Here is a 115,343-nt window from a genome sequence, read left to right as displayed (position 1 = left end):
ATTGGATGGTTACATGGAGTATCTGTGATAAAGTAAGGTATTATGAAAACGAGGTTTATCATGACTTAAACAAAGGTTTATATTTAGTAAATGCTAGAGTTACAATTAAGGATGAAAGATCGTATCGTCTGCTAGAACAGAGGCACTTAGGATTAATAATATTGATTTTTCAACTAGACAAGTTCCAAAAGTGTTATGTCAGCCAGTAAAAATTTATAATGAATTAGGAGTCCATTCCGTTCAAAAATTGGTTTTTCTTCTGTAAAAACTTAACAGAATCTACACACTATAACCTTGTCAAATACAAAACTTTATTAAACAGGACCCAAACTGAAACTCCTAAATAATATGTGAACAGGAAGAACAGTTTTGGAAACAAAACTCCCCTTTACATAAGTTAATCATCTCTCAACTTATTAGAATTGAGGAGACTGAATATTAATCTTATAATTTGTGTGTAATTCTTAAAAACTGCATATAAATTGTTTCCAGAGTTTTTTCAGAGTGATATGATTTTCAGTGGAATATAGTAATTTTTTTAAAATACTTTGTAGAAGAGAATGGTATGAAACAAGAAGATGTTGAAATGGTTAAAATAGGAATGAACCTTCTAAAGGAAAAGAGAAAAACGATCTGACTTTAGTTGCTTATTCATACGACAATTTAAAGAATGATTTAGATGGCTCATTTCTAGACTCATAATTTATTTCTTATAGTGATAATCCAAATCATAAAGCCTGCTATTTGTGAAGTGCTGGAGATGTTGTTTTCAGGTTTGTTTGTTCTAAAGCTGGAATAATGAGTGATTTAAACTAAGGGAATATTATAAACCAAAACTTTGCGAAACTCATTAATAAAGTGAATATCTAGATATACACTTTTTATGTTATGCGTTAAATGAATCATCTAAAATGAAAAAGCAAATGGCAATTTCCATGCAAGGAAGTACAGTACCAAAATTGACCCCAGCGATTTTAAAAGAGTTGGAAATAAAGTTACCCGGTATTGAGAAACAACGGACGATTGGAAATGCTTATTTCTTTATGAGAAAGAGCAAGGCTTTGGCAAAGAAACAAGCAGAACTTGAAGAGCAGCTTTATTTAGAAGTATTGAAACAATTAGACCAACAATAGAAAAAGTGAGGAACGCAACATGGCTGAATTAAACTCAAAATTATTTAGTGCTGCAGACAACTTGCGAAGCAAAATGGATGCATCAGAATACAAAAACTACTTATTAGGATTGATCTTTTACAAGTACTTATCTGATAAGTTATTAGAAAAAGTAGTTGAAATAGCAGATGAATCGTTAGAAGAATACAACACACAAGAACAACAAACTCAATTGTATAGGGATTTATTATCAGATGAAGACATAAAAAATGACTTGATAGAAACGTTAAAGGATACATTAGGATATGACATTGAACCAGATTACTTATTTAATGTAATAACCAATCAAGCGAAACAAAACACGTTTCAGTTGAATGATTTGAATAAAGCCTTTATTGATTTGTCTACGAAATATAATCAATTTAATGGATTGTTTGATGATGTGGATTTGAAATCAAAAAAACTGGGATCAGATGATCAACAACGAAACATTACCATTACAGAAGTATTAAAGAAACTAAATGATATTGATGTAATAGGACATGATGGTGATGTCATTGGGGATGCCTATGAGTTCTTAATTAGTCAATTTGCTTCAGAAGCAGGCAAGAAAGCTGGGGAATTCTATACACCTCATGAGGTATCTGACTTGATGGCTCGTATCGTTGCAATAGGTCAAGAAGATAAAAAATTGTTTAGCGTATATGATCCAACCATGGGATCAGGATCTTTGATGTTGAATATTAGAAACTATATTAACCATCCTGACAGTGTAAAATATCATGGACAAGAACTAAATACAACTACCTATAATCTAGCGAAGATGAACTTGATCTTGCACGGTGTTGATAAAGAAGATATGCGTTTACGCAATGGGGATACATTGAATAAAGATTGGCCGACAGATGAGCCTTATACCTTTGATTCTGTCCTTATGAATCCACCATACTCTGCAAACTGGTCTTCAGATGATACATTCTTAGATGATTCTCGTTTCAATCGTTACGGGAAGTTAGCGCCAAAATCAAAAGCAGACTTTGCTTTTCTTTTACATGGGTTCTATCATTTGAAAGATTCAGGAACAATGGCAATCGTCTTACCGCATGGGGTACTGTTCCGTGGAGCTGCCGAAGGTGTCATTCGTAAGAAATTATTAGAAGATGGCAGTATTGATACCGTAATTGGTATGCCTGCAAACTTATTCTTTGGAACATCTATTCCGACAACAGTCATCATATTAAAGAAAAATCGTAACACTCGTGATGTTTTATTTATTGATGCAAGTAATAATTTTATCAAAGGAAAGAACCAAAATAAACTTTCCAAAGAAAATATTGATAAAATTGTCGAAATCTATAAGCAGAGAGAAGATGTTGAGAAATATGCTCATGTCGCTTCCTTTGATGAAATTAAAGAAAAAGACTTCAATTTAAACATTCCTCGGTATATAGACACTTTCGAAGAGGAAGCTCCTATTGATATGGCTTCAATTGGCTCAACAATCAAAGATATTCGAAAAGAAAAAGCACAAATAGAATCTACATTATATGACATGATTTCTTCACTTCAATTTGATGATGAAAATGCTGAGTGGATTAAAGGTGCATTAGAGGTGTTTAATCGTGAAAAATAAACATACACCAGAAATTCGATTTTCAGGATTTACTACAGGTTGGGAGCAGCGTAAGTTAAATGAATTAGTAACACCTGTAGTTCGAGAAGTACCGAAACCAGATAGACCTTATGAGCGAATTTCAGTTCGTTCACATGCAAAAGGAACATTCCACCAAAAAGTAGATGATCCAAAAACCGTCTCAATGGATAAATTATATGTTGTCAAAGAAAATGACCTACTCGTCAATATTACTTTTGCATGGGAACATGCAATTGCTGTAGCAAGTAAAAAAGATGATGGATTACTTGTTTCACACCGCTTTCCAACTTACATTATTGATAAATCGGATATCAACTTTATTCGTTATTCCGTATCTCAGGAAAAGTTTCGAAAAAAAATGGAGCTAATATCACCGGGAGGAGCAGGAAGAAATAGAGTCCTTAATAAAAAAGATTTTGTTAACCTAAAAATAGATGCGCCAACTCAAATAGAGGAACAAGCCAAAATCGGTAAATTTTTTAAAAAGCTAGATGATATAATCGATCTTCATCAGCACGAACTAACCACACTTAAACAAGCAAAACAGGGATTCTTACGAAAAATGTTTCCTAAAGGATTGGAGCTAGTGCCGGAGGTTCGTTTCTCAGGATTTTCTGGAGATTGGGAATATCGTAAGTTAGGAAATCATGCGGAAATATTAACAGGGGGAACTCCAAAGACTCAAATGCAAGAATACTGGGAACCAAAAGAAATCCCTTGGATGTCTTCTGGTGAGGTTAATAAAAAGCGTCTTTCATCTACGGATAATATGATTTCTAAACTAGGATTCGAAAAGTCAAGTGCACGTTGGGTGAAAAAAAACTCTGTTTTAATTGCATTAGCCGGGCAGGGAAAAACTCGAGGAACAGTAGCTATTAATCAGATTCCATTAACAACCAATCAATCTATTGCAGCAATTGTTCCAAAAGGCGAACTACACTACGAGTTTATTTTTCAGAGCCTAGAAAAACGTTACAACGAGTTACGTTTGATTTCATCTGGGGATGGTACTCGTGGTGGGCTTAACAAACAACTAGTTTCTGATGTGGAAATAATATCACCATCTATTGAGGAACAAATCAAAATCGGTAACTTCTTCAAACAGTTCGACAACATGATTGAAATCCATCAACGTGAATTAGAAGTCTTGAAAAAAGCGAAAGAAGCATTCCTACAAAAGATGTTTGTATGATTAAGTAAAGGAAGGTGAAATATGACGAAGATACCACATAATGATGAAGTTGAAGTGGAACGTCGACTGATTCAGGTGTTAGGGGAAGGCCATAATCAGTGGAATTATCGTCCAGATTTAAAAACCGAAAAAGACCTATGGAAGAACTTACGTCAAAAGATTACGCAAAATAACTTATCAGAAATTGGGGAACATCCCATTTCTGATAAAGAATTTGACACGATTAAAACAGAATTACTATTGAAAACACAGACACCCTTTGAGGCTGCTAGATGGCTTAAAGGGGAGAATGGAATTGCTCGTATTACAATTGAACGTGAAGATGTTTCACTGGGTTCAATGTCGTTAGTGTTGTATTCCAATCAAAACATTGGTGGCGGAATCTCTACATACGAAGTCGTTCATCAGATTGCGAAACAAAAGGCAAACATTGATGGTCGTGATCGCCGTTTTGATGTGACACTCTTAATCAATGGGTTACCAATTGTTCAAATTGAATTGAAACAGGTCAGTGCCAAAGATGGCGTATTCCAAGCTTATAATCAAATCAAGAAATACGCAGAAGAAGGAATGTTTAGAAATAATATCTTCTCTACTCTTCAGTTATTCGTCATTTCCAACGAACAAACGACTCGTTATTTTGCCAATGGAATGCCAAAAGATATGCATAAGAAATTTGTTTTTAGCTGGCGGACAAAGGACAATAGAAAAGTAGAAAATCTCTATGAATTTGTGAAACAAGTATTAAATATACCAAATGCACATAGATTGATTGCTCATTATTCAATCGTTAGTGAGGACCAAGACAATAAAACCTTAATGGTATTACACCCTTATCAAATTCATGCAATTGAAGCCTTGTTTACTTCTGCCATGAAGAATGAATCCGGATATGTTTGGCATGCGACTGGTTCAGGAAAAACGTTGACAAGCTTTGTTTCTACAAAGTTATTAGCTCGTAAACCAGGTGTAGATCGTACCATTATGCTCATTGACCGAAAAGACTTGGACAATCAAACTACCACTGAATTCACCAAATTTGCTTCCGAGTTTAATACCGGTATTTCTTCTGGTAAATCCAAGTCAAATAGCTTGATTATCGGAACCGGGAGTGCAAAGGAGTTAAGTGATACTCTACTATCCGATGCTAATTCCAACACAGTGATCATTACCACTCGTCAAAAATTAGAAGCTGCCTTGCGTTATGCTCATAGACTAGAAGAACAAAAAGGCACTCAGCGCTTTAAAAATCTATTGGGACAACATATCGTGTTTGTCGTAGATGAATGCCATCGAGCGTTAAGTGCAGAAGGGATGGAAGTGATTAAGGGCTTCTTTCCAAATTCTACATGGTTTGGATTTACAGGTACACCGATATTTGATGTAAATAAGAAACAAGCTAAAGGCCGATTAGCTCGTACCACTTATGATCAATATGGAGAAAGATTGCACACCTACACGATTAAGAATGCGTTAGATGATGGGGCTGTTTTAGGATTCCATGTCGAGCACGAAGATACGATTGATCCAACATCATTAAATAATTATATTTTTAATCAACTGCGTCAAAATGAAAAATACGCCAATGTTAGTGATGATGAAATTAACGACATGATTGATAAAATGGATGGAATGGAAAAAGAAGCATACATTGAACCATCTTCTTTTGAGAGTGATGGACATATTCAAAAAGTCATTCATAAGATTTTTCGACCGGATAATGCCTATACCAAATTTGATTTCCAAAACGGTCGCCCACAAAAGTCAGCGATTTTAACCACCAGTTCCATTGATATGGCGAAACGCTATTATCAAGCAATCAAGGAACTGACCAAAGATCAAGAATGGTTGACGAAAGAATTTGCTGGACAGCCGATTCGAACGGGGCGTACGATTGAAGATCCAGATTTCCCACGGATTGCTATCACCTATTCGATACAAGAAAACGAAGATAATTCCAAACAAATTCAAGATGAAATGAAAGAAATTATCAAGGATTATAACGATTATTATCATACTGCTTGGTCAATAGAAAATATTGAACGATATAATGGCGATATCAACAATCGTTTAGCTCGTAAAAAAGGGGAATTCAAAGAATTCGGGAAACAAATTGATCTTGTCATTGTCGTAGATCGATTATTAACTGGTTTCGATGCACCAGCGATTCAAACGTTATTTGTAGATCGAAATTTAAATTATGCGAATTTAATCCAAGCCTTTTCTAGAACCAATCGTACCTATCCAGGAAAGACAAAAGGATTGATTGTGACATTACGAAAACCTTCAACCATGGAGCAAAATGTAAAGGATGCGACAAAGTTATATTCTCAAGAACAAGAGGAATCTAATCTTGTTTACCCAACTTATGATCAATCGAAGAAACGCTTCAAAAAGGCTCACAAATTGCTAAAAACGTTAGTTCCAAATCCAACCGATATTAACGAGCACTCACCTCTTGAAACCCGAATTGAATTTATTAAGGTTTTCCAAGAATTAAACAATGCCTACGAAGCTTTAGTTACATATAATGATTACAACGATGATATGGAGAAATCAATAGCACTTCAAGAACAAGTGAAGACCTTAGAAGAATATATTGGCGTATACAATACGGTTAAGGGTTCACTAGTAGATGAAGGGAGCCAAGATGGACCGGCTCCAGATTTCTCAGACATTGAATTCTATGGTGAAAATGCGATTAAGATTTATGATATTGACTCAACCTATATTGACCGACTGTTAGAAACGTACTCAGCCAATAATCAGAATATCCGTGCCGAGATTGAAAAAGCACTTCAAAAACTAAAAAAATCAGAAATTGTTAAAGAGGTATACCTTGCAATTTTAAACGCCATTGATACCAATGAAATCAATCCCGAGGAAGATATTCTTGTAGTGAAACGACGCTTCTTCACTGAATCCTATAATAAAGCGATTGAAGAATTTGCGAAGACTTGGTTTGTGGAAGAAGGAGAACTGCATTCATCTGCTATTCAATACGTGATAGGGACAGACCCTATTCCGAATATCGGTGGAATTATTAACAGCAAGCAATTTGATAAGTACAAAGCCATACATCCAGATGCAAAACTGCTGAAATATGGACCAGAAATGAAGCGTCAATGGAGAAAGAGGTTAGATGAAGTCATTATACCTTTGGATGATGAATTACGTTAGGCGTGATATATTAGATGAAATTTAGACCATTAGATGATTATTGGGAGAATGCCTTATGAACATAGAGGGTCAAGAAAAGTTAGATATTAATAATAGTTCAAAGAACATAGTTATTATTGGAAACGGATTTGATATGAGTCTTGGTCTCAAGAGTTCATATCAGAATTTTATTGAATATATTAAGATTAGAAAAAGGTTCGCTAAAGATTATGAATTATACAACTATAACAGACTTTTTTTAAGGAAATATGACAATTTCCATTTGAATTGGTCCGATTTTGAAAGTTTATATGAAGAAACTGTAAGGAAAATAAATAATCGAACTCAGAAAAATGAAGAACCGCAAGATATTTTTGACATAGCGTCAGTAAATAATTCTATTAAAAGATTAGAAGAAGATTTTCATGAATATCTTTCAGATGAATACCCAAAATGGGTTGAACAAAAGACGATTCAGATTGGGAATTCTAATTTCAAGAGATTTACAGAAGAAGTGAACCCTTTTTTTAAGAAAATGATTAAAGATGAAAACACATTCTTTATTAATTTTAATTATACGCATACGATTGAGGACTTATGCGAAAGTGTACTTTATGACTCTAGTAGTATATCAAAATCTAGTTTAGAAGTGAAGAAAGCGAAAGAAAGAGTTTTTCATATACATGGAAGTCTAGAAGAAGAAAACATTTTATTTGGAGGTGGTTTTACTGATAGTGAGGATATTGATAAGATTCATTATTCTCAGTCTTTAATTAATGATAAATTGTTTAGAATAAAGGAAAATGAATTATTAAATTCAACAAGAAAAAAGATAATGTCTACTATTGATTCAAACAGTGAAGATACGAAGAATAATTTATTTATTATAGGACATTCTCTTCAAGGAAGTGATTTTCCATTCTTATCAAAATTAATACAAAAAGCAAACAAGGTGTTTATATTTTATTATGAAGATGATTACATTTTTAAAATGGAAGAAATCCTGAGGAAATCTGGCTCTTCTGTTGCTGAGAAAATTGTATTGGTTCCTTTCTTAGAAATATTACTGCAGGATAGATTAATCGTAACTAGTTATAAGGAATATGAGACTATAGATTCTTTTTTGTTAAATAAATTTCCAAGAGAAGATATATTATCTGAATTATCATTAACTATAGCCCATTTTACTTTTCGTAATATTAATGAATTAAGAATAAGTCCGAGTAACATAGAGATGGTACTTCATATAGCAAGAAATTTGGTACTCAATAAAAATGCTTCTAGAATCTCTCGGGTTTTTTTTGAAAAAACACTAGATTTAGATGACTTTAATAAACTTAGTGGTTCTGAGGATTTTTTAATGTTGCTGAAATGGGTGAATAAGGTTATTTTTTCCAATACAGAAATAGATAGTGATTTTTTTATCCAACTTTTAACTAATGGTAGTAGCTTGGCTTATATTAGAATGGAAAATTGTACATTAGTAAATGGATACAATGAGAGTGCAGATGTATCTGTATGTGAGTCTCTAAGAAGTCTTGAAATAATTGACTGCTCCTTTACATCTAATCTAACGGATACAAGAAAAAATATTTTCTACATTAACTCAGATACACAAAATCAAAATAAAATAGAAAAATTAACAGTTTTGAGAAATACTAATCTTGTAATTGAGAAAGATGTCTTAGAAAAATCAACAAATTTATTAGAGCTTAATATCTCAATAACTGATGGAGATGCTTACCAGGAAGAGATTCACTTAAAAAATTTAAATATTTTACAGATTGATTATTCCTCTGGAATAGTTCCTAACATAACGGTAGGAAACAAAATTGAAGAAATAGTTGTAATAGGATATGCTGATGAATTTTTTAATCTTTCATCGATTATGAGAAGTAATGAAGATTCAGTAGGTTTCTCTAAACTTAGACTCTTTCATTTGAAAACCCCAGATCTAATGACTTCATGTCGTGATCTCATTGTTGATGTTATTTTAGATGTTTTTTCAAACGATACTAAATTTATTGTAGATAAAGATATAAAATCAATTAAAGAATATTATTTGGAGTATAGAGAGCCCCATATCCAGCTCTTTAATAATATTGAAGGATTAATAGATAATAATATCTTATTAAAATTAAAAAACTTGTTTTTAGAAATATCAAAATTAAAAAATCAATCAATTATTGAAGAACTTTTAGAAGAAGTGAGTACTAAAATTAGAACTATTAAGCAGATAGACCAGGTTATAGAACAGAAAGATGTAAAAAGTTCAAATCGAGATAACGAAAATGATCCGGGGAGAAAATCAATTACTAATATATATACAAGAATTGATAGTTTGTTATATGATTATGCAAGGGGAAATAAATCTGCACTAAAAGAATTAAATAAAGCATTACAGCAACAGAAAAAGGCTGAAATTGTAATGGGAATTTATCGTGAAATTGCGAATGATATTTCTCATATAAAAATAAATGCAGAAAAAGATATACTAGAACTGAAACGTAAATTTTTTACACAAGCTCGAGATAAAGTCATTAAGGATTTTTCTGAAGAGTGGTTTGTTTCGAAAGATGAACTCAATCTATCGGCTATACAGTATGTTACAGGTATTACTAGAATACCAAATATTAGTGGTGTTATTAATAGCAAAGATTTTGAGAGATACAAAGCTAAACATCCGGGAGCTAACCCAATCAAGTATGCCCAAGCATTGAAACAGGATTGGCAGATAGAGTTGGATGAAAAAGTAGTGTGGTTGAATGATGAATTGATGAGTATTGAAGAGCAAATAAAGTTAGAAGTTATACATCATTAATGCAAACAATTAATGGAATGCCCACCTATGATTCTTTCGGTTTTATATTTTATCGAATAGGATAATAGAGAATTACAAAACTAGCGTAAAATAGTCCCCACCTACTAAATGGCTGGGGACTATTTTATATAACAGTGTTCTTGGAGATACTTGGACCATGGAAGTAGTTGGTCCAGTATTCTCGTCAATGTCGAAAAACTCCTCGAAAAGTGACTTCAAGTAATGGTACGGATTTAATATATTTTCTTTTCACTATTTCATAGAAAGTTATTTGTGACGACACTCGTCTTCCCGTTAGAAGGGAATTAAGTCCCCAGATTGATCTTAGATACTTCTTCCATTATTAGTTATTAGGATTCAAACATCCTGTACTTGTTGCAAACTGAAGGTGGGGGTAGTACGTTTGTTGGTAAAACAAGACCTGGGCGACTAAGATGTGCATCACCACCACATATCAGGTTAGTTAATAGTTAATAAATAAGAACGATCAAAAATTTAGTAAAGCATACATATCAACACTTAAAAGATAACAAGGACTATACTTAAATAAGAGTAAAGCTTTTTCCCTAGTTAATTAAAGGTCAGAATAGTTTGAAAGGAATTTAATGGTAAATTCTTTAAGGCTCGTGTATACATTGCAGCCAATACTGATCAATGAAATCATCCAATTCAGTATTCTAGAGGAAATATAGCTGTAATTCTGAATCTTGGTTTCCTTGGCAGTGATGATAAACCTACCGCACCTTATGCCATTATTGCGTTCTGGATTTATTAACTAGAAACAACTCTTGAAGTGACAACATAAGACTATTCTTCTTTTTTAGAGTCATATCATAAATTAAAGTACCTTAAGGTGGTTTTATTCTAAAAATATTTTCAAGGACGGTAGTCAGTGTAATTTTTGATCTCAACAAAAAGTGAGAAATAGCAACAGCCACAACTACAGCACCGTTCCAAGGGATTTCTTTTGAGTACTAGATGAAGTGGGGACACAGATTACCCAGGATTATAAAAATTCGGGGAAGTCAGTAACAGAATTTTCACTATCAAGGAAAACCAGTTATCAAATCCTAAGTAAACAAGAGTATTCCGGTTAATATTGAATTCTGTGAATAAAAAGAATTGGATACGGTATTATACAACAAAGCTCTGTTATTTAAAGAGATATTGGAGTTGTAATTTATGTAAAAAGTAAGTAACACTTGGCAGGCTATGTCCAAAGATGAGGCTTAAAGGTATTTGAAAGAAGTGTTAGGTCGAGAACTAGCTCATTTCGTGGAGAAAAAGGATTAAAGTGATATACTCGTGGAAATAGAAGAACAAATAAAAAAACTAATTTAATTAAACAAATTAACTAAAGAAGAAATAAAATGGGTTGTCGGAATAGGCGAACTACCATTCAAAATTTTGTATAAAAGGAATAAGAAGAATTAAAATGATTTCTCTTAAACACAAGCCATTCCTATTGAATGGCTTGTGTTATATTCACCACTTTCACAATCTTAAAAAAATAAATTCGTGAGGATAAATAATATTGACAATTGAAATACATTACAAAGCCAGCAGTAATTAATTAATGATAATTTTGTACAAAGAATTTTGAAAATGTGGAATTAATACCTTTCAGAAAAGAATGTTTAAGCATTGGATAGTGCTTCTAAAATATGAAGATTTTCAATCATAGCTCTATGAAGGTTTGGGTTTTTAACGAAATAGGTAGCAAGCTTCTTTTTAGTTATTTCAATCAGTTTTTTCTCAAAATATGATATGTCTATATATTCGATTTCGCCATATCTTGCTCTATAAAAGGCGATTCGTTTAATGTCCAAGTGTTGATAAGAATCATCTTCAAAATAATTATCATCTGCGTTGTTAACATCTAAAGATATTTCGTTAAGTAAAAAATATCCTACCATTTGAGCAACCTCTTGCCATTTATAACCTATGCTTTTCGCAGTTTTAAAATCATATAACGTTCCGTCAATCATTACGTCACCATCTGCACCTCCAACAAAAGCAGAGGCAGGGCGGAAATCAGGATTGTATATAATTTCACTAGTTGGACTGACAATTGTTGAAACAAACTTCTTCTGAAATACATCACATAATGATATTAATTCTTGTAAGATTTCATCAGCAGGTTCATCAAAAAAGGAATCTTCAAAAAGGTCAGCTGGAGGGAGACCAGAACGTAAAACGTGCTCTAATTTTGCTAAGAAACAAACATCTAAAGCTAATTCATTAACATCTTTTTTATAATTGGTGAATGCTTTTAGATTTTTAATTGCGGTTTTTAATTTTTTTTCAATTTTTGATTCAATTAAAGGATGGTTTTGTAAGAATTGTTCTGACAATTTCATAAATCCTAATTCAGCCACTAATCTTGTGTATGATTGTTCTCTATTTTTTTTAACTACTCGAGCCAGCATAACTCTTGCTAAATAATCAAACGCCGTTCCTAGCACTGAAGAATGATAATTGTTTAGTAGAGTATAGGGAACTAATGTTTCATATTGAGTTTTAGAGAATGCTTCTTTACCGGAATTTGTTTTAAATGGCTTTTTGTTTGGAATGATTTCTTTTAAAATCCCTTGAAATACTTTTTGATTAGGATTCGAACCGTTTAGTAAACTTGAAAGAGACATAGGTTATTTCCTTTCTTAGTTTTTTGACTTTTTATTATATATTACCACAAAAAGCCATATGTTTTGTGCGTTACAGCTGCACCTTCTGTTGCTTAAAATCATCGGTAAATGATTGACGTCCTCTCTTAGTCATCGTAGATTCTCCCTTTGTTTATTAACTGTAGTCTACTTGGCCTTAAAAATTCTAAAGTTAAAAAAAAACCTTATGTAAAGTCAGTAAGCTCAAAAGGGATAACTTATAAAGATAAAATCAAATGTCATTTTATGGTTGAAAATTAGAACGGTAAACTGCCAAAACAAATTTTTGAAGAATGTGGCTTTGACATAGAAGTAATCAGAGAAAGACGAATTCGATCATTAATAGGTTGATGGCGTGTGGCTTATAGAATAGATGGGATCACTGGTTTAAAAGATAACCGACAAGAGAATTCAGGAAGGTCCAATAAACGTACTTGTTCTAAGGGGTTTTTTGGATGAAAGAGATTAGAAGAACTGAAAGGACAATTAAAAAATCATTAGCGGTTATTTGGAAAATTTATTATCTATAGAATGAGAACAATAAGAATCTAATAGATAATCATTATTCAACAATTTTTGGTAAAATAATCAATATAAGCGGATTGATTATTTTAGAAGGGGTTTATAGTGACAGTAAGCACAGAATTAAGAAAGAGAGGGTACTAAATAAATTATAGAAACTTCATATTTATATTATTTAAGAGAGGGGATAAATTTATGTAGCGATATAAGTTTTGAGGAACAGAAAAAGAAGCTTAATAGTTTGTTACAGAGAAGTCTCCAGAGTAAAAATTTAAATATTTTAATTGGTTCCGGCTATGAGCTTTGATCTTGAATATGATAAATAATAATAATATTGGGTTAGAAGGTAATATAATGCTTGAAAAACTATTGATTGAATATGCCAAAAAAACAACTAAGATATTAACACTTTCACAGCAACCAAACTGGATTGTAAAAGTTACGGATAAAGGTCTTCATGTTGAAACTGAACGTTCAAGAAAAACGTTTGAAGAGGGAAATCGACAAGAACCGTGGGATTTAATTCCTTTAGATTTTTTAGAACTAGCTTGGTCTGAATTTACAAATGTGAGACATGCCTCTTCAAAAGATTTTATAAAAACAAATCCTCGGTATTCTTTTTTTATGTCCTTTTTTGAGAAGCTTCCTTTTATTGAAAAGACAATGAAAGGACAAGCAATTGCTATACGATTAAAAGAGTTTACTACTGATCAGTTACCGGAAGCAGCCTTTGATTCGGTTAAAGAATTTCTAGATGATACTTTGAAAGGAAAGATCAATCCAAAATCCATTTCAAAAGATTTTAAATCAGATAAGGAAAAAAGATTAAAGTCAAGGGCTCGGCAGGGATTAAAAATACTTGGAATCTTGAATGAAAGCTTCGATCCTAATACTATTCTTATAGAGAAGTATCAGCAAGCTGAGAATAAGAAAGACCTAATAAAGGTCCAAATTCTTAAGCAAGAGTATTTTAAAATATTCGTCGAAATTCTTTATGTAATACCTCATTTTACAATGGAAGATAAATTGAAGTGTCTTGTTGAAATGGGAATGCTTATTGTACGTAATTCCAGAGGAGAAAATCTAATGCTGGAATCTGTGTCTGAATACAGAACTCGAAATATCTTAGGTTGGCTAGTAAAAACAGGTGTTATTGATGAGGAGTGGGTTCCCATTATAAATGAAGAAGTCAGACCGTTGCTATTAAGGTTTATAAATGAGTATGAAGTAGCTAAAAAAGGTCCATTTGCTGGGAGTCCTCTAGGGTATGTTGTTCGAAACGACTTACCGAAGGCTTTTGAAAAGCTGAATTTTATAAATAAAGAAAATTACATAATAAAAGGTTCTGTGGGGCAAGGCAATTGGGCAGTAATACCTTGGATTGCTGTTATGAATAAAAATATTACTACTACTACGCAGAGAGGTTATTATATTGTTTACTTGCTAAGTGAAGATTCAAAAAGACTTTACTTAACGTTTGCTCAAGGAGTTACAGAAACAACTCAAGAACAGATGGAGAAGATTATTTTAACCTTTAGAAATGAAATTCAAGTAAGCGAACGTTTCAAAAAAGATTCTGATTTTAACCTTGGGAATAGTGGGTTAGCAAAAAAATATCAAAAGTCTGTTGCTGCGTATATAGAGTATACCACCGATAATTTTCCATCTGAAAACCAGATCCTTTCTGATTTAAAAGATATGCTAAACTACTATGAACAATTTATTGAGCTTAAAGAGAATTCAATTGAACCAAGTAATCCTCAAAAATTCTCTTTAAGCATGGAAGACTTGGTCAACCATATTCATTCCTATATCAACCATAAGGGCTTTTACTATTCTTTAGATAGCATCAAAAATCTTTATCTTTGTCTCAAGACAAAACCATTTGTAATCCTTTCTGGTATTTCAGGGACAGGGAAGACCCAGATTATTAAGTTATTTGCTGAAAGTATAGGTGCAACCGAACAAAATGGTCAATTTAAGTTAATCCCTGTACGTCCGGATTGGAGTGATGGATCCGATTTAATTGGTTTTGAGGATTTAAAAGGGGAATTTAAGCCTGGGCCTCTAACTAAAATCTTACAAGAAGCAAATAGAGCAGAAAACCATGACAAGCCTTACTTTATTTTATTAGATGAAATGAATTTAGCAAGGGTAGAGTATTATTTTAGTGATCTACTTAGTGTCATGGAGAGTAGAGAGAAAAAGGATGGAGAGTATATTTCTACACCTATAGTAGAGAGAGAAGAAGTAGGGAAGCTTATGCTTAGGAATAATATCTATTTAATTGGAACGGTTAATATGGACGAGACAACCCATCCGTTCAGTCCAAAGGTATTAGACCGTGCAAATACCATTGAATACAATGAAGTGAATTTGGATCATTTTAATTTTTTAACGGAGTTAGAGTCCATTGAACCGGTCGCTATTTCAAACCAACTGCTTGCAGGTGAGTTCTTAAAGCTTAAGGATGCCTTCCTAGAGCATGAGACATTAATTCGAGAAGTGACCACATGGCTGGTTGATATCAATAAAATTCTTGAATTGACCAACGCTCATTTTGGCTACCGTGTTCGGGATGAGATTTGCTTTTATATGATTTACAACGAACAAGGTCAGCTTATGCCACGGAATCAAGCCTTTGATTCACAGCTTTTTCAAAAAGTATTACCTAGATTAACAGGAAATGATGCGAAGTCAGAACAGGTCTTAAAGAATCTCTATCAATTTTGTACAACTCATGAGTGGGAAAATGGGTTATTGTTAACCGATAAAGAAGTTCGGTATCCAAAGACTGCAAAAAAACTTTCCAGCATGATTGAAAAGATTCAAAATGATGGATTTACATCCTTTTGGCTTTCCTAAGGAGACATGAAAATGGAAACCCAAGAGCTATTAATCATTGAAACGGCTGATCTATCCTTATTTATCAAGGGGCTTCCCTATGACAGGAAGTATACCAATCTTAGACAATACCGAAAGCAGGTAGAGCTGGAAAAGGAAACAATGGTGATACGTGTCCATGGAGAGCAAATGGAAGCAGCTGACGTTTTGAACGTAGAAACAGGGGAGTTAGAGTTTGTGCAATCAAATAAGCTCGCACCTATCTTTTTTGAAAATGGGATCTATCAGTTAGTCCTTACACCAAAGAGAGAAAAGCAAATACAGTTTTATCATGAGCATCCAGGAATTCGTAACTCGATCTCTCCAGTAGGAACTTCAGGTATTCTTATGGGGAATTTACAATTTACGAATGAGGTAGGTTTGACGAACTTTTCTTTCTATTCGGGAAAGGAAAAACTTTTAGAGGTGACGCTTGAAATTTTCCCCTCTAAGCTAAGCTACAAGGAGGATTATCGCAAGCTGCTGGAGGAAGTGAATGACGAGGTGTATAATTTAGCCTTTCATTTTATAAAGAAGACGTACTTAAATGCTTCTTCCATTCTTTCTGAGAATCCCTCACCTACTGAATTTTTTCGCTTATTGGAGCATTATTTCCTCGCATTCGAAAAAGCCATTAGAAAAATTGAACAGCAGCCTCATCATCAGTTGAACACTGAGCATGAGCTGGTAAGAGGGGATCGGATTAAGCGTTTAGACTCAAAAGGAAGACAATTTTTAAGGAAGCATCCTCAAGTATTTGAAGATAGTCCTATAGGGTTTTCCATAAAAGGGCGGACTTTTTTGCCGACAAAGGGAATAAACACGAATAAACGATTATCTTTTAATACCCTAGAAAACCGTTTTGTTAAATGGATGATCGAGCGCTTACTTCATAAGCTAACAGATTTAAAACAGAGAGTAATTAAGAGAGATACTCGTTTTCAAGTGGAGGTTGATGAAATTTTAGTCAATCGAATTACTTATATGGTAAAACAGTTGGAAAAATTCCTTCAGAAGTCTTTTTGGAAGGAAATTGGCTCGATTGACCGTACTGTTCTCAATATGGTAATGCAATCCAAAGCGGGTTACAGAGAAGCATATAAAATTTATCTGATCGTTTCAAGAGGACTGTCCCTTCAGGGTGAGCTCTATAAAATGTCAGTAAAGGACGTGGCTACTCTATATGAGTACTGGACCTATTTGAAGCTTGGTCAAATCCTACGAAAAAATTATGTGATGGAAAATCAAAATATCGTAAAAACAAGACAAGGAGCCTTATTTGTCGATCTTGATCAGACATCCAATGCCACACAGGTCTTTCGTCACCCTCAAACGCATGAAAGGATTAAGCTTTCTTTTCAGAAGAATTCTGGTAAGCTGCCAACTGTCGCTCAAAAGCCGGATATTATGCTAGAGGTTCAAAAAAAGGGAGTCAGTTATTCGTATAATTATATTTTTGATGCAAAATATCGCATTGATTTTGGACAAGAATATTCACAGAATGGACCCGGTCCTATGGAAGAGGATATTAATACAATGCATCGGTATCGTGATGCGCATGTAGTTCGTAAGCGGCAGGGGTCATATGAACGTCATGCATTTGGAGCCTATGTTTTATTTCCATGGTATGACGAGGAAAATTATGAATTGCATCCTTTTTACAAGAGTATTGATGAGGTGAACATTGGAGGGTTACCGTTTTTACCAAATGCAACGAAGCTGGTAGAACGAATTGTGGACCGTTTAATCGAAAGTAATCCTGAAGACCTGCAAAATGAGGGGATTTTACCACAGGGATCAGTGGCGTACTGGAGGTCTAATTTAGATGAAACGGTATTAATAGGTTCGGTAAATAATAAAGATGATTATGTGGAGTTTAAAAAGAATGGCCACTATAGAATTAAAGCAAACAACTTAAAAGAAGGCTGGCAAAATGCAAGGTTTTTAGCTTTATATGTGACACAAGAAGTGACAAAAGATTCAACTGCTGAAAATGGCATTCATTTTTACGGTGAAATAAAAAATGTACAGGTCATTCAGCTTTTAAACGATGTATATATAGAATTTAAAATAGAAAAGTGGGAGTCACTTAGTACTACCATTCGACCAGTAGGATATGGCATTCAATCGTATCTTCTTACGACAATGAATCTATTAAAAGAAGTAGCAGAATTACCAGAGCTCTATATGAAATTTGGGGAAGAGCGAAAGTTGTGGAGGATGTTGCGAAGATTATCTACGAATGTAAGAACAAACCTAGATCAAAAGCTGGTAGATCAGGCAAGAAAAATACAGGCCTATCAAATTGGATTTTATTCTTTAGTACTAGATGTGGGTATAAGGCAAATTCACATTTTGTATAACGATGAATTAATTCTTTATATCCCTATGGAACAATTAAAAAAGCAGCCAGCAAGTGTTTTTAAAATGATCAAGGAGACAATTTTCCAATGAGTTATGAAGCTATTTATAAGGAGTTGTTTTTATGCCAATAGAAGTAGGCATTTGGAAAATTAATAATGAAGTAAAGAAGATCTCTTTTAGTCCTATTGAATCTGAAAAGAAATTAGAAGACATCCTAGTTCAGGATATTTCAATATTATCAGAAAACTTATTGCTTGTGGGTAGGCAAGTAAAAACAGACTATGGAAAGTACATTGATATGCTGGCAATTGACGATGATGGTAATCTACATATTATTGAGCTTAAGAAAAACCGTGCACCTAGAGAAGTAGTTGCACAAGCTATAGATTATGCTTCATGGGTTCAAAATTTATCATATGAACAAATTTTAAAAACATTTGAAGTACATAATAATAGGTCATTAGAAGAAGCATTTGCTGAAAAATTTATAATTGATTTGCCTGATAAATTAAACGAATCTCACCAAATGATGATTGTTTCTTCTCAATTAGATAGTGAAACAGAAAGAATAATTAATTATTTATCTACTAATTTTGATGTTCCTATTAATGCTGTATTTTTCCGGTATTTCCAAGAGAGAGAACAAGAATTTATTACTAGAAGTTGGTTAATTGACCCAAATATAGTGGAAGAAAAATCTAGTAATAATAATAATGTGGGTAAAAAGGAAAAATGGAATAAACAAGATTATGTGGTTAACTTTGATGACGGACAATATAGAAATTGGGAAGATGCATTAAAATATGGATTTATTTCAGCAGGAAATGGCCGTTGGTATACTAAAACTTTGCAACAATTATTTGTAGGTTCAAGAATCTTTTGTATGATTCCCAAAAAGGGTTATGTAGGAATAGGAAGAGTAATTGAAGAAGCAAAACCTATAGGAGAAGCCACGTTAAGTGTAGATGGGGAAGATAAAAAATTTCATGATTTAAAATTGCAATTGAAAGCTCCTGATATGTTTCATGATATGGAGGATAATGAAAAGTGCGAATATATAGTGAAAGTTGAATGGGAAAGATATGTTGAAAAAGAGAAAGCCTATTGGGAAAAAGGCTTAAAAGCAAATCAAAATAGCGCATATAAATTAAGGAGCCAATACACAATAGACAAGGTTTCAAAGTATTTTAGTATTAATATAGATGAATAGGTACAAAAAAGACAATCTACTTTCAGATTGTCTTTATATTTTTTAAATGGTTATTAAAGTAATTGTGAGATTATTTCCTTTATTGCTTCAGGTCCTTCAATTGTGATTTGAGATGATTTATTTACCCATACCCCTACAATTTTAAGTTTATCTAGACCATCATTTATCTTCGCTATTCTTTTTTTTATACTTGTAACATCTGGGTTAGCCATAAAAAAAATAGGAATAAAACTTGTACTTGTGGATTGTTGAAACCTCATGACTTGATTTACCTGTTCTGAAACTTGAATATCTAATTGAGAGCTGTCAAAAACGATATCAGTTCCTCTATTCTTATTTGCTTGATTACCTCTTGATTCGATAAATAATTCCACATTATTTTTTTACGGCTCTTATATCGATTTCGGAGGGAGAAGCTGAGGATCTAATTTTAAAGCCTTTTATCGAAAGATACTCAAATAAATCATCATTTACCTCTTTTGGAGTCATGATTATTGGATCTGGATTAGCAAGAGTTGAGTTTTTAACAGGCATTGAAATATTCCTCCTACTATTAAATTTTATAAGTTAATTATACTCAAAATTTAAATGGAAAAGGTAAATTTAGACACCGTTGCTGTTCTTTTTACAATCTTTAAGTATGATATCTTTTTTACTCAGCTAATATCGATTACCTGGGCCATGAGCTTTTTGACCTGGACTTTCTTACGGATATTGCAGTTTATAGATTTTTTTGCAAGGTTACACTCTTTTAAAAAATATTCGTAAGCTCTCGGCTGAGCGAGAGGCTTTTTATTTTCCCATTTACACATTTGTAATGCCACAACATGAAAGGTGGGCTCGTAGATATATATCCAATTTTTAAAGTGGCTATAGATAACCTTTTGAATTTCAAATATTCTTAATTCAATAAAGAAAGCGCTACCAATAGGTAAAGGAGGTTCATTTCTGTTAGAGCAAGGAGGATGTTTAAAAGAACTTTTAGCCTGTATGCTGTCTATTAAAAAAGAAAAAGGGGAGTTGTAAATGAGTATACCAAAAGCTCGCTGGTACCGAATTGGCTTATTGCTCTTTTTAACCTACTTAGTGGCATTTGTGGATCGATCGAATATTGGAATGGCAGCACCAATCATGGTGAAGTCGCTGGGACTCTCGGCGACAACCACTGGTGTGTTGTTATCCTCATTTTTCTGGGGCTATGTCATCACGCAAATACCAAGCGGCCTTTTAGCAAGCAAATACAGTGCCAAAACGATTATTGTTGCATCCCTTTTCTTCTTAGGGCTAACGGGAATTTTAACGGGGATTGTGAAGAGCTACGATATGCTATTGACCGTTAGGTTTATCATGGGTCTTGCCGAAGGGGTGCTTTGGCCTGCATTTGCCGTGTATTTTATCAATTGGTATGCTTCGCATGAGCGGGCGAGAGCGATTAATTTCTCGGAAATGTCGCTGCCGATCTCTTCCATTATCATGGCGCCTCTTGCCGGATGGATGATTGAAAACTGGAATTATCATGTAATGTTTATTTTGCAGGGCAGCCTTCCGATCATTTTAGCCTTTTTCTTTATGGGATTTGCTTCTGATTCCCCGGAAAAGGACCGCTTTATTTCCAAGGAAGAAAGAGAATATATCCAAAAAAATCGGTATACTGGCGTAAAAGAGAACGGTTCGTTTCTAGAGGTGATTGGAAACTACCGGGCATGGATTTTTTCTCTAGTCTACTTCCTTTGGATTACAGGCTTGTACAGCTTCGGGTTATGGATGCCAAGCTTAATGAAGGAACTTAGCAGTAAAGGCATTGGAACGGTCGGCTGGTTAACGGCCATCCCATTTGTACTGGCGGCGGTTTCCATGTACATCAACGCTTCCTGGGCGGATAAGCATAAAGAAAAACGAGCTTTTTTTATCGCTATTCCTTTAGCCATCGGAGGAATCGCGTTAGTCCTTCAGCATGTTATGGGCGGCAGCCTTGCCATGAACCTAGTCTTTTTAATCATTGCCGGAATTGGGATCTATGCAGCTTTTGGTCCATGGTGGGCCTGGGCGATGTCGTTTTTCCCCAATAATCAGGCAGGCACATTGAATGGTTTAATAAACTTGTGCGGAAATTTTGGCGGCATTGTCGGTCCGATTATTGTAGGGGCTGTGGCTCAAGGGAAAAACCTGCTGGAAGGCTTTTATGTCCTGGGATTCTTTTTAATCCTCGGTGCTATCATCGTCTTTTCGTTTAATGCTGTCTGGAAATCCAAAAACAGCAAGCAGAATGCCCATCCAACGGCCAAACAGATTTCTATAAAATAAGCACAAAACAGGCTATTCTGCGATTCATTACAGAATAGCTCTATTTATTGAATATTGAATATTGAATATTTCATTATTTAAAACTTTTTAGTATTCCGTTAAAATTATAAATATAACATTTCGGAAATCGAAGGATACAGCATAAAGACGATGAATTGGGGAGGAGATCGTACATGACGCAAAATATTTGGAAAGAAGTCGTAATTAACCCTCAAGAAAAAACACCTTTATATAAACAAATCTCCAATCAAATTGAACTTTTGGTCCATGACGGGCAATTAAAGCCCGGTTTCCGGCTGCCTTCAGAAAGAACGATGGCCAAGCTTTTGAATGTGAGCAGAATGACGATTACACTTGCCAATGAAGAAATGAAAATGAAAGGGATTGTCCGAAGTCATCAGGGAAGCGGCACCTTTATTCTCCGAGGGACAAGATTGAAAGAAAAGGAAGTTCAACTCGATAACCCCGTTGATTTTGCGTATCCGACGGGGGAAATCAATCATGGGATGGATGAGATTATGAGTCTTGGCCAGGATCAATCACTTATCAATTTAGGTGGTGTTGGCGCTGCACCGGAAGTACATCCCGGCATTGAATTCAGTCAATGCTTTGCTGAGCACCTGAGAAGAAACCCCGTTTTGCTGCAGCTACCTTCCCCTACGCAAGGCTATGAACCTCTTCGGCTCGAAATGATTAATTGGCTGAAAAAAGTCGGGGTCACAGCTGAGCTGAATGAAATCATGATGGTATCCGGAGCGATGCAGGGATTGGATTTGATTAGCCGCTTGTTTTTAAAACCCGGTGACTTTGTGATCATGGAAGAGCCCGGTTTTTTAGCGGCAGCCGATGCTTTTACCGCAACCGGTGCCAAGATTTTGCGAATTACCCTGGATGAGGAAGGGATCCGCCTGGACAGTCTGGAAAATATGCTGATGCAATTTCCCGTAAAGTTTATTTATGTAAATCCCACTTTCCAAAATCCCACAGGTATTACCATGTCCCTTGAACGCCGAAAGCAATTGCTCCATTTAGCGAAGAAGTACGGGGTTTTTATTGTGGAAGACGATCCCTTCAGTCTCCTCTATTACAGTGAAAAACCGGACCCGCCCATCCAAACGCTTGGATCAGATCACGTTATTTATATCCAATCCTTTTCAAAGTATCTTTACCCGGAGTTAAGGGTAGCTGTTTTAGTCGCATCAGAGGGGATTATACGCCATTTGTCCAAAATTAAGCAGCGTGTGGATTTACACAGCAACAACTTAACACAAATCGCGCTCCACGCCTACATAACCGGCGGCCTTCTGGAAACTCATATTCAAAAGCTAAGATACGGATATGCCCAGCGTCTTAAGGAAGTGCAGCTCCGCGTGAAGGCTAGTTCCTTCCTGCACTGCCAAATCCCAAAAGGTGGGGTGTTTCTTTGGTGCCGCATTCCGAAAGAGGTTCCGGCGGAGCGTCTCTTGGAAGTTGCCGTAAAAAAAGGCCTGACGTTCGTGCCGGGAAATTGGATGAGCGGGGTTGGGCTGTACGATCACCATATCCGCCTTGCGTTTACCCATCCGTCCCACGAAGGGCTGAAAAAGGGACTTGATCTTATTTCGGATGCCATTTCTGCGTACAAAGCATACCAATTTTAACATTGGTTATATGAAAACGCTTTATTTTTTCGTACCCTTTTCATAGAGAAAGAAAAAAAGCTTAAAGGAGGCTTTACAATGGTAGAGGCTGCAGTGTCGAGTGAACGACTGAAGGATTGGTATTATCGGATGCTCCTGATCCGGCGCTTTGAAGAAACGATAAATGAAAAATTTTTAGCGGGGGATATCCCCGGATTTGTCCATCTCTACATTGGCGAGGAAGCAACCGGAGTGGGTGTCTGCAGTACATTGACTAATGCAGATTACATTACCAGTACTCACAGGGGCCACGGGCATACAATCGCAAAAGGCGCGGATGTGAAACGTTGTATGGCGGAGCTGTATGGAAGAAAAACCGGTTACTGTAAAGGGAAAGGCGGCTCCATGCATATTGCCGATTTTAGTATTGGTATGCTGGGAGCAAACGGGGTTGTAGGCGGAGGATTTAACCTGGCTGTGGGAGCGGCGCTTTCTATCCAGCTGCGCAAAAGTGATCAAGTGGCGGTGTGCTTTTTCGGCGATGGTGCCAGTAACCGCGGAACCTTCCATGAAGGCCTGAACATGGCTGCGGTGTGGAACCTTCCAGTGATTTTTGTCTGTGAAAATAACCAATGGGCCTCTACAACTCCTTTACATGAGGCGACTGCTGTCACCGATATCGCGGTTCGCTCTGCCTCATACGGAATGCCTAGTGAAATTGTAGATGGAAATGATGTGTTTGCGGTATACGAAGCTGCGCAAAAAGCGGTGAACCGCGCGAAGCAGGGGGATGGCCCGACGTTAATCGAGTGCAAGACCTACAGGGTTAAAGGGCATTTCGTCGGAGATCCAGAGCAATACCGTACAAGAGAAGAAGTCCTGAATCAAATGGAAACAAACGATCCGTTGAAAAAGTTTTTAGAAAGAGTTCTCGCAGAAAAATTACTGTCCGATGCTGAATTAAAAGAAATCGAAGAACGGGTGCAGGCTGAAATCAGTGAGGCCGTTGCCTTTGCCGAGGAAAGCCCGTATCCAAAACCAGAAGAAGCTTTTGAAGACCTATATGCAGAGGAGGAAACCGTCCATGCGTAAAATTTCCTTTTCCCAGGCCACCCTGGAAGCAATGCAGGAAGAAATGAGAAGAGACGAACGAGTGTTTATTATGGGGGAAGACATTGCCAGTCAAGGAGGGATCTTTGGCCAATTTAAAGGGCTTCCGAAAGAATTTGGGCTCGAGCGGGTCCGGGATACGCCTATATCCGAGACCGCCATCGTCGGTGCAGGAATCGGTGCTGCCCTGGCAGGATCCGTGCCTGTCGTCGATATGCACTTCGCCGATTTCATTGGTGTCACCATGGATGAAGTACTGAACCAAATGGCCAAAATCCGCTATATGTTTGGCGGCCAGGCCAAGATGCCGCTCGTTTTGAGGGCTCCGGATGGTGTAACTCAATCCGCTGCAGCACAGCACTCCCAATCGCTTGAAGCCTGGTTTCTACATATTCCTGGTTTAAAGGTCGTCATACCTTCGAATGCGGCAGATGCGAAAGGCTTGCTGAAGGCAGCGATACGGGATCCAAACCCTGTGATCTTTTTTGAACACAAGGATCTGTTCAATAAAAAGGGGGAAGTATCAGAAGACGACTATACGATACCGATCGGTAAAGCGAAAGTGGTGAAGGAAGGACACGATATTACCATTGTCTCGTATTCTGCCATGCTGGGAAAATGCCTGGAGGCTGCAGATATTCTTGAAGAGGAACACGGATTAAAGGCAGAAGTCATCGACTTACGTTCGATTGTGCCGCTGGATATGGAAACCATCTATGCTTCTTTGAAAAAAACACATAAGCTTGTGATTGCCCATGAAGCGGTCAAAACAGGCGGAGTTGGGGCCGAGATAGCGGCAGCGGTCAGCGAGAATGTACTGGAATACTTGGATGCGCCTATCGTTCGTGTAGGAGCCGCTTTCACACCTGTACCATTTAGTCCGCCCCTTGAAAAGCATGTCATTCCGCAAGTGGAAAGTGTTGTAAATGCGGTTTTAAAAACCCGGTGGTAAACGGATAGTTGTGAAAGGCTTTTTTCGTAAACTTTGTTGTTATTTGTATTAAATAACAAGTAAAACAAAAGGCTCAGCCACTAGACTTTTGAATAGTGGACGAAAAGATGCTGCGAAATCAACCGACATATGGGTTTGGATATCTGTACGAAAAACAACAATCTATGCGAAAACAGCCTTGTGTAAAGAGAGGAGGAAATGAAATGGCGTTTGTGATCACAATGCCAAAGTTTGGCTTAACCATGACGGAGGGGACCATTTCCCATTGGACCAAAACGGTTGGTGAAAAGGTAGCGGAAGGAGAGGCGCTGTACGAGGTGGAAACCGATAAAATCACCAATGAGGTAGAGGCACCTCAAGGAGGGGTTCTTAGGTATATCTTTCAAGAAGCTGGTTCCACCGTGGATGTGGGAAAACCTATAGCCATCATCGCCAGTGAAACGGAAAACATTGATAATTATTTGGATTCAACCGAGAGTGCTCCTGATAATCCCACAAAGGAGAAGCTTTCGATTAGCTCAGCCATACAGAATGAAGGCGAGAATCAATCCCATGCGGATACATATGTTAAAGCGACTCCTTATGCAAAAAAAGTAATGAGAGACGAAGGGGTCTTACTGGAGGAAGTAACAGGAACCGGCCCCAATGGGATTATTGTGTCAAGAGATGTAAAAACAATCTCGGATTCTCCTAACAAACCAGCCATTTCGCCGGTTGCGAAAAAATATGCGGAGGAACAGCAGATCAATTGGGAAGACATTGGGCAGAAAAAGAGAATTCTGCTACCAGATGTGATCAAAAAGCAATTGGAGGTTTCAAGTGGAAAGAACGGAGCATCCGAGGAGCAATTCATATCTCGGACAACCTCCAAACCTGTCAAAGGAATGCGGAAAGTCATCGCTGAAAGGATGACGAAAAGCTGGCAGGAAATTCCGCACGTGACGGTGACAAGGGAAATCGATGTGACGGCATTGGTGGCTGCAAAGGATGTATTAAATAAAGAAGCAATGAACACAAATACGAAGATTACGCTAACACATTTGTTGATCAAAATAGTTGCAAGAACTTTGCCAAAACATCCTGCTCTGAATGCATGGTTTCAGGGGAAAGACATTCTCTATCACAACGATGTTCATATCGGTGTCGCGGTATCCGTTCCTGGCGGGCTGATTGTTCCGGTCATTCGAAACGTACATCAAAAAGACTTGCTGGATATAGCCGATACGCTTCGGGATGTAACCATTCGCGCGAAGGAGCAGAAGCTGAGACTTGAGGAAACACAAGGTGCCACCTTTACGATCAGCAATCTCGGTATGGAAGGGATAGACCACTTTACGCCGATCATTAATCCTCCCGAAATAGGGATTCTGGGGGTTGGGAGGATACAAGAAAAGCCCGTATTTGAAGGGGAGAAGGTTGTCCGCCGTTCCTTTATGGAGCTCTCGCTTTCTTTCGATCACAGGGCTTTGGACGGAGCGGATGCCGCCCATTTTCTCCGGTCCATCGATTACTATATCCAAGAGCCGCTTCGTCTGCTTGTGAAAGAGAGGGATTAGCATGAAAAAGAGAGTGATCATCATTGGCGGAGGTCCCGGCGGCTACACCGCGGCCCTGCATGCAACCCGGTTGGGGGCTGAAGTGACCTTAATTGAAAAGAATGTGTTGGGAGGCACCTGTTTAAATACAGGATGCATTCCGACAAAAAGCTTGCTGGAATCATCCTATACCTGGCATAAGGGACGGTTGATGTTTCCTGAGAAAATGAAGGGTGATGTGCCATGGAAATCGATGTTTTCCCAGAAGGAGGCAGCTGTGCTGAAACTGCGCAAAGGGGTAGAAGGGCTTCTTCGCACAGGGGAAATTAATGTGGTAAAGGGAACTGCTTCCCTTTTACCAAATAAACAAGTCATGGTAGTGGGGGAAGAAAAACGTCTAATTGAAGGTGATGCCATCATCCTTGCCACTGGAAGCCGTCCTATTGTGCCAACGATCGAGGGCATTGATTTGCCAGAGGTTGGAACGAGTGATGACTTCCTTTCCTTAACGGAGCTGCCAAAGGAAGTGGCTATAATAGGCGGCGGGGTCATTGGAATCGAGTTCGCCACGATTTTTGCAGAGCTTGGACTGGACGTTCACGTGATCGAAGCAACAGAGCGTATCCTGCCGATGATGGATAGCGATATCTCTAAGAGCTTAACCAGGCAGCTTTCAGAAAAAGGGGTTCATTTTTATCTGGAGAACCGTGTCGAGAAGATTGCGAAGAAGGAACAAGGGAAAGTGGAACTGACTTTATCCGGAGGCTATGTGGTGGAGGCTGAGAGGGTACTTGCGGCTGTTGGCCGGAAGGCAGTACTGGAAGAATTAAATCTGGATCATGCAGGCATTCTCCAATCCGGAAACAAAATTCAAGTCAATGCATATCAGGAAACCAGCATTGAAGGCATTTATGCCATCGGTGATTGTGCGAGTCCCATTATGCTGGCCCATGTGGCGATGGCAGAGGGAAAAGTGGCGGTTGAACATGCATTAGGAATGAAAACAGAGCCGGTTATTTATGATTTTGTTCCCCAGTGCACGTATTCTCATCCGGAAGCGGCAATGGTCGGAATCACGAGTGAAGAAGCTGCATTCAGGGGCTTTGATTATGAGGAGCATGTTTTTTCTATGAAGGCGAGCGGGATGGCGCTTATTGAAGGGGAAAATACCGGTTTTATTAAAATTGTTGCTGAAAAAAATTACGGCAGAGTGCTGGGGGTCCACCTACTATGCCCTAATGCCACAGAAATGATTTCTCATGCTACTCTTGCACTTACACTGGAATCGACAATCGATGAATTAGCAAACATGATCTATCCGCACCCTTCGATTGTGGAAGGGATCCAGGAGGCATTACCTCTAACAAATGAATGAAAGATCACGACAGTATAAAGGGCTCCCTGCAGATGCAGGAGCCCTTTTCGTTAGGAAGTACGCTTCATTTCAACATTCCCTTGTTTTTTTAAACCGATTCCCCATTTCTTCTCCCATAAAATCGCGATCAGGGCCCCAAGGGATGTATTCATAATCATATTGGTTACGGCAGGCACTGCTGCAATTGGACCGATGCTTTCCATCGCAAGGAGAGCTGCTAATGCTGTATTGCAGATCCCGAATTCATATACAATCGAACGTCTTTCCGGTTCGTCCATTTTAAAAATTGTACTATAGACATATCCAAGGATCATCGGGAGGATAATTTGTATTACCACGCAAATAAACAGCATGGGAAGAATTCTGATGTTCTGCGCTAACATGGTATGTGCATTGGACACAACCGATACATCCACAATGAGAAGGGCGATGGACGATAAAATCGGAATCATACTTCGAACGGCCGTTATCTTTTCTTCAAATTTCCATTGAATGAGCAGGCCTGCCGTAATGGGAATCAGTACGACATACACCATTTTTAGGATAAGCGGTGTAATCGCATCATGCACGTTGTTTGCTGCAGTCAATTTCATGATGAGGGGAGTGAAAAAAGGACCAATAAAGGTGTCGATCGTAGACATTAAAATACTTAATGCCACGCTTCCACCCGCCATCATCGTATAAAGATTGGCTGAGGTTCCGCTTGGTACGGAGCCGGCAAGAATGATGCCGGTTTTTAGTTCAATCTGATGGGCGAAAAATAGATTCGCCAATAAAAAAGAAATGCCGGTGGTGACAATCCATTTCCCACAAGCCCCTATGATGGCATTCTTAGGATGCAAAAGAACACGTTTGAGGGTTTCTCTTGATAAGGTGAGTCCCATGACAAAAAGGATAAACCCTAGACAGAATGCGCTTACATTTTTAATATCGGCAAACCACATTGGAAATTGGTAGCCTAAAAAGGCACAGACAATAATCCATAAAGGTAGGAATTTTGTTATGATCATTAGTAAAATCCTCATGAAAGGCTTTGCTCCTTACTGCTATCTGACCGTCCAGCCCCCGCAAACATTCAGTGCCTGCCCGGTAATATAATTGGCATTGTCAGATGCTAAAAATTCCACCGCTTTTGCTACATCTTCAGGTGCGCTGATTCTACCAAGTGGGATATCCCCAACATAATTCTTCAAGGACTGCTCCGGGGTACTGCTGGAAAGGTCGCTCATATCCTCCGCCATTTTCGAAAGCAGGTCCGTTTCCATGGCTCCAGGACACACAGCATTCACCCGAATGCGGCGGGGAGCGAGGACGATGGAAGCCGTTTTGGTTAAACTGATGATTCCGGCTTTTGAGGCAGCGTAGGCGACTGACAACGGCCTCGGGCTATTGGCCGCAACAGATGATATGTTAATAATCGAGCCTCCGTCCGCCATAAAAGGAGCGGCCGATTGGATCACAAAGAAGGCTGCTTTCAAATTAATATTCATCACAAAATCCCAGTCGCTTTCTTTTACCTGATCCATTGGCTTTACGAAATTGACTCCGGCATTATTGACTAGAACATGGATCTTTCCAAACTCTTTATGGATTTCATCGATAACACCATGAATACTTTCAGTGATGCTAAGATCAATAATGACTCCGTGCGCTTCTTTCCCTGACTGTACCAGTTTTTCAGTTGCAGCCTGTAATTGTTCTTCATTCCGATCCAATAAAATCACTTTATGGTCAGCCGCAGACAATAGCTCAGCAATCGCAAAGCCTAAGCCTTGTGCAGCCCCTGTAACGACTGCGATTTTTTTGCTCATTCAAAAGACCTCCTCTTAAACTAGAAAAATATTATGGGATTAACAAAACCTTTACACCTTGACCGCTATGGGCTATCTCAAAGGCTTGTGAAAAGTCTTTAAGAGGCAGTTGATGAGTTAAGGCGGGACGGATATCAAGTTTCCCCTGTGTAAGCAGATCCTCCGTCAAAGACCAGGTATCCCACATTCGCCTGCCATGAATGCCGTATACTGCAGCCTCCTTGAAAACAATATCAGCTGAGAGATTAAGAGAGACCTCATTTGAAAATAATCCACAAAGAATTACCGTTCCTCCTTTTTTTAAAAAAGGGAGAGCTTCTGCTAATGCCCGGCTGTTCCCTGTGGTTTCAATGATGACATCTGGCGCATTTGGTTTATTGAAAAGACTAGAAATATCGGTATTAAGTGGGTTCCAGGCAGAGACATCCGTGCACTTGGAGGCAATGTCCAGCCGGCTGGACTGGAGATCGCTAATGGTTACTGATCTTGCTCCAAGGGCGTTGCAGGCACTGGCGGCAAAAATGCCGATCGGGCCGGCTCCAAGGATTGCGACGCGCTTATCTTTAATTTCAGCCTTTTGGGCAGCATGAACACCGACACCTAATGGCTCTAAAACAGAAGCAATTTCATCCGGTATTTCTGGAGGGATTTTTCGGGCACATTTCTCAGGAACCACCGCGTAATCCGCAAAGCATCCATTGGTGTGCAGGCCAAATAATCTAAGATTCTCACAAATATGCTCCTTGCCGTTTAAACAGAGGTCACACGTGCCGCAGGGAATATGGGTTTCTACACTCACCCGGTCCCCTTTCCGCAACGAAGTGACATGTGTACCGGTTTCTACCACTTCACCCACACATTCATGTCCCATAATGCCTGGAATCAGAATATTGGCATTCGCAGCCCAGTTATTCCACTCGTAAATATGTAAATCTGTACCGCATAAGGCCGTGATTTTAATTGAGATCAGCACTTCATTCTCTTTCGGAACCGGGATCTCCATTTGTTCGAAGGCTGCTCCGGGTCCCCGGGACAGCTTTGAGATGGTCTGCATCTACCTTTTCACCTCCGTTTTTCATTACTGTAAGTATTGCTTTTGCAAGGAAGATTGTCTATTGCCAATTTTCAGATTGGCATGGAAGTGAAAAGAGATGAGAAGTGGAATAATTAAAGTGGATATTATTACAAGCTCCGGTACATCTTCTATTTTTTACGTTGCGCTTTTTTCTGGATAAAAAGATTTTGCAAATATCACATTATCTTATAAGGAAAGCAGTGTACATGATCAAATGGATGAAATTGCATAGGAGAAGTGAAGAGTATGTAAAGGAAAGAGATTCAATATATTGCTTAAATATTTAGATGAATTCAATAAGGGCAAGCGAACAATCTCTTTATCTATAAGACGTTAATATAAATAAAACAATATTAATTATAGAGAAAAACGCCACTTCCTAAATGTTATTCGGACATAAGGAGGGAGCGTTAGTTTGGAGTTGGGTAACAATATCATACGCAACACCAATAATGCCATTCATATTTTGGGAGAAGAATGGAACATCATTTATTATGCCCCTTAGTAGAATGTAGCTTTTTTATTATATTTCATTCTTAACCTTAACAATCGCGGCCTATTGTATCTTTGAATAAGGATGAAGGGGAGTTGAATACATACATTGGCTATGGCAAATGATAAAGCCATAAGAAAATTTGTACTTGAATTGATGAATATGCAAGCAAAGCCGGCTGCTGCCATTCCCAAATGCCCCGCTTCGGCATAACAGGTTTCTAAAATAAATTGATCGATGTATGCCAGCGTAATGTCTTTATGCAGGTTTTTCTTTTCAAAGCTTAAAAGCTTACCCCATTCCGGCAACTTGTCTTTCCACACGGCAACATTCATTTTTTTATAGAGTTTTCGTTCGAAGGATTTTTCTTTAAATAACCCATTAGCAGGATGATAGAGAGATTTAGGAAAGAGTCGGACAAGCCAAGCCATTCCAAAACAACAAACCAGCCAGAATGCTGTATTTATGATGGTTATTTTGAATGCAATCCATGGCATATGATGAATCCCCCAACACATACGTTAATACTACTATTTTACTATGACTATATTCGTTGATTCATCCAAAAATCTTAATTTGCATCATTTGAAAAATAAAAAGATAAAAATACAAAGGGTAAAACTCAGTTTAACTGGGAAATCATTTGTGGGTAAATTCGATGGCTTTATCCTTCTTAAACAACCAGCAATTGGCTGTATGCTGGCTGTATTGAATAAAATCAATTTTTAATCCCTAAAAAGTTTCTTAGCATCTTCAATTCTTATCGAATTCTTGCGCTTCAAATAAAGTAAAACGGCAAACCCGGATTCTAAACCATACCCGTACAATGTAAGGAGGTAGGTTCAAGGTGTAAGCGGGAACAAGAAAATAGAGCCAACTAAGGCAACAATGAGAAAAAGAGTCGATGCGATTGGGAAGAATCCGTGCAGCCAGAATGAAAAATCATTCGGGTAATGTTTTTTTTATAATAATGGAACAGAGCAATATTCACTAAAATGTATACGATGATGATGGCAAGAGTTAAAATTCAAGCTATTATCTGACTGGCAGTAAAGGGGCTGAATACAAAGCCGGCTCCGAGCGTAAAAACAAATAACTTTAGTTAAGTTTCATTATAAAAATGTAAACGTTTATATATTTTGAATATTTTATATTGACTAAATCTTACGCTGCTCTTATTATTTTAGTTAATAACAGCGCTTACATTAGCTGGTTTAAGAGTGAAAATCGGTTTTAAGTTTTTTAATACAATTAAATCTAAACGTTTACATTTTGGGTGGTGGGTTTGTTGGCATCAACAATACGGGACGTGGCACAGCTTGCAGGTGTATCAGTAGCTACGGTCTCTCGAGTTATTAATAAAATGGGGGGGGTTCGTCCCGAAACGGAGCGTCGTATAGAAGACGCAATGGAAGAATTGCAATACATACCTAATGTTTTAGCAAGAAGTGTGGCATCGAAAAAAACAAAGCTTATTGGAATGATTGTTCCTGATATAGAAAATCCTTTTTTTGCAGCCGTTTATAGCGGTGCAGATAAAATTGTTCGTGAATTTGGGTATACCACTCTTCTTGGGGGGTCAAACGATACGGTTGATAGAGAAGAAGGACTATTACAAACCATGATGGAGCATCAAGCATCCGGTATTCTTTTAACTGCTGCATTTTCTCGGACAAAGTGGATTGATCGAATTGGTAACCGTGTTCCTATTTGTTTGGTTGACCGTGATATTGAAGGAATTGAGTGTGATCGAGTTTTAATTGATAACAGACGTGGTGCCTATGATGCAACAAAGCTGTTTATACAAAAAGGCCATCGGAAAATTGCAATCATTACAGGTCCGTTGGAAAGTACTCCGGGAAGAGAGCGTTTCGAAGGATATAAAAGCTGTTTGGAAGATTACGGAATAAAAATCATTCCGGATTATATTCAAATTGGTGATTTTCGTGAAAATTCCGGTTACCAGCTTGGCAGGCACTTACTTCAATTAAACGATCCACCTACAGCTATTTTAAGCAGTAATAATTTGATGACACTTGGGCTATTGGAAATCATCCATACAAGTTCGTTTAAATTAGGAGTGGACCTTGGATTAATAGGATTTGACGATCTTCCCATTGCAACTTTAATGAGCCCAAATTTAACGGTTATATCAAGGCCAATGAATGAAATGGGCGAGTGTGCTGCTAACATGCTGATCCAAAGAATACACAGTCCGACAAAGCCAAAACAAACCGTTATTATGACTCCGCATTTAATTGTACGTGGGTCAGAATCAATCAACTTTTAAAAGGGAGTGTGTATATGGATAAAAAAGTCTCAGGAGTAGTCGTTATTGGGAGTATGACAGCGGATGTAACGGCAATAGCAAATACTTTACCTCGCGGTGGCGAAACTGTTTTAGGAGAAGGGCTTACCCTGGTATCAGGTGGGAAAGGCTCCAATCAAGCAGCCATGGCTTCAAGAATGGGGATGAACACTTGGATGGTTGGGTGTGTTGGGACAGATGCTTTTCAAAGTATTGTGCTGGATAGTTTAAGAGACCACGGAGTCAATACTGATTTTGTTGATAAATTGGACAATGAAAAAACAGGTGTAGCTCACATTCGTGTTGATCGTAATGGAAATAACGATATTGTGATTGTTCCGATGGCAAATAACCGTACAAATCCTGAACGGGTGGACCGGTTTTTTGATTCTAATCCTAATGTTAATACCATGTTGCTACAATTGGAAATACCTGTTCCAACAGTTATGTATGCAGCAAAGGAAGCAAAGAAAAGAGGGCTTACAGTTATCTTTGATCCTGCTCCTGCAGCACCCTTTCCGGATGAGCTTTATAAATACGTGGATATTGTTACACCAAATGAAACGGAAACCACGGTTTTGACAGGTATCGAAGTAACAGATGTTGCTACTGCCAAAACAGCAGCACAAGTTCTTTTAGATAAAGGAGTAAAACTGGTCATCATTACTCTAGCAGAAAAAGGTGTATTGATTGCGGATGGCAAATCCTTTCATCATTTATCCTCATTTGATGTAGAAGTGGTCGATTCGACAGCAGCGGGCGATGCTTTTACAGGGACACTTGGTGCATGTGTATCACAAGGAAAGACGATTGAAGAATCTGTCCAATATGCAATGGCGGCAGGGGCTTTGACAGTAACAAAAAGCGGTGCTCAGACTTCTCTTCCGAATAAAGAAGAAATTACATTACTGATGAAAGGCGGATGCTTAAATTGAAAAGTACAAGAGGAATATTAAATCCCCAGCTTTCTAGAGTAATAGCTGAGATAGGTCATACTGATTACTTAGTTGTAACGGACTCCGGACTACCGATTCCACAAGAAGTTGAACGGGTGGATCTCTCAATTTTACCTAATTTCCCGAGATTTATTGATGTTCTAAAAGCGGTTTTAAGTGAAGTAGTTGTAGAAAAAGTCATTCTTGCTGAAGAAATAAAGACGGTTAGCCCTGAAATGCACAATGAAATTCTTAGCTTGTTTCCATCAGACCTAGTTGTGGATTATTTGCCACATACAGAATTTAAAGAAAACACAAGAAGTGCACGTGCGGCGATTCGATCCGGTGAATTTACACCGTACGCAAATATTATATTGCAAGCGGGATGTGATTACTAGTAAGGAGGTAGTTAAGTGGGTGTACGTCTTAGCAATATTCAAAAAAGCTTTGGAGATAACCGTGTACTGCGAGGAATAAGTTTAAACATTGAACCAGGAGAAGTCATTGCACTAGCGGGAGAAAATGGTGCTGGAAAGTCGACTCTGATGAAAATATTATCAGGTGCTCTTCAACCTGATTCCGGCCAGATATTGGTAGACGAAACTCCTGTTTCTTTTCATACTCCACAAGATGCGATGGCCTACAATATTCGTATGATCTATCAGGAAATGAACCTTTTAAGGGATCTTACTGTTGCTGAAAATCTCTTCCTTGTAGATGAAACCAAAAAATATGGGGCTTTTATTTCTAACAAAAGGAAAATGGTAGAAGATGCTAAAGTTTTTTTGAAGGAAATGGGACTAGAAATTGATCCTAAAATTCCGGTGGCAAAGCTTGCCGTTGCTGAGCAACAGATGGTTGAAATCTCAAAGTCCTTGGTAAAAGAAGTCAAGGTCCTCATTATGGATGAACCAACAGCAGCTTTAAATAAGGAAGAAACCGATCGATTATTTGAACAAATTCGTCGGTTAAAGCAAAAAGGTATATCTATCATATATATATCTCACCGTATGGATGAAATATTTGAATTGTCAGATCGAATTGTTGTATTGAGAGATGGTCAGTTAGTCTTAGAAGAAGCCATTGAAAAGGTTGAGCAAAAGCAGATTGTTACTTCTATGGTAGGGAAGCAGCTTGATAATTTTTATCCTAAGGAGCACAACGTTAATTCTTCCCAAATCCGTTTAAAGGTAGAAGGGCTAACTAAAGTTCCTTACTTCCAATCTGTTTCATTCGATATCTCGAAAGGTGAGGTTCTGGGAGTAGCGGGATTACTTGGATCAGGGAAAACAGAACTGTTAAAAGCGTTGTTTGGAGAATTAAAGCTAGATGACGGCTCGATCTCCATTGATGGGATAAGGATTAAAATAAATAGCCCTATAGAATCTATTAAACAAGGTATTGCCTATTTAACGGCAGATCGTAAACAGGAAGGGCTTATCATGGATTTATCCATTTATCACAATCTATCACTTTCTTCCCTGAAACAGTTTTCAAACCCTTTTGGGCTGGTAAATCGGAAGAAGGAACAAAAGGCTGCTGATGAATTTATTCAGCGGGTAAACGTAAAAGCGGCATCACCCAATATTACTGTTCGCAGATTAAGCGGCGGGAACCAGCAAAAAGTAGTTTTCGGTAGATGGATGATGACTCAGCCAAAGGTCTTCATAATGGAAGAACCGACGCGCGGAGTGGATGTGGGTGCCAAATCAGAAATATATCGAACGATTAATTTTCTAACAAAACAGGGTATTTCTGTATTGCTGGTAAGTTCAGATATTCCGGAATTAGTGGCAATGTCTGATCGTGTCGTTGTTCTGCGGGAGGGGCATTTAATTCAAGAGCTGAGCGGTGACTCAATTACTCAGCATAATATTTTACATTATTCACTTAGGGGGGCAGTACATTGACCTTTATCCGTTCGATATTTTCAGAAATGCAGGCGCTTATTGTATTAATTATTTTAATCATCATTGCAGCGCTTCTGTCACCTGTCTTTCTCACTGTAACCAACCTGTTAAATATCTTATTAGAGGTGGCTGTAACGGCTATTCTGGCAATAGGGCAGACTTATATAATCATTCTTGCAGAAATTGACCTGTCTGTTGGGGCGACATTAGGTCTTTCTGCTGCAGTAACCGCGGGTTTTTTGTCTCATGGGAACTTAGTGGTAGGTCTGATTATAGGAATGATTGTCGGCTTGGCTGCAGGGCTTATTAATGGATTACTTGTAACAATCGGAAAGCTGCCTTCCTTTATTGCTACATTAGGCACAATGACAGCATTCGCTGGATTGACATTGGTCATTACTCAAGGAAACCCAATCACCATAACCTCAAACTCATTTCAATACATTGGCCAGGGATTTATTGCAGGTGTCCCATTTCCTGTTTGGTTAATGGTCATTCTTTATGTGCTATTTTGGTTCCTGTTACACCGAACACATTTTGGCCGTTATGTATTTGCGACAGGAGGAAATGAAGAAGCAAGCCGCTTATCCGGGATCAATGTAAAGAAAGTGAAACTATTGTCATTTATTATGGCAGGTGTTTTATCAGCAATAGCGGGTTTTATATTAACCGCTCGATTAAGCTCTGCAGAACCCACTGCGGGAAGTGGTATGGAGCTTGATTCCATTGCTGCCGTTATTCTGGGTGGAACGAGTCTTACAGGCGGGAAAGGGGGGCTTATTGGAACGGTCATTGGTGCCATTATATTAGGTGTTTTAGATAATGGAATGAATTTATTGAATGTATCAGCCTTTTACCAGGGAGTAGCGAAAGGGGTGATTATTCTCTTAGCTGTATTATTGGATCGCAACATGAAGTCTTTATCATCACTTTCAAGACTTGCTAGTTTTAAAAAATCTGCATAATCTAATGGAGGAATTTTTATATGAAAAAGACATTTGCAGTAGCATTAAGTGTATTGGTAATAGGTGGCATGATTGCAGGCTGTAGTTCTAATTCATCTTCCGGAAGTGCAAGTGGTGCTTCAAAAGGGTCATCCTCAGCTTCATCTGGTAAAGAAATTGATATGATTATTAGCACCCTTAACAACCCTTTCTTTGTATCCCTGAAAAATGGTGCAGAAGCAGAAGCAAAAAAACTTGGCATTAATCTTGTGATTCAAAATGCTAATAACGATAATCAAACAGAGTTAAACCTGGCCCAAACGGATATTTTAAAAAAACCGGCAGCCTTGGTTCTCGACCCGGTAGACAGCAATGCTATTGTTGCATCTATAAATCAAGCAAACCAGGCAAAGATACCAGTTTATGCATTTGATCGATTGCCAACTGGCGGTAAATTGGAGACTTTTATTGGATATGACGCGATTAATGCTGGTAAAACGGCAGCTGACGCGTTAGCCAAAGCATTAAATGAAAAAGGAAATGTAATTGAAATACAAGGAATAATGGGAACGAATGTTGCACAAGACCGCAGCAAAGGCTTTGAACAGGAAATTGCTAAATATCCAAATATTAAAGTAGTTGCAAAACAACCCGCTGATTTTGACAGGGCAAAAGCACTTAACGTTATGACTAACCTTATTCAGGCACATTCTGATGTCAATGGTGTATATGCTGCAAATGATGAAATGGCAATGGGGGTCGTTTCGGCATTAAAAGCACGCGGTATGACTCAAAAAGTCACGGTTGTCGGGAATGATGGAATAAAGGATGCTCTTGATTCGATAACAAATGGAACAATGAAAGCCACAAATGCAGAGTCACCTTTTTATGAAGGAATGCAGGTTGCAGATATTGCAAAAGATATTCTAGATGGCAAGCAAGTAAAAAGCTCCACAACATTAGAAGGACAACTTGTAACAAAGGCAAATGTAGATAATTACTGGAAGCACCTAAAAGAAATTGGAGATCCACAAGACTAACCCATTAAAATAAGATGATTTTAAAGAAGGTGACTTAATAGCAGCTGTTATAGCTGTTGTTAAGTCATCTTTTGTAGGATAATAATTAAAAGACTGTTATAACCAGTCAGGATATGAGAATACCCGGTGTTTATGCTAAGACGTTTCCCTAGAACGCTAAGTCCTTTCGAAAATACCATTCCTATTAAAGTATTAGAATTTTTTTCGTTAAAGATAAAAAAAACAATGGTTCTGTTTACTCCTGAATTAGGGAGAAATGCAGTATGTAAGAAAATATTCTCAAAAATTGGCAGTGCTGATACTGAGAAGAGGAAATGAAAACCGATAATCAGATAAATCAGATCTAAAAAAAGAATGGCAACCCTCAATTCATTCTATGTTTTGGTCTGCCATTCTTTTTTGCTGAAATTTTTCCTCGCATACTCTTCATCTGTAAAAAAAGAGCACTCTACTAAAAAAAGATCAAAAGAAAAGTTGGTCAGGATCAGGGCTAACCTGTAATTAAGCGATGAACTGAGGGGCAGTTGCAATTGGCTCATCAAATAATCTTTTCTAGATTGCCTTATTTTCTATCTGCTATAAAGTCACATTTATGATCCATGTACAATTTCAAAAATAGTCCCTTGATTAAAATCAGTAACTTTCATAGAGCCATAAACCCCTATATAAAGCCTGGTTTGATCCAAATTGGTTCCCAAGCTAACGTAGTAAGCGGACTGGGAGCCAAAAGGACTGTCTGTTTCAATTATATTATAATCATTTAATTTCCCAATTGCTGTTCCCCTTGTATAAGCTAAAACACCTCTGGCCGGGTTCTGAGATTCTCCTTGTTTCGCAAGATCGGTAAACACTACGCTTCCCCTTAACTCGGGGATTCCATTCCCCAGATATGGCTGGACGCCTGTAAGGGCAGTTCCTCCAAACTTATCAGGGCGGGAATCCTTATGAAAATAGCTTGCCATTGGATGAAGGCGTGTCATTGATGTTGTTACCGCTTCATGATAGTAAGCCGTTGTTATCTCTTCCAAATCTGTGTTTGCAGAGCAGCCTTTTATGAGTGAAGTAGGAAAAGCACCTTCCCACGCTCGCCAGCCAAAGTTAATGAATCCTTCTTGGTCAGGTTCCGTATTCATTAAAGAAGCTTGGACTAGCTGTGTTACTGGTATGGGATTATATTGAATGAATGAAAAAATGGATTCTGCCAAATCCTGTCCGACATTTCCAACATATTTAATATAGCCATTATGAATTCTTTGATAAGAGATGCCTGATACATTGCGAACTCCTTTAGCCATTACCGTCAGCATTCCTTGAAGAGGGGAGGGAAGTTCATGAAAACGTGTGACTGCAGGGGGATTAGGAATAGCTGTATTTTTATCTACGTCAATTTCAATGATTTTCCCGGCTATTTCCATAAGATCCTGGCTTAAATTAAATGGATCATAACCTGATCCTCCATCTCCATTTGTAAAAACAAGCTTCCCAGTTTCGGGTGAAAAATTTAAGCTGTTGACACCATTATGGTTTAAAAATGGCCTTGTTATGTTAAGCAGTGTGCGGCGTTTTTGAGGCTGGCCATTTGATTGCAGAATCCATTCTTCAACGGTATCAATATGATCGTATTGAGTTTCTCTATTGGTCCACCTCAGGTTTAAGGTTGCGGGATCACACGGGTCTGGCTTGAAATGTTCAGAAAGTGCCCCTGGACCTTGGGTTCCTGCTACAGAATAGTGTAGATAAAACAGGCCGTTATAATAAAATTTTGGATGAAACGCCAGTCCCAAAAGCCCCCGTTCATCATACCCGCCAGATCCTCCTAGTTTTAAAATGCGCGGTCGAATATCTAAAAACGTCCTTACCCCGTTTCCTATGTAAAAAATCTCTCCTACTTGGGTTGCAATAAATATTCGTTCCATTGAGTCACCGGGCAGAACGGCTGTTTTTATCACAGTGGGTAAATTTATTCTGCTGACAATTGGCTGTAATCTCACTTTTACCATCTAACGTACACTCCTCTTATCGTCCTCTTTAAGAAAAAATATGATTTGAACCTTTCAATTAGTACCAATGCGGGGAGGGGATGGCTGACCTTGCTAAGTAAATTTTGATAAACTAAAAATCAAGAAAGAATGTATCTCCTTTGGAAACTTTCTAAGGGTAAAAAGAGAGAAGGGGATAGTATTGATTCATATTTCAAACTATTCAGCATTCATGTATAATGAAAATAGTTTCGTGAATCGAAATATATCCTTTGCTTTAAAACATGAATACCTGAAAGGAGAGCTCTTATGAATAAAACGATGAAGAAAACAGTAACACGCCAAGAAGTGCTAGTGGAGGAAACATGGGATTTGCGCGACTTGTTTGAAACAGAGGAAGCCTGGAATCAAGAACTAAAAGCGATTAAACGGGATATTCAAACGGTGGCAAAGTTTAAAGGCAGACTTGTTGAAAATGGCAGGACTTTACTGGATTGTTTGAAAGCACGGGATGCATTAAGCGAACCCCTAATCCAGGCAGCGACATATGCAAGCCTTCGCCAGTCAGCGGATGGATCCAATTCGGCTCATCAAGCAAATGCTGCGCGTGCCGCTTCTCTCATTTCTGATTTCCGTGCAAATTTGTCTTTTATTGATTCTGAAATTCTTGCTCTTCCCGATCAAACCATTCAGAATTTCATCAAGGAAGAAGAAGGGTTAAAGCATTACGCAAAGACTCTGGCTGACTTGCAGGAATTAAAACCCCACCGTTTGTCACCTGAAACGGAGGAAGTATTTAGCAGCCTTTAGTGAGGTTCATGGTGCACCCTATATGATTTACCAGAGAAGCAAAACCTCTGACATGAAGTTTCCTTCTTTTAAAACAGACAATGGAGAGGAGCATCCTTTAACCTTTAATTCCTATGCTGCGTATGAGGAATCTCCTGACACAGAGCTTCGGAGAAAATCCTATCAGGCTTTTACGGAAACGCTGGATCAATACAAAAATACATATGCTGCTGCCTATGCAACAGAAGTGAAAAAACAAGTGATTGAGGCACGTCTCCGTAACTATGATTCTGTAACCGATATGCTTTTACATGAACAGCAGGTAACAAAAGAAATGTATCACAACCAGCTGGATACCATTCTGACAGAGCTTGCCCCGCATATGCAGCGGCTTGCCAAGTTGAAAAAGCGGGTCCTTGGAATGGAAAAGTTTTACTACAGTGATTTAAAAGCTCCTCTGGATTCGGATTACAATCCTGAAGTTACGTACAAAGAAGCCGCTGCCCTTGTCCTAGAAGCCTTAAAAGTAATGGGTCCGGAGTATACAGATATTATGGAGCAGGGGCTTCATAACTGCTGGGTAGACCGAGCTGATAATATCGGGAAAAGGTCCGGTGCCTTCTGTTCCAGTCCTTATGGCGCCCATCCATATATCATGATGACCTGGAACAACTCGATGCGGAATGCATTTACCCTTTCCCATGAGCTTGGCCATGCGGGCCATTTTGTACTGTCCGGACGCAATCAGACCATTTCAAACACCCGCCCGTCCAGATATTTTGTGGAAGCTCCTTCTACGATGAATGAAATGCTTTTAAGCAGGCATATCTTAGCCAAATCAAATAATAGCAAAATGCGACGGTGGGTGATCCTTCAATCATTGGGAACCTATTATCACAATTTCGTTACGCATATACTGGAAGGGGAGCTGCAGCGCCGGATTTATGGGCTAGCGGAAAAAGGGATTCCGATAACCGCTAAGATTTTGTGTGAACAAAACCTGGAACTGCTTTCAGATTTCTGGGGGGACAGTGTTGAACTTGATGAGGGTGCAGAATTAACCTGGATGCGCCAGCCTCATTATTATATGGGCCTTTATCCATATACTTACTCAGCCGGTCTTACAGCTTCAACCGCTGCTTCGCAAATGATCGAAGAAGAAGGCCAGCCTGCAGTCGACCGCTGGTTGTCCGCTTTAAAAGCAGGTGGTACCTTGAAGCCCCTTGAGCTTATGAAGCTGGCAAACGTAGATATGTCTACGCCAGCTCCTATTCGGAAGGCTGTTGCTTACGTTGGAACTTTGATTGATGAATTGGAAAAAAGCTTCCCATGTTAAATAAGAAGGGGATGCAGCCACCAATAGGTACTACTCTGCATGGTAAAATTTCAACACGCTTTATTTTTTAGAAAATGATAAACGGGTTCGCTATCTATGATCACTTGAAATTTAGGTAAAAGGTCTGCTTATCTCTTAATAGGCAGACCTTTTTTAATTGTGGCGGTGATGATATCGTACCCGCTGTATATTGTAAACATAAATTTTGGAGTTTTAGAGATGTTTCCTGGTTATTTTAATGCATTCGAGTGGTACATTACTTCCACAAAAAGTATATTCTTTACTTCTTATAGGTTCTAAAATACCCGACTAGATTCCACTATGGTCATAGGGTTAGGATATTTTCTTATTTCCGCTGATGTAGATGCCACTAATTGTTTATACTCTTTTTCCTTTACAAGTTTTTGTTTTAATTCAAACCATTTTCTTTTTTAACCACATATGGAATGTGTATACAATTAATAAGAATAGACAATAACCCACAAACGAATATAGATGGCTCCAATAATTGGTATGCACAAAGAACCCAAATTCCTCAGCCATTCTCTCTATTACTGTCATTCCTAAACTTATAAAAATGACTAAGATGGCCTTTGCCCAATTCCTCCATTTTTGCATTAAAAATAAATATATAACCATTAACATGGGTAAGCCAACCAACGTAAATAGAATATTAATAGAAAAAACAGATGGGAACGGTCGAATCGGAAAAAAGTATAAATGCTTTCCGACAAATAAAAGATCTAAATAGGTTCCAAGTAAGGAAGAAAGTAATATGGTTGGTATATAGTTTTTAATGCAGAAAAGAAATTGCCTTTTTCGCAAGGGCTGCAAGTTCGATTCTTTCAAGTGTTTTGCAGTACTCATTTTGTATCTCCCCATTGATTGGTTCATCTAATTCTAAAAAATAATCCATTACTTGCAAGTCTCCAAACCAATCTCCTTTTTCTGCTTCCACCTGTTTAACATGTTTCCATGCGTTTTCAAGGCTGGGGCTATAAATCCTTCTTGCTCCCGGCTTTAGACGACATGATTTTAAATGAATTTGGTACTGTTTTCCGGGTGTTCCTTCATGAACGTTGTTGAAAATAGTAGGCCAATAATCCTTTCTTGAGCCAGTATGCGGGTGGCTAATTGCCCACTGTTCCGTATTATTTAAAACCTCCTTGTTATTAAAAAGGACTTTATACAATCTCTTTCCTAATAAAATTCGTTCATGTACGGAAACAAATTGATGAAGCGTTTGTCCCGTTAACTTTAATTCTCCGTTCTCCAGGTATGGAAATAGAATGTGATTAAAGGACAGGAGGTCTTGAAGTTTAAACTCCAGCTTATTGAAGACCTCGTTTTTATAAAGTGGATTTTGAACAACTCTTTTTTCTAGATAGTTTTGTTCATTAATAATAAGGGCGATTGTAAGGATGGACTTATTCTGATACTTCCAAAAGTAGTTCCAAATGGTTTCCATGAAGATTGATATATTAAAAAAAGGGAAAAGAAAAAATAATGGTATGTTTCGTTTCAAGCTCTCGTGGTAAAGCAAAAATTGTGGATAGGCATCTTGAAAAATGAGCCAATTTCCTCGTTCTAAAAAAGAAAAATAGGACCGTTTTTCCTTGTTCGATAATAATCTGGATAAGAGTTCACCTTTTAAATCTGTCATGTTCCAGCCGCCATTGCGGGAGACCATATGTCCTAAAAAGGCCCAATGAACTTCTGGATGATCTCGGTAGAAGTTAAGATAGGCCCTTGTTCTTGTTACATTATTTAGATTCCATTCCATTGTTTGCAGCTTAATTTGAGTCAGAATCCTTGATTCTTCTTTTGATAGTCTAATAGCAGACTTGTCTAACTTTTTGCGTCTCTTTAATTCTTGTTTAATAATCTCGAAAGCGGTTTTTTCTTGATTCCTTCTAAAAAAAATAGTTCATCTCCTCCACGTATTCCACACCTCATGTGAATATAAATAGTCGTTGCTCACTGAGGAGAGGAATGAGGATATTTGACTGCCAATTCTCACCAAGGCATTAAATGGATAGTAAGTATGCGTAGAAAAGGCTAATCTCCAGGTGGATTATAGAACGATCCATTTGAAACAAGAATTTACGGGTTCTTCATGATTATTTTATTATGGACTTTGGCAATAAATGATAAAGATTTACTTTAGGGGGTTTTCTCAAAATTATATGGAATCAAGAAAAAGGAGAATGGAAGCTTTTTTATCATGAAATGCAACTGTCAACGGAGGATTTGAATTCCATCGAAATTATCGGAAACTTGATAATTGGCTCACTAGTTGATTGAGAATGATTCTATGAAAGAACCGATAGGTAAGTTCGGACCCAAAACAGAGAGGTGCAGTGGAGAATTTCTATGAATGGAGAAACTTCTAGAAATGGTTACTGGAAAATAGGATGTGGCCGCGACTAAAAGTATGTTCCTTACTTTTTAAGATGCTAAGTATACGGAGTACTGAAAGTAAGTCCGATGCTGGAAAAGCAGATCGGTGCGCAGACGGTCTAGGCAATGGGAAGCATACCTATTTAATGATAAAAAGAGCAAAGGGATCTCCTCCTGCGTTCTATATGTTTATAGGAAGAATAAAGAGTAAATGCGGCTCTTTTCATCATTATTGGAAGAGAAACTGAGAAACTGGTTATTACGTTAAACTTACAATTCTTTGTGTATTTCATGGAAGAAGAGAATATCCATATCGTTAAAACATTTACCATAAAGCATTATTTCTGTATAGAAATGTTCCACTTTTTCAATTTTTTAATTAGGGTGGAGTGATCAATCCCTAAATGCACAGCGGCTTTTCTAAGAGACGTTCTCTTTTCAAGGGTATCCATGATGATTTTCTTTTCAAACTGTTCGACTTGCTGCTTCAGGGAAAGGGATGAATCTGGTTGACTATGTGTGCTAAAGTGCGGTGGAAGGTCAGATGGTTTGATATAAAGAGAAGGCACAGAAACAATCATGTTTTCCACTAAGTTCCTTAATTCTCTTACATTTCCCGGCCAGTGGTAACTTTGTAAGATATTTTTTGTTTCAGGAGAAAGATGCTTTTCAATGTTGTAAAGTTTACAAAAATAAGAAAAGAAATGAGTAAGTAAAACATCAATATCCTCTAGGCGTTCATTTAATGGCGGGATACGCAATTCAACCACCTGGAGACGGTAATACAAATCCTCCCTGAATAAGCCTTGTTTCACCAGCTTTGTTAAATCTTTATTTGTGGCAGAAATGATGCGGATGTCCATCTGTTTCACTTTGCTGCTTCCCAATCTTTGAATCTGCTTTTCTTGTAGAACCCTTAGTAATTTGACTTGAAGGGCAAGTGGTAATTCTCCGATTTCGTCAAGCAGGACTGTGCCTTTATCTGCTAATTCTAACAATCCTATTTTTCCATCCTGACGCGCCCCTGTAAAGGCTCCTTTTTCATACCCAAATAATTCAGACTCCAGCAGTTGTTCAGGTATGGCGCCACAGTTTACTTTTATAAATGGCATGTCTTTCCGATCACTTTCTTGATGAATTAAATTGGCAATTACTTCTTTTCCTGCTCCAGATGGACCGGATAGGAGAATACTTGTAGGGAATGAAGCGATTTGTTTTACTTTGTAGATGATCTCTTTCATTTGCATACTTTGAAAAATAACTTTTTCATCCGAACCTTCCGCAGAAAACGTATAACGGTTTTGACTCATTTCCGAAAAACTTTTCGCTTTTTTCAATTCATTCGAAAGTTCATTTAAGCGAGAAATATCACGAACACTCGTAACAACCATTTGGATGTTCCCGGCTTCATCGAAAACAGGACTTCCAGTTGCGATGACATCCTTTTCTTGCTTGCCTATTTTTTGAAGAATGGAAATACGTTTTTTATCCTCTAAGACAAATAAAGAGACCGATTGATCAAAATATTCATTATGGATTAAATCAGCCATCTGGTGGCCAATAAGCTCTTCTCGTTTATATCCTGTGATTTCTTCATAGGCAGAGTTAACGAAAATGGTTTTACTCTCCTGATCTACAACATAGATGCCGTCGGTGGAAAATTCGATTATTTTCTCCATCTGTTTAAAAAGAGAGTGGAAATGTTCCATTTGTGATATATCTTGAATCATACATACAGCCCCAATTAATTTTCCATCCTGATACAAGGGTGTACGATCCAGTAGACATGATAGATTTGAAATCTCTATTCTTACTCCTGTTACGCTTTGTTCATTATCTAAATCTCTATAAAGCCCTGAATTTGGAATGAACTCATCCATATCCTTTCCCATATATTCATCAGTACGGATATTCAACATCCTCTTGGCAGAAGAATTCATTTTCAGCACTTTTTTGTTAAGGTCAACCACAATGACGCCATTTGTCATAGAAGAAATGATACTTTCTAAAAGTTGATCCGCAGCGATCGATTTTTCCATCTGTTTAACACCTCACACTTTTATGGTGAAAAAAATCACCAGTGGTGCTCTTTTTCACCGCTAGTGAATCCGTTTACATGAATCGGTATGTTCCTATATGTGGTGAATTTTATCACCAACTAACCATTTATTCAATTAAAAAAAATCATCTAAATCAACGAGTGATAGAGTTGGCACGGAAATTGCATGTATAAAGATGAGGAGGTGTATTTATGGAGACAAAAGGTTTATATATTAATGGGAAATGGGTCATGAAAGAAAGAACATACCCTCTTTACTCGCCATATAGCGGAGACTGTGTTGCTGCTATTAGTATGGCTGGTGAGGAAGATGTGAAAGAGGCGATTGCGGGTGCACATGAAGCTTTTCGAACCATGAAAGAAATGCCAGCTCATAAACGCGCAGACATTTTATTTAGGGTGGCACAAATTCTGCGGGAAAGAAGGGAAGATTTAGCTCAGATTCTAGTGAAAGAGGCAGGAAAGCCTATCCGTACAGCTAGAGGAGAAATAGAGCGTACCATTGTTACCTATCAATTTGCTGCAGAGGAAGCGAAACGAATATATGGGGAAACGATTCCGATGGATGCAGCTCCTGGCGGCGAAAAAAGGCTGGGTTTTACATGGAGAGAGCCGCTGGGTGTAGTAGTTGCGATAAGTCCTTTTAATTTTCCGTTTAACCTTGTTGCCCACAAATTGGGGCCAGCATTTGCTGCAGGGAATGCCGTTGTGTTAAAGCCGGCGGAACAAACCCCTTTAAGTGCCTGTGTAATGGCTGAAATCTTTCAAGAGGCAGGCCTTCCTGATGGGGCACTGCAGGTAGTGACTGGAAGTGGAAGAGAACTTAGCGACGCTCTTATCAAGGACGAAAGAGTGAAGAAAGTCACGTTCACAGGCAGTGGTACAGTAGGTAAGCTGATAAAAGAAAAAGCTGGTTTACGGAAAGTAACGTTAGAGCTGGGTTCTAACTCGGGATTAATTATCGAACCGGACGTTCCTTTGGACAAGATCATACCTAGATGTGTGGAAGGGGCATTTGCTTTTGCAGGTCAGGTGTGTATCTCATTACAGCGTATTTATGTCCATGAATCAATCTATCAAGAGTTTAGTGAAAGCTTTATTCAAGAAGCAAAAAAATTAAAAATCGGCGACCCGATGGAAGAAGCAACAGATATCAGTGCGATGATTAGCAGCCGGGAAGTGGAAAGAATTGAATCCTGGGTGAATGAAGCAGTACAACAAGGAGCGAAGGTAGGGTTAGGCGGTAACCGGGAAGGATCCATTTTCTCACCGACCGTTTTGTTGAATGTTACAAGTGACATGACCGTTTCATGCCAGGAAACATTTGCACCAGTCGTATCGATCGTTCCATATCAGAACCTGGATGAAGCCATTCATATGGTGAATGATTCTGTGTATGGATTAAACGTGGGAATCTATACCCAGAATATCAACAATGCTTTCTATGCATCTAGAAAACTAGAATCTGGCGGAGTGGTTGTAAATGACATTCCTACTTTCAGATTGGATCATATGCCATATGGCGGAGTGAAAGAAAGTGGTTACGGCCGCGAAGGAATAAAATATGCAGTTCAAGAAATGACGGAATTGAAATTTATTACAATAAAAACGGAATTCTAGGGGGAAAAAAAATGTCAAACATTATTAAACCGAATCCTAAGCTATATGTAATGGACAATGGCCGCATGAAAATGGATAAAAACTGGATGATTGCCATGCATAACCCTGCAACGATCCATCATCCCAATGTACCAAATGAATTTGTTGAATTTCCGGTTTACACCGTCCTAATCGACCATCCGGAAGGAAAAATTCTTTTTGATACCGCCTGCAATCCAAATTCCATGGGGCCGAATGGCCGCTGGGGTGAAATGACTCAGCAAATGTTCCCTATCAATATGGGAGAAGAGTGTTATCTTCACAGCCGTTTAGAGCAGCTGAAAGTAAGACCGGAAGATATTAAGTATGTTGTAGCCTCTCACCTTCATCTGGACCATGCCGGATGCCTGGAGCTGTTTACAAACGCAACCATCATTGTACATGAAGATGAGCTTAATGGGACACTTCAATCCTATGCCCGCAATCAAAAGGACGGGGCCTACATTTGGGCGGATATTGATGCTTGGATTAAAAATAACCTTCAATGGAAAACCATTAAACGCACGGAAGATAACCTTGTTTTGGCTGATGGGATTAAGATTTTGAATTTTGGAAGCGGCCATGCATGGGGGATGATCGGGCTGCACATTGATATGCCGGAAACAGGCGGGATTATTTTGGCTTCAGATGCTGTTTATACGGCTGAAAGCTTTGGTCCGCCCATTAAACCGCCTGGCATCATCTATGACTCACTTGGATATGCAAATGCAGTAGAAAAGATCCGCAGAATAGCCAAAGAAACCAATTCACAGGTTTGGTTTGGCCATGATGCTGAGCAGTTCAAACATTTCCGTAAGTCAACGGAAGGATATTACGAATAAAAAGGAGGAGAAGAAAGATGACGGTTTCAAAATTAGTTTTTACACCTTTAAGCTATACAGGATGGGGCTCTTTAGAGCAGCTTTTACCTGAAGTGGAAAAATACTCACCAAGGAAAATTCTTTTGGTCACCGATCCCTTCCTAAAAGAGATAGGTTTAACGGAACGGGTAACCGCTCCTCTTACAGAACAGGGCTATGAAGTTACCGTATACACAGAGGTTGTACCGGAGCCGCCACTCGCAGTAGGGGAAAAACTTGTTGCGTTCACACGTGAAGGGAAATTTGAAATGGTGATCGGACTTGGCGGTGGAAGTGCGATGGATCTCGCGAAGCTAGCAGCAGTGTTGGCGGGAAATGAAGGTCCAGCAGCCGATTATTTAAACTTATCAGGTTCAAAAAAAGTGGAGGAAAAAGGATTGCCCAAAATACTGATCCCTACCACTGCGGGTACTGGTTCTGAGGTTACGAATATTTCCGTTCTTTCATTGGAGTCGACAAAAGATGTGGTGACCCATGATTATCTTTTGGCAGACGTAGCGATTGTCGATCCGGAATTGACTGTTTCTGTCCCGCCAAGAGTAACGGCAGCAACAGGAGTGGATGCATTAACCCACGCCGTTGAAGCTTATTTATCCGTGAATGCAAGCCCGGTATCAGATGGTTTAGCTCTTCAAGCCATTCGTTTAATCTCACGTTCATTGAGGACAGCGGTCGAGAATGGAAATGATAAACAGGCTCGTATCGATATGAGTAATGGCAGTTACATTGCCGGCTTGGCTTTTTTTAACGCTGGAGTAGCAGGTGTGCATGCATTGGCCTATCCTTTAGGCGGCCAGTTCCATATTGCCCATGGTGAATCGAATGCGGTATTACTCCCCTATGTAATGGGCTATATTCGTAAAAGCTGTACAAAAAGAATGGCCGATGTTCTAAACGCACTCGGGGGAAATTCTCTCTATCTATCAGAAGAAGAGGCTTCTTACAAGTGTGTGGAAGAACTGACAAGACTCGTTAAGGATGTAGGCATCCCACAAACATTAGCTGGTTTTAATATCCCTGAATCGGCTTTAGAAAGCTTAACTCAAGATGGTGTACAACAAAAAAGATTATTGGCCCGCAGCCCTTTACCATTGTTAGAAGAGGATATAAGAAAGATTTATCAATCGGCCTTTAATGGGGTAGTCACTGAATAAGAGTTTTTATGTATAACGATAAAAAATAGAAGTTACTCATAAACATAGGTAACTTCTATTTTTCCTTGGATCTTTTTAATATTTCATCTGAGATAAAGAAAAAATCAGAACTATTAAAGCAAACTTTAACTTCCCGCATGTCAAACAAATCAAATGCAGTTTTGGTGTTACAGAATATAAAAAGGGTAACACGAAGCAATCTTTACTATCTCAGGCAGATAAAGCTTTATACATATCTAAAGAAAACGGGCGGAATCAGGTAAGTGTAATCTAAACAAAAAAGGCTATCGATAAAAGATAGCCTTTTTTGTTTAAGTAAGAATTAGCTTAATTTATATACTCGCAACCGAACCGCCATCTACCCGAAGGTTTACACCATTAATAAAGGAAGCCTGTTCAGAAGCAAGATAAACAACAGCAGACGCTGCTTCATCAACTGTTCCAGGCCGTTTTACTTCGACATGTGGACGGTTTTCCCTTAAAAATTGTTGAGTCGCTTCTTCATAGGTTATATTCAGCTGCTTCGCATTATCTTTTAATAGATTTTCCAGCATTGGTGTCATGATAAATGCTGGTGACACAGTATTCACCAGAATTCCCTGTGCGGCATACGCCTTTGATAAGCTCTTTGAAAAATTGATAATTGCAGCTTTTGAAGCATTATAATGAGGCATAAACGAATCAGGCTGAAGCCCTGATTCCGATGAAATATTAATGATGCGTCCAAATCCGGCTTTTTTCATAAAAGGGATAACTGCTTTGGTTACGCGGACAGTCCCAAATACATTCACATCAAATATATGCTGCCACGCCTCTATATCCAATGTTTCAAAATCATCAAATCCACTGGCTATTCCTGCATTATTTACGAGTATATCGATTGATTTGAAGCGGTCGATTGCAGAGGAGACCAGATGTTCTACATCAGATTGTTTCGTTAAATCCGCCTGAACAGCAAGCACATTGCCTCCCAGCTTTTCAATTTCCGCTGCTGTTTCTTTTAATGCTTCTTCACCACGGCCACAAATTACAACATTGGTGCCTTCCTTGGCAAACGCGACGGCAATTGCTTTTCCAATACCTTTACTGCCGCCTGTCACGAGTGCCGTTTTATCTTTTAATCCCAGGTTCACTTTAGATCCAATCCTTTCTATGGGCGTCTATTGTTGATTATATATTAACAATATCTTCTAGTCATAAACAAATGATATGGCTGATTTTCTGCTCTACTACTCAATAAAGGAGGGAAACCACTAAGATGGTTTCCCTTTAAAATGTTCCGTCTAGTTTAGTATATGGTATATTCTTATACTTGCTGAGCAAGGACAATTATCATCAAGATTCCTATTTTTTGTTGAACAATTCAAGGAAGCAGAGATGGAATGAGATAAATGAACTCCTTATACAATAGGAAGCCAGCCAGGGATGCCAGTATAGTACTCCCACATTTTATCAGAAATAGCTAGTTCTTTTTGATCTTTTTTAGATAATGTTGTTCGGATTTTGTCTTCTTCACCGGCTTGTACTTTTTGTACCCACTGAGGTTCCATTATCAATTCCCTCCCTAAAGCGATTAAAGGTACACCTGTTTCAAATGCTTTCATCACTTCATCGGGTGTCTGCAGCATCCCAACACCCATCACAGGAACACGATCGCCGACACGTTCATGAATCATAACAACTCGGGATGTCTGATCGTTATCATCACGGATTGATCCGTTCCAAAAGCCGCCGACAGAAATATGGAGATAATCCAGGTCCTGGTCCGCTAACTTGTCCACTAATTGCAACGTGTCTTCCATGTTGATGCCAGGATTCTCTCTTTCTTCAGGCGATAACCGATAGCCGATGAGAAAAGGTTTTGTTGCATGGTCTGAAACTGCTTTTTTAACAGCGTCAACTACAGCAAGCGGGAAGGACATACGTTTTTCCAGCGTTCCACCCCACTTGTCAGTTCTGCGATTTGAGTGTGAAGAAAAGAATTGCTGAATCAAATACGTATTGGCACCATGGATTTCAACTCCATCATACCCAGCTTCGATTGCTCTTCTGGTTGCTTCCCCAAATGCTTTAATCATTTCATCGATTTCGTCTGCTGTCATTTCCCGAGGTACCACGGCATCGTCCCGTTCCGCTGCTACCGCACTCGGAGCAATTGGTTGACGATCGAGCAATTCTTCAGGCGGGCACATTCTGCCACCGTGAAAAATTTGTAAAATTGCCTTTGAACCTTTTTCCTGTATAGCTGTCGCCACACGTCTTAAACTAGGGATTAGGGAATCGGAATCTGCACCAAATTCACCTGGGAATCCTTTTCCATTCCTGGTGACGTATGTGCATGCGGTGATTACCGTTCCTACACCACCGGCACGTTCTTGATAATACGCAACTTCTTCGTCTGATACTTCACCGTTTTCATGTGCCGCCGTATTGGTCATGGGTGCCATGGTAATACGGTTCTTTATTTCAACTCCAGAACGGAAGGTAAATGGTTTAAAAGCAGCTTCATATTTTGGATTCATCTTTTTTTCTCCTTTTGTTTACATCAAGTTTGTTAAAGGGTTTTGCTATTTAGCAAACGGATAACATAGACTACAAAAATTTCTTTGAAAGGGCACTTTTTTATATTCTATTCAAAAAAATTTATAGAGATACATTAAAAGCCTGCCATAAGGATCGTCCATTTTTGACCTATTTTAGCTGAGTAATTTCTGCCAATATTTCATAGGAATGGAGGCGGGCCTTATGATCGTAAACCTGGGCGATTGCCATGATTTCATCGGCTTGGCTATCATCCAGAAATTTTTCCAGCTTTTCTTTTACGGTTTGAGGACTGCCGACAATCGAAGTTCCTAATTGATTTTCAAGGGCAGCTATTTCATAGTCGCTCGCTATATCATGAATATTATCCACTGGCGGCTGCAATGGGACTTCCTTCCCGCGCATCAAATTCAAGAACTGCTGCTGCAATGTTGTTGCGAGCCGCTCAGCTTCTTGATCTGTGTCGGCCGCAATGATGTTTAGTCCTACCATTGCATGCGGCTTGTCAAGTACTTTAGAAGACTTAAACGAACGGCGGTACAGCTGAATAGCCGGCAGTGTGCTATGCGGCGAGAAATGGCTCGCAAATGCAAACGGCAGTCCAAGCTCTCCTGCCAGCTGGGCACTGTATCCGCTTGAACCTAACAGCCAAATAGGTATGTTTAATCCCTCACCCGGAATTGCTTTAACATGACTATATCCTTGTGCCAGGGAAGGGTCAAAGTAATTCCGGAGCTCAGCCAGCTGCTCAGGGAAATCTTCTCCTGAACTTCTCAAGTCACGTCTTAATGCACGTGCGGTAAGCTGATCAGTGCCTGGTGCACGGCCCAAGCCAAGATCAATACGTCCTGGATATAATGATTCCAGAGTGCCAAATTGCTCAGCAATAACAAGAGGTGCATGATTCGGCAGCATAATGCCGCCTGAACCTACCCGGATTTTTGATGTACCTGCTGCAACATGGGAAATGACTACCGATGTTGCAGAGCTGGCGATAAATGGCATATTATGATGCTCAGCGAGCCAATATCGGTTATACCCCAGCTTTTCAACGAGCCGGGCCAGCTCCAATGTATTGCGAAAAGAATCAGCCGGCGTACTTCCATCTGCAATTGGAGAGAGATCCAGGACCGAGAATGGAATATTTGTAATTTGTTTTGTATCATTTTCAGGCATATGCTCATCTTCTTTCTTTAAAAATTTCGTTTCAAACCTATAAAAGAATTTACAGGTTGTTTTCTTTGTCTTCTTTTACTGCTTCAATCTAAATCACATTAATTTAACTGATTTAATATCTGCAGAAAACACATCTTTTATTAGAATTAGACTAGACACTGTTTAATTTACTGCAGCCTGAGCCAAAATTTCATAAGAGCGCAGCCGTGCCTTATGATCAAAAATCTCTGTATGAGCCATAATTTCATTAGCGTCAGTCCTTTCTATTAACTCATGGAGCTGCTGCTTCACACCTGCAGGGTCCCCGATGATAGAAGTGAAAAGCTGTTCTTCAACCGCCCTGCGTTCATTATCGTTCCAAAGCTCGTCCATATTATCAACAGGAGGCAAAATGGGCGAAGGCTGTCCGCGGGTTAATAAAAGAAATTTTTGATACATCGAAGTGGCAAGCCTTTGTGCCTCCTGTTTCTTATCCGCAGCCACCACTTGAACGGCTAACAGTACATAAGGCTCCTCCAAAAATTGAGACGGACGAAAATATTCCCGGTACCGTTTTATGGCCTCCAGCATGTTACCTGGAGCAAAATGTCCCGCGAAAGAGAATGGTAACCCAAGTATTCCAGCCAATTGTGCACTATAAGATCCTGAACCTAACAGCCAAATGGGCACATTTGTTTTTTCGCCGGGAATGGCGTGAAAGCTAAATGAACCATTCTTAGTGGCTGTTCCTGTACCATAAAGATATGCGATAAGCTCTTGAAGCCGGTCATCAAATTCAGGTTCACCAGCCACCCGCTGCCGCAATACATTTGCTGTATATTGGTCGGTGCCAGGTGCCCGCCCCAATCCAAGGTCGATCCGGCCAGGGAAGAAGGTTTCTAATGTTCCAAATTGCTCAGCCACGGAAAGAGGAGAATAATGGGAAAGCAGCATTGCGCCTGATCCAATACGCATTTTTTCCGTGATAGAGGCTACTCGTCCAATTACGATCGGGGATGCTGAACTCGCCATTCCTGCCCAATTATGATGTTCAGCAAGCCAAAACCGTTTATATCCCCACTGTTCTGTTTTCTTTGCTAGATCAAGCGTGTTTTGAAGGGAAAGTTCGGCTGATCCTCCCTCGACAATTGGGGAGGGATCTAGTACTGAAAGAGCTATTTTCTTTGTCATAATTCTTCCTCCTTTTATACAATTTAAAGCTGGCCTGTACCTTTATGGGTTGGAAAGTAGGGTAAAACAAATTCTCCAAGCTCCTGGATTACTTCCTCTGGAGGGCGCTTGGAAAAATACAGAACAAACGCCAAATGGTTGACACCAATCGCTTGAAATTGATGAAGTAGATCAACTAAACGGTTTCTTCCCACGGAATAGCCTAAGGGTATGGGGACAGGTATTTCATCGGGATTTTCCGATAAATCGATGAACAAGCTCTGAGAGAAGGGTTTAAAATCTCCTGGAGCATGAACTTCAGTTAAAGCACGATAATCCTGGATAAGCTGCGTCTGTTGAATAATGCTTCTTGGGTATTGAAGCCACCCATCCCCATTCCTGGCTATCCAATTGATAGACTGATTGCTAAATCCAGTCACCATGGTCGGAATCGAAGATACAGGCTTTGGGATTAACCTCATATCTGTACCATCGATCAGCCCGGCGTGGCTGTGGATTGTCGGCTGATCCTCTTTTAATAGCCGGTCGAGAATTTCGAAATTTTCTTTAAATAACCGACCGCTTTCTTGCTTAGATATCCCTAAAGCTGTAAAGTCTTTTTCCCTGTCCCCTGATGCCACTCCCATAATCAATCGACCTGGAAACAATTGATCGATTGATGCAGCTTCCTTGGCTACCCTGACGGGGTGGCGCAAAGGGAGAACTACACTTCCTGTCACTAACGCAATGTGCTTCGTATAGGCAGCAAGATACGTCAAATAAATCCATAAATCGTATTTTTGGCCGTTATCATCAATATTCAAATTCTGCATCGTAACATCACGGAGCCATAATGAAGCAAAGCCATGTTCCTCAATTTTACGGGCAAGCTCCAGCTGATTCTCCATAATCGGATTTTTAGACATCCTGGCAGTCGGGAGGACAAAACCAAGTGTCATTTTGTCTTTCTGGTACATGCTGTTATAGGCACGATGATTTTGAAAACTCACTCTTGGGCCTCCTTAAAAGGTTATATTTTTAAGCCTATATATTTTTCAAACTGTTTAATGGTTTCCTCATTGCGTCGATAATAAGTCCATTGTCCGATTCGTTTCATTTCCACCAGCCCGCTTTGCAATAATAGAGACAAATACTGGGAGGTAGTGGACTGTGATAGTCCTACTTTGCTGCGAATATCACTAACACAAACCCCGCCATCAAAGCCTTTTTCTTTGATGACATGGGCCTGCGGGGAAAAATTATTATCAGGTTCTTTTAACATTTGCAGAATATTTACTCTTATTTGATTTGATAGAGCCTTGAAAATTTCAACTGCCTGTTCGTCGTTTATCATATTTGATTCCCGATTCAACGCTGCCCGCCCCTTTCTGATCTTATAAAAATCAATTTTGCTTGGAATGCATATAACTAATCGAACAAAAGGATATTGATAATTTGCGATATCTCTATATTAATTTCCTTTATACCTAAAATCAAATTTTATGCTTTAGACAGGACTAGGAAACGGCTTTAAAGGAACTACACAAATTAGCTTAGAGAACAGGTGGAGGAAAGATTGCCCATCTTTTAAATGATTTGGGTTTATATAGCTTTGAAAAAACAAGACTTTAAAAGGATAGGTGAAGAAACTTCTGATGAAGATGATGTTATAGATAACGATACAATGTCTATGGATTCTGTTGCTTCGTTTTGGGATCCTTGTGAACAACGTTATGAAGCAGTCTTTTTTGAGTCAAAGAGACGAGCTAATAAACCCTCTCAGGATGATATTGTAAAATGGATTAACAAGTTTAGAAGTGCACAGGAATTTATAGAGGAAAATGATGAAATTCAACATAAATTATGTGCTGGAACAGGAGAGGAAGACATGCAATGTTAAAAAAGTATTCTTTTTTGGAAATATTTTATTACTTTGTTACTTTTAGCCATTATTAACTCCTATCTATTAAGACCTGTTGGAAGGGGGCGTATTTTTATTTCAAACTGTACATTTGCCCTTTGTCTCCACTGCAATTTGATCCAACTCAAAAACCGTATAAATTATAACCCTGTTGAAACCATGTGCTCCCTTATCAGCAAAATATCTGGGGATCTCAGCCGTTACCCTTTCAAAGGTAAGCCTAGTATGATGGAAGAGAACTATAATATCTTTGATTTTCAATTATTTGTTAATGACATGCACTGAACATAAATAGACGCTTTGGGGATCATCCGGACGATTTTTAAACCCATGCTGGAAGCACAACACTATATAAGGGAACATTGTATATGGACAGGAATGACTTAAAAGACAAAATCACTCGAATAGTTTATACATAAGTAAGTAAGTAAGTAAATAAGTAAGTTTGTTTGTGTACCAAGTCTTTTATTTTAAACTAGTATACAGATTTTTTTATTTATCTTACTATTATACAACTGATTTGTTATTGGCAAGGATTAATAGATTGTTAAATAAAATAATGAAGAACAATTGAATTCCTTTGTGTAATCGATTACAATATTCTTATCTAGGTTTACTGAAGGGGAAAGTATAAATGGTAAGAATTGCAGATGTGGCAAAAATGGCCAATGTATCCACCGCCACCGTCTCCCGGGTGATAAGCAATGCAGGGACGGTGAAAAAAGAGACAGCCGATAAAGTTTTGGAAGCCATAGACAAATTAAATTATAAACCCAATATGCTGGCAAGACAATTAAGGAGATTAGAAACCAAAACGGTTCTTGTGGTTATTCCTGACATAACGAATACATTTTTTTCAAATGTCCTCCGTGGAATTGAGTCTGTGGCAACTGCATACGGATACCAGGTGCTTCTTGGTGATGCTCAAAACATTGTTGAACGTGAGAGAAGTTATTTAGATAATTTAGGCCAGAGAAAAGCGGACGGTGTTATACTATTAACCGCCAGGACTGACCAAAAAGTGTTAGGGGAATTATCTGAACAGTACCCTGTTGTACTGGCATGTGAATACTATGAGGGTTCCAATCTGCCTACTGTTTCGATTGACAACATCAGTAGTGCCAGAAAGGCAACTGAATATTTAATTAGCTTAAACCATAAGAAAATAGCACATATTTCAGGACCCCTGAAAGTGGTGGTGGGCAGGGACCGTTTAAAAGGATTTTATCAAGCTATGGCTCATCATGGCCTCTCTGTTGATTCCCTTTTGGTTCAGGAAGGTGATTTTTCATATGAAAGCGGTTTTAATTTAATGAAGAAACTTTTGATGTTGGATGAACACCCTACTGCTGTTTTTGCTGCTAATGATGAAATGGCAATGGGGGCTATTAAAGCAGCTAAATCAAAAGGTATTAGAGTTCCAGATGATCTTTCCGTTATGGGATTTGATGATATTAAATTTGCCTCCATTTTTGAACCAGCCCTTACTACAATTGCTCAACCAACGTTCGAAATGGGGAAAAAGGCAATGGAACTGCTTTTAAAATTGATCAATAATGAAGAAATAGAAAAAGATCAATTTATGCTTGCCGATAAACTTATTGTCCGTGATTCATGCAGAGAACGGAGCAATTAATTTAGACAAGATGATGAGGGGGAGTCTAAAAGAATTGCCCCCTTTTACACTTTGAAGAAAACTGCCATTTCTAAAGTTTTCCAATGAGAAATTTAAAAAAATACAAAAAAGGTTGAATTATAGACTGTAATCGATTACAATTACTCATGTAACAAACAAAGAAGTACCGCAATTGTAATCAAGGTTGGATCAAATTATAGATTCATATTTTTTTAGATAAAAATGTAATCCATTACATTTTGTAAATAAAAGTTATTTGAATAAATTAGTAACCAAAAGTTTTTTTTACAATTATCTGTAATCGATTACAATTTTGTGAGGAGGTTCAAAAAATGAAAAAAATAAATGTCGGGATCATCGGAACGGGTTTTATTGGACCAACACATATAGAAGCAATTAGAAGACTTGGGTTTGTAGAAGTTTTGGCGTTGGCAGAGACAAGTCAAGAAGCTGCTGAAAAGAAAGCTGCCGATCTTGGTATTCCAAAAGCATATGGTGATTATCGGGAAATGCTCCGGGATGATGAAATTCAAGTGGTTCACAATTGCACACCCAACCATGTTCATTTTGAAATTAATAAAGAGATTATTTTAGCGGGAAAACATGTTTTATCTGAAAAGCCATTGGCGATGAACAGTCAGGAATCGGCTGAATTGTTAGCGCTTGCTAAAAAACAAGGGATTGTCCATGGTGTGAACTTTAATTACAGACAGCATGCAAGCGTGCAAAATTTACGGGAGAAGATCGCTAACGGTGACATAGGGACCGTAAATTTAGTACACGGAAGCTACTTGCAGGACTGGTTATTGTACGAAACAGATTTTAATTGGCGCTTGGCACCCGAAGTTGGCGGTAAATCACGGGCTGTGGCGGATATAGGTTCCCATTGGTGTGACACCGTTCAATTTATTACCGGCAAAAAGATTGTCGAGGTATTTGCGGATCTCGCAACCGTTATTCCAGTAAGAAAGAAACCGAAAGCAAACGTAGCTACTTTTGGTATGCAACACATTGAAGAAACAGAATATGAAGATGTACCAATCAATACTGAGGATTACGCATCTGTGATTGTTCGCTTTGAAGATGGCTCACGGGGAGTATTTATCGTTTCCCAAGTTAGTGCCGGCCGGAAAAATAGACTTAGCTTTGAAATCAATGGAAGCAAAAGCTCGGTCTTCTGGAACCAAGAAGAGCCGGAAAAATTATGGATTGGACACAGGGATAAGCCGAATGAAATTCTGTTGGCGGACCCGGCGCTGTTTGCATCGGCAGCTCAATCAGCAATCCATCATCCGGGAGGACATAATGAAGGCTGGCCTGATGCACTGAAAAATATGATGTTCAATTTTTATTCCTTTATTCGCGATGGCAAAGATCTGATGAAGGATAAACCAAATTTTGCCACTTTTGAGGATGGGCATATCTCCATGTCTATAACGGACGCCATTTTAGAAAGTAATGAACAGCAAAAATGGGTGAAAGTGGTTCAGGAGGTATTTGTATGAAACTAGGTGTATTTACTGTTCTTTATCAAAACCTGCCTTTCGAAAAAATGCTGGATAAACTCTCTGATATGGGGGTTGAGGCCATAGAGCTGGGAACAGGCAATTTTCCCGGTAACAGTCATTGCAACCCTGATGAATTGCTAGAAAGTCCGGAAAAAATAAAGTCATTTATGAGAGCGATTGAAAGCAGGGGATTAACAATCAGCGCCCTAAGCTGCCACGGAAATCCTCTTCATCCTAATAAAAAGACAGCAAAAGAAGCCCATGATGTTTGGAGGAAAACAGTTTTGCTGGCTGAACGATTAGAAGTACCTGTTATCAATGGGTTTTCCGGATGTTCGGGGGATCATGCGGGTGCGAAATTTCCAAACTGGGTGACATGTTCATGGCCTCCTGAATACACGGAGGTTCTCGAATGGCAATGGAACGAAGTTGTCATTCCTTATTGGAAAGAAGAGGCTAAATTTGCAGAAATCCATGGAATTAACCAAATTGCTTTTGAAATGCACCCAGGTTTTGTGGTTTACAACCCGGAAACGTTATTGAAATTAAGAGAGAACGTGGGACCAAGCATCGGTGCCAATTTCGACCCGAGCCATCTCGTTTGGCAGGGAATTGACTCGGTAGAAGCCATTAAAAAGCTGGGCAGAGAAAATGCCATTTTCCATTTCCATGCCAAAGATACTTATCTGGATCAGGCAAACATTAAAGTGAACGGTGTTCTTGATACGAAGCATTACAGCAAAGTTTTGGATCGTTCATGGACATTCCGCTCTGTCGGTTATGGTCATGATGAAAAAGCCTGGAAAGACATTGTCAGCACCCTTCGAGCGGTTGGATACGATTATGTTCTTTCGATTGAACATGAGGATATGCTTGCATCCATCGATGAAGGATTGATGAAAGCGATTACGTTGTTAAAAGGAACGTTGTTCAAAGAGCGATTAACAGAAATGTGGTGGGCGTAAGAACTATAGGAGGAATGTCTCTCCTATTTGCCCTAATATTTAAGAAAATAGAGGTGCTAAAAATGAAAACGGTAACAGTTGGGGAACGTAGTATTGGCGGCCTTCCAATGGGGGTTGTTTGGGGATTTGTTGCAACATTAATATTCATGGCCGGGGACGGTCTCGAGCATGCATGGTTATCACCATATCTTATTGAAAAGGGATTGACTGTTCAACAGTCTGCTACTCTTTTTGCAGTATATGGAGGCGTGTTGGCCGTTGCGTCGTACTTTTCTGGTGTACTCACAGAAATGTGGGGTCCCAGAAAAGTCATGATCATTGGAATGATTGCTTGGCTGGTTGGTCAAGTTCTATTTATTCAATATGGTTTAAAGCCAAACAATTACGCCGTTATGCTGCCAACATATGGGCTTAGAGGCTTGGGCTATCCTTTATTTTGCTATTCATTTTTAGTGTGGGTTACTTATCGCAGTCCGGATCGGATTTTAGCAACTGCTGTAGGACTGTTTTGGGCATGTTGGAGCGGTGGGCTTTATGTTGTAGGTAGTTTTTTTCCGGCCTTCATGCTGCCAAAGATCGGATATATCGGTCTGTTATGGAGTGCAGTGATTTGGGTGTTTGTTGGAGGTTTAGTTGGTGTGCTTGTTGTTAAAGATGATGCAATGGGACAAGCTGGCAATGGAAAAGAAAAGTTGAAGAGCTTAATAAGCGGTTTAACCATTTGTATGGAACAACCGAAAGTGGCAATAGGCGGCGTGGTCCGGATTATTAATTCGACAGGCATTGGTTCATTGCCAATCTTTTTCCCGCTGTACTTGAAATCTAAATATGGATTCACAACGGAACAATGGCTTCAAGTATGGGGAACCATGTGGTTTGCGAATATCATATTTAACCTTATCATTCCTTATATTAGTGATAAATGGTTGGGCTGGCGCAAAACGATTATGTGGCTTGGCAGCTTTGGCATGGGTGTAATGTTGCTGGTTTTGCTTTATACACCGCAAATTTTTGGAAGCAGTTTCTTGGCCTTAAATATTGTCGGGATCATCATGGGAATTGTTCTTTGTGGTTTTGTTCCGCTTTCTGCTCTGGTAGCTTCAATGGCACCTGAGAAAAAAGGTTCTGCGATGGCCATTGTAAGCTTTGGTGCGGGAATGTCCTACTTTATCGCACCGGCAATCGTTGGCGCTTTTATCGGACTCATTGGTGTTCATGGGGTTATGTGGATCTTCGCGGGCATGTACTTCCTTGGTACGGTACTAATGCATTTTATGAAGGTGCCTTCTGAAGAAAGAAAAACCGCAAAGAATGTTAGGTTGCAGAAACAAGCACGTCAAGGTCATACTGGTTTTTAGGAATTATTTAAATCTTTATCCAGGGGGAATATAAAATGATTATTATCCATGCATACTTCAAGGTCAATCCTCAGAATCGGAACGAATTCCTGGAGCTGGCTGAGATGGTAACGAATTCCTCGCAAGCAGAGGATGGCAATATTAGTTATCAATACTATGAAGCTCCGGAAGGTACCAATCACTTTCTCTTTTTAGAGAAATGGAAGGATGAAAAAGCAATACAAGAGCATGAACAAACCTCCCACTTTAAAAGTTTTGTGAAAGAAGTGGAAAAATTGATTAATGAACCGTTTAAAGCTGATTTATATAGTGCAACAGTAATAAAATAACTGGTTTAAGGATTAACTCAGCTTAGAGTTAATCCTTATTCGTTTAAATTAGAGTTGGAACTTAAAAAAACAATAACCAAAACCATAAGAAAACCATAAGGAAGGAATAGTATATATGAACCTGGAATTAAAAAATAAAGCAGCATTGTGATAGGCGGCAGTAAAAGCTTTGGTAAAACCATTGCAAGTTTTCCACAAAGGATCAAGGAACCGGATTAGGTTTAAGTGTTTGTAAAGAGATTATTCATCAGATTGGCGGCTCTATTAAGGTTGTTCGTTCTGAAGGGAAAGGAACTACCTTTACGAAGTACCTTCCTGTACCATGGGTGCTGAATTTCGGCATTCTCTTCCATATTCGAGCTATATGAAAAAAATGGAGGCATTTCCATAGAAATATTGGAAAACTATTTGCGACAATTTAAAGTAAAGGGTTGCATTTTGAGGTGTAATCGATTACAATATTTTTTGTAAGGGCGTACAAAATCCTTTGATTTTGTCAGATGGCATTTTATCTGACAAAAATAGAGAAAATCTCTTTAGAAAAAGCTGAATAACTGTACGATAAAATGTAATGGATTACATTTTGGTTGTTTCTTTTAAATTGCTAAAATAGAGTTAATTCACAACATCAAAAAAATTTTTATAATGTAATGTAATCGATTACTTTTATTAAGAGAGAACTCATTGTGGATTTTCTAATTTGAACGTTGGAATACTAAATTCCAACAGATATGGAGGTTTATCATGAAGTTAGGTTATCAAACAAATACCTGGGGGGGCGTAGTTGGACACCCGGCTGGAGTTACTTCAGTTAAGGACCTGTACTACCTTGCCAATGGATCAACAGAAGATGCATTAAAGGATATTGCGGAAGCCGGATATACAGGCTTTGAAATATTCGATGGAAACCTCATGCAATATAAGGACAATAAAGATGTATTTTTAAAGTTAATGAAAGATCATTCTTTAACATTGATTGGTGTTTATACCGGCGGGAATTTTATTTTCCCGGATATTTTGGAAGAAGAATTAATGAAAATTGAAAGTGTAGCAGCATTCGCTTCAGAGGTGGGTGCCGAGCATCTTGTTGTCGGCGGTGGTGCTGTGCGGACAAATGGCATTCTTGAAAGTGATTATACAGCGCTTGGTGACGCCCTTAATAGAGTGATAGAAATTGCAGAAAAATATAATTTGATTGCCAGTTATCACCCTCACCTGGGAACCAATGTTGAGGCTCCTGAGCAATTAGACAAATTAATGCCATTGACCAGAATCAATCTTTGCCCCGATACAGCACATATAGAGGCCGGTGGTGGAGATCCTGTGGCAGTCATCAGAAAATATGTCGACCGTATCAAATATGTCCATTTAAAAGATTATGAGAATGGCGAGTTTGTGCCACTAGGCGAAGGTCATCAAAAATTTGCTGAAATGGTGAAAGTATTAGAAGAAACAAACTATGATGGCTGGATTACGGTAGAGTTGGACAGCTGGCCAGAACCAAAACAAGGCGCTAACATCAGCCGCAAGTATTTAACCCAATTCGAAAAAGTAAACCAAGCTTAACATCTATTGGAATTTTTAAAAAGAAGTCGCAAATAAAGCTACATTACATCAAAAAGTTAATAAACGGGGAGGAAACTAAAATGAAAAAATTAAATGTTGGAATGATCGGCGGAGGCTTCATGGGGAAAGCGCATGCACTCGCATATGCAGGAATGCCAATGTTTTTTTGGCCGGCACCTGCGATTCCACATCGCCATACTATCGTAGATGTCAATGAAGAATTAGCAAAAGATGCTGCAGCCAAATTGGGCTTCGATAATTATTCAACAGATTGGAGAGCAGTAGTCAATGATCCTGAAATTGATATTATTGATATCGTAACTCCAAATAATACACATGCTGAAATTGCCATTGCAGCAGCAAAGGCTGGCAAGCATATTATCTGTGAAAAGCCTCTGGCATTAGGTGCAGAGCAAGCAAAGGAAATGCTGGAAGCAGTAGAGGCAGCAGGTGTTAAACATGCGGTAGCATTCAACTACAGAAGAACACCGGCAGTAGCTCTTGCCAAAAAGTATATTGAAGAAGGCCGAATTGGGAAAATCTTAAGCTTCCGCGGAACGTATCTTCAAGACTGGTCTGCAGATCCTAATTCACCATTATCATGGCGCTTCCAAAAGAAAATTGCCGGATCCGGTGCTTTAGGGGATATCGGAACACATGTGGTCGATTTTGCACGTTATCTTGTGGGTGAAATTACAGAAGTGAATGCGGTTGCGAAAACTTGGATTCCTGAAAGACCAATTCAAACCGGCGGAATCGACAAATTAGGAACAGTTAAAAGCGGCGGGGCAGATGTATCAAAAGGTACTGTTGATGTTGATGATGAATTCATTACTATGGTTAAATTTGATAACGGTGCCATTGGAAGCATCGAAGCAACACGTAATGCATGGGGACGCAACAACTTCCTAACCTTTGAAATTCATGGTGAAACAGGTTCTTTATACTTTAACTATGAACGCCGCGATGAGCTTCAAGTTTGTTTTGCAGATGATCCAAGCGATGCAAAAGGCTTCAGAACAGTTTATACAGGACCTGCAACTCCATACGGTGAAGGATTATGGCCAATTCCTGCACTAGGTATTGGTTATGGCGAAACAAAAATCATAGAAACCTATGATTTCTTTAAAGCAATCGTAGAAGATACACAAGCTTCGCCAAACTTCAATGATGGCTACCAAATCGAAGTCATTGCAGATGGAATTCTTGAATCATCTAAAACAGGCCAATGGGTGAATCTCAATAAAAAAGTGGCAGCTGTAAAATAAGAAATTAGCTAAATAGAGGGCTTCTGACGAGTGAAACAAAAGTCCTAAAAATGAAAACGTCTAAATTATGACATTTACAATTAGATATTAAGTACTTTTGTTTCAAAATTAATGATACAGAAGTACTTAATACCTTGTAAAGATCTTAATGTAGTAAATGATCTCTGTTTATTGTTTGCGATTTAACAACCTTATTTAGTTACAGAAATTTTTATTGGAAAAATAAGGGACGTATGTAGAAGGTTAGGGTGTTAAAGAAAAAAATATCCTTACATACATCGTAATAAGTTATATAAATACTCAAATACAAAGGGTATTGATAGTTAGCTTAGCTTTTTAGAATGATTGCCATATAAAAATAGTCTCTATTGCTTAGAGGCTATTTTTTTATTTTTTTCTTAGAAATAAATATCTTGTTTTCATATTTTCCCCTCTCGGTACATACTTTTCCATATTTTAATTTATAGATTAAGAGGTTATTATAGAAGAATTATGGAGTGCTCCATTATGTATCAGAGGGATTATCTATTGGTGACCTTTTATAGTGCCAACCTGTCAACGGACGTGATATAAGGACGAACAGATATATCAGGTCATTTGAATCAGATTTAAACAAGTAATGGGAGGAGAAAGCAATGGACTATAGGATTATATTTTTTGATGTAGACCGGAACTATTACCCATCATAAGGATTTTTTCATGGTCACGTAAACATATTTTCATCATTTCTTTCATATTTCACCTTGTTTATCTTGAAGTGCAATTCTTCATTTATCACCAATTATTGGGGAATTGGGTTATTAAATAATAAAAAATGTGGCTATACATTGTTGTAGTATAGCCACAAAAATAACATTATTATGCTCACTTACACCAAGTGGGCCCCGCCATCAATAAGAAGCACAGTACCAGTTGTAAAACCATTTTTCACTAAGTACACGTAGGCTTCAGCAATGTCTTCAGGCTGTGCCACGCGATTAACAGGTAACTGCTGTGCAATGTTGTTGTATAAATTTTGTCTTTGCTCGTCAGGCATTCCTCCATAGAGTGGGGTGTCTACAATACCAGGTGAAACAACATTTACCCGTATAGGGGCCAGGTCTACTGAAAGCCCTCTAACCAATCCATCGATCGCTGAATTGATCGAAGCAAGTGTCGTTGCCCCCTGTGGTGGACGGATTCCATAAACACCAGAGGTCAATGTGATAGAACTGGTATCATTTAAGTACGGAATAGCAGCACGAACGGCTAAGTACTGCCCCCAAAACTTACTATCAAACGCTTCTCTAACATCCGCAACAGGTAAGTCACTAAAATGACCCATTGCACCTTCACCTGCCGTAACGACAAGGTGATCAAAATTCCCTACCTTTTTAAAAAAATCAGCTAGTTTTTCTTCACTGCGAAAATCAATATTGTATGTTTCCACATTACCACCAAGTACATTCTTTGCCTCGGATAGTTTTGCATCAGAACGACTTGCAACAATGACTTGTGCAGATTCATCAAGAAATGCCTTTGCTGTGGATAATCCGATACCAGAAGTACCTCCTATTACGACCACACGTTTTCCTTTTAATGACATTATATGACCCTCCTTAAAAAATTCTTTTTAGGTTGTATCTGAAAACAATATTACATACTACTTTTAGTGAAAATAATATAAACCAACGCTTCATTATTGTATTTTGCTAATAGTTTTATCTCTTCATGATTGAATGCCGGGATATCATCTGGAAACCGGCTCAAAAACTTATTATTCTCAGGAAAAATGTTTATATTTAATGAAAGGAGTGGGTTCGAAGCCACTTCCGAACCAAACTCTATCCAACTAAAATGTAGAACTAACGTAATGCTTTAACAAGGGCTTTTCCAAATTCTTTCGCACCTTGTGGACCATCGCCAGTAATAATATCATCATGAGCAACAACATGTTGTTCAACATATTTAACGTCAATAGCTTTCAATTCGTTCTTTTGAACATCTACTGGATAGCAAGTTGCTTCTCTTCCAGAAAGCAAACCAGTTTTAGCAACTGTAACAGCCCCTGCACAAATTCCTGTTACAAGAACTTTCTCATTGTAAGCTTGCTTCAAAAAGCCTTGTAATTCTTGATTTCCCCATAAATGATCATTTGTACCGGATCCTCCAATTACCGAAACAACATCAAATTCTGTGGGCGATACGTCTGAAAAGATAATCGAAGCAGTTGCTTTCCCATCATAGTCACCAGTAATTTCACCTGCCACGGTGCTAGCAATGGTTACTTCGACTCCTGCATTTTCAAGCTCTTCTTTTGGTTTGAATAACTCATCTTCATTAAAACGTTCTGGCGGTATAATTAATAGTGCTTTTTTACTCATTATTTTTTCCTCCTAAAAAAAGTTTTGTTGATAACACTTTTTCATATATTCGTATTTTTACCTGTGGCTGTTAACAATTTCAGCTAATATTTCAGCGAGCTGTACAAGTTCTAGTGTGTTGCGAAAAGCATCATCTGGAGACCTTCCAACGAACAATCGGTGAAAGGTCTAGCAATGAGAAGGTAGATCAAATACTTTTTTGTATGCTCAGATATAGATTCATCCTCTTACTAAAAGTCTGTATTACATATGCTTTGAAATTATTTCTGTCAAAGCTTCTTTTGGATACAACCCGATAACCTTATCTACAGCCACTCCGTCTTTGAAAAGAATCAACGTTGGAATGCTCATGACTCCAAACTTTCCTACTGTTCCTGCGTTTTCATCTACATTAAGCTTGATAATTCTAACTTTGTCACCCATTTCACCATCGATTTCCTCCAATACAGGTGCTATCATTTTACAAGGACCACACCATGGAGCCCAAAAATCCACTAAAACTAATCCCTCTTTAATTTCAGTGCTAAATGTTTGATCTGTTACGTGTGAGATAGCCATTATAATATCCTCCAATTTATTCTTATAATTTTAATAAAAGTATTTTATAAGGCATACAAAAAAATCAGAATTACCCTCCTTCTTAATGTAATAAAAAAAGTTACAGTTTGTTTTTTGTGAAATATACTGTAATAAAATAGTTTACAGTATAGACATTACTAAGCAAAGGCCAGGTAAATGTCCTAACAAACTAAACTATTTTAAAAGGCACTTTTCAAATTGATTGCTTCCTGTTCAAAAGGAATTACTGTAATTTTAATGTTTACAGTTTATGAAGTCAAGAAAAATTAACTCGACATTCTCAAATGCCACTATAGTGGGTATACACCGATGAAAAGTTCGCATCGCATTTTGCGTTTTTCACCTGAAGCAGATTTTGTTTATTGTTTAAGATAATGGAAAACTCACTTCATAATGTATTCATGTTTGGAAAACATAAGTGGGTATTGGTTAGTCAAATAAACATTATTTTAAAATATCTGGGAGGTATTAAAAGTGGCAAAAGTACAAATGAAGGTTTCCGGAGTTACTGAAGGGCTTACTTCAACAATTCATGCTGGTACGCATACATTTTATGTGGATGAACCCGCGGGGCAAGGTGGGAATGACAAGGGACCCAATCCGCTTCAAACAGTCTTAGGCGCATTAATTGGTTGCGAAAATATCATTGCAAACATGGTAGCCAAAGAAATCGGGTTTGAAATGCAAGGGCTTTCCTTTACTGTGAAAGGGGAACTTGATACAAGTGGTCTTATGGGGGATCCAAATGTACGCACTTATTTTCAAACAGTCGACATTTCTGTTGAAGTTAAAACGAGTGAATCGGAAGATCGCATAAAAAAACTGCAGGAGATCACTGATAAACGTTGCCCAGTGTATAATACATTGAAAACCGCAAACGTTGAAATCACGACAAATTGGAAAAAATCCATGTAATTTAAATAAATAGCTATTGCAAAACTAATATATGGGAAACAAGCAGGGGGAGGGGAATCAACCATTAACTAAAGCATTCCAAGATGGATTGAATGGCATTACAACCATTTAGGAAGATGTATAAAAAGGGGGATTATTCATCTGCTCAAATTCTTGCAGGGAACCTTCATGTTGAATTTTCATTCTGCCATACTCCCTCTATTGAAAGCCAAAAAAGGAAATACTTTTGATGAAAATATTCATTCAAAATACGATGAACTGCAAGATGCGGTTACAAAACAACACCAAAATTGTAGAACTCATTAAAGTGAATCGTATAATCTTGATACCGTTGCAAAAATTTTTGGAGATTCGATAAAGTAATAAAGCACGAGGGCAAGTATTAAATATTGAGTTGCTACGGCAGCTTTTTTTTATGTGAAAGTAAGATTGGGAAGAAGTGTACTTAGACTATAGAATGCTATGTTCAATAAATTTTCCATAATTCGGAAAAAATGGACTATTTTCAGCAGGGGAGGTGTTGTTGTTTTCAACATTGCTGATAAATCCCTTTGAAAGCCCAGTTCCCTCACACATTTGTGCAATCGTTATGTCATTTCTGTTTATAATGGCACGTATTTTAGAACCAATATCCATGCTTTTCACCTCAATAGTTTTCTAATACATAACTTAATTTCATATCAACAAAAAAATGTTGACATACCATATATGCTTTTGGTATTCTTCAGAAGAACAATAATTCATATAAGAAAACTTTAGAAATTTAACCATTTTATTTTTTACTGACAAGGAGGTTTTCCTAATGGAATCACCAATGATTTACGAACTTCGCCGTCCTAAGAATGTTGTACCTGGAAAAAAGTATCCTGCATTGTTTGTCATGCATGGTATAGGAAGTAATGAACAAAATATGTTCTCACTCGTGAATGGTCTAGAGGATTTCTTCTATATCTTAAGTGTAAGGGGGCATCTGACCCAAGAACCAGGTTTTGCCTATTTTACGATCCAAAGCTATGGAAAACCTCATCGAGAAGTATTTGATGAGGGAATCAATCGATTAGCTAAATTTATTGATTATGCATCGGCAAATTATCCAATAAATCTAGAGCAATTATACTTGATGGGCTTTAGCCAAGGCGCGATTGTTTCCATGACATTAGCTGCCACTCTCGGTAACAAAATTAAGGGGGTGATAGCACTTAGTGGTTACATTCCTCAATTTGTAAAGGAAGAATACATGATTAACCCTGGCGATCATTTAGCTGTGTTTATATCACATGGTGAAAATGATCAGGTCCTGCCATATGAATGGGGAAAAGAAAATGTAGATTATTTTACGAAGCTTGGGGTTTCCGTGACTTTTAAATCTTATCCGGAAGGGCACACAGTATCCGAAAAAAATCTGCGGGATTTTCAATCATGGATTTTAAAAGATTTAAGATAGGAGGAAATAGTGATGATGCCATCATTCTTTATCGCTCATGGCGCGCCGTTACTTGCCATTGAGAATAATAATTATACAAAATTTTTAAATCAATTAGGTCAAGACCTCCCTCGCCCAAAAGCGGTTGTTTTGTTTTCTGCTCATTGGGTGTCCGAAACTCAAATGGTAAGCCGAGTCGATCAGTACAGCACGATTTATGATTTCGGAGGGTTTGATCCATCTCTTTACACGATCCAGTATCCTGCTGGAGGCAACCACGATATAGCACAAGAAATAGAGGAACTGCTCACTAAAAATGGGATTTCTTTTCAAAATGAAACCACTCGCGGTCTTGATCACGGGGCATGGGTCATTCTTCGGATGCTTTATCCGAATGCGGACATCCCAGTGATTGCCATGTCGGTGAATCCGATGCTTGCACCGGAAGAGCAATATAAAATCGGAAAAGCTTTATCGGTATTAAGAACGAAGGATATTTTAATCATCGGCAGTGGAGGAACCGTTCATAACTTAAGAGCCTTAAAACCGACGGACAATGGAGAGGCTGATTCATGGGCAGTTGAATTCGATGATTGGTTATCGCAATCATTACAAAATTGGGATTTGCCATCTTTATTTAAATACGCTTCACTGGCTCCTAATGCTCAACTTGCCGTACCTCCATACGGGAACGAGCATTTTGTGCCAATCTTTTATGCAATGGGAGCTGCAGACAATGATCGAAAAGCGACTTTACTTCATCGCAGTTTCCGATATGGAAACCTCAGTCACAGCGTATGGCAATTTGGTTGATATTAAAGGACTTTATTAAAAATAAAATCTGAAAGGTAGATGAAAAATGATGTCACTTTATTCACGATTTTCCCCATTGACTCTTCGTTTGGTGTTTGGAATTTTATTTCTTATTCATGGGGTATCAAAATTTAACCAAATGACTGTTACAGAACAATTTTTTACTAAGATTGGACTCCCGGCCGGTGTAGTTCCCTTCGTTGCGTTAATTGAAATCATTGGAGGTATATCATTATTAATTGGATATGGAAGTAGAATATTTGCTTTTATTCTTGCCATCGATATGCTGGTTGCGATTTTTGTAGCGAAATTAAGTATGGGCTTTGTAGGTGGATACGAATTTGAACTCAGTTTAATAGCAGGGTTGGTCTCCATCGTATTAAGTGGTCCAGGAGCATTTTCTTTGAAAAGTGCTAGTTCTTCCAGGAAAGTATCGGGAGTAACAGCGAAGTAAATTTGACATGTAGTATAGATCGATAGTAATTGAGAAAAATGAAATCATACTGTCGCTGCTCCTGGTTATACAGATCCTGTTACATTTGGAGCTGGGGGAAACCCGTATGGAACAAGTGTCACAGTTGAACAAAATGGTAAAATGATTGAAGATGTTCAAGCAGCTGTAAAACATCAAGCAAAGCGTACAGTTACAGTTGCACAATGGATAAAAAAAGCTAATCAATAATCAATATTATATAACAGAGCCAATCGACAATGTTCGATTGGTTTTTTTGGACCTGCTTCTGTTGAAACATATTTTTTTACTAGGAAGCTAAACAAAATTGAAAATCCGATCTAAAAAAGGAAATTGATAAAGCAATAAATATAATTTTTCTCTTATCCAACATGAATATTATTGAATTATCTTCAGAATCTGAAGCATGTTATATTAAAGGTAATGCTGGATTATTTCAACAAGTTCTTGTTAACATCTTAAAAAATGCTACTGAGGCAATGCCATCAGGGGGAACTCTTTAGATAGATATCTAATCCATAAAATTACAGTTGACTTTACGAACTGTAACATTTAAATTTACAGTATAGAAATGAGCTGGATAATATGAAGGAGTGTGTATAAGTATGGTTAATCTGTATATGACACCAAGTTGCGCTTCTTGCCGAAAAGCAAAAGCTTGGCTTGAAGAACATCATATTGAGTATATTGAAAGAAACATATTATCCAATCCCCTTACAGTCGATGAGATTAAATCAATTCTTCGCTTGACTGAAGATGGGACTAATGACATTGTTTCAACTAAATCAAAAACATTTCAGGAATTAAATGTAAATATTGAATCTCTTCCGCTTAATGAATTTTATAAATTAATAATCAAGTACCCTCACATGTTGCGCCGGCCAATTATCCAAGACGAAAAAAGATTACAGGTTGGATATAACGAGGAAGAGATCCGCAGTTTTTTGCCTCGTAGGCTTCGTACATTTTCGAACGTCGAATGGCAAAAAGTGGCCAATTAATATTATTTCGGAAGGAGGAAGAAAGTGATGATTGAAGTATTCGTTACAGTTAATTATAAAGATAAAAATCATCAAACTAATGTCATTGTAAATAAAAAAATGACATGGGAAAAAATTAAACAGTTAGCAGAAGAACAAGTTAAAAAACAATGGGATTTTTAAACTTACTTATACAAAAATTTCAAACCGCGCAAATTTGTTTACGCACCTTTAAGGAAGAGAACGTGATTCGTAAAGCTTTACAGGACGCTTGGAACTCCTGATTCATGGTTAAGAGTTGATACAACACTTTTAATTAGATACTTGACAAGGTAAACTGTAATATTTATTATTACATTATGCTGATTGATTTTAAAAAAAGATGCAGAAGCTATATTTAAAGCAAAAAGGTGATTAGCTGTGTTGATTTCTAAGGAGGCAGGACATGAATAGTGATTTTACACTTGCCATTCATAGTTTAACTTATCTTGCGTTGCAGCCGGACCGTATGTCAACAAGTGATGCTATCTCAGAGAGTGCTGGTGTCCACCCGGTACGCATTCGTAAAGTGCTAAGCTTGTTAAAAAAACATGGATTTATAAAATCAAAAGAAGGAACCGGCGGCGGATTTATTTTTACTTTAGACCTTAGTGAAGTGAATCTTTGGGATATATATATGATAACTTCTGAAGGTGCTCTGCAGCCTAAGTGTCCAGATTCAAATGAAAAGTGTATTGTGGGCGCGAATATGAAAAGAGTATTATTTGCAATTTTCTTAGGTGCGGAAGAACATTTGGGTGAATATTTAAAGAACTATACAATTAAAGAAGTTGTTGATCTTATAAATCAAGAACAAAATAGCGGCTGTGACTGATGGCCGTAGACTTCTTTTTATTAAATGTAATAAAAAACATTACAGTTTTATTTAGGTGATATATCCCCGATCACTGTAGCTTAAAAAGAGGTTCTTTCTTGGGGACATTCATAAAATACAAAATAGCTTAAGAAGGTGAAAAAGGATGTTGACGAATGGTAATTCCGTTTTGAAAACAGGTGATTGGATTAAGGGAAAATTAAGGGATGGGCAATTAATAATTGGTTATATTGAGTCACAGAGTATTCTCGATGGAGTTGTTAAAGTAACGGTTGCTACGAGTGATGACCGTGAAGCGCTTGGAAAAACAATTTCGATTTTAAGTAAAAATGTTAGGAAACTGCCACTTTCTAAGGCGGTAAACAAGAAACAAATTCTATTTCTAATAGACTTGGCATTATCAACGGGGGATGAAGAATGGTTTATTGAGCTTTCTTCCAAGTTAAACTCAATCAATCAACTTGTTGAAGGAGTGCATTAAACCTTATACAAATATATATAGATTTTTTAAAGTAAATTTGGAAACTTTCTTTTTCGTGAAAAATTTGCGATTACCTAGGAATTCCAAACTATGCTGTTAATTTTGAAAAACGATATTGGGACCACGTTTTTACTTATTTTTTAGAGGAATATAAGGCTGGCCGAACACCTAATCCAGACGTCATGTGTAACAAAGAAATTAAATATAAAGCCTTTTTAGAGCATGCGATTAACCTTGGAGCTGATTATGTGGCAACAGGTCATTATGCTCAGGTTGTTTATCGTGATGGGGAATACAAAATGCTTCGCGGGCTTGATCAAAATAAGGACCAGACCTATTTTCTTAACCAATTATCACAGGTCCAGCTTAGCAAAGTACTGTTCCCGATAGGTGAACTTGAGAAATCCAAAGTTCGTGAAATTGCCATGGAAGCAGGCCTTGCAACTGCAACGAAAAAAGACAGTATCGGAATTTGCTTCATTGGCGAGCGGAATTTTAAAGATTTCTTAAGCAACTATCTTCATGCTGAAACTGGGAAGATGGAAACCATTGATGGTGAAGTTAAGGGTACGCATGATGGATTAATGTATTATACTATTGGCCAACGCCATGGGCTGGGAATTGGCGGTTCAGGAGAACCCTGGTTTGCGGTCGGCAAAGATTTAAAACGTAATGTTCTTTATGTTGGACAAGGGTTTCATCATGAAAAACTATATTCTGATTCTGATTCCATTATCGCTGACAAAGTCAGCTGGGTATCCAATATAGAGAAACCAGAGGAATTCGAATGCACAGCGTCAAGAAGATCATAAAGTGACTGTCCGCCTTTTGGAAAATGATCAAGTACAGGTGCTTTTCCATCAGCCAATAAGAGCGATTACACCGGGACAATCGGCTGTATTCTATCAAGGAGAAGAATGCCTTGGCGTTGGCACGATTGAAAAAGTATTCAAAAATTAAAAATGATGAAAGACTTACCTGTGCTGGGTAAAACTGGGATGCTGACTCAAAGGGTCGTTAAAAACGACTTTATTGAGTCAGTTTTTTTATTAGGATTTCATGTATATTTTTGGATATCGAAAAATAGAATTGGGTCCCGAATATGGCTGATTTTAAACTGAGCATATAAGCATTTAATATGGGATTTAGCTGAAAAGTTCGAAGAAGAAGTGGACTATATTTCAAAGTTAATACATAAAAAAAAAAGAATAAAAACTTAAATTATCAATCTATTGAATAAAAGTAGCTCAATAAAAAGATCAGGTAAAGGAGTATGCGGGTATAGAAAGGTTGACACAAGAAGAATTTATAATAAAAAGTTTAAGAGAGGCCGTTCAAGGAGAAAGGTGAGAGTGAGCCTCTAAAAGCTTTTGTTCGTTTACAAAAGTTAAGTTTTCACCGTTTTCTTTTATGGCATATCGAAATGCGTCTGTTGTATTCTCAAAAAAAGGGGATGTATTTCCCTATAAGTTACCTTGTAACTGAATACTCTAAATGTTTTTTATGGCATGATTGACTAATGGATTTTCCTTTTCCTAGGAACAATTCGTTGCATAACTCTTTCACAGAGTGAACATCAAAAAGAGTACCATATACATCAGTGTGAGAAAGAAACCGGCTAAAAGCAGGGGAATGGATCCTGAAGAAAAGTACCGGCGAGATCGAGCCATCATTTATTTGTTGACGTACGCTGGTTTAAGGGTAGATAAACTATCCAATTCAAAGTTAACCGATTTTGACATGGAGTTAAGGCGAATTCGAATTCTGGGGAAAGGACGAAAACTTCGGACGGTACCCATATCCAATACGTTGTGGCAGGAATTGTACGACTGGTTAATTTTTAGAGCAGAACAAAAAAGAAATCCGCAACCGTCTTCAGCAAGGAGGACCTGAAACAGTTACGAATTTCATTATAAATTATCCAGACCCAAATCATCCTTCCAAACTGTAAACGAAATAAAAGAGAACAGGGTTAAACCTTTCTTTTTATTGCTTATAGCAGTGAGATAACAAACATTATTCTCGGTGTAACTTTTGTCTTTTATTTCCTATCCAAAGGATAAGAACGTCATGCTAGTTGCTTCGAACTTATTTTACATTCGTTAAAGGTTCAGGGTGAAGATGATAGTCCACGTTAATCTTCATTCGTTTCCAGTAATGCGACCATTGTTTTTCACTTAGTGGTTTCTCCCAGGGGTTAAGAGAGAGTGTTCCAATCTGTAATGGGTCCACGTCCCAATTTTGCATTTTTTTTAAAAATTCCATTGATTGTTTATCCAAATAGGATTCGATCTCTTTTTTAAGACTCGCTAGTTCATCATGATCAAGTATATTTTTATTTCCTCTATACTCCTCGATTCTACTGGTCAGATTGACTTTGATTGACAGGGACGAATAGTTTGGATTAAATTTCATATGGACATTTGAGCGAACATGACCTAACGTGACGGATGATTTCGGTATAGGAAGATATTTAAGGTAGTGATTGTTGTTCATGAGCTGGATAATTTGATCGTCTGTGTTTTTGACGGTCGCTATTAGTTTGTCGTGACGGAACAAAGCCGTTCCTTTATATGTGAAATTTTCTTTGTCAACCTTAAAGACTGGCAGAATTGGATACGAAAATGGGGAATAGAACGTCTTCATAAATTGATGTAAATTAACGACAGTAATTTCCCCCTGATTATTTTCCTCGTAGTGTCTGAGCATGCGATAAAGGAAATAATCGAGGTTTGGTTGCTTAACGAGTTGTTTTTTTATGTAAGTGTCAAAATTCCCATCTACAATGACGAGATAAAGACGTTGGGAAACATCGGGGTCTGTAGCTACGGTATTAAGCAGCGATAGAATTCCTTTTTTTGCAAGCCTTTCATTGATTAACAACATTCGAAGTTGCCCTGGTTTCAATTCACGGTAATAAGCTAAATTAAAGAGCTTTGTCCCCTCATTCAGCAAGTGAACTTCTCGAGTCAGCAGATACTTCTTTTCTTTAATCAGTGGCGGCGCCATCGTGCTGATTTTTAACTTTCCTTCTTTTCCCTCATCCATATACCAGAACACCACAGGAGCGATTTCTTCAATTATATTGTTCTCCGAAAATGGGGAAGAACAGCCTGCCGTCAACACGATACTGATTAACATGACTAATAACGCTACCGATTTCATATGCCCACACGCTCCTTTAGTTTGATGGAAACCAACAGGAATGCTGGAACCAAGAAGTAGGTGAATGCCCCCAACCATATTTGAATATTGCTCCAAATGTTCTGTTCTGGTTCTGATTCCCAGAACCACGTATATATAGTAATCATACATACAAAAATGGTAATACAACTTGACATGAACCCTATTCTGGTGGTCTGTTCATGTATCCTTCCACCAATAATTCGGATAGCCCCATAAAAGCATAACAAGAGGATGGCAATAAAAAAAATGTAATTAAACAATTCTAAACAAATCAAAATGATATCAATTCGCTCAAAAATAGGAGACTGCAGGTACCGAACCATATTAACAACTGGAAAACTGGTTTTGCTTAAGTAATTGGAACCGAAAAACAGTAACGATATAACAAAGAATAACAAATATTCTAGGATAGTCAGGGCATTCCCAACGGCCCAATATTTTGACATCTTTTGTTTGAGGTTGAACCAAGGACCTAAACATATCAAGTATTCTGGTCCTGAAAAAGATGACCCAATCAATAACAACCCTTTCAAGGAATGCATCGACCAATCCGTCGGTATCAAGGGATATAAATCATGAAGTGATCCAATTTTCAGAAAGAAAAAGAAAAGAAACATTGGAATAATCAACATGGTACTAAAAAATGCAATCACAATAAAGCGTATCGTGTTCTCCATTCCTTGACTGGCTACATAAACACTAATCAGTAATATAAAAAATAACAGCCAATTTGTATGCATAGTTGGGAATAAAAATTGGTGAATAATATCCGCGTAACCTAGTGTTATGACGGTTATTTTGATTACAATCAGAAATAAACCGATAAAAGCAAAAAAACGAATCATTGGTTCACCAAAAAGCTGCATCAATCCTTGGTAACCTTTTGCAGGATACCCTGAAGCGAACACTCTGGATAATATCGTGAGATTAATCTGCGATAACAATCCTATCGCAACAATTCCCCAAATCATGTAGGAATGAACCAAATACATGGGCAAAATTAAGGTAAAGTAAAATATTTGCATTCGATTCACCAGCAACATAATATAAATGCCGCCTAGGGTGGTAGACGTTTTTTCATATAACGAAAATGCTTTCACGCTATCATCTCCTACGACTGACTCGCCATTTCTTTAGAGGATGTAAGGATTCAGGTCGCTCTTTCATCCAAATTAAGGGACCCCGAATGAAAAGATCCAACCAATCCTTCCCGTAAAATGGGGTTAGTGGTGCTAAATAAGGTTGTTTCAATGAAGTAATTGCATTCAGATGAGCCAGAATTCCAATGATCCCAAGCGTCATTCCGAAAATCCCTAAAAAAGACGACAAAACTAGTAAAACAAATTGAATTAACGTGTTAGCTTTGGTCATCATATAATTGGGAGTCAAAAAAGAAGCGATGGCGGAAATACTCACCAGAACAATTAACACTTTGCTAGCAAAGCCGGCCTGTACCGAAGCTTCTCCAATGACAATGCCACCAATCATTCCTAATGTTTGGCTTGATTTTGTCGGCATTCGTAAACTTGCTTCCTTTATAACTTCCAGAACGATTAACATGATAGCTGCTTCCCAAAATGGACTAAACGGTAATTTGCTTCTGGATTCCAATAAAACAAAAAGAATTTGCATTGGAATCATCTGATAATGGTGTGTCGTTAACGCTACATAGAGAGGTACTAATGTGATGGCAAGAAAAAAACTTAAATATCGAAGTAATCGCAAAAAACTCGCCACTCGCCATCGATTGATGTAGTCTTCTGGAGACTGAAACAGGTGAAAGAATGTGATGGGAGCAATTAAGGCAAACGGCGTATTGTCGACGAAAAAAATAAGTTTACCCACACCTAATGAAAAAGCACAGAGATCTGGACGGTCGGTTTGTTGATACTGTGGAAATATACTATGATGATCTTCTTCCATGAAAGCAGCAACTTGGGATGAATCAAGAAATAGATCAAAATCAATTTTCGGGATTTTCTCTCTTGCAATGGAAATTAATTCGGGATTGGTTAATCCTTCGATGTACATAAGTACAACCTTTGCTTTACTTAGAGAACCGACTATAAACGTCTCCGTTTTTAGTTCCTTCAAAGGAAGACGTCTGCGAATCAATGTGATATTCTGTTCTATTTGTTCACTAAAGCTGTCTTTCGCTCCGTATAAAATGGTTTCCTGATCAGATGATTCGATAGCACGACTCAATGGATTTTTGAGAAGAACGGACCACCATTGATTTTGCATAGGGTCGAACAGAAGTACCGAACCTTGTAGTAACTCCCTTTCGGCATCCTCCAAACTGATAATTTCCGATATTTTAGAGGTGGCAACATATTCATAAATCGTGTCATGAGAATCGCGAATCATCGGTTCGATAATGACTTCATTCAAACGCTCCAGGTCGATTAACGGTCCTATGTAAAGAAGTATAACTTTTTGACCTTTATTAGTTTGACGTTCAACGATTGCTGCATCATCCATGTTCGCTACCATATGTTTAAGGGCATCTAGCGTTACAGCTGCCTGATCTGTAATTAGAGATTCATTTTTCTTATGATCGATTTTGGACTGACTTTTTTTCCGAAACATAAAAATCCCTCACCTAAGTTATGTATTGGTAACACACTTTAGAAACAGGTACATGTTATTAACTACTTTTAGTATGAATTATGTGATGATGAAGTTTATACTTTGCACATTCAATCTTTTTTATACAAACTTTCATATTTTTGCGTTATTCGTGACGGACTTATATTCGTTCCCTCAATTTTATCCATTCTAATTTTTACCCATTGTCTAACTTTTCTCATTTCAGTGTCAAAAGCCATTTGAAATAGACCGGGTAATTGAAAATCAGTGAAATGTTGTTGTCTTAATTTGACAAATGCCTCTGCATAGTAGGAAAAAAAGAGCTGTTGGAACAGGAAATAGTTCATTGCCTCATGAGTATATATTGATCTTTCCAACAATTCATTGGGACATGAGCAAATTGCCAGGGTTTAAATATTCCGGGGTAAACAGCTTCGATAACTTGAAATGGAGATTGGCCAAAAGATCAAAGACGCCATTTATACGATATTTTTTTAAAAAATGAAAATTAACCTGCAGGAATTTCTTCAATAGGTATTTTCAGTTCTTTTTCAATAACATATTTATTTATTGACGTATGCTGGATGGAGGGTGGATGAACTATCTAATTTAAAGTTAACCGATCTTGACTTGGAGTTAAGACGAATTTGAATTTGGGGGAAAGGACGGAAGCTTCGGACAGTGCCTATGTCCAATACTTTGTGGCAAGAACTGTACGACTGGTTAATGTTTAGAGCAGAAATGTCAAACAAGAAACCTCATGGAGAAGAGTCAACCTATGTGTTTTATAGTCAACGATCAACCAAATTTAGGTTCGTGGAATCCAGGCTATGATTGAAAGTTACAGTTTGCCAAAGAAAAAATTAACCCCACATATGTTCAGGCATACATTTTGCAAATGGATGTTGAAAGCTACGAATAATGACATTGAAAAAGTCAGGAGACCCGCTGGTCATAGTAATATATCAACTACAGCAAGATATTTAAAAGATTCCTATAGTGATTTGGCGGATGCTGTGGAAGCTTTGCCGAGATTTTAAATCTGTGAGAGATGATCTTTCTGTTATGAAGTTGGAATCTTTGTTGGATACAGAAGGAGTGTGAAAGAAAATTGAAAAGTACAATATATAATAGAAGGAACTCGTAAAAAAACTTTGCTTAAAGAGATCAAAGGATCGATAGGGAATTCTTTATCATTATCACAATTTAAATAAAATTTATATTCATCTATTATTAAAAGTTTAGGTTTATATAAAGAGTGTATCCTATTTTGTTTTTCAATAAAGGTGCCAGATTGTGAGATAGTTTACTTATTACATCAAAAAAGAATAAATGGTCTGTGCCATTAATTATTAGTCTATATAAATTGAATTTAGTTTTTTCGTTTAAATTGATTTCCGCTGTAGTGGGCAGACAGGGAGCCTCCTCGGCGCAAATTGCGCCTGTGTGGTCTCTCTATCCTGCTTGTCCCGCAGTAGTCTCGTGTATCCGCACCAATCATCAGAGTAAAACTTAAATTCAACATATATAATAAAGGTATTCTTGATTATTCCGTTAATTCTAATTTAACGGGCTTCATAGACTTGCAGAATAAATATTAGTATTGTTCGGACTTTTGTTGAGAGCAATTTGGCTTCCAATGTTACGTGTTATTCCTGTTATCATAATAGGATTTTGCCTAAAGGAGATTTTAAGTGAGAAAATAAACGATCAAGTAAAATAGGAATATATGTATCCCTTTAGAACTAGGAGAGGATACATTTTTTTCTGTAACTATCTCCTGGTATAGACTGTAATCTGATTTTTCAAAGTTTCTGTCATTGTCTCATGTGTTTTTATACCTTTATTGATTTGCGTAGTTTCTTCTAAATTATTACAAAATCCGCGAGATGATCCCTCGCGGATTATTATAATTAATCATTCAGTTTTTTGATGAATTCCTTCATGAGCATGTATAAGGCTCTCATGGCAATCAACTGCAATCGGTTTGTTCGTCTAAAAAAGTGAGCAACGATACCCAGAAGATATATATTCAGTCGGATATACTTTGATGCACGCCTGCCGGGAATGATCAAATAGAATCATTCTTTATTCAAGGTTGGCATGTCTGCCATACATCTTATTGGTATCCAATCCTTTTTTCTCCATAAATCTCAAGATAACGGCATCATAAAAAAGTAAAAGGGTTTGCTCAAATAGTGAGCCCATTGGTTGGATGGTTTTATAATCGCTCTCTGATTGATCTTTCGGTGATCCAGGCAACTTAATGGTGATATCTGCGAACTGTCCAATAGTGGATTCTGGGAATATCGTTACAGCTGCGATCTTTCCACCTATGCTTTTTGCTTTTTTCACCATGGAGACTAAACTTTTAGTTTCTCCTGAACCAGATCCTATGATCAATATGTCATCTTTTTCAAAGTTAGGAGTAACCGTTTCACCTATCACATAGGCATCAATTCCCATATGCATCATTCTCATTGCGAATGATTTGGCCATAAATCCAGATCTTCCGGCACCAGCTACAAAGACTTTCTTTGATTCGAGAATCCCATTTACCAGTTTTTCTGCTTCATCATCAGATATTAAGTCAACTGAACGACTTAACTCTTTAATAATTTCAGCCAAATATTGAGTAGTCTGCATAGTAGTTATTAACCTTGTTTAATCATTTGTTGCATTTTTGCAGCTGCAGCTTTAATATCTGCTTGTCCAGTAATACCACCGCCAACAATGATAAGATCTGGTTGTGCTTTGATTACTTCTGGAAGTGTTTCTAATTTAATGCCTCCTGCCACTGCAGTTTTTGCATTTTTCACAACGCTTTTAATGGTTTTTAAATCCTCAAATGAGTTTTTTCCAACTGCTTGAAGATCGTAGCCAGTATGAACACAAATATAGTCTACACCCATTGTATCCACTTCTTTAGTACGTCCAGCAAGGTCTTTTACAGCAATCATATCAACAAGAATTTTTTTACCTTGCTTTTTAGCCTCTGCCACTGCACCTTTAATGGACTCGTCTTCAGCGGTACCTAGAATCGTAATAATATCAGCGCCAGCTTCAGATGCTTTCATCACTTCATACCCAGCGGCATCCATAATTTTTAAGTCAGCTAATACTTTTAGATTAGGGAAGGCCTCTTTCATTGCCTTTACAGCATGAAGACCTTCATTAATAACAATCGGTGTACCGATTTCTACGATATCAATATGTTCCTCAACTTGTTTAACAAGCTCTATTCCTTGTGGGATGTTTACTAAATCTAATGCTAATTGTAATTCCATTTTATATTCACTCCTAATAATTTTTTCAGATTGTCGTACAGTAATAATATCTCCAAAGTATATATAGTCCCATTACGGTAATATTTCCAAATTGGATTATCTGTACCAGCAGTAAGGATCAATGGTGTTCCCAACCGCTGAACAAATGCAAGTATACAACGTATGATATTATATTAAAAGTACGCACTTTTATATTACATAGTGCTAAAAAGTATACTATTGAAGATAATAGCCATGGAGGAGAAATAAAATAGCATGAATGCAGGATAAGGTGTTTAACTATGAAAAAGAATTAACCCTTTCCCTTATCGGTAGGATGAAAAAGCTAATATTATGGCATCTAGGAAGAGAAGGAACGAAACGATTTGGTAATTGAAGGCTCTTATGCCAGGGATCAATCAAAGGATGCTTGTTAACCAATTGTGTGAACTGGAAGAAGACTAGATTGTTAATCGAGAAGTCTACCCAGTTGTTCCGCTAAAAGTGGAATTTTAATTGACAGAACATGGAAAAAGCCTAAAAGAGGGGATTAAAACCGTAAGTAGACTTTTACGAGTCCAAACTGGTGGTTTTTTTGTTTGCAATGATTTAGCGTATAAAGAAAATGAAGGAGTATAATCTGGATAAAGGTTAATAATATTCCTGTGTTGTAAAGGATTTTAGCCGAACTGTTTATAGTGCAGAAATAATCCTTATTTCGGGTGAGATGGTGAAGAAATATGTTGAATATGTTTGCAAAACTTTGGGGGGGAGTTTCATCCCTGAAGAAACAATGAAAGAATTTGCTCTTTCATAGACATACTATGGAGGGTGATTATCCCTTCTCTTCTTTGAAAAATTATCTATACAATATGGATGAAAGTAGTATGAATTAATTGGAATAAAGGAGGTTTTTTTTTGATGGCTAATACAAAACGCATTCTGATTGTGGTGACAAACCATACTAAAATCACCGATGATCATAAAACTGGACTTTGGTTGGAAGAATTTGCTGTACCATATAACGTCTTTAAAGAGAAAGGCTACGACGTGAAAGTCACCAGTATTTTGGGTGGTGAAGTCCCGCTGGATCCAAGCAGTCTGCCCGCTGAAAAGAATGCGAAATGGGAGGAAGCGGAAAAAGAATTAACCCACACTATCAAATTAAGCAAAGAAGACGCCCAAGGGTTCGATGCGATTTTTCTGCCGGGTGGGCACGGAACGATGTATGATTTTCCCAACAATGAAACCTTGCTTTATATTTTGCAACAATTTGCAGAAGATAGCAGGGTCATTGGGGCTGTTTGTCATGGCCCTTCAGGCTTAGTGAATGCCACATTCAAAAATGGAACCCCATTGGTGAAGGGCAAAAACATTACTGCCTTCACCGATGATGAAGAACGGGAAGTCAAATTGGATCAACATATGCCTTTTTTGCTGGAAACTACGCTTCGAGAAAAAGGTGGAATCTTCTCCTCTCGTAGCAATTGGACAGACTACTCGATTCGAGATGGAAACCTAGTAACAGGACAGAATCCGCAGTCCAGTAAAAGTACAGCCGAAAAAGTAGTGGACGCCATCGAACATCCTGCTTAAATGGATGTCTATTCATAGAACCGTACGAAAGCACTGTCAAAACCATACCGTTTTGAACGGTGCTTTTACATTTCTCCTCTTTGGATCAGAGGATTGTATAACTAAGAGTAAGAAATCCGGTGACGATACACATGCTGCTCATGTTGGAAAAGGACAATTTTATCATTACTTTTCCTCAAAATATAAACTCGGACTAGCAGTTGTCGGAGATCTGATTCAAGAGTGGGATCAACAATTAATTGCTGGTATTCTCCAATCAACAGACAATCCGAAATCAAAATTAAACAAGATGCTTGAGTGGGCTATCACTTTTCATGCTGGAATGGAAAACAAACCAGGGTGTCCGATTGGTAACTTAGCAATCGAAATGTGTGAACACGATGAAACCTTTCGTTTAAAGATTCAACCTTTTTTTGATCATTTGATTGGCGATAGAAGCAGTTTTAGACGATATGATTAAACAAAACCAAATAAACTCCAAATTGATCCCAAGTAAGGTGCTCAAGCGATGGTTGCTATGCTTGAAGGGAGACTTTTATTAATGAAGAACCAGTTGGACATCCAATTTTTGACCAATGTCATTGATGTCATTCGTAAACAGTTCCACCTTTCTTAAATAAGAGTTTTTATTTGCGGATTATAAAGGAGGATGTTAAACTCCTTTTTATACCTAACGGTAGGTACAAAACTGTGCATAGAATATTGTCCAAAGATTAAAATAACCGTAATACCAAAATGGGAGGTAGAACATTTATGTCTAAAATTATAGAACGAGTTACGGCTGTTTCACAAGGGATGTAAACAAAAGCTAGATCAAATGATTATTGATGAACCTACTAACATGGGAGGAAAGGATACTGGTGCAAATCCACTAGGAACACTTTTGGGTGCACTTGCCGGATGTGAAAATGTCGTTACCAATATGGTTGCGAAGGAAATCGATTTCAATTTAAAAGGTATTGAATTTACATTCAAGGCGAACTTGACCCACGAGGATTCATGGGAAATACGGATGTTCATCCCTATTTTGAAAAAGTATCAGTTGATGCAAAAATAAAAACTACGGAATCAGAAGCAAGAATCAAAGAATTACAAGAAAAAACACATCATCGTTGCCCCGTTTACAAAACCCTAAAAGCTGCTGGAGTAGACGTGATCTCAAATTGGACAAGAGCGTAACTTGTGTTGGATTAACCGAAATCACTCACCGGTTGAAGAATCAGATAAAAACTATCAAGATCCAAATAGTATTTTGGAATGGGCATAAAATATATTAGTAGCCCTTTAAAAACGTATTAGGAAGGATGTAGTTCTATCATGACTGACAAAAAAATTTTATTTGAAAAAGTAAAGCTAGGAAACGTAACATTAGATAACCGTGTTGGTGTTGCTCCCATGACACGCACAAGTGCCACACCTGAAGGATCAGCAACTGCCCAAATGGTATCCTATTACACAAAATTTACCCGCGGCGGATTTGGCCTGATTATTACAGAGGGTGTCTATCCCGATGATAAATATAGTCAAGGATACTTGGACCAACCGGGAATCATTAACAATGAGCAGGTCCAAGCCTGGAGAAAGGTTACCGATTCCGTTCATAAAGAGGGCAGTAAAATCTTTATTCAGTTAATGCACGCTGGAGCCTTGTCACAAGGGAATCGTTTTAATAAGACGACGCTTGGTCCATCCCCCGTTCAACCAAAGGGCGAAAAATTAAGCATTTATGGAGGAGAAGGATCCTTTCCGGTGCCGAAAGAAGCGACAAAAGAAGATATTGCAGAAGTAATTGAAGGTTTTGTAAAATCCGCTGTTCGAGCTAAAGAGGCCGGTTTTGACGGTGTTGAGATTCATGGAGCAAATGGCTACATACTGGATCAATTCCTAACCGATTATACGAATGAAAGAATGGATGAATATGGTGGTTCCACCGAAAATCGTGTCCGTTTGTTAGTAGAAGTATCCAAAGCTGTTCGAGAAGCAGTCGGTAACGAATTTACAATTGGCATCCGTATTTCGCAAGGAAAAGTCAACGACTACCAGCATAAGTGGGCTGGGAAAGAAAAAGATGCGGAAATTATCTTTGGACAATTAGGTAGTGCTGGGCTTGATTATATCCATGTGACAGAATATGAAGCATGGCAGCCTGCTTTCTCTAAAGGTGAAGGAACTGTTGCCACAGAATCAGCCTTTGGTGATCACGGAGCGTCACTCGCAGCCTTAGCAAAAAAATACGGAGGCCTACCTGTATTAGCCAATGGGCACTTGGAGGATCCTGCTAGAGCCCAAGAAATTATTGAAAAGGGAGAGGCTGATGTAGTAACGATCGGTCGGGGGGCCCTTGCGAATGGTGATTGGGTGAAAAAAGTAAAAAACGGTAAACCGTTGGAAGAGTTTGTGCCAGAAAAAGTATTAAGCCCGGATGCAAAAATTAAAGATTTTGAAGCATAACTTAACCAAGGGAGGCCAAAAAAGGACGATTTCTTTTTACTTTTAACAATCGTACTATATGCTTAGAATTTTGTTTCAGGAAAGGTTATTGTTCATTTTCCACCGTCTCCACCGTAATGCGATCTTAGATTAATTTTAGCTGTACGTATAAAGCAGCCGTTTTGGCTGCTCTCCTTTTTGTCTTTTATTCTTTTAAGTCTTTTGATTTTCATGTTTTCGGCTTATTCTTTTTCCTGCCAGAATCTATAAAATGTTAAATCTTTCACAGGATGATAATAAGACCGCTCGGCCGCATCTAGATGAAACAACATTAGATGATATGGAAAGGCTATTAACTGGAAGCATGGACACTAAAATGTTTTTAGAAATTACTACATCGAAAACGTTTTTTACTTCATTGCACAACCATTCACGAACTTGTTTAATGTACGGAAAAATCTACGAATTTTTATTTTATTTTATTTTTCTTACAGAGGTGGATTCTTTCACGGTGGATTCATTTGGCTGCATTTTGGATTCATTATTGGAAACAAAGGAGAAGTAGAAGACAAATCAAATATTAAAGGTGATTTTGATGAATAAAACAACAACAAAAAAACAAGAAATTATCAATGCATTTCAATTCCGCCATGCAACCAAAAAATTTGACCCAATAAAAAACATTTCTAACGAAGATTTCCAATTCATACTAGAAGCAGGCAGACTATCTCCAAGTTCAGTCGGATGGGAGCCATGGAAGTTCTTAGTCGTGCAAAATAAACAATTAAGAGAAAAAATGAAACAAGTAAGCTGGGGAGCACAAGGACAACTTCCTACAGCAAGTCATTTTCTGATAATTCTTGCACGAAGAGGACTAAGATACGATTCTGATTATGTAAAACATCTAAATAAAAAAGTGAAAAAATTACCTGATGATGTCATCGCTAGAATAACACCTCGTTATAAAGAATTTCAAGAGTCTGATCTTCATTTATTTGAAAGTGACAGAACATTATTCGATTGGACGAGCAAACAAACATATATTGCACTGGGCAATATGATGACAGCCGCCGCCCTGATTGGGATAGATTCATGTCCAATTGAAGGTTTTAACTATGACAAAGTACACAACATTTTAGAAGAAGAAGGATTACTTGAAAATGGGAAATTCGATATATCGGTAATGGTTGCATTTGGATACAGAGCCGCTGAACCAAAACGACCAAAAAGTAGACAAAGTATAGAAGATATTGTTCAGTGGATAAACTAATCCACTATCTTTTAGGTTGAAAATTTTTTCAACAATAATTAACTATAAATATCCAAGTATGATGTGAAAGGTGATAAACTATGACAACAACAGTTGAACAATCCATCTCCCATTTCATGCAATCACGGTCAAGCGTGAGAGCTTACGAAAAAGGAAAAACGATTCCTAAAGCGACTTTGCAGGATATCTTGAAATTGGCGGCTACTGCACCGTCTTCTTGGAATCTTCAACATTGGAAATTTATTGTCGTCCAAGATCAACTAATAAAAGAACATTTGCTTCCGATTGCCTATGGTCAACAACAAGTCATTGATGCTTCTGCTGTCATCATCGTTTTAGGTGACGTACAAGCAAACAAAAATGCTGAAATGGTGTATGGAGAAGCTGTAAAAGGTGGATACATGACTGAAGAGGCAAAAGGTGAGTTGTTAAAAAATATTGAAAGTGCATATGCCAGCAGTGAAACTGTAGGTGTACATGAAGCAATCCGTAATGCTTCGTTTGCGGCTATGCAATTGATGCTTGCGGCCAAAGCATATGACCTAGACACTTGCCCAATGGGTGGATTTGATCCGCTTGCTTTACGTCAAGAACTGAATATTCCGGATCGTTATATTCCCGTTTTGATGTTGACATTAGGGTACGCAGCAAAACCTGCTCATCCTACTTCTCGATTTGATTTAAAAGATCTTGTAATCAAAGACAAATTCTAATACGCAAGGTACCACTTTGGAGGAATCATTTCAGCTAGATACTGTCAAAACTAAAAAAACTAAATTTCAAGGTATTGGTGATTTATCGCCAATGCCTTTGAAAAAAAGGTTGTGTATTGTTTGGTGATTGTCACAAAAGAAAAATCACCATAATTAGTTAGGCGGTTATTAATTTTTATTACACCTTATTAAAGTGAAAATCCCCGTTGTACAAATACGTCGATCAATCTACTCTTTTAGTCCGTTAAAAATCCATAATAGTTCATGAACATACGTCAACTAATTTATTCAAGTGTAGCAATTCTTAAAATAGACGGTAGAGATTATTATAAATCCGCAAGAGTGAGTAGAGATTCCTCCCTTGGTTCCACACTAAATGTTTAACAAGTCAAATGCTGAAGTTGAGTTTTTTGTGATTTCCCAGCGGACAAGTAAGGATGATTGTCGTCGTTAAATGAAATGGTTCACTTTTTTTGTCCCTTCTGGAGATTCCTGATTGTCTCAGCACTACCGTTACTAAATAAAAAAAATAGAACAAGGCTCTTTTGGTTAATTTGTCTAACATATTCTTACACAAAGAATATCGTTTTTTGAGGTTTTCCTGTCAATTTGGTAGCCAAACAGTGCACGGATCTCAGGAATGAGCATTCAACATAAAAATAAAGAGTGCAAAACAAGTTAAAATAAAGCGGTCTGAAACAAAAGTCATGTTATCCCAAAAAACCATTTAATGGAATAAAATGAAGCTTCAATTACTTAAGAACGTTACCAAGAAGTAAAGATAGCTTATATAATACAATTGTGAAATATAATATAGAAAGCAAAAAGACTTACTAACCGTCCGTTAGTAAGTCTTGACTTAACCTTTTGTCTTTAATTTAAACGATACTGTTGTTTAATTACTTCAAAAATATCTTGTAATACTTGGATATTTTGTCGGCTTACCATTAGTAAAATTCCGCCTTCAATCATGGCAACAATAGATTCTGCGTTTTTTTTCGGATTAATTGAATCATCTAACTGGTGATTCTCAATCATTTCCGATAAAATATCAGCGACTGAGTTTACCCAATGATGAAAAAATTCTTCTATTTTCACTCGAAATTCCTCATCTTGGTTACTCATTTCAATTGCCAAATTTCCCATTGCACATCCGTTCTTAATTTCCATTTCTGCATGACTTGTCTCGGCCCATTTGAGCATCCGATTTAACTTAGTAACAGGGTCATCTGAAGTATTCAGAATTCCGATTAGTAACTGTCCATCCCAATCTTTGACTAACTCTTCTACAACAGCTAATCCAAGATCATGTTTTGATTGAAAATAATGGTAAAATTGTCCCTTTCCTATATTAGTAGCTGCCATAATATCGCTGACTGATGTCGCTTGGTAACCCTTTGAGTGTATAATCTCTCTAGCTATTTGTATAATTTCCTGTTTTTTGGAAGACACAATAACCACAACCTCAATCTTGATAACTTTGAATCATATTAGCCATGTGTGCATAGGAACCGCCTGCGCGTAATGCGGAAGTAACCATAATAGCTTCTGCGAGTTCTTCACTTGTTGCGCCGAGTTTTTCTGCTTTTTTAGTATGAACGTCGATGCAATATGGACATTGACTGGCCACTCCAGATGCAGTCGCGATAATTTCTTTAAATTTAGCAGTGAGTATTCCTTCTTTAGTGGCAGCAGCGCTAAATACTGAATAGCCTTTGAATCCTTCAGGAGCAAATTTACCCAGGTTGCTTAAATTTTTTAAATTGGAACGGGCATAAAGAACATCTGATGCATCTACATTTTTTGCGTTATGTACATGCGTACTATGAGTAACGACGCCCCCTGCTTCCACAGCCGTTGCAACAAATATAGCTTCAACTAATTCTTCCAATGATGCTCCTGCTTTTTTTGCTTTCTTAGTATGAGATTCAATGCAATACGGACACTGAGTGATATGAGCAATTGCTACAGCAACAATTTCTTTCTCTTTTATGGTAAGAGCACCTTCTTTAAATACTGCAACATTAAAATCATTAAAGGCTTTTAATTGTTCTGGTGCAAGATCTTTTAATAAAGCTAATTTTTGTGTATGTTCTTTTGTATATAGATTTGATGACATTTTTCAAACTCCTTGTCAAATTTTATTTAGTTTATCCTTAAAATGATGGATTATCAAGTATGATTATTTACCAACCGTTCGGTACAATTATAATAGCATTATTTACTTCCAGTTTTCAAGAGAATAATGTTTATGACTCAAATTTCATGGTTTTAGTTATGGTTAGGAATGAAAAACCAGGTCGGTTTTTTACTCATTTTTTATCCGTTTATTTAAAACTACTGAACTCAAATTTGTTTACTAATCGTTTAAACCCGGGGACTCATTTCTTGTCAGTATTTAACAATTTACAATGTACCGAACGGTAGGTACAAAAATAAGAACTTCAAATCTAAATAATATATATTTTATCGATGGGGAAAAAGAATAAGGAAGGTGTAACAAATGGAAGTGATCATCACAAAAAGCGCAGCAGAAGAACTGAACTAAAAAATTGGGGATCAAAAGGGATATCATAAAATTCAAAACGTAACTGAAGGGCTTGCCTGCGGGGCAAGTGTATCTATTTTGTTTTTTGTCTAATCAATAGATGAAACCAATGATGTTCTATTTGAAACGAACAATCGTCCTGTTTTACTGGAGAAAACAGAGCTAATTTTTTTGATAATAAATTAAAAATTGATTATTCGGATTCAATGAACAGTTTTCAGTTAAAAAGCCCACAGCAAATCATAAATGGAAGAATGTCGTTTATGATTTAGAGCAAATTCTATTTATAAAAACACATGATTTTTTTACTTGCGAACTATAAATGTGTGTGCTAAACTACTTTCTGTACCGAACGGTAGGTACAGAATTGTATGCATACAATATTAAAAATAATACATTGATAAAACAGGGGGATGGAGAAATTATGGCAAACGTGACAGAACGAATTACAGGTGTTTCTCAAGGATTGCAAACAAAAGTGAGATCTGTCAACCACCATTTTATTGTAGATGAACCTCAAGCTATGGGAGGAAAGGACGAGGGTTCAAATCCACTTGCCACATTACTAGGCGCACTTGCCGGCTGTGAGAACATTATTGCTAACATGGTAGCAAAAGACATAAATTTTGATTTACAAGGAATTGAATTCGACATTCGTGGCGAACTTGATACTCGAGGGTTAATGGGAGAACCTAATGTTCGTCCCTATTTTGAAAAAGTAACCGTACATGCAAAAGTAAAAACAACTGAAGCAGAAGAAAGAATCAAAGAACTACAAGAAAAAACGGATCTTCGTTGTCCTGTATTCACAACACTTAAAGCTGCCGGAGTAGAAATGGTCCCAAATTGGGTAAAAGCATAAATGGATTAACAATCCTTTTTGTATGCTTACGCAAGGATTGTGAGTACAGACAGCAAAGTCAGTATCAAGAGAAAAGCCTGGAGGGAAAAACATGAAACAAATCAAAATAGAGCAAGAATTTCGTGATCAAATTGTCCAAGATCAACTTACAGTTGGAATTTTTACGGCAACTTGGTGCCCGGACTGCAAACGTTTAGATATGTTCATTGATGAAATTACAGCGGAGCATCCAGATAAACAATGGTTTAAAATTGATCGTGATGAGTTCCCGGAAATTTCTGAGGAACAAAATGTAATGGGAACTCCATCATTATTAGTATTCAAAAATGGTGAAAAACTTGCTCATTTGCATAGTGCGAATGCCAAAACTGCAGATTCAGTAAGAGAATTCTTAAACAACTTATAAAATAGCCTCTTCCGAACGGCAGAATTTTTTTCAGATCGTTGAGAAATTTCTTCTTAACGGACTGTACAAGAACTTCGCTTAATTCAGATACTCTTAAGGCTTTATTCGCAAACGTTGTTGCTTTTTAATATATTATTAGGTTCAAAAATTCATTCATTATCATATAGTTAGAAAGTAATTGTACCGAACCAACATTAATTGCGCGGAATTTGGTCTTAATTACACCGTAATCAATGTTTTGTAGCGTATTTTTCACCTTTCGTGAACTACTTGCGATACCTGTAGAATAATAACATACATGAACGAACATGATATAAATATAATTTATTTATTTGAAGGAGTGTTAAACATGGCTGATATGAAAATAAATGTGAATGCTGTTTGGGATGGTGGAGTAAAAGGGAATGGAACCCTTAAAGCGGAGTATCTTGATACAAAAATCGCTATTCCTGCATCTTTAGGAGGTAGTGGCAACGGAGCAAATCCAAAAGAGATTCTTGTTTCTTCGGTAGCTACTTGTTATACAGCAACTCTTACGTTTGTACTTTCAAGCAGAAACCTGCCTGTTGCTGAACTTACAGTGAACTCAGAGGCAAATATATCTGATAATGAATTTAAAATTATCCATTATCCTCACATCGTTTTATCTAAAGATGCAACAGAAGAACAAATTCAATCCGCACAAAGAGCGACGGAAGCAGCAGATAAAGGGTGCGAAGTCGGAAATTTATTGAAAAAAGCAGATGTTAAAATTGAAATTCAAGGTAAAGTTTCTTTGAAATAAACGGATTCAATCAAAGATGTAGGAACTTATTTTTAGACCTTTTAAATAAAACGGTATTTTAAATTTAAGGCGGCGATTCTGCTGCCTTTTTTATATGAGGAAATAACTAAAATTGCGCATGAAGAACTAGTCTTTCCAAGCAATAAGTGGACTTTCTTGGTTCTTTGTAGCTCCTTGAATAATAAATGTTTATATAATTTATGATATTTAACCTTTTCTACATATCGAATAATAAAATAACGAGGTGCTTGAAGATGAATAAGACAGAATAAGTAAATGCAGTTGCAGCACAACATAGAACTAACAAAGAAAAATGCCATAGCAGCTGTGGATGCATTATTTGAAACTATTTTAATACGAAAGAAAGAGAAAGTTCAGTTAATTAGGTTTGGAACATTGAAGTACGTGAACGTGTAGCTCGAACCATTCCCTTGAATTACGTCGTGCAAAAGTGAAGTAGGGGAAAAACTAAAGGTAAGTAGTAAAGTCGTATCCAAAAATAAATAAAGCAATTAGAACAACCTACATGCATCCAGGTACCGTTTATAATTAGCCGGAAGATTAAATACAAAAAAACCGCAACTGTATTCGTCTGTCAGTTACGGATCACAAGAAAACCAAGTGAAAAGGTGAAAAGTAAGCGGCGTAGACGGGGAGGTCACAGTGCTCCCTTTTATTGTTTATAGTGTACTTAGAGTTAACAAATATTATGCATTTACCCCCGAAAAACCCTCAACTGTCGTGTCAGGAGGACCCCAAAGCAGTTACGGATTTCAGAACGAGCATCTTCAATGAATCTACATTTTGCAGAAGTTTTAAATGATGACATCTATGTGTGCCTTACACCAGACAAATCCGGTTTTACAGATGCCTCCGATTTTGTAATAGGGTGCAGAATTCCAAAAATCTGTACAAGTATTCCCACATCCCGAAATAATCAAAGCATTTGAAAACAAAGAAAATCCGCAACTGCTCCAAGAAGATCCGATGCACTGTCTAATCCGGTTTTAGTATGTAAAGAGGGAAAGACATTATGCTTAGGTATTGCTGGTTCCTTTTTAGTTTGTTGTGCCTGTACAGTATCTAAAGGCTTTGACACATTTTCACTGATAGCTTTTCAATCGCTTTAACTTTCTGATATTTAAATTAGGCGGAAATCTTGGTGCCAACAACCGCTATGGAGGATTATTTAGAAAAAATACATCTCTTTATAAATGAAAAAGGATAGGCCCGTACGGTGGATATTGCTGCCTTACCTAATGTTTTACCTTCATCCGCAACGAAAATGATTCAAAGGCTTGATGAAATGGGATTTGTTGTGTATGAAAAATATCGTGAATTTATACTATCGAAAAAGGGAAGAAAACAGCTCAAAGCTTGGCTGAAACGCATCAGTTATTAGGAGATTTTTTGTCGAATGATTGGTGTTATGGGGAAAACATTTATCAGGCATTTTTTTGAGGATAACCCGTCTATAAAAGAATCTTATGTGAGATACAGAAAACAATTGGAAGATGCTAAAACAAAAATTCAAAAATAAGATTGGGACTATTGAGAGAAGGGTATGAAACTTCTCTTTTTTTGTTTTTTTATTATTTATTAGAAGATGTTCAATTGTGATTTAAAAATAAAGAGGAAGTGTAATTGTCTAATGCTCTTTTCGTAAACTTTGTTGCTATTTGTACTAAATGAGTAAGTAAAATGAAAGATTCAGCATAGATACCTTTGAATAGTGAACGAAAAGATGCCATGATGACAAGCTAAATACGGATTTAGACATCTGTACGAAAAACAACAATCTATGCGAATACAGCCTTTCTAAAGTTTATAAGCTTAAGGAGTTAGAAACCGTCTAAAAAGCACATTTTTACGAATGGTAGTTTTTTCAAAAACGGACGTTTTTTACGTTCGTAAAACTTAGGAACAAACGTTCCTTAGTTTTAAATACTTTTATGAACGCATTATAGCGGAATAAGAGAAAAGAGAATTAAAAAGAGGGAAATATAAAGTGGACGTTAGATAGTTTGGATACATACGAGTCAGCAGCAAAGATCAAAATAAAATACGACAGCTCGTAGCCATGAGGGCTATTTTGAAAAATATGAATAAATGGTGTTTTAAAAAGGTTCGATTGAAATATTTTAGATAAAACGGAACTCGAAAGTTTTGGAGTTGACAATCCAAAAAAAAACGAGTAGTATTTATTTTGTTAGAAATGGAGTAAACAATCCAAAATGTTAAAGGAGATAGGATAGAATGAATACAAATCAATCTACTGCACTGATTACAGGAGGAACAAGTGGTATTGGACGGGCAGTTGCAAATAAACTCGCTGGACTTGGAATTCATGTCATTGTTGCGGGGCGTAATGCAAATCGTGGTGAGCAGACGGTTGAGAATATTCGAGCTGCAGGAGGAAAGGCTGATTTCGTACAGACGGATCTTCGTAACGTGTCGAGTGTTGACAGTTTGGTGAAACGTGCACTCGAGCTTGGAGACGGTCATATTGATATCCTTATCAACAATGCTGGAATTTTTCCATTCGGACCTACGGATGAAACTACGGAGGAAGATTTTGATAGTGTATATGCACTTAACGTTAAAGTACCGTACTTCCTCGTTGCTAAACTTGCACCAAAGATGGCTGAAAGAGGCAAGGGTGCCATTGTCAATTTATCGTCGATGGTTGCCGATTACGGTGTTTCTGGTATGAGCCTTTATGGTTCGAGCAAAGCGGCCATCACTTTACTTACAAAAGCATGGGCTGCTGAATACGGTCCAAATGGGGTTCGTGTTAATACCGTCAGCCCTGGACCTACACGTACAGAAGGTACTGAGGTTATGGGCGAAGCTCTTGATCAGCTGGCCTCTCAGGCTCCGGCAGGCCGTCCCGCCTCGGCGGATGAGATTGCAGAGGCAATCGTCTTCCTTGCAACAGATAGTTCTAGTTTCGTACACGGAGCCAAACTCGCTGTCGATGGAGGACGTACAGCCGTTTAAGATGACGCTTAAACGGTTCTAAAACTAAGTTTGATTGTATTCACGAAGCAATGTTAATTTTCGTTATACAAGTTTTAATCTTCCGTGTTATCTATTTCTACCAGTAAAAAACCATTCTAATGAAGTTAAGAAAAGACCCTACTAAACCAAGCTGATGAAGGTATAGAGCCGAAATTAGCTTGGTTATTTTTCTTTATTGGTGTAGGTTGTTCATTATAAAAACGATGTTTTATTTTGGAAGACGGATTTCCGAGACAGACTTCTGACGAAAACGTTTACCAAATGAATCGACCCTTTTTTTCAACCAATGATAACTCAGTTGGGTTAGGTTAACATGATCTTTTATAAAATGGGCGGACACATGGACATTAAAAGTTCTAATGGCCAAACGGCGCTAAATGTTTTCATACCCATCGTTCGTTATTAAAATGTTGTCCTTTATTCCATATGCTAAAAAAAACACACCACATTCGTACGATTAGTGTGTTTTTACCACCATATTCTGTTCTTTACCCTTATGGGGGCTTTACTTCTATTTTTTGGATCAAGTCTTTTTGATAGTTACATTGTAGGATTAAAGATTTCTCTCCTAGAGAAAAAACATACACCCTCCTTTATGATGAATTTTTTAGCGCAATATATGAAAATCATGCTTGTGCTATTAGATCATGCTTTTTCATATCTACCATATTGCTTGGAGGCCCATTAAATGATGAAAGAGCTGATATGTTCGAGCATACTGTCCAATCCTATTTCAAGTGGTAATGTCTCTTTGCGAACCTGTGTAAGAAGAAGCCCACCTTGGAGTGCAGTCAGCAACGCAAGAGCAAGTTCATCTGGATTGGCATCGCTGCTCAGTTCACCGCGTTCTTGCATCGCATGTAGTCCTTTACAAATGAAGTGCTCCCAATTCATAAATGCAGCTGCGAGCTCGGAACGAGCTTCTGGCACAACGTCTGATAACTCACTAGCAAGAGAGCCGATTGGACACCCGCCTCTGCATTGACGAGAGTTTTGAAGTTGTACAATCGCATCGCGCCAAGTTCTTAGGGCTTCCATACTGTCTAGTTGGATTACCCAGGACTTTTGGGTACTTAGTACTTGCTCAGTCTGATAAATAATAACAGCTTGAACTAGCGCTCGTTTCTCCTTGAAATAATGGTAGAGCTGGGACGCGCTGACCTGAGCTTTTTTTTGTACTTCTTCTACAGTTGTAGAAGCAACCCCATGTTCAAACATTAATTCTGCTGCGGCTTTTACGATTCGGAAACGAGTCTCTTCTCCCTTTTTCGTCAGCCGCCGTTTTGGTTTATTAACATTAATTTGTTTTTCCATAAATTTAGTATAACACAAAAATGGAATTGACAATCCAAAATAATGATTATCATTTGTCTGGGATAAAATGGAGTAAATACCACAAAAAAATAAAGGGGTGTTATTTTATGAACCACTATATTTGGGCGGATAAGTTCTTTAGAGCAGCTTTTACCTGAAGTGGAAAAATACTCACCAAGGAAAATTCTTTTGGTCACCGATCCCTTCCTAAAAGAGATAGGTTTAACTGAGCGGGTAACCGCACCCTTAACAGAGCAGGGCTATGAAGTTACCGTATACACAGAGGTTGTACCGGAGCCGCCACTCGCAGTAGGGGAAAAACTTGTTGCGTTCACACGTGAAGGGAAATTTGAAATGGTGATCGGACTTGGCGGTGGAAGTGCGATGGATCTCGCGAAGCTAGCAGCAGTGTTGGCGGGAAATGAAGGTCCGGCAGCCGATTATTTAAACTTATCCGGTTCAAAAAAAGTGGAGGAAAAAGGATTGCCCAAAATACTGATCCCTACCACTGCGGGTACCGGATCTGAGGTTACGAATATCTCCGTTCTTTCATTGGAGTCGACAAAAGATGTGGTGACCCATGATTATCTTTTGGCAGACGTAGCGATTGTCGATCCGGAATTGACTGTTTCTGTCCCGCCAAGAGTAACGGCAGCAACAGGAGTGGATGCTTTAACCCACTCAGTAGAAGTTTATTTATCCATGAATGCAAGCCCGACATCAGATGGTTTACCTCTTCCAGACATTCGTTTAATCTCACGTTCATTAAGGACAGCAATCGAGAACGGGAATGATAAACAGGCTCGTATCGATATGAGTAATGACAGTTACATTGCCGGCTTGGGTTTTTTTAACGCAGGAGTAGCAGAGGTGTTCATGCACTGGCCTATCTATCAGGCGGTCAATTCCATATCGCCCACGGCGAATCGAATGCGGTATTACTCCCCTATGTAATGGGCTATATTCGTAAAAGCTGTACGAAAAAATGGCCGATGTCTTAAACGCACTCGGTGGAAATTCTCTCTATCTATCAGAAGAAGAGGCTTCTTACTTGTGGAGGAACTGAAAAGACTCGTTAAGGATGTTGGCATCCCACAAACATTAGCAGGTTTTAATATCCCTGAATCGGCTTTAGAAAGCTTAACTCAAGATGGTGTACAACAAAAAAGGTTATTGGCCCGCAGTCCTTTGCCATTGTTGGAAGAGGATATAAGAAAGATTTATCAATCGGCCTTTAATGGGGTAGTCACTGAATAAGAGATTGTATTTATAACTATAAAAAATAGAAGTTACTCCATGAACGAAGATAACTTCTATGTATCCTTGGATCGATTTAATATTTCCCTCGTTTCGCCTTCTTCTTCAACAAAGAAATGTTTGACTGATTTGATCTTTGTCAATGATATAAAAATGAATATAAATATAGTTTTTTGCTTTTCGAATATCTTTAAAAAGGGCATTATATAGAGTCTGTCCATCCGTGTAAAATTGAAAGTCACCTTAGCGAACGAGACTTTGTTTTAATTTTGGAGCATCACTTCTGCCCGCTTTTAAATCATGCCATATGAGTGGAAGGAAAATGCGAGCTTCAACTTCTATCATTGGGATATCTTCGTATGAATTCCTTCGTCGAAATGGCAATCATCTTTGGAACAAGAAGTTCTCCTTTGGTTTGTAACCTTTGTTTTCCTTGAGGATGAACAACAAACAATAATAGGCGCAAATAGATCTTGGTTATAAAAAAGAATAGCCCTTTTGGCAAGTCAATTACTGTAAATCCGAATTGCTTTGTTCCACGATGGATCATAGAAACCCCATATAAGCCCTTAATCTCTTCATATTTCGGATGGTTTAGGATGTACAGTAGAGTCTTCGGTAATAATTGTTCAGTTGTCCGAATCATTTGGATGGCTAATTGAATAGAAGAACAGGAATTGATTCCCATTTTAAAAAGCATTTCATTATTAAGATGAAGTTCGAGCACACGATCACCTCTGTGAATTTCCTCTCCATCTAACAATTGAATCGTTTTACCCCAATAAGTACATACTCTTACGTTCAAGAATGGCTGATTCTCATCAATGGGCTGAATGTGAAAAAATCGATTAAACAAACTTTCCCATTTGACCCATAGAGTGATCATTATTTTCTTTTTCCAGCTTATTTCTGATGTTATTACATGTTTACCTGCTTTCAAGGGTATACCTCTTGGAATATGTCTTCTCGTGCTTTCATTGTTTTACTTACTTTAATACCGGCATGTTTTGAACCCACCGCTAAGCTCGTCACTATGCAACCATATTTCAACTCAGGATTTTGTGCTATTAGCGGAACGTCCAATATCACCTTTTCCTGCTCTTTAGGGGCTGGAAGTTGCAACGTTTCCAAAATCCATCATAATTCTACGTTATTTTTTGCGAATTTTCCTAGATTTATTCTCTGAACTTAGGCTAAAAGGGTCTGCTGTTTAAGTGTAAGAAAGTTCTCTATATATAAGGTCTATTGTTACTAAGAGAAAAAGTTTCACACATTTATTAGGAGCAATGTTCAATGGATTGGGCATTTTAGAAAATACGCAAGAATATGAGTATAAAAAAACGAATGATTTAGCTCCAATTGAACTTAGGATTCCTAGAGTTTAAGTACATATCTTCACAATCTTACTTATAAATTGGTTGTGTTAAATAACAAATGTTGATATTTAAATAAGAAAAAAGAACCGAAAGTATGGGTCGTTGATACAAAAAAATCATCATGTTCACTAACAGTTGTTTAGCAATAGCCTCACCATCATAAGGACTGTCAAACCGCCCTATATCCCTATAGGTTTCAATATCAAATGCTATGCTATATTAACGCTAACATCTTAATTCAGCACTGTGCGTAAAGTAGACGCCAAATCAATTGATGCTAATTCCTGTATGCTTGTGCAATATACATCTAATATGAACCAACGTAGCCTTTATCTATTTTTCTTTTTATCCAAAACGGGCTATATAGAATATAAAAACTCAAAATCATTGCAATCTCCATCGAAAGTAGGTACCATGGCCAGGGCCCAAAAAAATTTAAGGGTGTACCCATTCCTTCCTTCCTCATGATATAGAGGTAATTCGAACCCAAGAACTTATTAAGGAAGAAGACACAAACTCCATATATACTTACAATAAGAATGGTCATCCACATGGAACGAATAGTCGGCCTGTAGTGAAAGGCCACCACCATAAACAAACAAGCCAGCACCACCCCTCCATGTGAAACAAAAGACTGGAAATATAGAAAGTGAGGAAATGAATATTTGTAAAGATCAGGTGTCAAGATTACTTGGATGGCACTTCCTAACCCCGCAAAATACATAAATTGAAAAATTCTATAGCTTGTCGCCAGCAGCATCAAAATGGCAAGAATAGCAGCAAGGTCACTAAGCTGAAGCGGCAATGCCCTTTGCGCTGACCAAGCATGCTCATATACAAGCCAAAGATGGTACAAAACATTATCGGCTAATATGATAAATGCCAGAGCGAAACGAAAAAGTCTTTGTTTCCCCTTCTCCATAAGCTTGTTTCTAAAAACAAATAGGAGAATACAGAGAATGAATATAATTGCAATTGTCACGAGATGATCGACTGAAAAAGGACGAAATAAATCAAGTTTTGAGTGAAATTCAAAAAAAGCTTTCATCTAATAACCCCATTGACTAAACCGATTTTTATGAAGATTTCTTAGTATGGGGTAAGCTCTCCAAAATCTATACGTAAAATATAAAAAGCTATTATTTCGAGTATTGTTACGGTTTTTTAGTTTACGGCCTCTTACATTGCGGATGAAGACTGAGAAATTCTTCTTGTTATGATGCTCAATACTAAAAATCACATAGTTGGGTTACAGAGAAATCATGTAAGAAGCTTGAATGCTAGTACAGTCCATCCTAAACCAAAATAGCAATAGCGAAAGATTCTTCCTTTGCTAGAAAGGGGAGAGTTATCATGATATTATGATATCTGATTTTTATAAAGATGAGGCAAAACCAATATCGAATAGAATACGGTTGTAAGCATATGAAAATCTATATCCTAGGTCATGAATGAAAAATATAAACCCACAAAAAACTCGGTAATTTTATTCGTGTAAAAGATGAAAGAAAAAACATTGGCTGAATCAAATGATTTTTTGTTTATTTTTTTCAGAAAGAATTATTTGTCCATTTTTGCTGCCTGATTACTTCTCTGGCGGTTGCGTTTCCTCAGTGGAAAAATGAACTCAAGCCCTTTATAAAAATGCCTTAAAATCGTCAAAATTTCGCCTGTTTTAAGCCATTTTGGAAGGGTTTTTTGTGGTATATTATCCCTATAAAGTATTGATGTTTCACTTTTCTAATGGGAATAAAAAAAAACGGCAAATGGAGCGTTTAATATGGATAAATTGGAAAAAGTATTAAAATGGGTGTTGGCACATATTAATGTATTGATCCTTTTAGTCTTTATCGAATTAAATCTGGATACCATTGCTGTTCTATATACAGTCTTTAAGCATGATACCCTTTACATTCAGCTGAACGGTCTGACCTGGGCCATGAGCTTTTTGACTTGGACCTCGCTAAGGGTTCTACGGTTTAAATATAATGCCGGACATCTCCATTTTGATGACTAGGCCTTTAATAAAGCTGTTTAATAAAGCTGTACCTTAAAATACATTCTGACAAAGCCCTCATGTGAGCGGCTTTTTTATTTTGGCTTAAAAAAAGATAAGGACAGTAAGGAGAGACGCACTTATCACATTCATGTGTTGTACCGAGTATTTACTTTAAGGAACAATACGAAATTAGTATGAAGAAGATTCATTTCATACAAAAAAAGGCAAAGGAAGTACTTGGCTCTTCCTTTGCCAAAAAATTAAGGAGTGGTGTTCATCATCATGGGTTTTAATGCTTGCGGCTAGTATACTATATGTACTGATTTAGGAATAGCTTGGACTAATTGCCAGGATTAAGAGCAGATGTCGAAAAATGAACAAAGCGGCTATTTTTCAATCCGGTACTAATGAAGATTTGAGATTATTGTTTATCTAATTTGTTTGGCTAACACTATATCTACAATATTTTTACGAAAGGATTGAGAAGGATGCACCTCATTAACAAAGCACTTGAAACAGCAAGCCGTGCCCATCAATCGCAGTACAGAAAAGGAACGGACATCCCCTATATTGCGCACCCGGCAGCGGTCGGAATGATACTTTTAGAGGAAGGCTGCCGGGAAGAGGTTGTGGCTGCCGGCATCCTGCATGACACGGTGGAAGATACCGACGTAACACTTGAGGATTTAAGAAGGGATTTTGGCACTGAAATAGCGTATATGGTGGAGGGCTGCTCCGAACCGGATAAGTCTCTGTCCTGGGAGGAAAGAAAGCTTCACACGATTGAGTTTTTAATGACAGCATCAGAGGAAATCAAAGCAATTGCCTGTGCAGACAAGCTTCACAACATAAGGTCAATTTTAGAGGATTATGCAAAAGAGGGAGATGCAGTTTGGGAGCGGTTTAATCGCGGAAGGGAACAGCAGGAATGGTATTATCGGAGCCTAATGAAGAGTCTTGGTTCTACTGTCGATTTTCCTCTATTGAAAAAGCTGGAGAAGGAAGTACACAAGCTGTTTTCAGCCAAAGCTTAAAATTATTTTGACAGATGAGAAGGCTTAATAAACAACGATTATACTTTTAAAATGGGCATTTTTCCTTCGTAAACCTCACCATTCATATAAAGCCAGCCTTTAATACAATATGGTATGAAATGCTTCAAAATATTGAAGGGTGTGGTCATATGAACGACGGTTTAGAAAATGAAAAAAAATCATGTGAATTGGGGCCGCTCAAGCCCGCTTGAGCGTATTTTAAGTGCTTTTTTGATACGAGTAAAGGATGCGGCTTCGTATTTGATTATTCCTCCCAAGCCTCATCGTTGTAATGGGGACGAACAGCGGTATCCTTCTAAGATCGGAAACTATTCCAAGGGACTGCCCCATAATGAACTGGGGGAAGTGGAGCTTTTTGCGTATCAAGCATTTCTTACTGCATTGAATACAGGGAAGCCAAGTGATTTTGAGCAAATTCCTCTGGGAGGTGCCGTAAAGCTGACTGATCCTCAAAGCGCCTATGCCTATGAGCTGGCGGGTCCTGACAGCCATCAAATAACGCTTGAAGCCCCGCCGAGTTTTAGCAGTGCCAGGGAAGCGAGTGAGATGGCAGAGCTATACTGGAGGGCACTTGCAAGAGACGTTCCATTTGCAGAATATGATACAAATCCTATTACACAAGAGGCTGCGGCTGATTTATCCACTTATTCCGATTTTGGAGGTCCAAAAGTAAATGGAAGGGTAACAACCGATACATTATTTCGGGGTGACAAATCCGGTGATGTATTGGGGCCGTTCCTCTCTCAATTCATGTGGAAGGATGTTCCGTATGGTGCAGATACAGTGGTGCAGCAATATCGGACAACCGTCCCAAAAGACGACCATTTAACGGACTATAAAGAGTGGTTAAAGATCCAAAATGGTATGCTTCCTTCCACTTCAAATGTTTTTGACACAGCAAAGCGCTATATTCGTGACGGGAGGGGATTAAGTGAGTATGTCCATGAGGATTTTCCTTACATGGCCGTTCTCAATGCCTGCCTCATTTTGTTAAGCTATGGACCGGATGCGCTTGATCAAAACAACCCCTATCTGCAATCTTTAACACAAACGGGTTTTTCCACATTCGGAGCCCCTCATATACTTGATTTCACTGCACGAGCTGCAAGGGCAGCTTTGGAGGCTGCTTGGTTTCAAAAGTTCTTGGTCCATCGCCGTCTGCGTCCCGAGGAATTTGGAGGACGGGTCCACAATACCAAGATTGGGGCTGCCCAATATCCCATCCATGAAGATCTGCTGAGTTCCCGAGTACTCACCGAAATCGATAAACAATATGGCAGCTTTTTGCTTCCGGTTGCTTACGCAGAAGGTTGTGCGACACATCCGGCTTTTCCTGGTGGCCATGCCTCGTTTGCTTCAGCAGGCGTAACGATGCTAAAAGCTTTCTTTAACGAGTCTTTTGTCATTCCGAACCCCGTTCAGGCAAGTGCCGATGGTCTTTCACTCATCCCACGAGGGAGCCTCCTTAACAATTGGTGATGAATTGAATAAACTCGCTTCTAATATTACGCATTCCCGAGATTTTACGGGTGTTCACTGGCGGTCCAATGAGGCAGGTATGCTTTTGGGCGAGCAGGTTGCAATTGGCATTCTGCGAGACTATAAAAAAAACTATAATGAAGATTTCAAAGGCTTTTCTCTTACCAAATTTGATGGGACCACTATTATTATTTAGCAGCTTGTTTAGTGCAGCCGGCATGTGAGATAAAGCATTCGATGAAGCCGGGATTCCTGGCGGTGGAATTCCGGATCATCATCTTTTAGAGCAAGCAGGAAACTTTTAAGTATGTTCCTATTGATTATTTTTTCTGAACCGAGTAAAATATACAACTAAATACTTAGAATATAAACTTCGTATAAATTCGACAATATGGGTCGAAAGTTTCTACCAAACTACCGTAAATAGTTTGACTACGAGGATACATAGGATGGTGCGGTCTAGGTCTGCACGCATTTTTGTGTACACTCACGTAACGTCAAACTCTAGTTTACAGCTAGAGTTTTTTGTTTAACGATTTTACGGATAATCTCGTTGGGAGTGTTTAGAATGAACATAACAAAAAATCAGCTAAAGACACGGATTGCAGCAGCAGGCAAGAAACAAGCCGCTGACCTGGTGTTTAAAAACGGGAAAATTATTGATGTATTTAATCTTGAAATCATTGAGGCTGATTTAGCCATTTCAGATGGTTATATTGTGGGAATCGGTGAGTATGAGGGAAGAGAAGAAGTCAATCTAAAAGGAAAATATATTGCACCTGGATTCATCGATGCCCATGTGCATATTGAATCTTCCATGGTAACCCCAGTGGAATTTGCAAAGGTTGTGTTGCCTCATGGTGTTACAACAGTCATCACAGATCCGCATGAAATTGCCAATGTGGCTGGAGAAGAAGGCATTGCTTTTATGCTGGAGAATTCCAAGGGGCTGGATTTAGATGTATTGTTTATGCTGCCATCGAGTGTACCAGCCACTCCTTTTGAAAATGCAGGTGCTGTCTTACATGCAGAGCACCTTGAACTATTTTATAAGAATGAAAGAGTAGCAGGCCTGGCGGAGGTCATGGATTTTCCGGGAGTTGCAAATATGGATGATAGAATGCTCGATAAGCTTGTACAGTCTTTATCTAAGTCGGCAAAAGTGGATGGGCACGGAGCAGGCCTGGATTCAACAGGGGTGAATATTTATCGGGCTGCGGGCATTGCCACTGATCATGAATGTACTACAGAGGAGGAGGCAAGGGACCGTTTAATGCGTGGCATGTATCTCATGATTCGGGAAGGATCCGTAGCAAAAAACCTTTCAGCCCTGATTAAGGCGGTAAAGCCGGCGAATGCGCGCCGCTGTCTTTTCTGTACTGATGACAAGCATCTGGATGATTTAATTGAAGAAGGAAGTGTCGATCATCATATCCGCCTTGCCGTTCAGTTAGGAATGGATCCTCTTCAAGCCATTCAAATGACGACACTAAACGCAGCGGAATGCTTTGGATTAGCGGACAAAGGCGCGATTGCTCCTGGATATCAGGCCGATATGGTCATTTTAGAGAGCCTTGAGGATGCAGCTATTTCAGACGTGTATAAAGCAGGACGAATCGTTGTGAAAAAAGGATGTTATCTGGATTCTAAGCGGGAAACAGCACCAGCGAATCAAAAGCTCACAGATTCTGTCCGCATTCCTTCTATTAAAAAGGAGGAACTGCAAATTCCTTTATTGGCAAGTCAAAAAGCGCATGTTATCGACATTATTCCAAATCAAATCATGACGAAAAAGAAAGTGGAAGAAGTGCCCACAGATGGCCATTTCTTTGTTCCAAGCACAAAGCTGGACTTTGTAAAACTGGCTGTAATCGAAAGGCATAAAGGAACAGGAAATATTGGCTTGGCCATTGTTCACGGATTGGGAATGACCGACGGGGCCATTGCCACAACGGTTGCCCATGATTCACATAATCTAATTGCCGCCGGCACGAACGATGAGGATATGCTTATTGCCATTAAGACCCTCCAGGAGATAAATGGGGGAATGGTCATTGTGAAAAATGGCAGGGTGATCCACTCACTATCGCTTCCTTTAGGAGGATTAATGTCCCATTTAGATTACCAGACGGTCAACCAAGAGCTGCAGCTGTTGAACATAGCTTTGCAAAAGGTCAGCTCACATCAGGACTTTAATCTATTTTTAACACTATCCTTTTTGAGTCTTCCCGTTATTCCTGAACTGAAAGTGACCGACCTTGGGCTGTTTGATGCGGTTCGTTTTTGCCATATCCCTATTGCTGTAGATAGTCAGAGTTCTGCACAAAATGAAGATCTGGATTCTTCCAATGTAGCGGCTGGTTAAGAGAAAAAGGATTTGGAAAAATAAATTCTGCCATTGGAAATTTTTGATTAAAAAGAATAGGATACAAGTACAACTTTAAAAAAGGCGATTAGTGCAGAGAAAGTCTGTGCCAATCGCCTTTTTTAGGAATAAGTATAAAATAAATGATGTAATCAGTGTAATCTTCTTCTAGCTCCAGTGCCTATCGGCTAGCAGATTTCTGCGTCTCCTCCCTAGAATAAGTCAGCATCAGCTCGTGAATTACATCGCTGTGTTTCCTTTTTATCAGTCGAAGACTATGAAATCCAGCATGGCGCTTAGGTTTTATTTATCAATAGGAGATTACAGGCCCCCAATAAGGATAGCTATAATAACTGCTATGCGTAACGGTTTGATGTGGATAGCCCATGACGGGTTGAGCCGCCGGGACTGCTAGGCCAGAATTATGGGTTGAATGATGAGTCGAGTGATGCTGTGTACCATGGTTATATACATAGTGATTATAATAAGCAATACAAGACCCGGAATGACCCGGATAAGGACCGGTTGTAATGGTTGATGACAATGCTGACACCTCTTTTAAGTGGTTTTATTTATTGTATGAACGAGCATTTACATTCGTATAGGCATTCATTAATGTAGAGGTATATTGATACACGATTTCAGGATTAAAAAAAACCACTAGAATCCTTATCAATATTTCTTTTTCATATTGATTCACTCAGTTAAATAATTTGAAGAGAAAAACCTGCTTCTAAACAAAGCGGGTTTTTTTACATCTGTAATAAAAAGAATCTATTATGACACAATTCTCGTGGAATAAAGGGAAAAATATGCTAAAATAATAATGCTCTATACTACATCTGTATTCAAAAATATAAGTTATGTAGATAAAAAGCACTATATTAAAGGAATATTTTTCTAGTAGGATAGTTCGATAAGGTTGTAAGTTATGTCGGAAACTATCCTGATATTGTAAAAGAAGTTAATTGCAGCCAGGAGGATTACCTTAGTGTCAATCAAGAAGAGACTTCCCTTAATTTTTACAATGTTAGTTCTGGGTATTTTAGTTGCAAATGATACGTTAAATTATATCCTTTTGAAGAACAAGCTAGTTGATTACAATGAGAAAGAAATTGCCTTAGTCACCCAGGAGGTTTCATACCAGGTTGAAAATTCAAAAAAGGGATCCTCGTATGTGGAAAATATTATTGGCAAAGATTTAAGGATGGCTGCTATAGCCATAGAGCAATCTCTTCCATCTCAGTATCAGAGTGTTAATAATGAACAACTGACAAAATTGGCTCAAAGGCTAAATATTTCACATATTACTTTATTAGCAAAAACGAAGGACGATATAGTAGGAGTAAGATCCTCTGATCCGAAGGAAATTAATCTTTCAACACGGAATTGGACTTTTTGGTATCAAGCCTTTCAACAACTGCTTTCATTAAAACCTGTAACTGTTAAACAAGGAAAGACTTTACCTTATTACTGGACTGGACCAATTGAAAAAGCCTCTAGTAATCCTCAGCACATTGATAAATGGGGATATTATTATGATGGGAAAACAAATTATATTATCGATCCGTATTTAAGGGACAAACAAATATTAGGTTATGAATCGCGTTTTGGTCCAGATGACGTAATGAACAGTTTTACAAAAAAAGCAGATGGCATTCTTGAAATTACTGTATTTAATCCCAAAAAGTTTGGTGATAAAAAAACAAGTGTTTATTTAAATGGAAATACCTACACTAAAATTGTGGATAATCCTATATGGTACGGTACTTACAAATATCGAAACACAAAAAACGACAGCGCAGAGATTCATAAGGCTATTCAGTCAAACAAAAAGCAAAGTTATATCGCAAACCTTAATGGAAAAACAGTTCAAAAGACCTTTGTTCCAGTTGGTGTGAGAACTTCTGAACCATATGTAATTGGGGTCAGCTACGACTACAGCATTATTCAAAAAGAGCTTCATGAAGAATTAATAAAGCATTTACTGCTCTCAATTCCTTTTATTTTAATTGTGCTGTTAACAAGCTTCATTTTCTCCCGCTCCATTACAAAGCCCATCGGCTACATCGTAGAACAGGTTAAAGAAATTGCGGAAGGTAATTTCGGCAAGAAGCTTGTATTAAAACGCAGGGATGAATTGGGGAATCTGACGCAAAATGTAAACGCATTATCCAATTTTTTGAAAAGTTATGTAGACGATTTAAAGAAAAGCCAGGAAACCATAGAGTTTCAGGCTTACCACGACCCGCTAACTGGGCTTCCGAATAGAAGGTATTTTCAAGAGCAGCTTTCTACGCGTGCAGAAAAAGCCAAAAAGACAGGCGGAACGGTTGCATTGCTATTCGTGGATATTGACCGCTTTAAAGATGTGAATGATACACTCGGTCATGCACGCGGGGATCTGTTGATTCAACTGATTTCTAAACGTATTTGCGACTGTCTGCCGGTTGAAAACAGTTTTCTGACCAGACAGGGCGGTGATGAGTTTGTCATTCTGTTCTGTGAGCTTGAGTTAAAGGAAATTATGGACATTGCTAATTCTATCGTCGTTTCTGTTCGGCAGCCTCTTCTGGTGGAGGGCAACGAGGTGTATGTGAGTGCCAGCTGCGGATTGAGTCTTTACCCAAAACACACTGAGAATATTGACACACTCATGATTAATTCGGATGTTGCCATGTATGAAGCGAAGAAGCAGGGCGGAAACCGAGTTGTTGTCTTTGATGAATTGATAAATAAGGATAAAAGTGACAGGCTCCGGATTGAAGCACGGCTTAGAAAAGCGATACAGAAAAAGGAAATTGCTGTTTATTACCAGCCTAAAATGAATGCCATTACCAATAAAATAACAGGTGTGGAGGCACTTCTTAGATGGAATGATCAGGAGCTCGGTTTTGTTCCCCCAGATCAATTTATTCCCGTTGCGGAAGAAACCGGATTGATTCATCCTCTATGGGAATGCACCATGAGGGAAGCCTGCACCCAAATAAGAAAGTGGAATGAAAAAAGAGAAGACCCATTATGCTTGGCGGTAAATTTCTCAGCAAGGCAATTTCAGGATTCCGAACTGCTGGTTAGCAAAGTAAAGGAAATCCTGACGGAATGCTGGCTCACACCCGAGTACTTTGAAGTAGAAATAACTGAATCAACACTTTTTATCCAATCTGAAGAAACCATTATGGCGTTAAAGCATCTTAAAGAATATGGTATTTCGATTTCGATTGATGATTTTGGAACAGGCTATTCCTCATTAAATTACCTTAAGACATTACCTATTAATTGTCTAAAGATTGACCGAAGCTTTATTCAGGATCTTCAAACGGACGGCAGCAACTCTGAAATAACCGACGCCATCATTAATATGGCAAGGAGCCTAAAGCTTCAGGTGGTTGCTGAAGGAGTAGAGGAAGAATACCAAAAAGAGTATCTTCTTAAGAATGAATGCTGGCATATGCAGGGTTATTTGTTCAGCAAGCCTCTTTCCAAAAATGATATGGAAAAGTATTTAAACCAGTAATCGAGTAAGTAAATGATGATGATTCCTAAAATTGACAAATGCAAAGAGTTCTATTCTCTTGTATTCTGAGAAAACACCAGTTAAACTGGGTCTATTGCCATTGTTAAACACGAATAATAACATACATGGATAGGGATAACATTCACTTATCCTGATCATAAAGGAGTTGTCTTTATAATGTTTACAGCTGATGAAAGAGAACATAAATTAATTTCCCAAAACTTCCCCGATAATTTAGGTGAACAGCAGGAAGAGATCAATAAGAAAATATTACAATCCCAAAGCTTTATGGACGGGGTCAAAAACCTCATTGAATTGTGCGGAGACGATCCGAATCGTGACGGACTGGAAGAAACACCTTACAGGGTTCTCAAAGCATTTTTGGAATATACAGAAGGGTATCGTGAGGATCCTAAGCTTCATCTGATGAAAACCTTTGATGTCGACCATCAAGAGCTTGTTCTTGTAAGAGATATTGAGTTTCATTCCATGTGTGAACATCATTTTGCACCATTTTTCGGAGTCGCGCATGTAGGCTATATTCCGAATGAAAAAATTACGGGATTATCGAAAATTGCCAGAATGGTAGAAGGCTATGCAAAAAGATTCCAGGTTCAGGAGCGTCTGACTGCTCAAATCGCCGGGGCAATTGAAGAAATTCTTGCCCCACAGGGAACAATGGTCGTAATAGAAGCCAAGCATATGTGCATGTGCGGAAGAGGAATCCGAAAAACGCATGCATCTACATCCACAACTTCTGTTCGAGGAAGCTTTGCGGAGCGTTCAGATTTACGTGCAGAATTTCTTTCACTTCTTCAACGGCCTAACAATTAAGGACTGCTAAATTATAAAAAGACGTAAAACGATTGGTTTACGTCTTTTTCATTCCATTAACCAATTGGAGGAGTACGATGACGACACTGCTTATCGATATGGACTCAGTCATTTGTGACCTAATGTCGGTTTGGCATGAACGCTATAACAGAGACTATCAAGATACGCTGACCGTTGGAAAACTAAAATGCTGGAGCTCAGAAAAATATGTAAAACCTGAATGCGGGATAAAAATATATGATTATTTAAAGGAGCCGGGACTCTTCCTGAAGCTTAAGGCTTTACCAAATGCAATTGAAGTTTTAGAAAGATTGAAAAGGGATTACGATCTATTAATTGTTACGAGCAGCTTGTCAAGTGCCTATTCGGAGAAGGAGCAATGGGTAGAGGAGAATCTTCCCTTTATCGGAAAGGAAAATTTGATTTTCTCCCACCGGAAAAATATGATTGTCGGTGATTTGCTGTTCGACGATGCTCCCCATAACTTGAAGGCTTTCGCCTCCACTGGAAGAACAGCAGTGGCAATGGACTATCCCTATAATCGGGAAGTGGACGTATCTAGAGTAAGGAATTGGCTTGAGTTTGAGAAGTTTGTAAAGCAGGAGAATTGGAAAAAGGAGTGCAGCAGCCATGCGACACATTGATGTTGTGATTATTGGCGGCGGGCCAGCCGGAATATCAGCAGCAATCTGGTGCCAGAGGCTTGGAATACAGCATCTCCTTATTGAAAAAAAGGGAGAGCTTGGGGGACAGCTTTTAAATATTCACAATGAAATTATTGATTATCCGGGTGTACAAGCGGCGAATGGACGAGAGTTACAAAGAATGCTGCTAACTCATTTTCATGAAGCGGGCTGCTCCGTACAGCTTAATACTTGGATTTCTTCTATAAACAACACATCTCACACGCTTGTTCTTCATGAGGGAAACAAAAAAGAAAAACTCCATTACCATTATCTTATTTTGGCAACAGGTGCAGGCCAAAGAAGGCTGAATGTTCCAGGAGAAAAAGAAATGCTGGCAAGAGGAGAAAACTATTCAGCGTCTGCAGATGCTCACCTATTTAAAGATAAGGCGGTAGCGATTGTGGGTGGGGGTGACCGTGCGTTTGAAGGAGCAATCCTTCTTGCAGATGCAGGAGCAAATGTATTTATCGTTCACCGGTCAAAAGAATTCAAAGCGCGGAGCCAATATTTGAATGAAGCACTGCAGAAAGAGAACATTACCATTTTGACTGAAACAGCCGTCTCTGCCATTCTTGGAGAAAAGGCGGTAAGCGCCATTGAGCTCAAGAAAAAGAGCGGGGAAATCATGAAATTAGAAGTAGCTGCTGTTTTTGTGAGAATTGGTGTGAAACCAAATAGTGAGCTGGCAGAGGGAATAGCACGAATGAACAAAGATGGATTGCTTGAAACGGACCTGTTAGGAAGAACAAGTGATCCAGCATTATTCGCAATTGGGGATCTTTGTACCATTCCGCTGTTTTCGAGCATTGCTTTGTCTGTTGGCCAGGGTGCAGTTGTGGCCAAACATCTAGCCTCAATTTTGTCAGAAGGCGGCGAAAGGGTACAAGTGCGGTGATTAATAACATGAGTGAAAAAAGAGACTCTGCTGAAGTCTCTTTTTTTATTGGTTAATAAGGTATCAAATTTTTAAAATAAAGTATTTAACCAATGTAGTTTCTATTTAGTTAAGCCAGCGGTTTTCTATGTTACTCCCTCTATAAATTAACATCAGTTTGTGAACGACCTCGCATTTGTTCGTTCATATCAGTTGAAAACTACGAAATTTTTAAGCAGGTGAGTAAGAAGCTCGCGTTTTTCTTAGAAAGTTACAGTTCAAAGTTATCTTATGTTGATTGTATTGTAGCGGATAAGCGAGCTAGGATAGATCCATCAAAGGAAATACAAGAATAGCAGTGCTTTTAAAAAT

Annotated in this window: 93 protein-coding genes, 14 pseudogenes and 1 riboswitch; of the genes and pseudogenes, 73 read left to right on the top strand and 34 right to left on the bottom strand. The window is 38.1% G+C overall.

From position 1 onward, the window contains the following. The first annotated feature begins 565 nt into the window (after nucleotides 1-565). The 5 genes and pseudogenes from A5N88_RS24170 (at nucleotide 566) to A5N88_RS05750 (ending at nucleotide 9,938) form a co-directional block, all read left to right on the top strand. A pseudogene (locus A5N88_RS24170) lies at nucleotides 566-1,133 on the top strand (restriction endonuclease subunit S). Between the two features lie 19 nt (nucleotides 1,134-1,152). Continuing rightward, nucleotides 1,153-2,745, top strand: a complete 1,593-nt coding sequence (locus tag A5N88_RS05765; RefSeq protein WP_066264062.1) for a type I restriction-modification system subunit M — start codon at nucleotides 1,153-1,155, stop codon at nucleotides 2,743-2,745. After that, on the top strand, nucleotides 2,735-3,958 hold the full coding sequence (locus tag A5N88_RS05760; RefSeq protein ID WP_083953055.1) for a restriction endonuclease subunit S: 1,224 nt from the start codon (nucleotides 2,735-2,737) through the stop codon (nucleotides 3,956-3,958). Before A5N88_RS05765 ends, A5N88_RS05760 begins: the two co-directional genes overlap by 11 nt. Before the next feature lie 21 nt (nucleotides 3,959-3,979). After that, nucleotides 3,980-7,138 carry a type I restriction endonuclease subunit R gene (locus A5N88_RS05755; RefSeq protein WP_066264061.1) on the top strand — a complete coding sequence of 1,053 codons (3,159 nt, stop codon included), beginning with the start codon at nucleotides 3,980-3,982 and terminating at the stop codon, nucleotides 7,136-7,138. Nucleotides 7,139-7,193: 55 nt separating this feature from the next. Beyond that, nucleotides 7,194-9,938, top strand: a complete 2,745-nt coding sequence (locus A5N88_RS05750; RefSeq protein WP_083953054.1) for an AbiH family protein — start codon at nucleotides 7,194-7,196, stop codon at nucleotides 9,936-9,938. A 1,637-nt stretch (nucleotides 9,939-11,575) separates the two neighbouring features. Here the strand turns inward: A5N88_RS05750 and A5N88_RS05745 are convergent. Beyond that, nucleotides 11,576-12,583 (bottom strand): hypothetical protein, encoded by a 1,008-nt coding sequence (locus tag A5N88_RS05745; protein ID WP_066264060.1) that lies wholly within the window; start codon nucleotides 12,581-12,583, stop codon nucleotides 11,576-11,578. 894 nt (nucleotides 12,584-13,477) lie between these two features. Between A5N88_RS05745 and A5N88_RS05740 the strand changes: the two genes are divergently transcribed. The 3 genes from A5N88_RS05740 to A5N88_RS05730 are packed head-to-tail and all read left to right on the top strand — an operon-like array spanning nucleotide 13,478 to nucleotide 19,580. Further along, nucleotides 13,478-15,988: an MrcB family domain-containing protein gene (locus A5N88_RS05740; protein ID WP_066264059.1), complete on the top strand. Its 2,511-nt coding sequence runs from the start codon at nucleotides 13,478-13,480 to the stop codon at nucleotides 15,986-15,988. 12 nt (nucleotides 15,989-16,000) lie between these two features. Continuing rightward, nucleotides 16,001-18,460 (top strand): restriction endonuclease-like protein, encoded by a 2,460-nt coding sequence (locus A5N88_RS05735; protein ID WP_232317536.1) that lies wholly within the window; start codon nucleotides 16,001-16,003, stop codon nucleotides 18,458-18,460. A 31-nt stretch (nucleotides 18,461-18,491) separates the two neighbouring features. Next, on the top strand, nucleotides 18,492-19,580 hold the full coding sequence (locus A5N88_RS05730) for an endonuclease NucS domain-containing protein (protein WP_066264055.1): 1,089 nt from the start codon (nucleotides 18,492-18,494) through the stop codon (nucleotides 19,578-19,580). 53 nt (nucleotides 19,581-19,633) lie between these two features. Here the strand turns inward: A5N88_RS05730 and A5N88_RS05725 are convergent, their stop codons facing one another. Then, nucleotides 19,634-19,954, bottom strand: coding sequence for a hypothetical protein (locus tag A5N88_RS05725; RefSeq protein WP_066264052.1), 321 nt, complete (start codon nucleotides 19,952-19,954; stop codon nucleotides 19,634-19,636). A gap of 1 nt (nucleotide 19,955) precedes the next feature. After that, complete coding sequence (locus A5N88_RS24755; RefSeq protein ID WP_157090610.1) at nucleotides 19,956-20,114, bottom strand: hypothetical protein; 159 nt, start codon at nucleotides 20,112-20,114, stop codon at nucleotides 19,956-19,958. 492 nt (nucleotides 20,115-20,606) lie between these two features. Between A5N88_RS24755 and A5N88_RS05720 the strand changes: the two genes are divergently transcribed. The 6 genes from A5N88_RS05720 to lpdA all read left to right on the top strand — a co-directional run bounded on the left by A5N88_RS05720 (nucleotide 20,607) and on the right by lpdA (nucleotide 28,475). Then, nucleotides 20,607-21,884 (top strand): MFS transporter, encoded by a 1,278-nt coding sequence (locus tag A5N88_RS05720; RefSeq protein ID WP_066264050.1) that lies wholly within the window; start codon nucleotides 20,607-20,609, stop codon nucleotides 21,882-21,884. A 173-nt stretch (nucleotides 21,885-22,057) separates the two neighbouring features. Continuing rightward, nucleotides 22,058-23,524, top strand: a complete 1,467-nt coding sequence (locus tag A5N88_RS05715; protein WP_066264049.1) for an aminotransferase-like domain-containing protein — start codon at nucleotides 22,058-22,060, stop codon at nucleotides 23,522-23,524. Between the two features lie 78 nt (nucleotides 23,525-23,602). Beyond that, a complete protein-coding gene (locus tag A5N88_RS05710) occupies nucleotides 23,603-24,595 on the top strand; it encodes a thiamine pyrophosphate-dependent dehydrogenase E1 component subunit alpha (RefSeq protein ID WP_066264048.1) in 993 nt (330 codons plus the stop codon). Further along, nucleotides 24,588-25,565: an alpha-ketoacid dehydrogenase subunit beta gene (locus A5N88_RS05705; protein ID WP_083953052.1), complete on the top strand. Its 978-nt coding sequence runs from the start codon at nucleotides 24,588-24,590 to the stop codon at nucleotides 25,563-25,565. Before A5N88_RS05710 ends, A5N88_RS05705 begins: the two co-directional genes overlap by 8 nt. Nucleotides 25,566-25,768: 203 nt before the next feature. Continuing rightward, the gene (locus A5N88_RS05700) at nucleotides 25,769-27,121 is read left to right on the top strand and encodes a dihydrolipoamide acetyltransferase family protein (protein WP_066264044.1); all 1,353 of its coding nucleotides are present in this window, start codon (nucleotides 25,769-25,771) and stop codon (nucleotides 27,119-27,121) included. A gap of 1 nt (nucleotide 27,122) precedes the next feature. Further along, nucleotides 27,123-28,475, top strand: coding sequence for a dihydrolipoyl dehydrogenase (gene lpdA, locus A5N88_RS05695; protein WP_066264041.1), 1,353 nt, complete (start codon nucleotides 27,123-27,125; stop codon nucleotides 28,473-28,475). Between the two features lie 50 nt (nucleotides 28,476-28,525). On the opposite strand, the gene A5N88_RS05690 is transcribed toward lpdA, so the two are convergent. The 4 genes from A5N88_RS05690 to A5N88_RS05675 form a co-directional block, all read right to left on the bottom strand. Continuing rightward, complete coding sequence (locus tag A5N88_RS05690) at nucleotides 28,526-29,485, bottom strand: bile acid:sodium symporter family protein (protein ID WP_232317535.1); 960 nt, start codon at nucleotides 29,483-29,485, stop codon at nucleotides 28,526-28,528. A gap of 36 nt (nucleotides 29,486-29,521) precedes the next feature. Continuing rightward, entirely contained in the window at nucleotides 29,522-30,286 is a 765-nt protein-coding gene (locus A5N88_RS05685; RefSeq protein WP_066264038.1) for an SDR family NAD(P)-dependent oxidoreductase, read from the bottom strand. Between the two features lie 31 nt (nucleotides 30,287-30,317). Further along, nucleotides 30,318-31,340 carry an alcohol dehydrogenase catalytic domain-containing protein gene (locus tag A5N88_RS05680; RefSeq protein ID WP_066264035.1) on the bottom strand — a complete coding sequence of 341 codons (1,023 nt, stop codon included), beginning with the start codon at nucleotides 31,338-31,340 and terminating at the stop codon, nucleotides 30,318-30,320. A gap of 522 nt (nucleotides 31,341-31,862) precedes the next feature. Continuing rightward, nucleotides 31,863-32,351 carry a glycosyl-4,4'-diaponeurosporenoate acyltransferase CrtO family protein gene (locus tag A5N88_RS05675; protein ID WP_066264034.1) on the bottom strand — a complete coding sequence of 163 codons (489 nt, stop codon included), beginning with the start codon at nucleotides 32,349-32,351 and terminating at the stop codon, nucleotides 31,863-31,865. A 791-nt stretch (nucleotides 32,352-33,142) separates the two neighbouring features. Here A5N88_RS05675 and A5N88_RS05670 point away from each other — a divergent pair. From A5N88_RS05670 to A5N88_RS05645, 7 genes and pseudogenes are all read left to right on the top strand, one after another. Then, nucleotides 33,143-34,144 carry a LacI family DNA-binding transcriptional regulator gene (locus tag A5N88_RS05670; protein WP_198160180.1) on the top strand — a complete coding sequence of 334 codons (1,002 nt, stop codon included), beginning with the start codon at nucleotides 33,143-33,145 and terminating at the stop codon, nucleotides 34,142-34,144. Nucleotides 34,145-34,158: 14 nt separating this feature from the next. Beyond that, entirely contained in the window at nucleotides 34,159-35,097 is a 939-nt protein-coding gene (gene rbsK, locus A5N88_RS05665) for a ribokinase (protein ID WP_066264032.1), read from the top strand. Continuing rightward, nucleotides 35,094-35,495, top strand: a complete 402-nt coding sequence (gene rbsD, locus A5N88_RS05660) for a D-ribose pyranase (RefSeq protein ID WP_232317534.1) — start codon at nucleotides 35,094-35,096, stop codon at nucleotides 35,493-35,495. Before rbsK ends, rbsD begins: the two co-directional genes overlap by 4 nt. 78 nt (nucleotides 35,496-35,573) lie before the next feature. After that, nucleotides 35,574-36,005 (top strand): annotated as a pseudogene (locus tag A5N88_RS26520) (ATP-binding cassette domain-containing protein); the annotation flags it as partial. Beyond that, nucleotides 36,000-37,007 (top strand): sugar ABC transporter ATP-binding protein, encoded by a 1,008-nt coding sequence (locus A5N88_RS05655; protein ID WP_412733835.1) that lies wholly within the window; start codon nucleotides 36,000-36,002, stop codon nucleotides 37,005-37,007. The pseudogene A5N88_RS26520 and the gene A5N88_RS05655, both read left to right, overlap by 6 nt. A 26-nt stretch (nucleotides 37,008-37,033) precedes the next feature. Then, nucleotides 37,034-37,972 carry an ABC transporter permease gene (locus A5N88_RS05650; protein ID WP_066270285.1) on the top strand — a complete coding sequence of 313 codons (939 nt, stop codon included), beginning with the start codon at nucleotides 37,034-37,036 and terminating at the stop codon, nucleotides 37,970-37,972. A 20-nt stretch (nucleotides 37,973-37,992) separates the two neighbouring features. Then, complete coding sequence (locus A5N88_RS05645) at nucleotides 37,993-38,991, top strand: substrate-binding domain-containing protein (RefSeq protein ID WP_066264028.1); 999 nt, start codon at nucleotides 37,993-37,995, stop codon at nucleotides 38,989-38,991. A 590-nt stretch (nucleotides 38,992-39,581) separates the two neighbouring features. Here the strand turns inward: A5N88_RS05645 and A5N88_RS05635 are convergent. After that, nucleotides 39,582-40,991, bottom strand: coding sequence for a PQQ-dependent sugar dehydrogenase (locus A5N88_RS05635; RefSeq protein WP_066264026.1), 1,410 nt, complete (start codon nucleotides 40,989-40,991; stop codon nucleotides 39,582-39,584). 288 nt (nucleotides 40,992-41,279) lie between these two features. On the opposite strand from A5N88_RS05635, the pseudogene pepF reads away from it, so the two are divergent. Then, nucleotides 41,280-43,095 (top strand): annotated as a pseudogene (gene pepF / locus A5N88_RS05630) (oligoendopeptidase F). Nucleotides 43,096-43,509: 414 nt separating this feature from the next. Here pepF and A5N88_RS26270 read toward each other — a convergent pair. The 3 genes from A5N88_RS26270 to A5N88_RS05610 all read right to left on the bottom strand — a co-directional run bounded on the left by A5N88_RS26270 (nucleotide 43,510) and on the right by A5N88_RS05610 (nucleotide 47,534). Further along, nucleotides 43,510-43,962, bottom strand: coding sequence for a CBO0543 family protein (locus tag A5N88_RS26270; RefSeq protein WP_302466988.1), 453 nt, complete (start codon nucleotides 43,960-43,962; stop codon nucleotides 43,510-43,512). Further along, nucleotides 43,889-44,878 carry a DUF2515 family protein gene (locus A5N88_RS05620; RefSeq protein ID WP_232317533.1) on the bottom strand — a complete coding sequence of 330 codons (990 nt, stop codon included), beginning with the start codon at nucleotides 44,876-44,878 and terminating at the stop codon, nucleotides 43,889-43,891. Before A5N88_RS05620 ends, A5N88_RS26270 begins: the two co-directional genes overlap by 74 nt. Before the next feature lie 955 nt (nucleotides 44,879-45,833). Further along, a complete protein-coding gene (locus A5N88_RS05610) occupies nucleotides 45,834-47,534 on the bottom strand; it encodes a sigma 54-interacting transcriptional regulator (RefSeq protein ID WP_066264020.1) in 1,701 nt (566 codons plus the stop codon). A 212-nt stretch (nucleotides 47,535-47,746) separates the two neighbouring features. Between A5N88_RS05610 and A5N88_RS05605 the strand changes: the two genes are divergently transcribed. From A5N88_RS05605 to A5N88_RS24165, 4 genes are all read left to right on the top strand, one after another. Then, the gene (locus A5N88_RS05605; RefSeq protein WP_066264016.1) at nucleotides 47,747-49,174 is read left to right on the top strand and encodes an aldehyde dehydrogenase family protein; all 1,428 of its coding nucleotides are present in this window, start codon (nucleotides 47,747-47,749) and stop codon (nucleotides 49,172-49,174) included. A gap of 11 nt (nucleotides 49,175-49,185) precedes the next feature. Then, the gene (gene ahlS, locus A5N88_RS05600) at nucleotides 49,186-50,034 is read left to right on the top strand and encodes an AhlS family quorum-quenching N-acyl homoserine lactonase (RefSeq protein WP_066264015.1); all 849 of its coding nucleotides are present in this window, start codon (nucleotides 49,186-49,188) and stop codon (nucleotides 50,032-50,034) included. Nucleotides 50,035-50,051: 17 nt separating this feature from the next. After that, complete coding sequence (locus A5N88_RS05595) at nucleotides 50,052-51,227, top strand: iron-containing alcohol dehydrogenase (protein ID WP_066264013.1); 1,176 nt, start codon at nucleotides 50,052-50,054, stop codon at nucleotides 51,225-51,227. 103 nt (nucleotides 51,228-51,330) lie between these two features. Further along, on the top strand, nucleotides 51,331-51,501 hold the full coding sequence (locus A5N88_RS24165; protein WP_083953282.1) for a diguanylate cyclase domain-containing protein: 171 nt from the start codon (nucleotides 51,331-51,333) through the stop codon (nucleotides 51,499-51,501). A gap of 58 nt (nucleotides 51,502-51,559) precedes the next feature. On the opposite strand, the gene A5N88_RS05590 is transcribed toward A5N88_RS24165, so the two are convergent. From A5N88_RS05590 to A5N88_RS05565, 6 genes are all read right to left on the bottom strand, one after another. Further along, nucleotides 51,560-52,360 (bottom strand): SDR family NAD(P)-dependent oxidoreductase, encoded by an 801-nt coding sequence (locus A5N88_RS05590; RefSeq protein WP_066264012.1) that lies wholly within the window; start codon nucleotides 52,358-52,360, stop codon nucleotides 51,560-51,562. A 267-nt stretch (nucleotides 52,361-52,627) separates the two neighbouring features. Next, nucleotides 52,628-53,749, bottom strand: a complete 1,122-nt coding sequence (locus A5N88_RS05585; protein ID WP_066264011.1) for an NADH-dependent flavin oxidoreductase — start codon at nucleotides 53,747-53,749, stop codon at nucleotides 52,628-52,630. Nucleotides 53,750-53,918: 169 nt separating this feature from the next. Next, a complete protein-coding gene (locus A5N88_RS05580; RefSeq protein ID WP_066264009.1) occupies nucleotides 53,919-54,944 on the bottom strand; it encodes an LLM class flavin-dependent oxidoreductase in 1,026 nt (341 codons plus the stop codon). 162 nt (nucleotides 54,945-55,106) lie between these two features. Then, nucleotides 55,107-56,114 (bottom strand): LLM class flavin-dependent oxidoreductase, encoded by a 1,008-nt coding sequence (locus A5N88_RS05575; RefSeq protein ID WP_066264008.1) that lies wholly within the window; start codon nucleotides 56,112-56,114, stop codon nucleotides 55,107-55,109. 23 nt (nucleotides 56,115-56,137) lie between these two features. Continuing rightward, the gene (locus tag A5N88_RS05570) at nucleotides 56,138-57,103 is read right to left on the bottom strand and encodes a TIGR03571 family LLM class oxidoreductase (protein WP_083953048.1); all 966 of its coding nucleotides are present in this window, start codon (nucleotides 57,101-57,103) and stop codon (nucleotides 56,138-56,140) included. A gap of 20 nt (nucleotides 57,104-57,123) precedes the next feature. After that, nucleotides 57,124-57,447 (bottom strand): ArsR/SmtB family transcription factor, encoded by a 324-nt coding sequence (locus tag A5N88_RS05565; protein WP_066270279.1) that lies wholly within the window; start codon nucleotides 57,445-57,447, stop codon nucleotides 57,124-57,126. A 258-nt stretch (nucleotides 57,448-57,705) separates the two neighbouring features. Between A5N88_RS05565 and A5N88_RS05560 the strand changes: the two genes are divergently transcribed. The 9 genes and pseudogenes from A5N88_RS05560 (at nucleotide 57,706) to A5N88_RS05525 (ending at nucleotide 66,644) form a co-directional block, all read left to right on the top strand. After that, nucleotides 57,706-57,993 carry a hypothetical protein gene (locus tag A5N88_RS05560; RefSeq protein ID WP_157090609.1) on the top strand — a complete coding sequence of 96 codons (288 nt, stop codon included), beginning with the start codon at nucleotides 57,706-57,708 and terminating at the stop codon, nucleotides 57,991-57,993. A 655-nt stretch (nucleotides 57,994-58,648) separates the two neighbouring features. Continuing rightward, nucleotides 58,649-59,650, top strand: coding sequence for a LacI family DNA-binding transcriptional regulator (locus A5N88_RS05555; RefSeq protein ID WP_066264006.1), 1,002 nt, complete (start codon nucleotides 58,649-58,651; stop codon nucleotides 59,648-59,650). A 332-nt stretch (nucleotides 59,651-59,982) separates the two neighbouring features. Beyond that, complete coding sequence (locus A5N88_RS05550; RefSeq protein ID WP_066264005.1) at nucleotides 59,983-61,155, top strand: Gfo/Idh/MocA family protein; 1,173 nt, start codon at nucleotides 59,983-59,985, stop codon at nucleotides 61,153-61,155. Continuing rightward, nucleotides 61,152-62,123 carry a sugar phosphate isomerase/epimerase family protein gene (locus A5N88_RS05545; RefSeq protein WP_066264004.1) on the top strand — a complete coding sequence of 324 codons (972 nt, stop codon included), beginning with the start codon at nucleotides 61,152-61,154 and terminating at the stop codon, nucleotides 62,121-62,123. The genes A5N88_RS05550 and A5N88_RS05545 overlap by 4 nt, the downstream gene beginning before the upstream one ends. Nucleotides 62,124-62,185: 62 nt before the next feature. After that, nucleotides 62,186-63,481: an MFS transporter gene (locus A5N88_RS05540; protein WP_066264002.1), complete on the top strand. Its 1,296-nt coding sequence runs from the start codon at nucleotides 62,186-62,188 to the stop codon at nucleotides 63,479-63,481. A gap of 35 nt (nucleotides 63,482-63,516) precedes the next feature. Further along, nucleotides 63,517-63,810 carry a putative quinol monooxygenase gene (locus A5N88_RS05535; protein ID WP_066264000.1) on the top strand — a complete coding sequence of 98 codons (294 nt, stop codon included), beginning with the start codon at nucleotides 63,517-63,519 and terminating at the stop codon, nucleotides 63,808-63,810. A gap of 188 nt (nucleotides 63,811-63,998) precedes the next feature. Beyond that, nucleotides 63,999-64,178: pseudogene (locus A5N88_RS24160) on the top strand (ATP-binding protein); the annotation flags it as partial. A gap of 376 nt (nucleotides 64,179-64,554) precedes the next feature. Then, nucleotides 64,555-65,376: a sugar phosphate isomerase/epimerase family protein gene (locus A5N88_RS05530; RefSeq protein WP_066263999.1), complete on the top strand. Its 822-nt coding sequence runs from the start codon at nucleotides 64,555-64,557 to the stop codon at nucleotides 65,374-65,376. A gap of 80 nt (nucleotides 65,377-65,456) precedes the next feature. Further along, nucleotides 65,457-66,644 (top strand): levoglucosan dehydrogenase, encoded by a 1,188-nt coding sequence (locus A5N88_RS05525; protein ID WP_066263997.1) that lies wholly within the window; start codon nucleotides 65,457-65,459, stop codon nucleotides 66,642-66,644. A gap of 868 nt (nucleotides 66,645-67,512) precedes the next feature. Here A5N88_RS05525 and A5N88_RS05520 read toward each other — a convergent pair. From A5N88_RS05520 to trxA, 3 genes are all read right to left on the bottom strand, one after another. Next, complete coding sequence (locus A5N88_RS05520; RefSeq protein ID WP_066263996.1) at nucleotides 67,513-68,229, bottom strand: SDR family oxidoreductase; 717 nt, start codon at nucleotides 68,227-68,229, stop codon at nucleotides 67,513-67,515. A gap of 259 nt (nucleotides 68,230-68,488) precedes the next feature. Further along, a complete protein-coding gene (locus tag A5N88_RS05515; RefSeq protein WP_066263994.1) occupies nucleotides 68,489-69,007 on the bottom strand; it encodes a DJ-1/PfpI family protein in 519 nt (172 codons plus the stop codon). 243 nt (nucleotides 69,008-69,250) lie between these two features. Next, entirely contained in the window at nucleotides 69,251-69,565 is a 315-nt protein-coding gene (trxA, locus tag A5N88_RS05510) for a thioredoxin (RefSeq protein ID WP_066263992.1), read from the bottom strand. A gap of 495 nt (nucleotides 69,566-70,060) precedes the next feature. Between trxA and A5N88_RS05505 the strand changes: the two genes are divergently transcribed. Next, nucleotides 70,061-70,501, top strand: coding sequence for an OsmC family protein (locus A5N88_RS05505; protein ID WP_232317531.1), 441 nt, complete (start codon nucleotides 70,061-70,063; stop codon nucleotides 70,499-70,501). 507 nt (nucleotides 70,502-71,008) lie between these two features. Here the strand turns inward: A5N88_RS05505 and A5N88_RS05500 are convergent. Further along, nucleotides 71,009-71,137, bottom strand: a pseudogene (locus tag A5N88_RS05500) (helix-turn-helix domain-containing protein); the annotation flags it as partial. 166 nt (nucleotides 71,138-71,303) lie between these two features. On the opposite strand from A5N88_RS05500, the gene A5N88_RS05495 reads away from it, so the two are divergent. The 10 genes and pseudogenes from A5N88_RS05495 to A5N88_RS24150 all read left to right on the top strand — a co-directional run. Beyond that, a complete protein-coding gene (locus A5N88_RS05495) occupies nucleotides 71,304-71,945 on the top strand; it encodes an alpha/beta hydrolase (RefSeq protein WP_066263990.1) in 642 nt (213 codons plus the stop codon). 12 nt (nucleotides 71,946-71,957) lie between these two features. Then, nucleotides 71,958-72,737 (top strand): DODA-type extradiol aromatic ring-opening family dioxygenase, encoded by a 780-nt coding sequence (locus tag A5N88_RS05490; protein ID WP_066263989.1) that lies wholly within the window; start codon nucleotides 71,958-71,960, stop codon nucleotides 72,735-72,737. 46 nt (nucleotides 72,738-72,783) lie between these two features. Further along, nucleotides 72,784-73,191 (top strand): DoxX family protein, encoded by a 408-nt coding sequence (locus tag A5N88_RS05485; protein ID WP_083953047.1) that lies wholly within the window; start codon nucleotides 72,784-72,786, stop codon nucleotides 73,189-73,191. Nucleotides 73,192-73,242: 51 nt separating this feature from the next. Then, nucleotides 73,243-73,419 (top strand): annotated as a pseudogene (locus tag A5N88_RS25770) (NAD(P)H:quinone oxidoreductase, type IV); the annotation flags it as partial. A gap of 395 nt (nucleotides 73,420-73,814) precedes the next feature. Continuing rightward, a complete protein-coding gene (gene spxA, locus A5N88_RS05480; protein WP_066263988.1) occupies nucleotides 73,815-74,210 on the top strand; it encodes a transcriptional regulator SpxA in 396 nt (131 codons plus the stop codon). 27 nt (nucleotides 74,211-74,237) lie between these two features. After that, nucleotides 74,238-74,372 carry a BA3454 family stress response protein gene (locus A5N88_RS05475; RefSeq protein WP_066263987.1) on the top strand — a complete coding sequence of 45 codons (135 nt, stop codon included), beginning with the start codon at nucleotides 74,238-74,240 and terminating at the stop codon, nucleotides 74,370-74,372. Between the two features lie 262 nt (nucleotides 74,373-74,634). Continuing rightward, a complete protein-coding gene (locus A5N88_RS05470; protein WP_066263985.1) occupies nucleotides 74,635-75,063 on the top strand; it encodes an RrF2 family transcriptional regulator in 429 nt (142 codons plus the stop codon). Between the two features lie 145 nt (nucleotides 75,064-75,208). Next, nucleotides 75,209-75,544, top strand: a complete 336-nt coding sequence (locus A5N88_RS05465; RefSeq protein ID WP_066263984.1) for an IDEAL domain-containing protein — start codon at nucleotides 75,209-75,211, stop codon at nucleotides 75,542-75,544. Between the two features lie 59 nt (nucleotides 75,545-75,603). Continuing rightward, a pseudogene (gene mnmA / locus A5N88_RS05460) lies at nucleotides 75,604-76,504 on the top strand (tRNA 2-thiouridine(34) synthase MnmA); the annotation flags it as partial. A 642-nt stretch (nucleotides 76,505-77,146) separates the two neighbouring features. After that, a pseudogene (locus A5N88_RS24150) lies at nucleotides 77,147-77,410 on the top strand (tyrosine-type recombinase/integrase); the annotation flags it as partial. Between the two features lie 222 nt (nucleotides 77,411-77,632). On the opposite strand, the gene A5N88_RS05455 reads toward A5N88_RS24150, so the two are convergent. The 3 genes from A5N88_RS05455 to A5N88_RS05445 are packed head-to-tail and all read right to left on the bottom strand — an operon-like array spanning nucleotide 77,633 to nucleotide 81,319. Further along, nucleotides 77,633-78,709: a Ger(x)C family spore germination protein gene (locus A5N88_RS05455; protein ID WP_066263982.1), complete on the bottom strand. Its 1,077-nt coding sequence runs from the start codon at nucleotides 78,707-78,709 to the stop codon at nucleotides 77,633-77,635. Then, nucleotides 78,706-79,830, bottom strand: coding sequence for a GerAB/ArcD/ProY family transporter (locus tag A5N88_RS05450; protein ID WP_066263979.1), 1,125 nt, complete (start codon nucleotides 79,828-79,830; stop codon nucleotides 78,706-78,708). Before A5N88_RS05450 ends, A5N88_RS05455 begins: the two co-directional genes overlap by 4 nt. 4 nt (nucleotides 79,831-79,834) lie before the next feature. Next, on the bottom strand, nucleotides 79,835-81,319 hold the full coding sequence (locus A5N88_RS05445; protein ID WP_066263978.1) for a spore germination protein: 1,485 nt from the start codon (nucleotides 81,317-81,319) through the stop codon (nucleotides 79,835-79,837). A gap of 561 nt (nucleotides 81,320-81,880) precedes the next feature. On the opposite strand from A5N88_RS05445, the pseudogene A5N88_RS05435 reads away from it, so the two are divergent. After that, nucleotides 81,881-82,359, top strand: a pseudogene (locus A5N88_RS05435) (tyrosine-type recombinase/integrase); the annotation flags it as partial. A 1,048-nt stretch (nucleotides 82,360-83,407) separates the two neighbouring features. Here the strand turns inward: A5N88_RS05435 and hxlB are convergent. After that, nucleotides 83,408-83,965 (bottom strand): 6-phospho-3-hexuloisomerase, encoded by a 558-nt coding sequence (gene hxlB / locus A5N88_RS05430; protein WP_066263975.1) that lies wholly within the window; start codon nucleotides 83,963-83,965, stop codon nucleotides 83,408-83,410. 8 nt (nucleotides 83,966-83,973) lie between these two features. Continuing rightward, complete coding sequence (gene hxlA / locus A5N88_RS05425; protein WP_066263973.1) at nucleotides 83,974-84,606, bottom strand: 3-hexulose-6-phosphate synthase; 633 nt, start codon at nucleotides 84,604-84,606, stop codon at nucleotides 83,974-83,976. Between the two features lie 259 nt (nucleotides 84,607-84,865). Here hxlA and A5N88_RS25765 point away from each other — a divergent pair. The 9 genes and pseudogenes from A5N88_RS25765 to A5N88_RS05385 form a co-directional block, all read left to right on the top strand. Further along, a pseudogene (locus A5N88_RS25765) lies at nucleotides 84,866-85,098 on the top strand (winged helix-turn-helix transcriptional regulator); the annotation flags it as partial. Between the two features lie 3 nt (nucleotides 85,099-85,101). After that, a complete protein-coding gene (locus A5N88_RS26070) occupies nucleotides 85,102-85,224 on the top strand; it encodes a hypothetical protein (protein WP_260525543.1) in 123 nt (40 codons plus the stop codon). 282 nt (nucleotides 85,225-85,506) lie between these two features. Then, the gene (locus A5N88_RS05415) at nucleotides 85,507-86,181 is read left to right on the top strand and encodes a type 1 glutamine amidotransferase domain-containing protein (protein WP_066263972.1); all 675 of its coding nucleotides are present in this window, start codon (nucleotides 85,507-85,509) and stop codon (nucleotides 86,179-86,181) included. A gap of 4 nt (nucleotides 86,182-86,185) precedes the next feature. Beyond that, nucleotides 86,186-86,641, top strand: a complete 456-nt coding sequence (locus tag A5N88_RS05410) for a TetR/AcrR family transcriptional regulator (RefSeq protein WP_066263971.1) — start codon at nucleotides 86,186-86,188, stop codon at nucleotides 86,639-86,641. A gap of 357 nt (nucleotides 86,642-86,998) precedes the next feature. After that, complete coding sequence (locus A5N88_RS26515) at nucleotides 86,999-87,238, top strand: OsmC family protein (protein WP_412733836.1); 240 nt, start codon at nucleotides 86,999-87,001, stop codon at nucleotides 87,236-87,238. Continuing rightward, a complete protein-coding gene (locus A5N88_RS26510) occupies nucleotides 87,181-87,360 on the top strand; it encodes an OsmC family protein (RefSeq protein WP_412733833.1) in 180 nt (59 codons plus the stop codon). Before A5N88_RS26515 ends, A5N88_RS26510 begins: the two co-directional genes overlap by 58 nt. A gap of 138 nt (nucleotides 87,361-87,498) precedes the next feature. Continuing rightward, nucleotides 87,499-88,632 carry an NADH:flavin oxidoreductase gene (locus A5N88_RS05400; protein ID WP_066263969.1) on the top strand — a complete coding sequence of 378 codons (1,134 nt, stop codon included), beginning with the start codon at nucleotides 87,499-87,501 and terminating at the stop codon, nucleotides 88,630-88,632. 574 nt (nucleotides 88,633-89,206) lie between these two features. Beyond that, on the top strand, nucleotides 89,207-89,881 hold the full coding sequence (locus A5N88_RS05390; RefSeq protein ID WP_066263961.1) for an NAD(P)H-dependent oxidoreductase: 675 nt from the start codon (nucleotides 89,207-89,209) through the stop codon (nucleotides 89,879-89,881). A gap of 80 nt (nucleotides 89,882-89,961) precedes the next feature. After that, entirely contained in the window at nucleotides 89,962-90,594 is a 633-nt protein-coding gene (locus A5N88_RS05385; protein ID WP_066263958.1) for a nitroreductase family protein, read from the top strand. A gap of 873 nt (nucleotides 90,595-91,467) precedes the next feature. Here the strand turns inward: A5N88_RS05385 and A5N88_RS05380 are convergent. Both A5N88_RS05380 and A5N88_RS05375 read right to left on the bottom strand, forming a co-directional pair. Continuing rightward, nucleotides 91,468-92,046, bottom strand: coding sequence for a TetR/AcrR family transcriptional regulator (locus tag A5N88_RS05380; protein ID WP_066263955.1), 579 nt, complete (start codon nucleotides 92,044-92,046; stop codon nucleotides 91,468-91,470). A 13-nt stretch (nucleotides 92,047-92,059) separates the two neighbouring features. Beyond that, a complete protein-coding gene (locus A5N88_RS05375; RefSeq protein ID WP_066263954.1) occupies nucleotides 92,060-92,713 on the bottom strand; it encodes a carboxymuconolactone decarboxylase family protein in 654 nt (217 codons plus the stop codon). A gap of 617 nt (nucleotides 92,714-93,330) precedes the next feature. Between A5N88_RS05375 and A5N88_RS26265 the strand changes: the two genes are divergently transcribed. The 8 genes and pseudogenes from A5N88_RS26265 (at nucleotide 93,331) to A5N88_RS05355 (ending at nucleotide 98,194) form a co-directional block, all read left to right on the top strand. Then, the gene (locus A5N88_RS26265; RefSeq protein ID WP_302467001.1) at nucleotides 93,331-93,414 is read left to right on the top strand and encodes an iron-sulfur cluster assembly accessory protein; all 84 of its coding nucleotides are present in this window, start codon (nucleotides 93,331-93,333) and stop codon (nucleotides 93,412-93,414) included. Between the two features lie 152 nt (nucleotides 93,415-93,566). Next, a complete protein-coding gene (locus A5N88_RS05370) occupies nucleotides 93,567-94,004 on the top strand; it encodes an OsmC family protein (protein WP_066263953.1) in 438 nt (145 codons plus the stop codon). A 91-nt stretch (nucleotides 94,005-94,095) separates the two neighbouring features. Further along, a complete protein-coding gene (locus tag A5N88_RS05365; protein ID WP_066263950.1) occupies nucleotides 94,096-94,410 on the top strand; it encodes a thioredoxin family protein in 315 nt (104 codons plus the stop codon). Between the two features lie 349 nt (nucleotides 94,411-94,759). After that, nucleotides 94,760-95,194 carry an OsmC family protein gene (locus tag A5N88_RS05360; protein ID WP_198160178.1) on the top strand — a complete coding sequence of 145 codons (435 nt, stop codon included), beginning with the start codon at nucleotides 94,760-94,762 and terminating at the stop codon, nucleotides 95,192-95,194. A 254-nt stretch (nucleotides 95,195-95,448) separates the two neighbouring features. Continuing rightward, nucleotides 95,449-95,616 (top strand): annotated as a pseudogene (locus tag A5N88_RS24745) (HU family DNA-binding protein); the annotation flags it as partial. Between the two features lie 815 nt (nucleotides 95,617-96,431). Beyond that, the gene (locus A5N88_RS24135; RefSeq protein ID WP_083953043.1) at nucleotides 96,432-96,596 is read left to right on the top strand and encodes a hypothetical protein; all 165 of its coding nucleotides are present in this window, start codon (nucleotides 96,432-96,434) and stop codon (nucleotides 96,594-96,596) included. A gap of 15 nt (nucleotides 96,597-96,611) precedes the next feature. Next, nucleotides 96,612-96,734, top strand: coding sequence for a hypothetical protein (locus A5N88_RS26065; protein WP_260525542.1), 123 nt, complete (start codon nucleotides 96,612-96,614; stop codon nucleotides 96,732-96,734). A gap of 716 nt (nucleotides 96,735-97,450) precedes the next feature. Then, nucleotides 97,451-98,194: an SDR family NAD(P)-dependent oxidoreductase gene (locus A5N88_RS05355; protein WP_083953042.1), complete on the top strand. Its 744-nt coding sequence runs from the start codon at nucleotides 97,451-97,453 to the stop codon at nucleotides 98,192-98,194. Nucleotides 98,195-98,899: 705 nt separating this feature from the next. Here A5N88_RS05355 and A5N88_RS05350 read toward each other — a convergent pair. After that, complete coding sequence (locus A5N88_RS05350) at nucleotides 98,900-99,529, bottom strand: TetR/AcrR family transcriptional regulator (protein WP_066263948.1); 630 nt, start codon at nucleotides 99,527-99,529, stop codon at nucleotides 98,900-98,902. Nucleotides 99,530-99,646: 117 nt separating this feature from the next. Here A5N88_RS05350 and A5N88_RS05345 point away from each other — a divergent pair. Further along, a pseudogene (locus A5N88_RS05345) lies at nucleotides 99,647-100,786 on the top strand (iron-containing alcohol dehydrogenase). A gap of 111 nt (nucleotides 100,787-100,897) precedes the next feature. Here A5N88_RS05345 and A5N88_RS26505 read toward each other — a convergent pair. From A5N88_RS26505 to A5N88_RS05330, 4 genes and pseudogenes are all read right to left on the bottom strand, one after another. Next, nucleotides 100,898-101,029, bottom strand: a pseudogene (locus A5N88_RS26505) (cardiolipin synthase); the annotation flags it as partial. A gap of 88 nt (nucleotides 101,030-101,117) precedes the next feature. Continuing rightward, nucleotides 101,118-101,726 carry a YkoP family protein gene (locus A5N88_RS05340; RefSeq protein ID WP_066263945.1) on the bottom strand — a complete coding sequence of 203 codons (609 nt, stop codon included), beginning with the start codon at nucleotides 101,724-101,726 and terminating at the stop codon, nucleotides 101,118-101,120. Between the two features lie 23 nt (nucleotides 101,727-101,749). Beyond that, nucleotides 101,750-101,899 (bottom strand): annotated as a pseudogene (locus A5N88_RS25760) (C39 family peptidase); the annotation flags it as partial. Nucleotides 101,900-102,469: 570 nt separating this feature from the next. After that, nucleotides 102,470-103,210 (bottom strand): YwaF family protein, encoded by a 741-nt coding sequence (locus tag A5N88_RS05330; protein WP_066263937.1) that lies wholly within the window; start codon nucleotides 103,208-103,210, stop codon nucleotides 102,470-102,472. Nucleotides 103,211-103,942: 732 nt separating this feature from the next. Between A5N88_RS05330 and A5N88_RS05325 the strand changes: the two genes are divergently transcribed. From A5N88_RS05325 to ade, 4 genes are all read left to right on the top strand, one after another. Continuing rightward, entirely contained in the window at nucleotides 103,943-104,179 is a 237-nt protein-coding gene (locus A5N88_RS05325; RefSeq protein WP_066263930.1) for a hypothetical protein, read from the top strand. A 470-nt stretch (nucleotides 104,180-104,649) separates the two neighbouring features. Then, nucleotides 104,650-105,195: an HD domain-containing protein gene (locus A5N88_RS05320; protein ID WP_066263927.1), complete on the top strand. Its 546-nt coding sequence runs from the start codon at nucleotides 104,650-104,652 to the stop codon at nucleotides 105,193-105,195. A 168-nt stretch (nucleotides 105,196-105,363) separates the two neighbouring features. Continuing rightward, nucleotides 105,364-106,695 (top strand): phosphatase PAP2 family protein, encoded by a 1,332-nt coding sequence (locus A5N88_RS05315; RefSeq protein WP_232317530.1) that lies wholly within the window; start codon nucleotides 105,364-105,366, stop codon nucleotides 106,693-106,695. Between the two features lie 353 nt (nucleotides 106,696-107,048). Further along, nucleotides 107,049-107,150, top strand: a riboswitch (purine riboswitch). Nucleotides 107,151-107,263: 113 nt separating this feature from the next. Further along, nucleotides 107,264-109,060, top strand: a complete 1,797-nt coding sequence (gene ade / locus A5N88_RS05310) for an adenine deaminase (protein ID WP_066263924.1) — start codon at nucleotides 107,264-107,266, stop codon at nucleotides 109,058-109,060. Between the two features lie 310 nt (nucleotides 109,061-109,370). Here the strand turns inward: ade and A5N88_RS24740 are convergent, their stop codons facing one another. After that, a complete protein-coding gene (locus A5N88_RS24740) occupies nucleotides 109,371-109,604 on the bottom strand; it encodes a hypothetical protein (protein WP_157090606.1) in 234 nt (77 codons plus the stop codon). Between the two features lie 447 nt (nucleotides 109,605-110,051). Between A5N88_RS24740 and A5N88_RS05305 the strand changes: the two genes are divergently transcribed. The 4 genes from A5N88_RS05305 (at nucleotide 110,052) to A5N88_RS05290 (ending at nucleotide 114,992) form a co-directional block, all read left to right on the top strand. Beyond that, complete coding sequence (locus A5N88_RS05305) at nucleotides 110,052-112,577, top strand: putative bifunctional diguanylate cyclase/phosphodiesterase (protein WP_066263922.1); 2,526 nt, start codon at nucleotides 110,052-110,054, stop codon at nucleotides 112,575-112,577. Nucleotides 112,578-112,754: 177 nt separating this feature from the next. Further along, a complete protein-coding gene (folE, locus tag A5N88_RS05300) occupies nucleotides 112,755-113,411 on the top strand; it encodes a GTP cyclohydrolase I FolE (RefSeq protein WP_066263920.1) in 657 nt (218 codons plus the stop codon). Between the two features lie 77 nt (nucleotides 113,412-113,488). Next, nucleotides 113,489-114,055, top strand: a complete 567-nt coding sequence (locus A5N88_RS05295; protein WP_066263917.1) for a 5' nucleotidase, NT5C type — start codon at nucleotides 113,489-113,491, stop codon at nucleotides 114,053-114,055. Further along, nucleotides 114,042-114,992, top strand: a complete 951-nt coding sequence (locus A5N88_RS05290; protein ID WP_066263915.1) for an NAD(P)/FAD-dependent oxidoreductase — start codon at nucleotides 114,042-114,044, stop codon at nucleotides 114,990-114,992. Before A5N88_RS05295 ends, A5N88_RS05290 begins: the two co-directional genes overlap by 14 nt. The last annotated feature ends 351 nt before the right edge of the window (nucleotides 114,993-115,343 follow it).

Source organism: Heyndrickxia acidicola (assembly GCF_001636425.1).
Taxonomy (GTDB): domain Bacteria; phylum Bacillota; class Bacilli; order Bacillales; family Bacillaceae_C; genus Bacillus_AE; species Bacillus_AE acidicola.
This window is presented reverse-complemented; position numbering and strand designations above follow the sequence as displayed.

Coding starts and splice junctions, on each gene's coding strand:
- A5N88_RS05765 (WP_066264062.1), top strand. CDS start 1,153: ATGGCTGAATTAAACTCAAAATTATTTAGTGCTGCAGACAACTTGCGA.
- A5N88_RS05755 (WP_066264061.1), top strand. CDS start 3,980: ATGACGAAGATACCACATAATGATGAAGTTGAAGTGGAACGTCGACTG.
- A5N88_RS05750 (WP_083953054.1), top strand. CDS start 7,194: ATGAACATAGAGGGTCAAGAAAAGTTAGATATTAATAATAGTTCAAAG.
- A5N88_RS05745 (WP_066264060.1), bottom strand. CDS start 12,583: ATGTCTCTTTCAAGTTTACTAAACGGTTCGAATCCTAATCAAAAAGTA.
- A5N88_RS05740 (WP_066264059.1), top strand. CDS start 13,478: ATGCTTGAAAAACTATTGATTGAATATGCCAAAAAAACAACTAAGATA.
- A5N88_RS05735 (WP_232317536.1), top strand. CDS start 16,001: ATGGAAACCCAAGAGCTATTAATCATTGAAACGGCTGATCTATCCTTA.
- A5N88_RS05730 (WP_066264055.1), top strand. CDS start 18,492: ATGCCAATAGAAGTAGGCATTTGGAAAATTAATAATGAAGTAAAGAAG.
- A5N88_RS24755 (WP_157090610.1), bottom strand. CDS start 20,114: ATGCCTGTTAAAAACTCAACTCTTGCTAATCCAGATCCAATAATCATG.
- A5N88_RS05720 (WP_066264050.1), top strand. CDS start 20,607: ATGAGTATACCAAAAGCTCGCTGGTACCGAATTGGCTTATTGCTCTTT.
- A5N88_RS05715 (WP_066264049.1), top strand. CDS start 22,058: ATGACGCAAAATATTTGGAAAGAAGTCGTAATTAACCCTCAAGAAAAA.
- A5N88_RS05710 (WP_066264048.1), top strand. CDS start 23,603: ATGGTAGAGGCTGCAGTGTCGAGTGAACGACTGAAGGATTGGTATTAT.
- A5N88_RS05705 (WP_083953052.1), top strand. CDS start 24,588: ATGCGTAAAATTTCCTTTTCCCAGGCCACCCTGGAAGCAATGCAGGAA.
- A5N88_RS05700 (WP_066264044.1), top strand. CDS start 25,769: ATGGCGTTTGTGATCACAATGCCAAAGTTTGGCTTAACCATGACGGAG.
- lpdA (WP_066264041.1), top strand. CDS start 27,123: ATGAAAAAGAGAGTGATCATCATTGGCGGAGGTCCCGGCGGCTACACC.
- A5N88_RS05690 (WP_232317535.1), bottom strand. CDS start 29,485: ATGATCATAACAAAATTCCTACCTTTATGGATTATTGTCTGTGCCTTT.
- A5N88_RS05685 (WP_066264038.1), bottom strand. CDS start 30,286: ATGAGCAAAAAAATCGCAGTCGTTACAGGGGCTGCACAAGGCTTAGGC.
- A5N88_RS05680 (WP_066264035.1), bottom strand. CDS start 31,340: ATGCAGACCATCTCAAAGCTGTCCCGGGGACCCGGAGCAGCCTTCGAA.
- A5N88_RS05675 (WP_066264034.1), bottom strand. CDS start 32,351: ATGCCATGGATTGCATTCAAAATAACCATCATAAATACAGCATTCTGG.
- rbsK (WP_066264032.1), top strand. CDS start 34,159: ATGGATAAAAAAGTCTCAGGAGTAGTCGTTATTGGGAGTATGACAGCG.
- A5N88_RS05655 (WP_412733835.1), top strand. CDS start 36,000: ATGGATGAACCAACAGCAGCTTTAAATAAGGAAGAAACCGATCGATTA.
- A5N88_RS05650 (WP_066270285.1), top strand. CDS start 37,034: ATGCAGGCGCTTATTGTATTAATTATTTTAATCATCATTGCAGCGCTT.
- A5N88_RS05645 (WP_066264028.1), top strand. CDS start 37,993: ATGAAAAAGACATTTGCAGTAGCATTAAGTGTATTGGTAATAGGTGGC.
- A5N88_RS05635 (WP_066264026.1), bottom strand. CDS start 40,991: ATGGTAAAAGTGAGATTACAGCCAATTGTCAGCAGAATAAATTTACCC.
- A5N88_RS26270 (WP_302466988.1), bottom strand. CDS start 43,962: ATGAGTACTGCAAAACACTTGAAAGAATCGAACTTGCAGCCCTTGCGA.
- A5N88_RS05620 (WP_232317533.1), bottom strand. CDS start 44,878: ATGGAATGGAATCTAAATAATGTAACAAGAACAAGGGCCTATCTTAAC.
- A5N88_RS05610 (WP_066264020.1), bottom strand. CDS start 47,534: ATGGAAAAATCGATCGCTGCGGATCAACTTTTAGAAAGTATCATTTCT.
- A5N88_RS05605 (WP_066264016.1), top strand. CDS start 47,747: ATGGAGACAAAAGGTTTATATATTAATGGGAAATGGGTCATGAAAGAA.
- ahlS (WP_066264015.1), top strand. CDS start 49,186: ATGTCAAACATTATTAAACCGAATCCTAAGCTATATGTAATGGACAAT.
- A5N88_RS05595 (WP_066264013.1), top strand. CDS start 50,052: ATGACGGTTTCAAAATTAGTTTTTACACCTTTAAGCTATACAGGATGG.
- A5N88_RS05585 (WP_066264011.1), bottom strand. CDS start 53,749: ATGAATCCAAAATATGAAGCTGCTTTTAAACCATTTACCTTCCGTTCT.
- A5N88_RS05580 (WP_066264009.1), bottom strand. CDS start 54,944: ATGCCTGAAAATGATACAAAACAAATTACAAATATTCCATTCTCGGTC.
- A5N88_RS05575 (WP_066264008.1), bottom strand. CDS start 56,114: ATGACAAAGAAAATAGCTCTTTCAGTACTAGATCCCTCCCCAATTGTC.
- A5N88_RS05565 (WP_066270279.1), bottom strand. CDS start 57,447: ATGATAAACGACGAACAGGCAGTTGAAATTTTCAAGGCTCTATCAAAT.
- A5N88_RS05555 (WP_066264006.1), top strand. CDS start 58,649: ATGGTAAGAATTGCAGATGTGGCAAAAATGGCCAATGTATCCACCGCC.
- A5N88_RS05550 (WP_066264005.1), top strand. CDS start 59,983: ATGAAAAAAATAAATGTCGGGATCATCGGAACGGGTTTTATTGGACCA.
- A5N88_RS05545 (WP_066264004.1), top strand. CDS start 61,152: ATGAAACTAGGTGTATTTACTGTTCTTTATCAAAACCTGCCTTTCGAA.
- A5N88_RS05540 (WP_066264002.1), top strand. CDS start 62,186: ATGAAAACGGTAACAGTTGGGGAACGTAGTATTGGCGGCCTTCCAATG.
- A5N88_RS05535 (WP_066264000.1), top strand. CDS start 63,517: ATGATTATTATCCATGCATACTTCAAGGTCAATCCTCAGAATCGGAAC.
- A5N88_RS05530 (WP_066263999.1), top strand. CDS start 64,555: ATGAAGTTAGGTTATCAAACAAATACCTGGGGGGGCGTAGTTGGACAC.
- A5N88_RS05525 (WP_066263997.1), top strand. CDS start 65,457: ATGAAAAAATTAAATGTTGGAATGATCGGCGGAGGCTTCATGGGGAAA.
- A5N88_RS05520 (WP_066263996.1), bottom strand. CDS start 68,229: ATGTCATTAAAAGGAAAACGTGTGGTCGTAATAGGAGGTACTTCTGGT.
- A5N88_RS05515 (WP_066263994.1), bottom strand. CDS start 69,007: ATGAGTAAAAAAGCACTATTAATTATACCGCCAGAACGTTTTAATGAA.
- trxA (WP_066263992.1), bottom strand. CDS start 69,565: ATGGCTATCTCACACGTAACAGATCAAACATTTAGCACTGAAATTAAA.
- A5N88_RS05495 (WP_066263990.1), top strand. CDS start 71,304: ATGGAATCACCAATGATTTACGAACTTCGCCGTCCTAAGAATGTTGTA.
- A5N88_RS05490 (WP_066263989.1), top strand. CDS start 71,958: ATGATGCCATCATTCTTTATCGCTCATGGCGCGCCGTTACTTGCCATT.
- A5N88_RS05485 (WP_083953047.1), top strand. CDS start 72,784: ATGATGTCACTTTATTCACGATTTTCCCCATTGACTCTTCGTTTGGTG.
- spxA (WP_066263988.1), top strand. CDS start 73,815: ATGGTTAATCTGTATATGACACCAAGTTGCGCTTCTTGCCGAAAAGCA.
- A5N88_RS05475 (WP_066263987.1), top strand. CDS start 74,238: ATGATTGAAGTATTCGTTACAGTTAATTATAAAGATAAAAATCATCAA.
- A5N88_RS05470 (WP_066263985.1), top strand. CDS start 74,635: ATGAATAGTGATTTTACACTTGCCATTCATAGTTTAACTTATCTTGCG.
- A5N88_RS05465 (WP_066263984.1), top strand. CDS start 75,209: ATGTTGACGAATGGTAATTCCGTTTTGAAAACAGGTGATTGGATTAAG.
- A5N88_RS05455 (WP_066263982.1), bottom strand. CDS start 78,709: ATGAAATCGGTAGCGTTATTAGTCATGTTAATCAGTATCGTGTTGACG.
- A5N88_RS05445 (WP_066263978.1), bottom strand. CDS start 81,319: ATGTTTCGGAAAAAAAGTCAGTCCAAAATCGATCATAAGAAAAATGAA.
- hxlB (WP_066263975.1), bottom strand. CDS start 83,965: ATGCAGACTACTCAATATTTGGCTGAAATTATTAAAGAGTTAAGTCGT.
- hxlA (WP_066263973.1), bottom strand. CDS start 84,606: ATGGAATTACAATTAGCATTAGATTTAGTAAACATCCCACAAGGAATA.
- A5N88_RS05415 (WP_066263972.1), top strand. CDS start 85,507: ATGGCTAATACAAAACGCATTCTGATTGTGGTGACAAACCATACTAAA.
- A5N88_RS05410 (WP_066263971.1), top strand. CDS start 86,186: ATGTCTATTCATAGAACCGTACGAAAGCACTGTCAAAACCATACCGTT.
- A5N88_RS26515 (WP_412733836.1), top strand. CDS start 86,999: ATGATTATTGATGAACCTACTAACATGGGAGGAAAGGATACTGGTGCA.
- A5N88_RS26510 (WP_412733833.1), top strand. CDS start 87,181: ATGGGAAATACGGATGTTCATCCCTATTTTGAAAAAGTATCAGTTGAT.
- A5N88_RS05400 (WP_066263969.1), top strand. CDS start 87,499: ATGACTGACAAAAAAATTTTATTTGAAAAAGTAAAGCTAGGAAACGTA.
- A5N88_RS05390 (WP_066263961.1), top strand. CDS start 89,207: ATGAATAAAACAACAACAAAAAAACAAGAAATTATCAATGCATTTCAA.
- A5N88_RS05385 (WP_066263958.1), top strand. CDS start 89,962: ATGACAACAACAGTTGAACAATCCATCTCCCATTTCATGCAATCACGG.
- A5N88_RS05375 (WP_066263954.1), bottom strand. CDS start 92,713: ATGTCATCAAATCTATATACAAAAGAACATACACAAAAATTAGCTTTA.
- A5N88_RS05370 (WP_066263953.1), top strand. CDS start 93,567: ATGGCAAACGTGACAGAACGAATTACAGGTGTTTCTCAAGGATTGCAA.
- A5N88_RS05365 (WP_066263950.1), top strand. CDS start 94,096: ATGAAACAAATCAAAATAGAGCAAGAATTTCGTGATCAAATTGTCCAA.
- A5N88_RS05360 (WP_198160178.1), top strand. CDS start 94,760: ATGGCTGATATGAAAATAAATGTGAATGCTGTTTGGGATGGTGGAGTA.
- A5N88_RS26065 (WP_260525542.1), top strand. CDS start 96,612: ATGATTGGTGTTATGGGGAAAACATTTATCAGGCATTTTTTTGAGGAT.
- A5N88_RS05355 (WP_083953042.1), top strand. CDS start 97,451: ATGAATACAAATCAATCTACTGCACTGATTACAGGAGGAACAAGTGGT.
- A5N88_RS05350 (WP_066263948.1), bottom strand. CDS start 99,529: ATGGAAAAACAAATTAATGTTAATAAACCAAAACGGCGGCTGACGAAA.
- A5N88_RS05330 (WP_066263937.1), bottom strand. CDS start 103,210: ATGAAAGCTTTTTTTGAATTTCACTCAAAACTTGATTTATTTCGTCCT.
- A5N88_RS05325 (WP_066263930.1), top strand. CDS start 103,943: ATGGATAAATTGGAAAAAGTATTAAAATGGGTGTTGGCACATATTAAT.
- A5N88_RS05320 (WP_066263927.1), top strand. CDS start 104,650: ATGCACCTCATTAACAAAGCACTTGAAACAGCAAGCCGTGCCCATCAA.
- A5N88_RS05315 (WP_232317530.1), top strand. CDS start 105,364: ATGAAAAAAAATCATGTGAATTGGGGCCGCTCAAGCCCGCTTGAGCGT.
- ade (WP_066263924.1), top strand. CDS start 107,264: ATGAACATAACAAAAAATCAGCTAAAGACACGGATTGCAGCAGCAGGC.
- folE (WP_066263920.1), top strand. CDS start 112,755: ATGTTTACAGCTGATGAAAGAGAACATAAATTAATTTCCCAAAACTTC.
- A5N88_RS05295 (WP_066263917.1), top strand. CDS start 113,489: ATGACGACACTGCTTATCGATATGGACTCAGTCATTTGTGACCTAATG.
- A5N88_RS05290 (WP_066263915.1), top strand. CDS start 114,042: ATGCGACACATTGATGTTGTGATTATTGGCGGCGGGCCAGCCGGAATA.